Below are 115,343 nucleotides of genomic sequence, written 5' to 3'. Positions count from 1 at the left end.
TCGTGGACTATGAACCCGGTTTCCGGGGGCAGATTTCCACTATCAGGTCCTGTCGTACGCCGGCCGTACTCTCCGAGCACACGATCCTGGGGGGACCTGATGAGTAAGAGCCAACGTAGGGCCAAGGCCGAAAAGCGCACCGCGCAAAGACGGCCGGCATTGTGCTGGCACGACGTGCTGAAACGTTTCGCCGAATGGTTGGTGCGGTCAGGCTGCACCACAGACCCGTTGGCGGCATATTCGACGGCGATGGCGGTCGACCGATCCAGGCGCGAACACGACATCCTGGTCGCGGGATCCGACATACCACTGGAGTTGTTCGACACAGACATGTACGCCGACGACTGCGGACACACACCGTGGTCACCCGACGACACTGTCGATGCGCTCGATCCCTTCGCGAGATTCATTGTCGAAGAACGTGTTTCGCCGACACAGACAAACGACCTCGCGGAGATGGTCGGGGTTTCCCCGCCACGCATGGCACCGGTCCCGCGACGTCGCTCGGCACCCCTCGGTCCGACCACCCTGACGTCTCACGTCCGGCGGGTTGCTGCCTGGTGCGAAGACAACGGCAGCGTTCCCGACCCCTGCTTCGCACACCCGCGCTCGAGCAGGCAGCTTCGAGACGCCCTCGGCCCGACCGGTGAAGGCGACACCCTCAGCGAACTGCTGTCGACGGTGACGTACCAGGTGGTTATCGCGACCGCGGTGGGAGTGGGCGTCCTGCGCAACGAGGATCGAACACTTCGAGCAGGAGACGCGTTCGATCACTGGCTCTCGGCACCGAGCGAGGAGTGGCGACGCCGAAGTCTCATCGAGGCCTATATCGCGTGCTTGGAACCCGTTGTCGCACTGAACGCCTCGCCGCAGCGGGAGATAGCCGCAGCCTGCGCGGCGCTGTGGTTCATCCTCGTCCGCTCCCTGGTCGACGACCCAGCCCATGACGGCGAAGCTTTCGACGCGGGCATCGACACCGACATCGAGAAAGTCAGCGCGTGGGTGTTCGTGCGACTGGCAACCATGGTCGACCTCGGACTGATCGTCCCGGTGAACGGACAGTTCTGTGTTCCGGACTCCCACGCGCCGGCACTTATCGAGGCGCTAGATCGTCGTCGTCTCGAAAGGTCGACGTCGGCGGATCTCGAGCGTCGATCCTGATCGTGGAATCTGGACCCCGGATTCCGGGGTCCATAGTCCACACACAACTCTGGCCCATGCACGACGCGCGTGCATGGGCCAGATGTCGAGAACTACTTGGTCGCAGACTCCAACGCATCATTAAACGTCTTGCTCGGACGCATGATCGACGTTGCCTTCTCGGGATCCGGGTAGTAGTACCCGCCGATGTCGACCGGCTCACCCTGCGCGTCGCCGAGCTCCTTGACGATGGCCTCTTCCTGATCGGCCAGCGTCTTGGCGAGCGGCGCGAAGTGCTTCGCCAGCTCCTCGTCCTCGGTCTGGTTCGCCAGCTCCTGCGCCCAGAACTTGGCGAGGTAGAACTGGCTGCCGCGGTTGTCGAGCTCGCCGGTGGTGCGCGACGGGCCCTTGTTCTCCTCGAGCAGCTTGCCGGTCGCGGCGTCGAGGGCCTTGCCCAGGACGTTCGCCTTGCCACCGGTCTTCTTGCCCAGGTCCTCGAGGCTCACGGCCAGCGCGAGGAACTCGCCGAGCGAGTCCCAGCGGAGGTGGTTCTCCTCGATGAGCTGCTTGACGTGCTTCGGCGCAGAGCCACCTGCGCCCGTCTCGTACAGTCCGCCGCCGGCCATCAGGGGAACGATGGACAGCATCTTGGCGCTGGTGCCGAGTTCGAGAATCGGGAACAGGTCCGTGAGGTAGTCGCGGAGGATGTTGCCGGTCGCGGAGATGGTGTCCAGACCGCGGACGACGCGCTCGAGCGTGTACCGCATCGCGCGGACCTGCGACATGATCTGGATGTCGAGGCCCTCGGTGTCGTGATCCTTCAGGTACGTGCGCACCTTCTTGATCAGCTCGTTCTCGTGGGGGCGGTACGGGTCGAGCCAGAAGAGCACCGGCATCCCGGAGTCACGCGCACGGTTCACGGCGAGCTTGACCCAGTCCTGGATCGGCGCATCCTTGACGATGCAGAGGCGCCAGATGTCGCCCTTCTCCACGTTCTGCGTGAGCATGACCTCGCCGGTCGCCACGTCGACGATGTTCGCGACGGCGTCCTCTTCGATCTCGAAGGTCTTGTCGTGCGAGCCGTACTCCTCGGCCTTCTGCGCCATGAGGCCGACGTTGGGAACGGTGCCCATGGTCGTCGGGTCGAACTGGCCGTTCGTCTTACAGAAGTTCACCATCTCCTGGTAGATGCGGGAGAAGGTCGACTCCGGGTTGACGGCCTTGGTGTCCTTGGGACGGCCGTCGGCTCCCCACATCTTGCCGCCGGCGCGAATCATCGCAGGCATGGAGGCGTCGACGATGACGTCGCTGGGCGAGTGGAAGTTCGAGATGCCGCGCGCCGAGTCGACCATGGCCAACTCGGGACGATGCTCGTGGCACTTGTGCAGATCCTCGACGATCTCGTCGCGCTTCGACGCCGGGAGGGTGTCGATCTTGCTGTAGAGATCGGAGAGGCCGTTGTTGACGTTGACGCCGAGCTCCTCGAAGAGCTCGTTGTGCTTGGCGAAGGCGTCCTTGTAAAAGACGCGCACCGCGTGACCGAAGACGATGGGGTGCGAGACCCGCATCATCGTGGCCTTGACGTGCAGGGAGAACATGACGCCGGTCTCGTAGGCGTCCTGCATCTGCTCTTCGTAGAACTTGTCCAGCGCCTTGGCGCTCATGAACATGCTGTCGATGACGTCGCCGTCGGTCAGCGAGACCTTCGGCTTCAGGACGACGGTCTTGCCGCTCTTCGTCTCGAGCTCCATCTTGACCTCGCGGTCGCCCTGGACGGTCATCGACTTCTCACCGTGGTAGAAATCGCCCTCGCGCATGTGAGCGACATGCGTGCGCGACGCCGGCGACCACTCGGTCATGCTGTGCGGGTGCTTGCGCGCGTACTCCTTCACGGCCTTCGGCGCGCGGCGATCGGAGTTGCCCTCACGGAGGACGGGGTTGACGGCGCTACCGAGGCACTTGGTGTAGCGGTCGCGGATCTCCCGCTCCTCGTCCGTCTTCGGGTTGCCCGGGAAGTCGGGGATCTTGTAGCCCTTGTCCTGCAGTTCCTTGATCGCGGCGTGCAGCTGCGGTACCGAGGCACTGATGTTGGGGAGCTTGATGATGTTGGTCTCGGGCAGCTGCGTCAGCTTGCCCAGCTCGGCCAAGTTGTCCGGCACCCGCTGGTCCTCGTCCAGGTAATCGGGGAACTCGGCGAGGATGCGACTGGCAACGGAGATGTCGCTCGACTCCACCTCGATCCCGGCTGCGCTGGCGAAAGTGCGGATGACCGGCAGGAACGCGTGAGTCGCCAGCATGGGCGCCTCGTCGGTCAGGGTGTAGATGATGGTCGGCTTTTTCTCAGTCATTGCAGGTCTTGCCTCGTTTTCCGTCTGCTCGACGTCGTCTGTCCTTGTGGGCTCGGAGACAACTTTAGTCGTGCAGGGCTGTGTTGTGGCGACCCCGGTCCAGCGGGCTCGATGTGTCTCGAGACATAACCTGACCTGCGCCGACGATCTTCCACCGGCGGTCCGGGAGGCTACCGGTGAGTAACCTGCCGTGACCGGCGGCGGAGGTCGGGCGCCGGTGACTCACAGCATTCGACTGAGGAACTGCTTCGTGCGTTCGTTGCGCGGATTGTCGAAGAATTCATTCGGCGCCGCATCCTCGACGATGCGCCCGTCGCTCATGAACACCACGCGATCGGCAGCCGCTCGCGCGAACCCCATCTCGTGACTCACCACGACCATGGTCATTCCCTCGTCGCGCAGTCGCAGCATGACGTCGAGAACCTCCTTGACCATCTCGGGATCCAGCGCCGAAGTCGGCTCGTCGAACAGCATTACCTCGGGCTTCATCGCGAGCGCTCTTGCGATCGCCACCCGCTGCTGCTGACCGCCCGAGAGTTGCGACGGGTAGTTCTCGCTCTTGTCACCGAGTCCGACGAGCGTGAGCAGTTCCTGAGCCTGCGCTCGCGCCTTGTCCTTCGGCGTTCCGAGCACGTGCCGTGGGCCGGCGGCCACGTTGTCGAGCGCCGTCATCATCGGGAACAGGTTGAAGTTCTGGAACACCATCCCGGTGTAGTGGCGCTGCCGGGCGATGTTCGCCTCGGACAGTGGTGTCCGCTTGCCGTCGTCGGAGAACCCCATCAGTTCCCCGCACACCCGGACCGTCCCCGACTCGATCGTCTCGAGGCAGTTGAGAGTGCGGAGCAACGTGCTCTTCCCGCTTCCCGACGGCCCGAGGAGAAGCACCACCTCGCCCTTGGCGACGCGGAAGTCGATGCCGTCGAGCACCACGAGATCGTTGAATGCCTTGGTCATGTCCTGAACGTCGATCATCGTCAGGTTCGCGATCGCCTGATCGGTCATCGGTTCACCGCCTCCGCATCGATGACACTGTCGTCGAGCGCTGCCATGTCGGTTCTCCCTCTGCGACGGTAGTTCCTGTCGTATCCACGTCCGGCTCGTACTTCCAGGCGCTTCTGGATCAGACCCCAGAGGGTGGTGAGCAGGAGGAAGTAGAGCGCTGCTGCGCACAGCCCCTCGAGCACCCTGAAGTTCACCTGGACCAGGAACTGCGTGCGGCGCAACAACTCCTGGACGGAGATCACCGAGACCAGCGTCGTCGTCTTCAACAGGCCGTTGAAGCTGTTGCCGAGCGGAGGGATCATGACGCGCAGGGCCTGGGGCAACACGACTACGCGGAACACCTTGGTCGGTGACATCCCCAGCGCACGTGCCGCTTCCGTCTGCCCAGTGGGAACGGACAGCAGTCCGGATCGCACGATCTCGGACAGGTAAGCGGCCTCGTTCAGCACCAGTCCGAGCAGCGCCGCCTCGATGACGCCGAGCTTGATTCCGACCTGGGGCAGCCCGGTGTAGATGATGACGAGCTGCACGAGCAGCGGGGTCCCTCGCATCAGCCAGACATAGAACCCCGATACCGCGCGAAACGGCAGGAACTTCGACGACCGGGCGACCGCGACGACCACCGCCAGCACGAGCCCCAGGATCATGCTGACCACGGTGAGCCAAATGGTCACCCAGGCGCCCTCCAGCAACTGTGTACTGGTGAGGATGGAGAAGAACGCGTCCCACGACCACATGTCGGAGCCTCTCAGCTCTCGAGCGGGCCGGTGCTGACGGCGATGTCACCCTCGTACCCGCTGACGTCGTACTGCTCGAACAGGTCCGGCAGGTAGCCGTCGTCGCGCATCTCGGACAGGACGCGCGCGACCTCACCGGCGGACTTGCTGCCCTTAGCGAAGCCCATGGCGAGGGGCGCCTCGTTGATGCCACCGATGGCGGTCTCGAAGCGGCCGTCCTCCTGGTAGAACGAGGTGACCGACTCGACGATCGACGTTCCGTCGAGCTGTCCCGCCGAGAGCGCCTGGTACGCATCGGCATTCGTCTTGAATGTCTGCACGGTCAGCGGCGCCTTGCCCTCCGTCGCGAACTGTTCGGACAGCGCGGTGAGAGTGTCGAACTCATATCCCGGCGCTTCCACACCGACCGTCTTGCCGGCGAGGTCTTCCACCGTGCTGATGCCCTCGGGATTGCCCGACGGAACCGAGATGGACACTGCCTGAACCTCGTACGGCACCAGATCGATGGTCTCGGCGCGCTCGGGTGTGTAGAACATGCCGGTGTCGATCATGTCCCACCGACCACTCTGCACACCGGGGATCTGGGCCTCGAACTCGATGTTGACGAACTTCGGCGTCAGGCAGAGTCGCGTGGCGATTTCTTTGCCCAGGTCGACCCGCATGCCGATCACGTCTCCGTCGGCGTCGACGTACTGCATGGGCGGGAGGGTGGCATTCGTGGCCATGGTCAGCGAGCCCTCCTCGGCGAGATCGGCTGCGCCGAGAGTCGGCGTGCAGTCCGTCGGCGCGGCATCCTGCTCCGACGAGGAGCCGCACCCGACGAGGCCGAGGGTCAGGACGCCGGCAGCGGCAATTCCGATGAGCGTGCGCATAGGAGAGACCTTTCGGTGTCGACTGCGGTCCGCAGCGACTGTCTGGATCGGGTTGGTCGACCTCGATGGGATCGATTGCATGAACCATCGCAGAGTGCCTGCGGACGCGTCAACGTGGTTAACACGGACGACACGTGTTTCAACGAAAGTTAACGTCGGCCCTCGTGAATCACGAGTTCACGACAGGCGCACACGACGCGCGCTCGACCAATCGGGCGCCGATCCGGTACGTGCGGCCGTCCAACTTCGACGGCTCGCTCATCTGCTGGAACAAGAGATCCATCGCGACGTTGGCCAGCTGTGAGGCACCGTTGTCGACGACGGTCACGGCCGGGTGCCACAACGAGAGCCACGGCATGTCCTCGTGGCAGATCAGCGACAAGTCGCTGGGCACCGACACCCCTCGTCCGACGAGTGTCGGCAGAATCCCGAACACTGCTTCGTGGTTCGCCGCATAGAGCGCAGTCATGCCGGACGGTTCGTCGAGCAGCGAATCGACCGCCGCGACACCGAATTCCGTGGTGAACGGCCCTTTCCTGACCAACGACGGGTCGATCTCGATGCCGTGGTCCGCCAGTGCCGAGCGGTAGCCCTCGAACCGCTCCCTGCCGGAGGTGGCGTCTTCGAGACCGCCGATGTAGCCGATGCGTCGGTGACCGAGGTCGAGGAGATGCGCCGTCGCATCGCGCGCACCGTCCAGATCGTCGGCGAGGACGGTGGGTGCGGCGCTCCCTCGAACCGACCTGATCACGTTGACAACAGCCCGGCCCTGGGCCAGCAGAGCATTGGATTCGACTGCGCTGCGACCACTCCCGATGACGATGGTCCCATCGACTCCGTGGTCGCCCAGCATCGCGAGCACGTCCCGCTCGCGGGACGGGTCCGCATCGGTGATGCACAACAGAACCTGAAAGCCGTTGTCGGAGCATCTCTTGTGGACGACCTCGGCCACGGTGTGGAACGTCGCGTTGAGGAGGTTGTTCATCACGAGACCGACGAGATGCGACTTGTTGGAGCGCAGCGCACTCGCGGCCCTGTTGGGCCGGTACCCCAGTGTTCGGGCCGCCTCCTCGACGGTCCGTCGGGTATCGGCCGAGATCAGCGTCGACCCGCTCAACGCCCGGGAAGCCGTGCTGCGCGAGACTCCCGCGGCAGCAGCCACGTCAGCCAGAGTGACCGTCATCGACCCTCACCTCCCCTCGTCGCCGATCGTGCACAGACTCTCCCACGCCGAGCCTCGCTCGTTACAAGTGCGTTTCCGGCTTGACGATGTGTCTTCACCGACGGCAGTCTATGCAATCGATCCCATCGAATCGACCCAGTCCGGCTTCCACGCCGCACGAAAGGTATTCATGAACCGCGATGACGTCGCCTGGTCCGGCTATTGGCCCGCAGCACCCACCCCGTTCACCGCCGGCGGCGCGGTCGACACGGATGCCCTGGCCTCTCTCATGAACCTGTACGCCGACCACGAGGTCGACGGCGTTCTCGTCAACGGCAGCACCGGCGAGTGGTTCAGCCAGAGTGACTCCGAGCGGCGCACCGTCGCCGAGGTCGCCATCGACGCGGTGCGCGGACGCTTTCCCGTCGTCATCGGCGTCAGCGCGTACACCGCACGCGACTCCGCAGCACTCGCGCGGCATGCCGAGTCGTCAGGCGCCGACGGCGTGCTGGCCACACCTCCGCCCTACGTTCATCCGTCGAAGGACGAACTGCTCGCCTTCTACCGATCCGTCAGCACCGCAACGGCATTGCCGTTCATGGTCTACAACTGGCCGCGTGGAGTCGCTGTCGACATGGGCACTCTGCCCGGGCTGTTCACCGAGCTCGCAGCCCTCGACAACGTGGTGGCCGTCAAGGACAGCACCGGCAACTGGCTCTCCATGCTCGACACCGTCGAGGCGGTGGCCGGCACGGTCCGAGTCTTCGGCAGCTTCCTTCACCACCGTGGACTCGCAGCGTTGCTGGATCTGGGTGGCGACGGGAACATCGACGGCGGCGGGGTGGGGGCACCCTTCGCCGTGCCGTTCTACCGCGCCGTCGCCGCGCGCGACGCGGTCGCCGCGCGGTCCTGGGCCGACAGGTACCGCGCGCTGTCGGGACGCCTGATCAATCCCGACTACAGCGGCGTCTACGCCTCTCCCATTCCCCAGCTCAAGGCCGTCATGAACGTGCTCGGACAGCCCGGCGGCAGCGTGCGCGAACCGCTGTTGCCCGTGACGGACCCGACGACGCTGGACCACCTGGCGCGGATCGTCGAGGACTCGGGAATCGCCGAGGCATCTCGGACAGCAGGAGTGGGCAATGCAGTCTGAGTTCGACGCGGTGGTCGTCGGAGCCGGCATCGTCGGCGCTGCGACGGCCCTGGCACTGACGAGGTCCGGCGCGCGCGTCGTCGTGCTCGACCGGTCCGCACCCAACACCGGTGGCTCCGGGACAACCGCGGGCAACCTCCACATCCAGACGATCCACACTCGACGTCCCGGCCAGGGTGCCGCCGTGGACGTCCGACGACTCCTCCCGCTGCAGCACCGCACCAGCTCGCTGTGGAACGACCTGGCAGACAGCATTCCTGGCCTCGGCCTCAACCGCTGCGGCGGCTTCATGGTCGCCGAGACGGACGACCAGGTACAGGCACTCGAGACCAAACACGACTGGGAACGCACGGCGGGAATTCCCACGGAGGTGCTGACCGGGACCGAGGCACGCAGGTTGTTGCCGGCACTGGGACCCAGCATCGAGGCCGCGACCTGGTGTCCCCTCGACGGATTCGCGGAGCCTGACCTCGCGGGGCCCGCAACTTTGCGTCAGGCCGAGGCCGAGGGTGCCGTCCTGCGGTCGTACTCTCCCGTCACGGGTGTGGAACGAGTCGGCGACCTGTGGACGGTGACCACTCCCGACTCCACGTGGGTCGCACCCACCGTGATCGACGTAGCCGGTCCGTGGATGGCCGGCATCGCGTCGATGGCCGGCATCTCGTTGGACCTTCGGCCGACGTCACTGCAGATGCACGCACTCGCCGCACCCCCGCACACCCTCGACGTCCTCGTGCAGCACGTCGGAGAAGGCATGTCGATCAAGCAGGATCGGCGGGGTCGCCTCGTGCTCGGCGGTGGATGGCCGGCCGGCACGTTCCACGACACGGACGCTGCGTCGTCCCTGCCCGAGAGCACCACCGGAAATCTCGCACAGGTCGAGCGACTGCTCCCCTCCCTCGCGGCGCTCCCCCTCGTCGACACGTGGACTGGCCCGGTAGTGACGACACCCGACGAGATGCCGGTGATCGGTGCCGTCGACGGCGCACCGGGGTTCCTTGTCGCCGGCGGCACGTACTCGTTCACGTTCGCGCCGCTCTGGGCGCAGCTACTCACCTCGATGGTGCACGGACGAGAGCCGGACATCGACGTCAGCGAATTCTCACCGGCTCGACTCACTCCGTTCGCGGAACACGGAAGGTAGACACCCATGGCACTGGTCACGATGTTCGTCAACGGACAGGCGATGTCCGGAGGAACGCTCAACGACGCCCTTCACCGGGCGCGTTTGCTCGGCCCGGCGGTCACCGCACCGAAGTACCAATTCTTCTCCGTACGAGACGAATTCCCCGGATTGCACCCCGTGGCCTCCGGTGGCCACGCCGTACCTGGTGAGCTGTACGAGGTGGAGTACGACGTCCTCCGAGAAGAGCTTCTTCCCCGCGAACCCGAGGAGCTGGAACTCGGCGTCATCGAGCTCGCCGACGGGGGTGGATCCCTCTCGATGCGCATGCGCCGTGAGGCACTCGAGCGCTCAGATGTCACCGACATCAGTGAACTCGGCGGGTGGCTCGCATACCGGGCGACGCTGCGATGAAGGTGATCAGAGGAGGAACCCTCGTCGAGTCGAACTGGCACGGGCCCGCCGATCTCCTGATCGACGACGGCACGGTCGTCGCCGTTCTCGCTCCCGGCGCCGACGTAGACCCAGCAGCGGAGGTCATCGACGCCACCGGAAAGTTGGTCATGCCCGGCGGCGTCGACCCGCACTGCCACGTCGGTTTCACGTCGGGCGAGTTCACGTCACTGGACTCGTACCGCGAGTGCACGACGGCGGCCGTGTTCGGCGGCACCACGACGATCGTCGACTTCGCGATCCCCCGGCCCGGTCAGTCCCCGCTCGATGCCGCGGAGCAACAGCGGCAGAAGGCGACCGACGGCCTGTGCGACTCGGCCCTGCACGCGTGCGTCGTCGACTGGGACGACACGACCGCGGACCAGCTCGCCACGATGGCGCAGGACGGCATTCGCACCGTGAAGATGTTCACGACCTACGCCGGCGAGACCATGGCGAACGAGCACACCATTCTCAAGACCATGCAGACCATTCGCGATCTGGGTGGGATGGTCATCATCCACTGCGAGTCGGACGCCATCGTCACGGATTCCCAGACGACGGCGGCGGCCACCGAAGGCATCGACGCGGCTCACATGTCGACGACGCGCCCCGAGATCGCCGAGACGGCAGCCGTCGCCGCCATTTTGGCGATCGCGGAGTCTCAGGACGCGCCCGTCTACTTCGTGCATCAATCCACTGCGGCGGCAGTCGAACTGGTGGCGGATGCGCGCACCCGCGGACTGGTCGCCTTCACGGAGTCGGTGGCGCACCACCTGATCCTGGACGACAGCGCCTACGGCGGCGAGAACCCCGAACGGTTCGTGTGCTGCCCACCACTCAGGTCGGCCGACGCAGTCGAGGAACTGGGACAGCACCTGTTCACCGGCCACATCACCACCATCGGATCCGACCACTGCTGCTACGACACAGCGCAGAAGGAGGTCCACAGCCACGATGTCCGCCACATGCCCAACGGGCTACCGGGAGTGGAGACCAGGCTGCCGGTCATCTTCTCGCGCTACGTGCGCGACTCGAACCTGACCGTCAGCAGGTTCGTCGAGCTCACGTCGACGAATCCCGCCAAGACCAACGGACTCTTCCCTCGCAAGGGGACGCTGATGCCCGGCGCCGACGCGGACATCGCACTGTGGGATCCGGACGTCGAATGGACCGTCGACGTTGACGCGCTCCATATGGCTACGGACTACACGCCGTATCAGGGGATGACGCTTCGAGGAAAGCCGGTCACCGTTCTCGTCGGAGGGGAAAGGGTGGTCCAGGACGGGGAGCTGGTCGACGGGGAGCCGAGGGGTCGGCACCTGCAGGCCGCCCCGCTCGACTTCGAGGGCGGGCGGCGGACGCAGGTCTGACTTCCCGGTCTCGATGTCCCCGGCGCAGTGGGTCGAGGAAGCAGGACGCCGGTGAATGGGCCAGACTTCCACCGTGTCGACGACCGAGAGACCACGCGTCCCCCGTTCCGGCATCGTCGGCGGCACATTCGCCTTGCTCGGCGCCCTCTACTTCGCGCAGGGGTTGCCCTTCGGCTTCTTCACCCAGGCACTACCCGTGGTGTTGCGGCGGTCCGGCTACTCCCTGGTCGCGATCAGCGCGAGCGGAGTGCTGTTCGCGCCATGGGCACTGAAGTTCCTGTGGGCACCGTATGTCGACAGGTACGGAAGTCGACGACGGTGGCTCCTCTCCCTCCAGCTCGGCGCGGCGGCAGTTGCGCTGGTACTGGCCTGCCTCGACCTCGCGTCCGGCCTGCAGTGGCTGTTCGTCGGCATCGCGGTGGTGAACGTTCTGTCCGCGACGCAGGACGTCGTCACCGACGGGCTCGCCGTGCGACTGCTCGACGCACGCGACCGAGGCGTGGGCAACGGGATTCAACTCGGGGCGTACCGCATCGGCATGATCGTCGGCGGCGGCGTTCTGCTGTGGCTGTTCTCGTTCGCGGGATGGCGAGCCTTGTTCGTCGCGATGGCGGTGTTGATCGTGGCGTCCACGATCCCGGTCCTCCTGCTCCGGACTCAACTCGACAGGGCGGATGTGCGACCGGCGGAGTCGACGACCGCAGTCCGCCTCGCCGGAACGTGGTGGGTTCGCCTGCGCCGACCGGGTGTCCTTGCGTTCATCGGCCTGATCGCCGCCTACAAGTTCGGCAACTCGATGGGCTCGGCCCTCGTCGGTCCGTTCCTCTCCGACCTCGGACTCTCCCTGGGGCAGATCGCCCTCCTCGAGGGTGGAGTCGCATCCGGCTCCGCGCTCGCCGGTGCCGCCCTCGGTGCGTGGTACGCGACCCGATTCGGCCGACGACGTGCCCTGCTCGTCGCCGGCATCACGCAAACCCTGGCGCTCGGCTTCTACGTCGCCGCGGCACTCGACATCGGCGGGATCGCGCTCGTGGTCACCGCCAGCGTCAGCGAGCACGTCTTCGGCGGCGCCGCGACCGTCGTGCTGTTCGCCCTCATGATGGACGCCTCCGAACGTGTCTACGCCGGAACCGATTACACCCTTCTTGCATGCGCCGTCGTCTTCTCGCAGGGCATCGCCGGACTCGCTGCAGGCGTGGTGGGCCAGGCCTTCGGTTACGCCGCGATGTTCGGGACAGGCCTCGTCCTGTCCGGGCTTGGGTGCGCGCTCCTGCTCTGGGCGCTGAAGAAGGGCATCGGGCCCGTGCAGTTAAGCGAGTCGGGCGTCATGGCCCGCGATCGGACCTGACCTCGGCAGCCGTAGTGTCGAACCATGGCAGTGCGCGCGGGTGTGGTGGTCACGGGTAGCGAAGTTCTGGCCGGGCGGGTCAGCGACCGCAACGGTCCCTGGGTGGCTCGGCAACTCCTGCAGATGGGAGTCGACGTCGCCCACCTGACGGTGTGCGGTGATCGGCCGGCCGACCTGACGGCACAGGTCCAGTTCCTCGCCGACCAGCATGTCGACCTCATCATCACGACAGGAGGCCTCGGCCCGACCGCGGACGACCTCACCGTCGAGACCGTCGCCGCGCTGTACGGGCGCGAGATGCACCTCGACGTCGAACTCGAAGGCCGCATCACGGCCATCGTCGAGCGCTGGCGCAGTCGGCTCGGCAGCGTCGCCGAGTCCGAACCACTGCGAACCGGAGTACGAAAGCAGGCGATGGTTCCTGCCGGAGCGCAGTCGATCTCGCCGACGGGCACGGCACCGGGCGTGGCGATGGCCGACGACGCGGGGACGCTCCCCACGGTCCTCATCCTTCCGGGCCCGCCCTCTGAACTGCAGTCGATGTGGCCGGAAGCGATAGAGAGCGCACCCGTCGCCGCCGTGCTCGCGCGGAGGACGTCGGTCACCGAAGACACCATTCGCGCCTATGGCTTGTCCGAGGCGGACCTCGCCGCGACCTTGCGTACCGCAGAGAGCTCGATTGCCGGGTTCGGCGATCTGGCGATCACCACCTGCCTGTCGCGCGGCGAACTCGAGATGGTCACCCGCTACGAGGAGTCCGCGGGCGCCGCCTACTCCGACGTGCTGGCACTCATCGAAGAACACCATGGCGCGCAGCTCTTCTCGACCGACGGTTCCACCATCGACGACATCGTGGCAGCCCGATCCGATGGCCGCCGCATCGCGACCGCGGAATCGTGCACCGGCGGCATGATTGCCGCACGGCTCACCGATCGGGCCGGCTCGTCGGCCTACGTGGTCGGCGGTGTGGTGTCGTACGCCAACGAGGTGAAGATCGGATCACTCGACGTCCCAGCAGCCATGATCGAGGAGGACGGCGCCGTCAGCGAACCGGTGGCGGCCCGCATGGCCGAAGGAGCACTGCATCGCGTCGGCGCCGATGTCGCCGTCTCGACCAGCGGTGTCGCGGGACCGGGCGGCGGCACGGAGGCCAAGCCCGTCGGCACCGTGTGCTTCGGTATCGCTGTCATGGGCCGACCGACGATCACGCGGACGCTGCGGCTACCCGGTGATCGTGCGAGTGTCCGGGCACTCTCGGTCACCGTGGCGATGCACATGCTCGCGGACGCACTGGGCGACGCCTGAGCGTCAATGGACACCACTCCGGCACTTCCCCGCTGGCAGTTCGCATCGGATGATCTCCTCACGCGATACGTCGTGGTCACCGATGAGGACGTGAGCGGCTGGTCCATCCACACCCACCATGTCGACGGCACCACTGACACGTCTCGGTTCAACGAGCAGCCGGGGCTTGTCGACGACACCGGTCGGGTGTTTTTTCACGACGACGGGCCCACGCAGGTGTGGGCCGCAGAGATCGATGCCGCAGCTCTGCTGATCAGTCTCGAAACGCCGACGGGCGTCCTGCTCGAGGTCGACCAGTGGGACGCGATGACTGCATGGCTCGTCGAGTCGATTCAGGACGAACCCGCCGGGCTCGTCATCGATCTCGGACCGAACACCGACATCCCCGACGACGAGCTCGACGACATCGAGCTCATCACCGCGCAGCTGCACCGCCTCGACGACGGGGTCGTCATGGTCCGCCGCTCGCGCCGCATTCTGCACACGCTCCGCTTCGCGGACCATTCCGTGCAGGGACTGGTTCTCGACAGGTGGCACCACGACGGGCATTTCGACGACTGCACCGATGGCTATCTGTTCAGCCGCGATCTCGTGCTCGCGGCCGGGGCATGTGTCGCCTGGGTGCGTGATGCGGGTGGTGTCGAGGCCGCCAATCGGCTCGGGTGTTCGTTCGACTTCGCAGACGAGCTACCTCGACAGGCATGATGCCCTGCAATCACATCGCGCTCGGGGTCACGTGGTTCGAACAGGTGCGCGGAGCCGGGCTCCGCAAGAGGAGTTCTCAGAGGGGGAAACTTGGTTGTCGCGAGACCCTGTCGCTGACGGCGTCCGTCATCCACGTCTTGTGATGCGCAGTCCCCGCCACCCAGCCGCAGCGGACATCACGGTTCCGGCCACTCCCCCGATCGCCGGATAACTCCACCAGGGAACCGGAAGCGCGTTCCACCATCCAGAGCCGGCGTGGTCGAGCGTCAGGGTGGTCGAGTAGCTCCTCGTCATCTCGACACCGCGCAACGGCACGTAGGCGCCGTCGTAGATCACCTCGCTCTGATCACGATAAAGCGCGAACCCTTCGACACCCAGGAAAACCAAGCCGATCACGACGCCCGCAAGGGTGACCCACAGAATGAGAATGCGCACGCAGCACCCTAACCGGCGTCACGCCGTGCGCGGCTTCTACGCCGCAGCGGTCCGGTCGTACCTCGACAGTAGGAACGGCTTACGTCAGCCCATGTGAACCGGGGTGTCGCCGGCCGGCAGGTCGGTCTTGCGGGCACGAACCAACACCAGCACGATCGGCGTGATCAGGATGACCATGATCGCCGCTGCCGCGAACGCGTGCGCGTATCCGGAGACCTCCGCGGAGAACATGTAGTCGATCGTGGAGTTGATGAAGTTGCGGATCGGTTCCGGCAGGGCAGCGAGCTCGGAATCGGACGGCAGGGTCTGCGACGCCAGGGCCTCCGGGGGCACTCCGGCGGGCGGCACGGGCGCGATGTTCGACGACAGGTAGGACGACTTGGCGGACGTGTAGATCGTGGTGAAGACGGCGGTTCCCAAGGCGCCACCGATCTGCAGGGCCGCGTTGACGAGTGCGCTGGCAGCGCCGGCGTCGTGATCGGCGACCCCGATGAGTGCCACGTTCTGCATCGGCACCATGAGCAGACCCAACCCGAGCCCGAGGAGCATCACTCCGGGCAGCACGTGCGTCCAGTACGAGGTGTCGACGCCGATCTGCGTGAGCAGGACCAGACCGATGGCCGAGATGACGGGCCCGGCAGCCATCAACGGCTTCGGTCCCACGCGAGGCATCAATGCGGACGCTGCGGCGGCGGTGATCATGATGCCGCCGGTCATGGGGAGGGAGGCGACTCCGGCGACGACGGGGCTGAATCCGAGCACGATCTGGAAGTAGAAGGTCAGGTACAAGGTGCCGCCGAGAAGGGCGGCGCCGATAATGGCCGAACCGAGGTAGGCGGACCCACGGTCTCGATCCAGCAGGACGCCCAGCGGCAGGAGCGGATTGGCCGAGCGGGACTCGACGACGACGAACGCGGCCAGTAGAACGATGCCCAGCGCGATGAAGCTGAGGGTTGAGACGTTGGACCAGCCGTCTTCCGCCTCGGTGAACCCGTAGACCAGTGAGCCGAGCCCGAGGGCGACCAGAATCGCGCCGGGAACGTCGTACCGCGTGTCGCCCTCTGCCTTGCTCTCCTTGACCAAAGGGATAGCGGCGGCGGCCGCGAAGATCGCGACGGGAACATTGACCAGCAGGCACCAGCGCCAGTTGGCGTACTCGGTGAGCACGCCGCCGAGCAGCAGGCCTACGGCAGCGCCACCACCGGCGATGGCACCGAAGACACCGAACGCCTTGGCTCGTTCCTTCTCGTCGGTAAACGTGGTGGTCAGGATGGCCAGCGCAGCGGGGGCGAGCAGGGCGGCGAAGACGCCCTGGCCGGCGCGGGCGATGAAGAGCTGGTAGCCCTCCTGCGCCAGGCCACCGATGGCCGAGGCGATCGCAAATCCCGCCATGCCGACAAGGAAGGACCGCTTGCGGCCCCAGTAGTCGGCGATGCGGCCACCGAGCAGCAGCAACGCACCGAACGCGAGCGCGTAGGCGGTGATGACCCACGCGCGGCTGCTGTCGCTGATGCCCAGGTCTTCCTGCGCCTGCGGCAGAGCGATGTTGACGATGGTCGCGTCCAGCACGATCGTCAGCTGAGTGATGGCGACGATGCACAGCACGAGCCAACGACGCTCGTAGTTCGGATTGGCGTCGTTCTCTGACGACACGATGTCGGGCGTGCTGGTCACGGGCGTGCCTCGGTCCTGGGAAAGGTAAGCGGTGGAGTGTCTGTTCGACGATTCGAAAATCTACCGTTGCGGTCCAACACGGTCAAACGAACTAGTTGGTTGGCGTAGGATTCGGCCTGTGAAGTCGGACACCCCCATCTCCCCCGCCGCCTCTGACACGCGTGAACGAATCCTCGATGCCGCACGCCGCGAGTTCGCCGAGCACGGCCTCGCCGGCGCTCGCGTCGACCGGATCGCGCTAGCGTCTCGCTCCAGCAAAGAGCGCCTGTACGCGTACTACGGCGACAAGGAGCGGCTGTTCGGCGCGGTACTGGACCTTGGTTTCCGGCGGTTCGTCGAGTCCGTGCACTTCACCCCACGCGATCTACCCGGGTACTCCATGGATGCCTTCACCCGCCTCGCGAGTGAGAAGGACGAGCACCGGATGCTGCTCTGGGCGCAGTTGCAGGGCCATCTCCCCGCGAGCGAACACGCCGAGGTGATGAGTGAGCGTGTTCGCGAGGTCGAGCAGGCTCAGCGCGACGGATACGTCGACTCCCATTGGAGTGCAACCGATCTGATGACGTTGATTTTCGGTGTGCTGTTCAGCTGGTTCACCACACCGGACCTCGACCAGCAAGCCCATCGGCGGTGGGACGACGACGAGATCGCGCGGCATCGTCTCGTCGTCGGCGAGGCGGTCAGGAGATTGGCGGAGCCGCGGGTAGAACGGTGATCACCCCGATCGAAGGAGCCCCGTGACCGTGTCCGATGAACGCCGTCTGATGGCTATTGCCGCAGTGGCCGGCATCGCCCAGAACGCCATCGCGATCCCCTACGTCCGAGAGCACGGCACTCGCTCGGTGGCAGACTTCTTCGTCGGCAAGATCTGGTCGACGGTGCCCGGCAAGTTCGCGATGGTCGATCTGATTCTTGTCGTTGTCGCGTTCCACGCGTGGGCGCTGCCCGAGTCGGGTCGACTCGGGATCCGCCGGTGGTGGTGGGCAACGCTATTCATGACCTTTACCGTGGGGATCGGCACTGCGATCCCCTTCTTCCTCGCTGCACGGGCTCGGGCGTTGCGGCTGGCGACCTGACGGAGTTCCCGCGCGGGAAGACGTGCCCCCGCTGCACAGCATTCCGCGTAGAGACTCGTTCTCGACAGATGACACCAACGACCCGCGTGTCGACGACTGCACCGACGGGTGCCTGATGATCGCCTCGACCGCCCTTGCCGCGGGGTTGCCGCCGTACATAACCACCCCGACGACTACATCCGACTGGACAAGCTGCTGCAGGTTGTCCCCGTCGCGCGCCCGCGACTCCGCACGAGAGCAGGCAGTGACGGGTGGTCGACTCCCTGCTGCACAACCACGTTCACCCCATCGCCACGAGATCCCGGTACCTCTCCACCATCGTCCCGATCACCTGATCCCCATCCGCCGCCCAGACAGCCGCGTTGAAGATTTCCACCTCCACGTCACCGCGGTAGCCGGCCTCCTCGACCCACCGCCCGATGGTCGCGAAGTCGATCACCCCGTCGCCCATCATCCCGCGGGACAGAAGGGGGTCGGCTTCCATCGGCACCAACCAGTCGCACACCTGGTACGAGCTGATGCGGCCCCGCTCCCCTGCGGTCTTGATCTGTGCCTCGAGGTCGGGGTCCCACCACACATGGAACGTGTCGACGACGACGCCCACCGCCTCCACCGGATGCGGCTCCGCCATGGCCAGTGCCTGACCCAGCGTCGAGATCACCGCCCGATCGGCCACGAACATCGGGTGCAACGGCTCCAACGCGATCCGCACGCCACGCTCCAGCGCGTACGGCACCAGTTCGGCGAGCCTCTCGGACACCCGTGCCCGCGCACCGATGAGGTCGCGATCCGGAATCCCGCCCATCACCATCACCAGCTCGGGAGCCCCTAGCTCGGCGGCCTCGTCGAGCGCGCGTCGGTTGTCGTCGAGCCCGTCATCGTCGATGGCTGTGAGAAACCCACCACGGCACAGGGTCGACACCCGCAGCCCGGCATCGGAGATCATCTTCGCCGACTCCGTGACCCCGGCTTCCTGCACACGGTCACGCCACGGCCCGATCGCGCCGAGCCCTGCCCGCGCCGCACCCTCGACGGCCTCCTTCAGCGTCCAGTTGTTCACCGTCTTGGTGTTGAGGGACAGGCGCTCGAGACTCATGCCGACACCCCGTTCAGCTCCAGGTACACGCCCATCCGGTGCACGGCCAAGGCCGGGTCTGCCAGCAGCCCAGCACGATTCGCCAGGACGAACAACTGCGTCAGATGCTTCACACTGCGACCTGATGCCAACCCGCCGACCATCGAGAAGCCCGGCTGCTTCCCGTTCAACCACGACAGGAACGCGATGCCCGTCTTGTAGTAGTAGGTGGGGGCCGCGAAGATGTGTCGGCCCAGTTCCTGCGTCGACCGCAGGATCTCCTCGGCGCGAGCCGTGTTGCCGCGATCGAGCTCCTGCAGCGCCGTGGACGCCGCGGGGTAGATGCCGGCAAAGATGCCGAGCAGCGCATCCGAGTGATGTTCACCGTCGCCCATGATGAGCTCCGGATAGTTGAAGTCGTCCCCGGTGTACAGCCGCACTCCGTCGGGCAGAGCTGCGCGAAGGGCGATCTCATGCTTGGCGTCCAGCAGCGACACCTTCACACCGTCGACCTTCGCCGCGTGCGCATCGATCAGTCCACGGAACGTTGCGGTCGCCTCGTCCACGGACGCGCTCCCCCAGTAACCCTCGAGCGCTGGGTCGAACATCGTTCCGAGCCAATGCAACACGACGGGCTCATCCACCTCGTCGAGCAGTGTCGAGTAGACGGACAGGTAGTCGTCGGGCGACGACGCCACCCGCGCCAGCGCACGCGAGGCCATGATGATGACCTTCGCGCCGGACTCCCGCACCACCGCGATCTGCTCACGGTAGGCATCGAGCACACGAGCGAGACCCTCCCGACCCGACGGCAGCGTCGTCGGATCGAGTTGATCAGTTCCGGCGCCACACGCGAGTAGTCCGCCCACCCGTGCAGCCTCGGCACCCGATCGTCGGATCAGCTCGGCGGTCGCCGCCCAGTCGAGACCCATGCCGCGCTGCGCGGTGTCCATCGCATCGGCGACACCGAGGCCGTAGGACCACAGCTCGTGCCGGTAGGCGAGGGTGGCGTCCCAGTCGATGTCGGTCGGTGCGCCCGGAGTGTTGTCGCCCGTCGCACGCGGAATGACATGTGCCGCTGCGTAAGCGATGCGCGAGGTGATCGGAGACGTGGGCTTGGTCCACTCACCCGGCTCGCCCAGCTGATACGAGCCGTGGCCCGGCAGTGCGATGGTCAGGCGCGAGTCGACGGCGGTCACAGCGAGATCTCCGGCACGTCGAGGCGGCGACCCTCCGCGGAACTACGCAGGCCGAGCTCCGCCAGCTGCACACCGCGCGCGGCGGACAACAGTCCGTAGCGGTGGGGTCGCTCGGCGATGACGTCGCGCAGGAACTCCTCCCACTGCAGCTTGAAGCCGTTGTCCAGATCGGCATTGGCCGGGACGTCGAGCCACTGGTCGCGGAAGGGTTCGGTGACGGGCAGGTCGGGGTTCCACACGGGCTTGGGAGTGTGCGAACGATGCTGGGCGACGCAGTTACGCAGTCCCGCCACCGCGGAGCCGTGCGTGCCGTCCACCTGGAACTCGACCAGCTCGTCTCGGAACACGCGCACGGCCCACGACGAGTTGATCTGCGCGACAACCCCGTTCTGCATCTCGAAGATGCCGTACGCGGCGTCGTCGGCGGTGGCGGCGTACTCGTTGCCCTGCTCGTCCCACCGTGTCGGGATGTGCGTGGTGGCCTTGGCGGTGACGGTCTCGACCTTGCCGAGAATGCCCTCGAGCACGTAGTTCCAGTGGCAGAACATGTCGACGACGATGCCACCGCCGTCTTCGGCGCGGTAGTTCCAACTGGGCCGCTGGGCGGGCTGGCCGTCGCCCTCGAAGACCCAGTAGCCGAACTCGCCACGCAGCGAGAGGATGCGTCCGAAGAAGCCCTCGTCGACCAGTCGCTTCAGCTTCACGAGTCCGGGGAGGTAGAGCTTGTCGTGGACGACGCCGGCCGTGACGCCCGCGTTCTGCCCGATGCGGGCCAGTTCGATGGCCTGCGTCAGCGTCTCGGCCGTCGGCTTCTCGGTAAAGATGTGCTTGCCGGCCTTCATCGCCGACGACAGTGCCTCCGCGCGACGCGAGGTCACCTGCGCGTCGAAGTAGATGTCGATCGACGCATCGTCGATGACCGACTGGGCGTCGGTGGTGTACTCGGCGATGCCGTGCTGGGCGCAGAGTTCCTGCAGCTTGGCCTCGTTGCGACCGACGAGCACCGGCTCGACCTGGACGCGCGAACCGTCCGCGAGCAGCAACCCGCCCGCGTCGCGGATCGGGAGGATGGAACGCAGAAGATGCTGACGGTAGCCCATGCGACCGGTGACGCCGTTCATGGCGATGCGCAGGGTTCGGGTGGGGTGAGACATCGAATGGCCTTTCTGACTGCTCGGCAGCCAGGTCTGAAGAGTGCACGACCGAGAGGAACGAGGCGCGCGAGGGCCTCGGGAGACGGTGCGGCGGAAAGTCCTGCACGCGTCGAGGGGCGTCAGCTTCGGAATGCGCTTTCCAAGCTATGCTGTCGAGGTCGATCGGTCAACAGGCACCGGCAGACCGCAACGATTTCGTGGGGGTGGCGAGCATGGCGGCAGTGCGATTGCGTGACGTGGCAGCGGCGGCCGGCGTCTCCCAGGCCACGGCATCACGGGTACTCAACGGCTCGTCGAGAGTGCCCGGCGAAGGCGTCGCCGACCGAGTGCGCGCCGCCGCAGCCGATCTCGGCTACATCGCGAATGCCCAGGCCCAGGCCCTGGCGCGCTCGTCGACGGGGCTGATCGGTCTCGTCGTGCACGACGTCGCCGACCCCTACTTCTCCTCCATCGTCCGCGGCGTGCAGAACGAGGCGCGCGACGCCGGCAAGCTCGTATTGCTCGCGAGCACCGAGCGCGACTTCGCCATCGAGCGGCAGTCGGTGAGCACGTTCATCTCCCACCGTGCCGACGCCATCATCCTGGCCGGGTCGCGGCAGAGCGGCGACCTCGACCGTGCCCTGGAACGCGAGTTCGAGGCGTATCGGGACAACGGTGGACGCGTCGTCGTCATCGGACAACCCATGCCGTTCGGAGCGGCTGTGGAGCCCGAGAATCATTCGGCCTCAGCAGCATTGGCCGAGGCACTGTACGAGCACGGCCATCGGCGGTTCGCCATCATCGGCGGACCGGGCAACATCCGCACGTCCGCGGACCGTCGCAATGGATTCGTCGAGGCACTGTGCCGACACGGCATCACCCCGGAGATCGAGGTGGCCGGCGACTTCTCCCGCGACGGCGGCCACAGCGCGGCACGACGCCTCGCGACAGCCTTGGAACTCACGCCCGGACACGGCGCTCCCCCGTGCGTCTTCGCCGTCACCGACGTCATGGCCATCGGAGCCATTGCCGCGTGGCGCGAGCTGGGCCTGAGCGTTCCTGCCGACGTCTGCGTCGCGGGTTTCGACGACATACCCACTCTGCGGGACCACGTTCCGAGCTTGTCGACGGTCGCGTTGTCTCTCGTCGACATCGGCGAGCGCGCCGTGCGGCTCGCGCTCGACCCGTCCGACCGTGCACTCGACGCGCACGAGTACGCACCGGGAACTGTCGTCCTGCGCGCGAGCAGTGCCCTGAACAGGTAGTTGTCCGTTTTCCTTGACACTGTGGGCGCGATCACATTAGATTCGGCCGCAGCTTCGGAAAGCGCATTCCAGCGGGAGTAGTCGGACCCGCACCACTACTAGCTTTAGGACTCCTCATGGCGGTAACAACGTCGGTCGAGGCCCCACTCGCTGCACCGTCGGCACCGCATCCCGCGCCGACGCGTCGTCGACGGTTTCCCTCGTTCCGCAACACCTGGTCCGGCTTGTGGCGGCCCCTTGCTCTCGTGGCTGCGCTCGTCGTCGCGTGGTGGGCGGTCACGACCACCGAACTGGTTGCGCCCTACATCCTTCCGTCTCCCGGTGACACCTGGTCGACGATGGTGGACAACGCGTCCTACCTCGCCGCCCACACCTGGGTGACCACCTACGAGACCATCGCGGGCTTCGTCATCGCGGGCATGGTCGGCATCGCCGTCGCGGTGGTGATGATCTACTCGTCGTCGATCGAGAAGACGATGTACCCGCTGATCCTCTTCGCCCAGGTCATCCCGAAGATCGCCATCGCACCACTGTTCGTCGTGTGGCTCGGCTTCGGCGCCAGCCCCAAGATCCTGGTGGCCGTCCTCATGGCCTTCTTCCCCATCGTCATCGCCGGCATGGCGGGCCTGCGATCCGTCGACCCGGAGATCCTCGAACTGACGTCCACGATGGGTGCGAGCAAGTGGAAGACGTTCTGCAAGGTGCGCTTTCCCGCCTCGCTGCCGCAGCTGATGTCCGGCCTCAAGATCGCGGCCACGCTGGCCGTGACCGGTGCAGTGGTTGGTGAGTTCGTCGGCGCCAACGAGGGACTCGGCTACGTGATCCTCCAGGCGAACGGAAACATCGACACCGCAATGCTGTTCGCCGCCCTCATCATCATGTCTCTCCTCGGCATCCTGCTGTTCCTCGTCATCGAGATAGCCGAGAAGTTCCTCATCCCCTGGCATGCATCGCGCCGCTCCACCGCGTCCGTCGGCGCAGTGTGACCCCGCCGCCTCACCCATACCTCCTCGAAAGAAGACTTCCATGAAGCTCAAGACTGCCCTCGTGGCTGCGGTAGCCGCGTCGCTCGCTCTCGCCGGATGTGGCGGCGGCGGTGGCGGTGCGGAGAAGGCTCCCGGCGCCGACGGTGAGACAACCGCGACGTCCCTGATGCTCAACTGGTACCCCTACGGCGAGCACGCACCGTTCTACTACGGCGTGCAGGAGGGGATCTTCGCCAAGCACGGCATCGACCTCACCATCACCGCCGGCCAAGGCTCGACCAAGACCGCGCAGGCCGCCGGCTCGAACCAGACCGACTTCGGCTGGGCCGACTCCGCCGCCGTCATGTCGAACATCGACAAGGGCGTGAAGGTGAAGAGCCTGGGCGTCTTCCTGCAGACGACCCCGTCGGCCGTCCAGGTCTACGCCGACGGCCCCATCCAGACCACCGCCGACCTCGCCGGCAAGACCATCGCGGTCTCCGCAGGTGACGCGCCCACCACGACGTTCCCGATCTTCCTCGACCGCGCCGGTGTCCCCGAGGACCAGGTGCAACAGCAGAGCCTCGACTCCGCGGGCAAGATCGCCGCGATGCTGTCCGGTCAGGTCGACGGGCTCATCGGCTTCGCGCACGACCAGGGACCGAACATCGCGAACAAGTCGGGCCGCGAGATGCGCTACCTGCGCTACTCCGACGAGGGCCTGAACTTCTTCAGCAACGGCCTCATCGCCAACACCTCCACCATCGAGAGCTCCCCGGAACTGGTGCAGGCCATGGTCGACGCCACCACCGAGTCGTTCGAGGCCGCCATCGCCAACCCCGAAGAGGCCGTGAAGGCCATGGTGGGCAAGGACCCGCAGACCCCGCCGGAGTCGGTGCTGCTGCAGCAGTGGCAGGAGACCATCCCGCTGCTCACCACCGCCAACACCGAGGGCCAGGCACCCGGCGTCAACGCCGAGGAGGACTGGACCAACACCATCTCCATCCTCGGTGACGCCGGGCTGACCGAAGTCGGAGCCGAGCCGTCGAAGTACTGGGACTCCTCCTTCACCTCCAGCAAGGAATGAGCGACGACATGAGCGCCATCACCCACGAACGCCTCACCACCGTCACCGACACCGCCGTCTCGGTCGACAACCTCACCGTCCAGTTCTCGTCCAAGCGCGGCGACGTCACCGCGCTGTCCGACGTCGACCTCAAGGTCGGCAGGGGTGAGTTCGTCTCCATCGCCGGCCCGTCAGGCTGCGGCAAGTCGACACTGCTCAAGGTGGTCGCCGGCCTGACTGGCGCCTCCCGCGGCTCCGTCGAGCTGGCCGGCCGCGAAGTGAAGGGACCGCAGCGCAACATCGGCTACGTCTTCCAGCGCGCCGCGCTGCTGGAGTGGCGCACCGTCCGCAAGAACATCCTCCTTCAGGGCGAGATGCGCGGCATGAACAAGAAAGCCGCCGCCGCGAAGGCAGATCAGCTCATCGAGATGACCGGCCTGGCGGGCTTCGAGGGAGCACTCCCCCACGAGCTGTCCGGTGGCATGCAGCAACGCGTCTCCCTGTGCCGGGCTTTGCTGCACGAACCCGAGGTGCTGCTGATGGACGAGCCCTTCGGCGCCCTCGACGCCCTCACCCGCGAGAAGATGAACGTCGAACTGCACCGCATCTGGCGGGAGACCGGGACGACGGTCATGCTGGTCACCCACTCCGTCGCCGAGGCCGTCTACCTCGCCAACCGGGTGGTGGTCATGAGCCCGAGGCCGGGGCGGATCGTGGACATCCTCGACGTGGACCTGCCGGCGCATCGGGAGTACAGCGCGACGATGGAGAAGCCGGAGTTCATCAGCGTGGCCAACACGGTGAGGGATCTGCTGGGGGCTACGACGGGGGCGGATTGACACACGCGTCGAGCCTGCGGCGGTTGGGTACCGACTACCTCGACCTGTTCTACCTCCACCAACCCGACCGGGCGACGTCTCTTGAGGACACCCTCGAAACCGTCGCGCAGCTCATCACGGAAGGCAGGGTGCGTGCGCTCGGCGTCTCGAACTTCGCGCCCTGGCTAATCGCCGAGGTGAACCGCGTGTGCGACGAGGTGGGCGCACCCCGGCCCGTCTTCGCGCAGCAGCTCTACAACCTGCTGGCCAGGCGCGTCGAGGAGAAGTACGCCGAGTTCGCTGCCGCCAGCGGCATCGTGACGATGGTAGGCCGCATCGGCGGGGCATTAAAGGCGGCAGCTGGATAGTAGGGGATGACGAGGCTTAGCGAACTTCCGCAACCGCGCTCACCGAAGTTCCCCACTCATGAGCCGTCTTCAATGTGGTAATTAGCGGGTTCCGATCGTGGCTTTCGGTCGAGCTCTCATGGGACGAACAGCGCTTCACGCAGGTCTAGGAGCACAGCGAGCAGGTCGCCCCCGACTATGAGCAACTTGCGCAACTGCTGACCGACATCCTGTTGAGCCTGTGGACCTTTCAGCTTAACGAGACCGACGAGTCAGAGCTCCGCGCAGACGCCAACCTCGTCCTCCAGGAAGTGGTCAAGTCAGAGCCCGATCAGGGCATCGTGCGTCGAGGAGTCACTCTCAGCAAGGGAATGCTTGGCGTATCAGCGCGGGGCTCGGAAAGGCTGGGACCGAGGAGACTGCCGACGCCCGCACTACAGGAGATTGATCGCTGGGAGCCTCGTTGCCGTTCTGACCGTCCCGTCCCGTCCCATGCCTGTGTCCTGTGACCGGTGCACCTGGCGACGGCGCCACAGCCCGATGCAGCTCTTCATAGACCTCTCATGCCTGGCCGCGTGTCGGCTCACGAAGAACATGCGAGGTCCAGCATGATGAGTCCAATGAGCATCTACATATAGGTGACCGTGTCACCGGTAGGAGGTTCCCGGTGACGACACCAGACCTGGCGCAGCGCGCTGAAGCATGCCTGCGTTGGAAGGTTCGTAGATCCTTCAGCCGACGGGCGCCCCGCCTTGACACGACTGTTTCCGATGCGTGCGGTTGTGCGATGTTCACCCCAGGACGGATGCGGTGAGGACAAGCCACGTGTGGGCGACCACGGAGGTCGTCGGGAAGAACACGCTCCGTCAATTGCTGGTCCCGGCTCATGCTGGACTCGACCACGCGGACGGCGACGCTCCGCGCATCCGAAGCAGGTACGGACAGTGGCCGACCGCGTCAGGTTCAGACGAACCGCGCGGGGAAGGCCTGGCCGCCGTCCTGCCCGAGGACGGCGCATCGAGCGACGAGATCACCTGGGTGGGATCGAGGCGCCCTGTACCCGCGGATGCCGTGCGAGACTCCTTCGACGGAGCGATTGGGTTCACGTCCCACAGTCGCCCGCACAGCCTGCGCCGCCCTCAGATAGGTGCGCTGCATTCCATCGTCGGATACCAGTCGTCAGGCCTCTCAGAGGCAGGAATCGTGGTGATGCCGACAGGGACGGGCAAGACCGAAACCATGTTGGCGTGGCTGATCGCGCAGCGTCCGGAACACGTCCTTGTCGTGGTCCCCTCCTCGGCGCTGAGAGAGCAAATTGCCTCAAAGTTCGAGACGCTCGGCATCCTCCAGCAAGAGGGAATCGTGGGGCCGGACGCGATAAGACCGCGGGTCGGGCGAGTCGCCGGACGATTCGACAGCGAAGAGGACGCGGGCGCTTTCGTGGCTGCCTGCAACGTCGTGGTGGCGACTCCGAACGCGATCCACGCGTCGGAGGGTGCCGTGCGTCGAGCGTTCTTTTCTGGGTTCACGCACCTGTTGGTCGACGAGGCGCATCACGCGCCAGCGCGGACGTGGACAGAGATCATCCGTGCCTTCGGTGAGCGTCCCGTCTTGCTATTCACCGCGACGCCCTACCGGCGTGACGGTCTGTCGTTGCCGGGACGGGTGATTTTTCGTTTCCCGCTCCGGGAAGCGCAAGGGGAGGGCTACTTCAGCACGATTGATTTCACGGCCGTCCTCGATCTGGACGACGATGACGAAGCGCTTGCAAGGGCCGCACTGTCCCGGCTTCGTAGCGATCTGGACTCCGGGCACGAACACCTACTCTTGGCGCGGGTCGAGACGAAGCCTCGGGCCGACGAGATCCACGCGCTGTACTCGCGGCTCGCTCCCGAGTTCGCCCCGAAGGTGATCTACGACTCGCTTCGGGCGAGCGAACGTGACGCGGCGATCCGAGCCATGCGGGAGCGGACCAGTCGCGTGATCGTCTGCGTCGACATGCTGGGCGAAGGCTTCGACCTCCCCACGCTCAAGGTCGGAGCGTTCCATGACACCCATCGATCCCTGAGCCCCATGGTCCAGCTCATCGGCCGGCTAGCACGTACGTCATCGCCCGTCCCGATCGGAACTGCGAGCGTCTTCATCCGCCAGGACCCGGAGCAAGCGCTCTCGCCGTTGCGCTTTCTCCTGCGCGAGGATCCCGACTGGGACAAGGTCCTCAGTGACATCACAGAGCGTGCGACTGAGCGAGCTAACGAGATCAGCGAGTTCGAGGCCTCGTTCGTTGACAACCCGCCTGGCGTGCCTGTTGGTCTGCTGGAACCAAAGATGAGCGCTCGCGCCTTTGCGACGACAACTGTGGACTGGGACCCGCTGGCGGTTCGTACCGTGTGCGGCGACGGAATCTTGGACAACATGATTAGTGTCAACGGTGATAACACCATCGCCTGGTTCGTCATCGAGACGGTCTCCGACCTTCGCTGGGGCGACATCCCATCCCTGCGGGCCACTGATTATGCGCTCGTCGTGCTCTTCCTTGATCGTACGCAGGGCCTCCTCTATGTCCACTGTTCGGATACCAAACGCAGCCTGGACGATCTCGTCGAGGCAGTGGTCGGGCATGAACCGGCGCCGGTCAATGGGTACGACACTTTCAGGGTCTTCGCAAGGCTCGACCGCCTCGTCCCGACGAACATCGGGCTCCTCGATGCTCGGGACCGTGACAAACGGTTCTCCATGCACGTGGGAAGCGATGTCGAAACAGCACTCACAGAAGCCGAGCGCACCCACAAGGCCAACACGCACGTCGCAGCCAAGGCGTTCCAAGAGGGAGAACGCGTCACGATTGCAGCGGCGGTATCCGGGAGATTCTGGTCGATGCGAACGGCGTCCAACCTCGCAGAATGGCGACGATGGTGTCGCGATCAGGGAACGAAGCTCCGGGATAGTTCTGTTGATGTCCGCTCGCTGTTCCGCGACATGATCATTCCTGTCGACGTCAAGGAGCGGCCCCCGTACCCGTTCCTCGCGGTCGAGTGGCCATGGGACCTCTACGTCGGGACTGGAACGTCCTCACGCGTCGTCTTCAACGCCAACGGCGTCCCGCTGACCGATGCCGGACTGAGGGTCGACGACTACGGAATTGGCGGCCCACTCCGTTTCTCCGTCGTCACACCTACGTGGGAACTCCCGTACGAGGGGCGGTTCGGTTCGACCGGTATTCACTACCGTGCACTGAGTGACGATGCCACGGTCGAGGGAGGCCGCGGATCGACAGCGCCCCTGTCGACCTGGCTGAACAACCATAAGCCCACGCTCCTTCTCTCCGGCGACCGACTGATCACCGGCGATGACCGGCTGCTTGCGCCGCGAACCGAGCTTCCGCCTTACCCCCGCGGCAACCTGCGTTCTCTCGACTGGGCCACCGGAGGTGTGAACATCGCCGTCGAATCGCAGGGCCCCGATCGCAGAGCCGACTCGATCCAAGCTTTCATGGCGCGCTACCTCGGTGAGAACCAGACCTTTGACGTCCTCATCGACGATGACAGGTCAGGTGAGGCGGCCGACCTCGTCGGCATCCGGGTCGATAAAGGGGACCTGCACGTCACGCTCGTGCACTGCAAGTACTCCTCGAAACCAGAAGCGGGATCCCGCCTCAAGGATCTCTACGAAGTCTGCGGCCAAGCGATGCGCGGCGCACGATGGCGAGACAACGCAGCGCTCCCACTCCTCGAACACCTCGACCGCCGGTCCGCCGGATACACGCGCCGCTTCGGAGGAACGGCGTTCGAAGTCGGGGATCGCGAGATGCTCTTCCGGATCAGGCAGCAGGCGTCGCTGCTGTTCCCGCGGTTCACGACAATCATTGCCCAGCCAGGCCTGAGCATCGGTTCATCGAGCGACGAGCAACTACGGCTCATCGCCGGTGCTGCCTCATACGTGCAGACCGTGACCAAAGGCGGGTTTGAGGTCTACGGATCGGACTGATTGCGCAGAACAATCGCCCGTGGGTGTCCCGCGTACGCGCTCCGGCAAACAGCAGATGGTTGCGGACATGCCGGCCAAGAACCCCAATCGCGTGCCCACGCGTTCCAGCGACTCGCCGACCGCGTAGAGCCCAGCCATCTCGCGTACTTCGCTATCTGAGGCAGTAGCGCCGGGCGGGCATCAGCCGCGATGCTGTCCGGTCAGGTCGACGGCCTCATCGGCTTCGCGCACGACCAGGGACCGAACATCGCGAACAAGTCGGGCCGCGAGATGCGCTACCTGCGCTACTCCGACGAGGGCCTGAACTTCTTCAGCAACGGCCTCATCGCCAACACCTCCACCATCGAGAGCTCCCCGGAACTGGTGCAGGCCATGGTCGACGCCACCACCGAGTCGTTCGAGGCCGCCATCGCCAACCCCGAAGAGGCCGTGAAGGCCATGGTGGGCAAGGACCCGCAGACCCCGCCGGAGTCGGTGCTGCTGCAGCAGTGGCAGGAGACCATCCCGCTGCTCACCACCGCCAACACCGAGGGCCAGGCACCCGGCGTCAACGCCGAGGAGGACTGGACCAACACCATCTCCATCCTCGGTGACGCCGGGCTGACCGAAGTCGGAGCCGAGCCGTCGAAGTACTGGGACTCCTCCTTCACCTCCAGCAAGGAATGAGCGACGACATGAGCGCCATCACCCACGAACGCCTCACCACCGTCACCGACACCGCCGTCTCGGTCGACAACCTCACCGTCCAGTTCTCGTCCAAGCGCGGCGACGTCACCGCGCTGTCCGACGTCGACCTCAAGGTCGGCAGGGGTGAGTTCGTCTCCATCGCCGGCCCGTCAGGCTGCGGCAAGTCGACACTGCTCAAGGTGGTCGCCGGCCTGACTGGCGCCTCCCGCGGCTCCGTCGAGCTGGCCGGCCGCGAAGTGAAGGGACCGCAGCGCAACATCGGCTACGTCTTCCAGCGCGCCGCGCTGCTGGAGTGGCGCACCGTCCGCAAGAACATCCTCCTTCAGGGCGAGATGCGCGGCATGAACAAGAAAGCCGCCGCCGCGAAGGCAGATCAGCTCATCGAGATGACCGGCCTGACGGGCTAGGAGGGCGCACTCCCCTCCAGTTAAGGACCTGCTAGGCATTCGACAGGCTATGTCGACCCGACAGTGATGGCGACACTCGTCCGTAGTCGAAGATCACCACAGTACCGGTCGACCGTCGGCGCCCCATAAAACGTGCATGTAATCTTGAGAATGTCGTTAAATCTTTGATAACAGGCAATATCTCGCCGAGGAGCTACAGCTCATCGCGATCGATACCCAATGCCATTCTATCCGCGTCTCTTTTAAGGCGAACGTTTTTCGACCAAAGCCAGCGGCGTTGCAGCGTGAACTCCGAACATCTCGGCCAAACGCTTGGTCGGCAATGTTGGGGTTACTGTGCTCGGCTATCCGCTCCCGATACATCGTCACCGCCCGCTGGTCGAACATCCATACTGGAACCGAGCCGACATTCTGTTGGTGACATCACAGCGTTTACTAGACCAGGACGGTTCGTCACTAGTTACGCGCTTTTCCGGTACGTCGCCTTAAATACGGCCCCGGCGAGCCACTGCTTGAAGCTGTTGTTGTCTTGGAACTCCTTGAAAAGTTGGGTGTCATCGGAGATGAGGCGCAGCATGACCTGACTGAGGGCACGGTCACTCTCCACTCGGGCGTTCACCGGGTCGTCGTTGGCCTGTGCGTACCTGTAGGCCTCGTCCTCCGACACGAGCCTCGGAATCTCCTCGGAGATGAAGCGCTCGACACGATCGGCATCGTTCCACTCGATGTTTCCGAAGTAGTCGTTGAAGCTTCGCACGATCGCCGAGAGTCGCTCGAGCTCCGGGTCTGTGAGGTGCCCTCCGCTGGCGGCCGGGACCGGGGCGAGAGTACCGTCTTCGTCATCGAGCACGATCTTCATCGCGTTGAGCTTCTCAGCGCGATAAGACTCCAAGTCAATGTTCTCAAGGATTCCGGCGGCTAGATCCTCCTCTTTGGGAGCCGGCAGCTTAGGCACCAGGTGGTCAAGAAAGATTGATCGCTTCTCCCACTCACTGCTGCCGTAAGGCAGCACGGTGGAGAGAAAATTGTAGGTGCGAAGGAATGCCTTGGCGCTACCCTTGAACATCACCTGGTCATCCTCGTCGGGGAGTTCGATGTATTCAGCGACGCTAGTGTCCAGCAGCGGGTCAAGGTGATCGCGCCTCTCCCCCGCCAAGTACCGACTGACGAACTCATCGACTTGCTCAGGCGTGTAAATGCCAAACGCGTCAAGATCGTTGACCAGATCGTGCAGCTTGTTGGCGTCCGTCTCTTCAGAGAGCACGGTCGTGCGGTAGTACGGCTCGAAAGCGCGCTGAATCTCATCGGCATCATTGGCAAAGTCGAGGACGAACGTGTCGTGCTTCGCGGGGTGTGCCCGATTAAGCCGCGATAAGGTCTGCACGGCCAGCACACCCGAGAGCGTTTTGTCGACGTACATCGTGTGCAGTAGCGGCTCGTCGTACCCGGTTTGAAACTTGTTCGCGACAACAAGGATCCGATACGGATCGGTCTTTACCTGCTCGGCGATCGCGTTGGATGGGAAACCGTTCAAGCTCGCTTCGGTGACTTTCAGACCCTTGTATTCGTGTTCGCCGGAGAAGGCGACGATCACCCGGTATGGGCTCTTGCGTGCGCCGAGCGCATCACGCATTGCATGGAAGTACTCGATGCATCGCGCAATCGAGGACGTCACGACCATTGCCCTCGCCTGGCCGCCAATCTTCCGCTTCGCGACCACATGGGCGAGGAAATGCTCGACCATGATGCCAGTCTTCTGAGCGATGGCGTGCTCGTTGCCCTCCACATAGACGCGAAGCTTCTTCGAGGCGCGCTTCGCATCGAACTCGGGATCGTCCTCCACGGTCTTCATCAGCTTGTAGTAGCTGCCGACCGGGGTGTAGTTGGATAGGACATCGACGATGAAGCCCTCCTGAATCGCCTGCTTCATCGTGTAGGAGTGGAATGGTCGGAAGCTGCTGCCTCCTTCGGCGTTGAGCACCGGCTCGCCGAACATCTCGAGCGTCTTGTTTTTCGGCGTCGCCGTGAAAGCGAAGTAGCTCGCGTTCGTGAGCAGCTTCTTGCCCTCGATGATCCGGTTTATTCGGTCCTCAACGGTGTCTTCCTCATCGGCCTCGACACCTGCGAGTGCACGTGAGACGGCCGCTGAGGTCTTGGACCCTTGGGATGAGTGCGCCTCGTCGATGACAATGGCAAAAGTGCGGTCACGGTGGTCCGCGCCGATGTCATCCAGGATGTACGGGAACTTTTGCACCGTAGTGACGATGATCTTCTTGCCTGCGGTGATCGCGCGCCGTAGATCTCCGGATCGGTCGGCATGCACCACAGTCGACCCCACCTGCAGGAACGACTTGATGGTCTGCGTGAGCTGGCTGTCAAGGATGATGCGGTCGGTGACGACGATGATCGAGTCGAAGGCGATCTTGCCGTCATGTGTGGCCTCGGTGAGCTGGTGAGTCAGCCAGGCAATCGAGTTTGACTTGCCACTGCCAGCCGAGTGTTGAATGAGATAGCGACGACCAGCACCGCTCGCCTCGACATCGGACAGGAGTTGTCGCACGACATCGAGCTGGTGGTACCGAGGGAAGATCGCCCTGGACACCTTCTTGCCAGTCTTCTGGCTCTTTTCGACCACGATCTGCGCGTAGTTCTCAATGATCCCGGCGAGGCTCTGCGGCGCGAGCACTCTCCGCCACAGGTAGTCCGTCATGACTCCATCGGGATTTGGCGGGTTACCCGCACCGTCGTTCAATCCTCGGTCGAACGGCAGGAACCACGATGAAGCGCCCTTGAGCTCGGTGCAGAATCGTGCGCGTTGATCGTCCAAGGCGAAGTGTGCGATCGTCCGTCCGAACGCGAACAGCGGCTCAAGAGGATCGCGGTCGCGCTGATACTGGTGAACCGCGTCGTCCACCGTTTGGTTAGTGATGCTGTTTTTCAATTCGAAGGTAAAGATGGGCAGACCGTTGACGAACGCCACAAGGTCGACGGCATCCCCCGGGTTACTGACGCTGTGATGCACCTGCCGCGTGACGCTGAACCTGTTCGCGGCGAAATGCGCAGCAGCCTTTGGATTCCCATCCACAGGTGTCGGGTAATAAAGATCAATGTGATAACCGTGATGGTCAATGCCATTTCGCAAGACGTGGACGACACCTCGCCGCGTGACCTCACCCTGGAGCCGAGCGAGGAACTTGTGACGCGCTGGAGTCTCCGATGCGAGCCCGAGGGAGTCGAAGAGATCGGGCTGGGTTGACTCGACAAATGCGGCGAAGTACTTCAGGTCGATCGCATAGGAAGCGACGAAATCGCCGGGTGCACCCGCGATCCAGCCACCCGCGCTCATTTGAGTGACGACGAGCGTTTCCAAACTCTCCTCGTTGAGTCGCTGCATGCTCACTCCTCGCCTTTGCTCAGTGCTTCGTCAACGTCATCATCTGGTGTTGAGACCGTGTTGTCGAACGCCCCAGGTGCGTCCGGTAACGTCGATGCGATGGCTCGTACGTCGACCTGGCCCGTCACCACGTCCGCGACGAGTCGCGTGCGGAACTCTTGCAGTAGTGCAATCTCGCGCTTAACACGCTCAAGAATCGAATCAATCTCCGCAAATGCGCCTTTGATGCGTTTCACCACCGCTTCCTGAGCCGATCCCACCGGAAGTGGAATTTCGGTAGTGAGAAAAGATCCCAAATCTAGGTTCTGTATTCCTGTTGTTTGCTTGATGTGAAGACGCACAGTTCCCGCAACGTGCAGGTCTTTCAGTACCAGCGCTAGGTACTCCGAATCGATGCCTGAAGCGGGTCTAAGACGCTGCAAAAAATTCGAGCATACGGCCGCATCACTGTGATCGAACACAACGACTCGACCAACCGAGGTCTTGTCTCCTCCACCAGATCCTTCCAACAGAAGATCCCCGTAGTCTAAGCGTTTTCGGGCGAAATCGACATCGGCAATTGACCGCATCGTTTTTGGATGTAGTTTGACTCGACCAGGACCGTAGTCAAAGTCTGCAACTCGAACACACCAGCGCGGTTCATCGTCGGATTCTTCCGGCGCAGCACCCCAAATACCTGCGGTTATCGAATGCAAAACCCGCTTTAGTGGCACTCGGGGCCCGGTGAGGCCGTCTATCTCGTTGCGTGTAATTGCAATCTTCTGCTCGTCGAGGAGGGCGATGAGGCGGCGCTTGGCGGAAACAGCCTTGTCGATGCGGGCGTTCGCATGTGCGAGGTATTTCACGATCGCAGCTTGCTCCTCCGCCTGTGGCAGGAACACTTCGATGTTTCGCATGCGAGGGATGTTGAGATCCCATTGCCCGATCCGAATACCGTCTGACGCTGCACCGAATTTCGCCACGTAGGGTTTGCTACGCAGTAGGAACTCGCCATACCTTGGCACGTCGAAGTCGGCTTCGAACACAAAGTAGGCAGGACTAACTATGCCGTCAACTGGCGCGACGCCCAATGAACCCTGCCACGCCTTCATCTTGTTTATGACTAGGTCTCCCGACCGTGCGACCTTATAGTTGCCGAGATCTTCGGGAATCGAATTATGATTCGCGTCATCGCCGGAACGGATGAATACGCCGCGTTCACGAGCGACGGTCAAGAGTGGAAGATCAGGTCGGTTTCTTTCACTGCGGGGCATCAAAATCGATCGCAGAGATCGAGGTTGCCAGGCATTCGCTCTGTCTACTCGCGTTAGAGAAAATAGTGACGTGGCCATCAGGCTTCGCCGGCGATCTCGGCGATCAGATCGTCGGTTTCGGCTTCGAGTGCACGGATGTCTGCCTGAATCTCGACAAGCGTGCGCATCGGTGCCGGCTTGTAAAAGTGACTCGTGAACGAAATCTCGTAGCCGACCTTCGTCTTTGACTCATCGATCCAGGCATCCGGAGCAAAGGGCGTCACCTCGCGTCGGAAAAACGCTTCGATTCCATCTTCGTGGTCACCAGCTGGCTCGGTCAACGGCACCTGCTCTGTGTCGCGGAGCTCGGTATCAGCCTCGTACTCGACCGTGCGGGGGCGACCAGCGATGATTGCCTCATGTCGTCCGTACAGGGGGTCAGGCTTCGCCGTATATGGGAGTGCTCTCCTGATAACCGGTGGCGCGCTCTCGGCTCGCATCCCATCTTCCTTGAGCTGTTTGATCTCTTTCGCGGTGTACACGCGGTTCGGATCTGCGCCGACAATGCGAAGCGGTCGCTCGACAGTGATCTTCTTGTAGCCGAAGTCGACCCCGTCGAATACCTTAGAACGGTCGGTGTCGTCGTACTGGTCGAATGCGATGAACGCCTCGAGCACCTTGTCGGCATCAGTCGCACAAACTTCGACGCCCTTCTCGCCGAGGTTCTTGCGCAAAGGCGTCGACCATCCGGTCGCATCGATTAGCTGCACTTTGCCCTTGCGTCGCTTTTCTTTGCGATTGGAGAGAACCCAGACATAGGTCGCTATGCCGGTGTTGTAAAACATCTTGAACGGCAGTGCGACGATTGCCTCAAGCCAGTCGTTCTCGATGATCCACCGACGAATGTTGCTCTCGCCTTGGCCCGCATCGCCGGTGAACAACGATGATCCGTTGTGCACCGACGCGATCCTGGATCCGAATTCAGTCTCCTGCTTCATCTTCGAGATCAGGTTGGCGAGGAACATCAACTGTCCGTCACTGCTGCGCGTGACGAGCGAGAACTCGCTATCGCCGTCGTGAGTGACCACGAAACGTGGATCGATAATCTTTTTCGCGCCACCTAGTCGGTCCTGGTCCGTCTTCCAACTCTTACCGTACGGCGGATTCGAGAGCATGAAATCGAACTCCTGGCCCGCGAAGGCATCATTCGACAACGTCGAATATTCCGGACCACCGACGATGTTGTCCGCCGCTTTGCCATCCCCTTTGAGGATGAGGTCGGCCTTGGCGATCGCGTAGGTCTCGGCGTTGATTTCTTGTCCATACAGATGGGTGGAGACCTTCTTGCCGGACGACGCAGTAAGCTGATGCAGCGTCTCCTCGGCAACAGTCAGCATGCCACCGGTGCCCATCGCGCCGTCGTAGAGGCGGTACGTGCCCGACGGGATCGCGCCAGCGATTGGTTCGAACATCAGCCGGGTCATCAATCGGACAGCGTCGCGCGGCGTCCAGTGCTCACCGGCCTCTTCGTTGTTCTCCTCGTTGAAGCGGCGCACAAGCTCCTCGAAGACGGTGCCCATCCCATGGTTGTCCATCCCGGCCGGAGAGAGATCCAGATTCGGCGCGAGGAACTTCTCGATCAGCGCACCGAGAGCGTCTGCCTTCGTCAGCCGGGGTAGCTGGTTGCGGAACTCGAAGTTGTCGATGATCTCCTGCACGTTGGGTGAGAACCCGTCCAAGTAGGCCTCGAAGTTCTGTCGCAGCCGCGTCGAGTTCGACACGTGGCGCAAGTCCTGCAGCGAGAACCCAGACGTGTTGTAGAAGTCCTGCTTGGCCGCATCCCGCAGCGGTGCATCCTGATCGGCAACGCCCGCCTGATCCAGCATCTTCTTCATTGCCATCACGGCTTCCTGCGTCGGGCCGAGAACGCTGTCCAGGCGACGCAGGACCGTGAGCGGAAGGATCACGTCACGGTACTTGCCTCGGACATAGAGGTCGCGGAGCACATCGTCCGCGATGTTCCAGATGAGCGCCACGATTCGAGAGTGGTTGATGGAGCTGTTTGGCACGTGGATCCTTCACATTGATCGGTTAGCGTTGCTCTCCAGGGCAACAACTGCGGGTTACGCGGCCCTACCTAAAAGGCATACTAGACACTGGCCTCTTGCCGACTCACGCAGCAGTGTCTTTACGACGTCACGTCGCCAGAGACTTACACAATCGTCAAACTGGTTCGGTGCGGATTGTGATCGCCCGGAAACGCCTCTGCAGCTGCACGCGACAAGTTCGACGACGAGGCCCGCCAGCTTGCGGCGAAGACGAACTGAGGCCGATCGCCGAGCAACTTGACTGGATGCTCGACCACCAGGCAACATGCCGGGACACTGGTGGATGTGAACCGTGCAATACCGCGGAATTGGGTGTCGAAGGACGTCACACTAACCGATCCCGGAGATAGTTCTGCCAGTGTCCGCTCATGAGCGGACACTGGACGCTCCACGGCGTGCGGCGAATGCCGAAGTTCGTACAGACGCCTACAGTTCAAGGCAGCGTTAGCACTTTCCGCGGCGGTGGAGATGGTCCGCCGACTACGGTGATGTTCGAATACCTCTACATCTACCGCCACCGTTGATGGGTCGACCCGATCTGCCGCGTGGTCTCCGAGCACTGATCTAACAGAGCCGCGTCCACCCATTCCGCTGACGTCTAAGCAGGGTTTGATTGGTGCTCGCACTCCTGTTGACCGGTCAGCGGTCGCACTGGCGCGAACCGCGCGGCATTCACGGGTGGTGGTCGCTACCGTGGGCGTCAACGGCCAGAAGCAAACCCCTAAATCCATCTCGCCAGTCTGCACGGTCAACCAGTTACCCGTGCTCGATCGAGTCGACGAATGTACTGATATTTCACCGCGGCTGGCCAGCTCGCCAGCGGTGAGCACGCATTGGGGCGCCGACGGGCGCAAGTAGCCGCACCACACGCATCCCAGATTCTTGGTCGACCCAGCAGGTGTCCTGTTTGCCGACCGGTGCTGGCGTAGTCTCTCTCGCTTCCAGCTATGGGCGAATCATAAGGGTAGTGCAGTCACGGCAGCGAACTCTCGCCCAGACGCGCGGCTGCTGACCCCGGCGCGCCTGCACAACCCTTAGTCTGTGTCTTTCGGATGCGTTAGGAGAATCTGTGCCGTCATCGCTGTCCTGGCTCGACACGTCCGCCGACGAGCAAAGGCGCGTCCGTGAGCTCATTGCGCTCTACACCCAGTCGGAGAGCCGCGACGAGCTCGGCATCGGTCAGATCCGTGATGCGTTCGCCGACGGGCTCTTCCCTGGTACCTCTACGATTCACACCCGCGCGCGCTATTTCCTCTTCATCCCATGGCTTTTCACGCAAGGCGCCAAGACTCGCAGCGGCAGCAAGCTCGAGGCCTGGGCCGACACGCATGAGCGCAGGCTCATCAAGGGGCTGAAGGACGAGGGTATCGGCGCTGGCCAGGGGTTGATCGGTCGTGTCGCCGGCGCCGGTGTCAAGACGTTGCCGTCCGCGATCTATTGGGCAGCACTGACCCGGTACGGGATTCTCACGCGCGACGTCCAACCAGGCATGCTCGGTGCACTGCGGCCAGCTCCCGGGGCGGACGACGAGCTCGCCGTCCGCGGAACTCAGGATTGGCATCCCACGCTGCCACCTGCACCCGAAGGCTTCCCAACCTCTGTCGAAGGCGGAATGAGCCTGTTGCCTGAGGAAGCTGTGTGGCTGCGGGAACGCGTCCTCGAAGCCGCTCCCGGAACTATGCTTGCCCACCTACTCGTAGATGACACCCCGCTGGACGACGAGGACACGCCGCCCTGGTTCGACCCGGCGTGCCTCGCTGCCGACGGGCCACCCGCGTCGCTTCTGCGCCACGGCCGTCTGTTCAGCTTGGTCATGCAAGGATCCGCCCTTCTCTACAACCTGCTCATCGCCGAGCGGTACGAAGCTGCCGGCCTCACAACCCACGCGCAGCCCGTTGACCGCTACCGAGAGGACATCAGCGACTGGGCCGAGAGCGTTCAGGCGGACGGTGAGCTTCTCAGCGCGTGGGACCGGCAGGAGATGTGGGATCTGGTGCGCACCACGAACCCACGCATCGGCCTACAGACCCGCGCGTTCGTCGACGGGTGGATCGACGCCGTCCTCGCGGGGAACGGAGCCGCGGTCGCCGACGACTATGGCGTCCGTTCGTTAGTGGACTTGCGCGAGCGACGCCAGAAGGGCGCACAGTCACGGTTGGTCAACGACCGTTTGCTCCGCACGTGGTCCGGGGCGTCGGGCACGTCGCTGCTGGTCTACCGGTGGCCACAGGTCAAGCGCATCGTTGCCGACATACGACAAGGAATTGCCGATGCTGGCGCCTGACAGCCGCAGGACACTGATCGACCAGCTGCGCCCTCCCGTGGGCTACCGGCTGGACGCAGCGGTCGGCACCACCTTCACTCTGGACCTCACCGCTGCATTGGTGCCGCCGTTGGCCTTTGCGAGTTTCGCAATCCGAAGCACGACCGACCCGGTCAGCGTGCTGGAGGCTGTCCGTTCGTGCGCCGATCGGGTCGACGTGTTCGCCCAGGAAGGAAGCGTGCGAGCTCCCTCTCGTTACACCGCCCTGACGGCGTTTCTCGAGCCCATGCTTCACGAGGTGCAGGCCCCGACTGGCGGCCTCTTTCACCCCAAGCTTTGGCTGCTGCGATTTACCGCCGATGACGAAGAGGACGCGTACCGATTGGTCGTTCTCAGTCGGAACCTCACCGAAGACCACGCCTGGGACGTTTCGCTCACTCTTGACGCCTCGCGCGGAACACGGGCAGTAGCCTCCAACCGCCCGCTCAGTGCCCTGATCAGGTCGTTGCCGGATCGAACCCGACAGGCGGTACCGGAGCACCGCAGGGCTCGCATAGACCAACTCGCCGAGGACGTCCGCTACCTGGAATGGGAGGGGCTCGAGGGCGTGACCGAGCTCGCCTTTCACGTGCTCGGTGTCGCGGGGCAACGGGCCTCCCCGGACTTCACCGGCTATCGCCACCTCGTGGTATCGCCGTTTATCAATGATGCCGGCCTCGCTCAGCTGACAGCGGGAACGAAAAGCGCGACCGTGGTTTCGCGCGCATCGTCGCTCGACGCGCTGGCAACGGAGACAGTCCACGGCCTGGATGCCACCTACGTCGTAAGTACCGTCGCCGGACTAGACGACGGGGACGCCGCCGAGGATGACAAGCCTGCTGCGCTGCTGAACGATCTCCACGCCAAACTGGTCGTGGTGGAGCGTGGCCAGCAGGCCCACCTTTTCCTCGGCTCGGCCAACGCGACCGATGCAGCACTGAACCGGAACGTCGAGATACTGGTTCAGCTCACCGGGGGGAAGAAGTACTTCGGGGTCGGGGCCATGCTCGATCCGGGCTCGCCGTTTCTGGGAATGCTCGAGCAGTACGACACCATCGGTGGTGCCATTCCGGACCCTGACGCCGAGGCCATGTGGCAGCTGGAGAACGCGCTACGCGTGCTTGCCTCGCGGCGATGGATCGTCTCGGTCGGCCGATCACACGGGTCCTACTCGCTTCGGTTCGAGACGCGTGACGGCGCGACTGTGCCCGCGAACATGACGGCGCAGGTAGAGCCGCTCGCCCACCCGGGTACAGCCCGTGCTGTCGACGACGGCCGGACCAGCCACGGGACGGTCGAGGGTGTTCCGCTGATCGAGGTCAGTCCGTTCCTGCGGTTGCGACTCACCGACGATGGCGGACGAGAAGCTGCATGCGTGGTTCGGGCCGAGCTGAGGGGCGACCCGGAGGGCAGGCTCGACGAGGTTCTTGCGTCGCAGATCGATACCCCGGAGAAGTTCCTACGCTTCCTTGCGTTACTGCTCGGGCTTGGGCAGGCACACCCGTTGGCGATGATGGGTCTCGGCGACGCAACAGCCGCGAGTTCCGGTGGTATCGCGCCGGCACCACAGGTCTTCGAGATCGTCATTCGAGCGCTCGCCCGCTCGCCCGAGTCGATCGACGATCTCGACCGTCTCGTCCGCCGACTGCTGGCAACCGAGAGTGGTACCGCCAACCTTCCGGAAGGTTTCGCCTCGTTCTGGGAGGTCGTCACCGCCAGCCGTTCGCAACTGACCTCGGAGGCAACCTGATGACCACTTTCGACGCCGCACCGGTCATCGACGGGCTCAGGGAGTTTCAACAACGCACCGTCGAACACGTGATGACACAGTTCGAACGCGCCGGCTCGCGTCGGCGGTTCCTCGTCTCCGACGAGACAGGTCTGGGCAAAAGCCTCGTTGCTCGTGGCGTGATTGCACGGACCATCGAGCGACTGCAGGACGAGCCAGGTCGCAGGCGAATCAACGTGGTCTACGTATGCTCGAACAGCGACCTCGCAGCGCAGAACGTCGCTCGTCTCGATGTCACCGGTGGCCGACACCGGGGCATCCCCAGCCGACTGAGCCTCCTCGCCAAGTACACCGGGGAGCTTCAGCCCGACCTGCAGGTCGGCGGTGTGAGAGTGAACTTGGTGTCGTTCACCCCGGGCACCTCGTTCCACGCGGGCAACCAGTCCGGCCAGGTGGAAGAGCGGGCCTTGGTGTTCCTGCTGCTGAGCGAGGTCATTGATCTGACAGGGTGGAACAAGCATGCGGCGCTGGTTCTGCTGCGAGGCCAGATTGGGTCCCGCGAGAAGTTCGAGAGCCACATCGAGTGGTTCGAGTCATCCCTCGACGGACCACCCGATCGCAACATCTCGAAACAATTCCTCACCGCGTGCAAACGTAGGGGCCTCATTACTACGTTCACTGACCAACTCGCACGTATCGGCCGCAAGCGCGACATACCGGTGGAAATGGCCGACGAGGTCAGGCAACTGATCAGTGACATGCGTGGCGAACTCGCCCGCGCAGGACTCAGCGTGCTGAGTCCAGATCTCGTCATCCTCGACGAATTCCAACGTTTTCCTGAACTACTCGATGCGACCAATCCCAAGGGGGAGCTGGCCGACCAGCTGTTCTCCTACCCCGACACGCGTGTCCTCCTGCTTTCCGCGACACCGTACAAGCCCTTCACCTACGCCGAGGAATCCGGTGATGATCACCATCGAGACTTCCTTCGCACCATCAAATTTCTGGACTCCGGCATCGCGGACGACGTCGCGCACGATCTCGCCGAGTACCGCACCGCCGCGACCCAAGGGCGCTCGGTGGTCGAACTCACCGCCCAACTGCGGGCGACCTTGCTCAAGGTCATGAGCCGCAGTGAACGACCGGTCGGCGTCGCCGGCGGAATGCTGTCCGAGCATATCGAGGTCGTTGACGACCTCTCAGCCACCGATCTACTCGATTTCGTTGCGCTTCAGCGGCTCTCCCACCTGGTCAAAGGTGATGTGGGCCTGGAGTATTGGAAATCGACGCCCTACTTCGCCAACTATTGTGACGGCTACAAGCTCTCCGAGCAGCTCAAGAAGCGGCTCAAGGACGGCGATGCGGAGTCCATACGTCCCGCGGTCCGCGCCTTGACCCGCCTCGACCCCACTGCCGCTTCGGGTACCGGCGAGGTCGACCTGGGTAACGGCAAACTTCGCGCCCTTGCCCGACAGACAGTCGACGCCGGCTGGTGGCAACTGCTCTGGATGCCGGCGTCGCTGCCCTATCTCGAGCCGAGCGGCCCTTACGCCGAGCCCTGGGCGCAGGGGATCACGAAACGGCTGGTGTTTTCATCATGGTCGGCGACGCCTACGGCGATTGCAAGCCTGCTGAGCCAACGCGCCGCTCGGGCCGCCTCGCTTGATTCCACGCGCGAGGGCGGCTCGCACACCGGACGAAGCGGCACGAGAAGTCTCCTCAACTACAGCGTCACGGGCGGACGGGCCGAATCGATGACCACCCTGGCGTTGTTCTGGCCGATGCCCGGGCTCGCGCGGCGTGCAGACCCTTTGGCTGCGGCTCAGTCCGAGCGCGCGCCGGTGTCTCGCGCCGTCATCGAGGCGACACTCACGCGAGAGCTACGGTCAGGAACCACCAAGTACGGTGTGTCCGCGGTGGCCGAGGCTGCTCGTGTCGCGCTCGCGCTCTCGGATTCACTCCCGCCGACCTTGCTGAACGGTGGATCATCTGGTCGTAAGCAGATCATCGAAGCCCTCGGTACGAGTTCGTCCACCAGCCCCGATGACGTCTCTGGCCAGCGCGGCCTGGCGACGCACGTCGACGAGGCTCTCGAACTGGTGCGGAAGGGTTCCGACGTCGAGATGGCGTCTGTAGCACCAACCGTCGCCGCCCTCGCGGCCCACAGTCCCGGCAACATCGCTTGGCGTGCACTGCAACGCCTCGTGGCGGACCACCCAGCCGTGACCGATGAAGGCCTATGGAGTGCCGCGGCCACTGTCGCCGCCGGCTTCCGGACCTTGTTCAACCGACCCGACACCATCGTGTTGCTGGAGCAGCTGCACGACAGCGGCGCGTACTGGCAGAGAGTGCTTCGCTATTGCGCGGCAGGAAACCTTCAAGCAGTCATGGACGAGTATCTCCACCACCTCGTCAGCGAGACTCGAGTCGAGCTGGACGATGGAAAGTTAATGGAGATCGCGGAAACCGTCACGACTGTGTTGACATTGGTACCGTCGACCTACCGAGCATTCGACCCGGATCGACCCGACGACCCCATTCGCATGACAAGCCGCTTCGCGCTTCGCTACGGGGGCGGCAACACTGATGAAAACGTGCGCCAGCCCGACGTACGACGATCGTTCAACAGCCCCTTCTGGCCGTTCGTGTTGGCGAGTACAAGCGTCGGGCAGGAGGGGATCGACTTTCACTGGTGGTGTTCGGCGATCACACACTGGAACACCCCCGCCAATCCCGTCGACTTCGAACAGCGAGAGGGACGCATCGACCGCTTCGGTGGCCATGCAGTCAGACGCAATCTCGCTCACCGTCACGGCGCAGACATGCTCTCAGCACGCGACCCTTGGCGGGAGGCCTACACACTGGGTGAAGACGAGCAAACGAATCTCGGCGACTTCGCACCCCACTGGGTGTATCCGGGGCCGGCGAAGATCGAGCGGCACTTGCTGCCGTATCCGCTCAGTGTGGACCTGGCCCGACTGGAGCGACTGAAGAGTGATCTAGCTCTGTACCGACTCACCTTCGGCCAGCCGCGACAGGAAGACATGCTTGCGCTGCTCAGGAAGCGGGGACTCGAAGCGGACACCGAACAGCTCGCCGGCATGCGAATAGATCTCTCGCCACCCCTTCCGGCCACAGAGCTGAAGGGAGGGACCACGAATTAGTCGCCGCGAGTCCTCTTCGCTGGATTGGCACGGCCGACAGACGCGGTGACATACACCCGTAAGTTCGCTGGCAAGAACGTGGGCTTAATCGTCACCGGAAGGCTCCGGCCGCGGCAGACTTCGTCATGAAGCCCCGGCAAAGTGCCGGGGACTCCGGTAGCAGCCCATGACTCTGTCGAAGAACGATCCGTTCGGCCGCCACTCCCCCTGCCGGGCGAACACGCATGTGAGTTTGAACCACATCTTTGCCGACACCCGAACAGGTGCAGTGCGCGCAGCCGAGTCGACGATGTGGCCCATCATGAGGGCGGGTCCGGAGCGAACTTCGACATCCGCGACCTCACCCTCGCAGCAACGCCGCGAATTCAGCACACAAATGAGGGAGCAGCATCTCAGCGCGTCATCCGATACGCCGAACGGCGTGCTGAGCGCTACAAACGACTCGAAAGGGTCACGTATCGACTTCCACTCGTCGGTCGTGCGATACCGTTTCCGCAGCACCCCTCGATGACGTGCCCTAGCGTGTAGGACGTAACCCCATTCGAACCGATCCATTGACCGCGGAGGCCAGAGAAGCGATGCCCAAGCTCGGAAAGCCGGCCGATCTTCCGAATTTGACGTGCACCGCCGTGCCTATGGGGTCCCACTGCCCCGCCGTGATCTACAGGTTGGTCAGCAGTGGCGGTCGAAGAGTCGTGGGTCTCCAGCGGAGCCCGCATTGAAATCGGCTCTGGACTGGCACATCGAGGCACTCGTCGATGCTAGGCAGGCAAACCGGAAACACCCCTTCAGCTGCCCTCAGTGCCTGAAAGATGTGACTCCCGCTCGGGGTGAGATCAACGCTGCTTACTTTCGACACAATGACGCATCTCCTGGATGTCCCGACTATCACCCAGGGCTCGGTGGGTCTTCGTGGGGCGGGTTGCGTGACAGGCGTCTGGAACTCCGATTAGCGGTCTCGGGAATGAGTTGGAACCTTTACGTCAAGTTACCGGAATTTGGCGAGAAAGAAATTGCGACCATTTCGCTTGCGGAGCTCCAGACCCTTGAAGTCGCGCTACTGCACCAAGACGGACAACAATCGCGAGTAAACGCGCTTTGTCTCTGGCCCGGTTCTGGCACGACGACGGTCAAGGTGGACCCTGCCAATCAAGTGCACCGCGTCTATACGCACGGTACGTGGCCCCCGGATACGAACCGTTGGAATCGGCCTGTACAACAGGTTCCGCCCGTAGGCGCCGTTTTCGGCCGGGACCGCGGGGGCGACTATCAGATGTGCACGGCCGAGCGTCCTCTCTTTCTAGGCAGTATGGCAGTGCTCGTCTCGCCGAATTCGGTCAAACCACCGCAGTCGCTCAAACCACGGCGCTTGAACAGCGAACATGGGTTCACGGCGTGGGAGTTCACGATGGCCTACAAAGGAACTGCACAAGAAACTGCCTGGTTGACTAAAATGGGGACGATCGCGACTGATGCGCGTGATCCGACTGTTGTGATCACTCCACCGGTCAGCTATCGACAGGATAACGTGCATGTCATTCGACAAGACGACGGCCTGATAATTGCTCCGTCCTCGACCGCGAGGGCTCTCGTCGCCGAGTCCGACGGGACTTTCGCAGCCCTGCGTCTCGATCCCCCTGGTCACCTTGCTCAAATCTCCGGGGGTTCCGAGGCCGTGCGGATCCGGACCCGGACGGGCGACTTGTTCAACGTCGAACGCAAACCCGAGTTTTTCGACGCGGAAGCGTTCGAGAATCAGTGGTCAATCCGAATTAACTCGACGGTCTGTCAACCATATTCAGTTGTCGAAGTCGATGTAATTCATAACGTGAGCCTCAGGGTCGTCGGCAATTTGCCACTCCGATTTTCCGCACTTGTTCGCCATAAAGACCGACCCGCGTACAGAATCGCACGCGTCGATGCCAACGGATTGAAACAGTGGCTTCGAAATATCAGGCCGGACACTGCATCACTGCAAATTTCGGCCGGTAGTTTTGGGGTGGTCGAAGTTGAATGCACAAATCCCCTTGAAAACAACTCGAGCGACTACTTAATGCAGGATGACACCGACACGTCGCCGATTGAGCCGGCGAGCCATTCGACAGGCTCAGAATCTTCGGATAAGAACGCAGCCTCCGCATCTTGGAAACTCGATAGACGTCATGCATGGAGCTCAACCTATAGGGTGCTGAAAAACGCCGATGAACAACATCGCAGTGGTCGCGTCAAACCAGAACTAGAATGGCAATGGAGAATGTAAGAATGACGACCGCAGAAGGAACAGTCGTACTCGGTAAGCTCGTGGTCAAGACCCGCGCCAGCAAGCGCGTCGAACCGCTCTTCGTTCTTGTGAACGGAGCTTGGGAGCCAATCGATCAGGACGAATTCAAGGCCAGCTCACCACTCAAGGCTCCGAATGAACTAGACATCGAGAACAACTGCTTCGTAGTTGCAGAGCTGGTTAGTTCACCCGACCATACCGGGAAAAACGGAAAGATATTCAGGTTGAGCGCCGTTCGCCCTGCTGACGTGGTGCTGTCACACGAGTTTCCTGGCCGCATACCGAACGTCCTCGAGAAACTCGACGAACTACCTGTCCCCCGCTGGGCGGCCGGCACAACTGACATTTATGTAAAGACTGAACGCAACATTCTGTTAGGCCCCTTCAGGGTAAACCGACGAAAGCTTCAGGCTAGGGTGCCAGCGAAGCTGGAGTTACGAGACGCGGCCCAGATGATGACGACTTCAATCGATGACCAGCTGGTAGGCACAAAAATCAGAAGCCTCCCCGTCGTCGGTCATCACGACAGCAGATCAGACGACGAAATAGTCAAGTCGGTCGCAGACTTCACAGTTTCGACACTCTCGGACCTCGGCGTCGAAGAAGCAGACGCGCAGACAACTAACGCCACACTTCACAGATTGGCCGACTGGCTGGCTCAGCGTGCGGAGAGCGACGGCGACCTCAACAACCAGCGCGTCGAGCGGACCCTAGCGGTATGCGACGATGCCGCCACCGTCCAGCGCCTCGCACATGAGATCGCGACGAGATTGGGTGGGCTACCCGAGGTCGTCGAACGCATGGATCAGGCAATCGAGGACGGCCGATCCAACGCCGAACGGGGCGAGCTCGCCAAGATTGCTCAGAAGACCACGGCGGAACTCCAGCTGCTGGACGACCTCAGAAGCCAGCAGACAACAGCTCAGGGAACCCTGGAAGCGCTGCATGCTCAGATTTCATCGAGAAAGCTCGAATTAGAAGCACTCCGCACGGCCGCCGACGTCCGAAACCAAGAGATTCGAGCGGATGTAGCGGTTGCTGTACAAGAAATCATCGACGGCAGCCGCGAAAGATTGGCCTCGTCCATCATCGGACAGGCTCTCACCTCCCCATCGCCGTCACAAGCTGGTCGGGTCGAGCCGGCAACGCATGTCGATGTTCGGGTCAACCCAGTGTCGCAAAATGTTGTTCAAGGCACCGAACCGACCAGAGCTAGGATCCGCGCGTCGGCGGCACTGTACGGCGTGCAACGAATCGCTCTGCAACGAATCATTGGCGCGTTCCGCGCAGGCCTCATGCCGGTCACGCTAGGAAACGGCGGGCCAGGTTCGATCAACGCGGTCGCCGACATCGCCTATAGCGGCAGACTAGTTCGACTACCCATCGCCCACGATTTCTTGCACCCAAGCGACATACTCGGCCTGCACTCCGGAAGACCAGGGACCTTACGCAGTAATCACAATTTGCTGTCGAACGCGTCGCAGGAAGCGCTATCAGGAGAGATCGTCGTGCTGCTCGAGGGCATCAATCAGGCGCCCTCCGAGTCCTACCTTGTCCCGTGGCTACAGAATCGGGCGAACACAAACGATTCTGAATTATACGACCACAGTCAAAATCTCAGGTTGGCCGGGACTATCGCGACTGGGGTCACGTCTGCCCGTATCAGTCCAGATCTTTGGGGGTTCGCCGTTGCCATCGACACACCTACGCTTACACAGTGGCCGTTGCACCGTGAGTTCTCACGGATACATCCTCCACACTTCGAACGTCCGACTGCACAAATCGCGCGAGATTTGCTCAGTAACGTCGAGTCGGACTGGCCAATTACAGACGACATCATCGTGGCAGCCGATCGTTTTGCCGCCGCCCTCGGTGAATCGCAAACCGAAGATCAAGTGCTTCGCTCCGTCGCACTCTGCCTGCTGCTACCGGCGGCGGCGACATCGCTCACCGACAGTGAGTATGATGAGTTCGCGAGCAACTTGGGAAAGAACCTGACGATGAACGAGGACTTGTCGTCGGCCTACCCAGGGTTGACCAAGAAATTGAGAATGCGACTCGGATGAATCGCACGGAGCTATCCATCCACATAGTGGACGAGAAGGTAGCCAGGGACCAGGTATCGAAGAGCCTGGGACTCGAGGAGCAGTTCGACGTCCTTGGACGCCAGTACGAGATGCTTCGAGCTGTCGCTTGGGCGTCAACGAACGCTCGAACACCCGTATACATCCGGACGCTTCTGGACCGCGCGGTCGGGGTGGATAAATCGCTCTTCACAGCGGCTCCCCCCACTTCTCAAAACGACCGACGCGCTGTTTTACGGCACCAACTCGACGTTCTGGCAGATCTGGGCGACTTGGCCGAACTCGGGAACGGGTACTGGGTCAGCGTCCCAGGTGTTGTTGTACAGCCGGACACCGGGGAGCCAGACCTACTTGTCAGTGGGATACCTTTACGGCTCCTCGAGTTGGATGATCGGCGGTCGGTCACATGTACGGGTTCCAGTCGACGCATTATGAACGCGTCGCCACTAATACGTGTACAGCTTCCACGAGTCGGGCTCTGGGCGTGGGCTAGGCGGCCCGATTGCGATCTAAAGACGTGGACAGAGGAATTCATCAAGACGGTCAGAGTCTCAGACGGACCATTGAGTGATCCCGAATTCTACTCACCGGAAACCGCTCGACCCGGATCTATTCAAGCTGTTCGATGGATGCCTTCGCGCCGTGGTTTGAACGGGACATACCTCTACCGGCATACAGTATTGAACCACTGGCGCATCTATGGAATTGCGCACGTTGTGGACGGAATCGTCACGCATACCGGTGAAATTGAGCGCGAGGACGCCCGTAGACTCATGTACGGACTCGATCTATCTGCCGGCAATCCAACACGGGTATCTTGGACCGAGAGTCCGAGAGGCGATACAGAGATAACCTTGTACAGTTCACTACCTGCGCCAGAGATGCGCGCTTTAACCGCGTTGGGGAATCGCCTACCTGCTAAATCATTCGAGTACAAATTCGATGCGACGTCGCACCGGATACAGATACGACGAACGCTAGACCACTTGGGTGTTCGAATCAGTGAGGACGTGAAACATGGCCGAGGGTGACGTTGGCGCGACCCAAATCGCGCGCCAGATTCAAGCAAGCTTTCAACGATCCATCGAAACCAACTCGCCGATCGACAACGAGGATCTCTCCGCCCGCCGCAAAGCCCTGCTGGAGCTTCCCGGCGTCATTGCTCAAACTCCACACGTTGAAATCACGCCCTCTTACGAGTACGGACCAGAATTCAACGACCTGAATATTCCAGCACCGGTTAAAAGCGTCCTCACGGATTTGCGTAAGCTATCGCCCGGTGTCGGAATTTACCCGCCATACCTGCATCAGACGGATGCTTTGGAGCGCTTCTTCGACCCCGTTTCGCCTTCTGACCTTGTGGTGGCCACAGGCACTGGGTCGGGAAAAACCGAAACCTTCTTGTATTCGATTCTTGGCATGCTTGCGAGCGAAGCAGAACGTGGAGGCATCGAACAACACGCAGTACGGGCGATACTCCTTTACCCACTGAATGCGCTGGTAAGCGACCAGACATCGCGTCTCCGGAGGCTTCTCGGTGATGAACGCGTTGCGCAGTATTTTCGCACTCGCGGCGGACGCCATCCGTACTTTGGTATGTACACCGGCCGAACTCCGTATCCGAACACGCGTACCAGCGACCGCGACAAGGGCCGGTTGTCAGAATTAGTTCGCTATTATTCCGAACTCGACCGCTCCGGCAGTAAACTAGTGCAGGAGCTGAAAGAACGAGGACGGTGGCCGTCCAAAGACATGGTAGCATTCTCACGACCTGGGCTGAATCAATACACGACGGGCGTGAACGATAGAGAATTGTTCACCCGTCACGAAATGCAGCAGACGGCACCGGATATACTCATAACCAACTATTCGATGCTGGAATACATGCTGCTTCGCCCCATCGAGCGCTCACTATTTGACCAAACTAAGGCATGGCTCGACTCTGACCAGCGGAATGAACTGCTTCTCGTACTCGACGAGGCGCACATGTACCGCGGAGCGACCGGCGCCGAAGTCGGGTTGTTGATTCGCCGCCTCGGCGCCCGCCTCGGCGTAACTCGAGACCGGATCAGATGTGTCCTCACAAGCGCTAGCCTGCAAGCGAACGGCGGTGACGCCAGCGCTATCAAGTTTGCACACGCGTTGACGGGCGAAACCACCAAGAGAAACTATGCCGTCATCCGCGGTACCGTTGAATCGGTAGCGGGCATGAGTACAGCCTCACCTCGGGATGCTCAGATCCTTGCAACAGTGGACGGATCCGCCTTGTCGCTCGCCGAAACTGCGAACCAGGTGAAACTCGCTCTAGGCGACTTTGCCGTGCGTGTCGACATCGACGGCGACGGTACCCTCCAGGCCGCGAGGCAGGCGCTCGGACGGACTTTGGCAGATTATGGGCCGGCGAACATGGTCATCGCCCAATGCTCGGGAAACGCGACCGAACTCCGCGAGCTCGCAACCACAATCTTCGGGGCTTCTGAACCCGCACTGCAGCAAGAAGCTATCGACGGGCTCCTCACTCTCGGCGCGTTTGCCCGCCGAGATCAGCCAGGGCGTGCACATCAGCCGGTGTTGCCCTCCCGCGTCCACATGATGTATCGAGCCGCCCCAACGATGTTCGGATGCATCGACGAGCATTGCCCTGAGGTTGCACAGCGACCAGCCGACGCCCTTCTTGGAAAGCTTTACGCTGCGCCTCGCGTCCAGTGCGACTGCGGAAGCCGGGTCTACGAGATCCTCTCACACAAGACATGCGGTGCCCTCTATATACGTGGTTACGAGTCGGCAGAAGATTTCTTGTGGCACGAACCCGGCGGGAGACTTGGGGGAGGCAAACCGTTGAGAGAGGTGAAGCTCTACCTCGGAGACCCGCACGAAATGGCAAGACGCCGTGTGAAGCCGATCGGTCTCGACAAAGCCACGGGCCGTATAGAGAAGCAGGCGACGCCAGGAACACGTTTAGTATTTCGCGCAAAACCGACCAAAGGCGCGGCCGAACAATTTACGCAGTGTGTTCGCTGCCTCGAATCTGCCGACCGGTTGAATTACTCGACTCTGACCAGCCTGGCGACCACTGGCGAATCTGCGTTCGCTGATCTCATTCGCCAACAATTTGCAACTCAGCCAGCCGCTTACGTTCGGAGTACACAGCTCGCAAACGGCGGACGTAAGGTTTTGGTGTTCTCCGACGGCCGCCAGAAGGCTGCACGCTTAGCACGAGACCTCCCTAGAGACGTTGAGGATTCCACGATGCGCGAGGCTTTAGTCCTCGCCGTGCGTGATCTCGGGGCCGTGCTTAACCGCTGGCCGACGCTTACAGAGCTTTATGCGGGCTTCGTTGGTGTCTGCAATCGAGAAAACCTCACGTTCTTCGATAGTGAGGACCAGATTCGATTGAGCAAAGATCGAATCGAATTCGAGGACGCTTACTCTGGGGATCTCGAAGACGCCTTCGAGTTCGAATGGCGGCCAATCGATCCTTTGTCGTTCCGGCTCGCGCTGTTCCGTCAACTGTGCCACCCTACAAAATCGCTCATTGCGGCGAAGGCAGTACAGCTCAGGCCGGCTCCGAGTGCTCGAAAATTGCTTTTGAAACAACTAAATAGGGCCAAAATGACGCTGGACAGCTCGCAGGTCGACGAGATCGTCTCAGCTTGGGTAGGTCAAATGCTGGACCGCGGTGCGTTCGATCCACGTCTTCCGAACGCTCTCCGCCGTCAAGCCCTCCCGTACTATCAGGAAGTAAGGAGCGTGGACGCCTTCAAGAAGTTCTTCGACGAGATCGACCTCCGATCTGGACAGCAAAGTCTGCAACTGCGTGAGCAACTTTTCACTGTGCTCACGCAACCGACCGAGACGGACAACGCTTTCGCGGACACGCTCGACCCTAATCGATTCCAAATAAAGCTCGCCCTAGCCGATCCATGGATCCGCTGCGGTGACTGCGGATCTATTTTCCCGATGGGGCTTCTCGGGAAGTGCGTCAACTACAGGTGCAACTCGGTAAACCTCAAGGAATGTCTGCCAGGACATGCCTCAGCATGGGCACCGAAGAATCACTTACGCGTACCATTGACTGACGTTCTTGCGGGCCGTACCCCCATGCATATCAATGCAGAAGAGCATACAGCCCAGCTATCGCAACGCGACGATACTATTGCTTTCGCTACGACCGAGAAGTTCGAGCTCAGGTTCCAAAACGTTGATCTAGGTGACGGAACCCCTGTCGTCGATGTTTTGAGCTGTACAACGACGATGGAAGTGGGCATCGACATCGGCTCCCTCACCGCGGTCGCGATGAGGACCATGCCGCCTATGCGCGAGAATTACCAACAACGAGCTGGCCGTGCAGGCCGCCGGGGTAGCGCAGTATCGACCGTTCTCACGTATTCGGACGGTGCGCCCCACGACAGCTACTACTTTCAGCACCCACATTGGATGATCAGTGGACCCGTGTCAGCTCTCCGTGTAAAGGATGATAATCAAAAACTCGGTCGGCGCCATATTCATTCATATATCCTTCAGACATTCTTCCACGGCAACATCGACCCCGGACACCCCGGAATCGAGGCCGGTAATGTCATGGCGGCGTTGGGGACAGCTAACGATTTTTTCAATCAGTCTGATTCCGAGTTATCCTATAAGGCGTTCGAAACTTGGACACAACGCCAGTATGGCTCTGCAGGAGCCGCTGGGACCCTGAAAACCGTCTCGTGGCTCCCGAACAATCTCCTAGGCGTCGGCCGAGAAGCGGGACTCGCCGCGTACGTCGTCGAGACCGCGCGTGATTTTTTGGGGTCAATAAACAGGATCGGCCAATCGCAGGTCGTTTCTTTGCAGGAGGGCATGCAGCCCATAACGCTGCTCGACGCCCTGTTCGATGCAGGCCTGCTTCCGAAGTACGCTTTCCCGACTGACGTGTGTTCGTTCTATATAGAGGATCGTAACGAACGGGATCGAATAGTCACCAAAGAGCGCCCCCAATTGGCGAAACTGCAAGCTTTGAGTGAATACGCGCCCGGGAGAACGATCGTTGTGAACAAACGAACCTATCGGAGTGGTGGAATCTATTTCGCTCCAGTTGACCGACAAAATCGCTGGAGTCCTGCAGTCCCTTACTTCGAACACCCTCTCGGACAACACATCGGATGTTGCCGGTGCCCGTACGTACGACTGGAAGACGCTCGCCCCTCGGAGGGCCAGTTGGAGCCGTGCCCAGTTTGCAGCGGACAACTCATCGCACGAAGTCTCCTTTCACCGGCCGGCTTCTACCCAGAAGGCGCTCAACATGTCAATGAAAGCAATGAGACACAAATTTATACGGCGGCTGGGAATGCGCAGATGCCTGAGTTTGTGGACCGCTCGAGGTTGCAGTGGAGTGATAGTTCCGGGCTCAATCTGCGCTCATGCTTCCATCGTGACGTCGAATTGATTGTTGTCAACCGTGGCGATGACAACGAAGGCTTCGGCGTATGTGAACGATGCGGCGCGGCGTGGCCGAACGAGACGATACCCGCGGACGGGTCTCATAAGGTGCCATTCCTTACACCAAGGAGTGCGCGCTCTTCATGTAGTGGCCGCATTCAAAAACGCATTTTTCTCTCACATCAATTCAGAACCGATACGCTCTTACTTCAAATCAATAGCGCGTTTCCACTGGACCTTGCGCCGACCCATCCGTGGGTGAACGACGCACTGCTCACCCTCGCGGAGGCGTTCGCACTCGGTGCAACGATACATTTGGACGTCGACCATAGCGAAATCAGCGCGGGTTTCTCGCATCGTGTTGCTGATGTGGCCGGCACCGGCGTCGCCGAGATCTTCCTCTATGACACTGCGGCGGGCGGTGCGGGATATTCGGCTGACGCAGGGCGCGAGATCGACGGGGTAATACAGCAAGTGCGTAAACTGCTCGCAGACTGCCCGGCCAATTGCGAGCAGTCATGCACCCGCTGCTTACGGCACTATCGTAATCGATTCATTCACAGCCGCTTAGATCGACACCTCGCGTTGGGCCTGTTCGACTACGCGATCGCCGGGACTCTCCCGGACCTGTTCGAGTCGGAGAGGAGGCGGGAATTGCTCGCGCCTCTCAGAAGGTTTTTTGAGCTCGACGGTTGGATGGCGAACGCTGACGGATCGGCCGAACGGCCGTTGTCTGTTTCCAGAGCTGGGTCTAAGTTCGTGGTAGGTGCGTTTCCAAGCCTACTGGATCAAGGTTATGCCGCATCAGCGCTCGGCTTGGCACATGAATCCGACGAGCGTCCAGTGGTGGTACCTGACTTCGCGATCTTGCGAGAGTTGCCGGCGGTCCAGCGCAATATCGTGAATGGCACACCTCTCGGGTAGCCGAGTGTTCAACGTGGAATTTCTCGTCGCACACGCCGCGGCAGCAGTTGAGGGCGGGGGCGGGTGGCAGCTAGTCCGAGGTAGCGTGTCGAGCACAGGCTATCGCACCCCGTCCGTCCGGCCGTGTATTTCGTGCCGAGTCAGTCGCGCATCGCGCGACGCGGCGGGCACATTGTCGCTGATCGCATCCGGATAGATCGAGGGGCACTCCAGCTTTATTCAGCTCGGTAACGGTATCGCGACGTTAGCTACTCGAAATCACAACTTACAGGCGGGGCGTCGCGTGTGTGGCATCCTCAACAGCGCGACGTGAGCCGCTCCAGTTGCCGGGGCGGGCCTTCGTACCGGTGTCCCGCGATGCGCCGCAGACCTGCGGAAAGCTTCAAAAACCGTCTCATGTCAACAACCCAATCGAGAGGCCAACTCCGGACCACCGAGATCGCGGATGTACGCGGGATCCCCGCACACCACGAGCTGGTCCCGTGCGCGAGATAGCCCGACGTAGAGACGCTCCCGCGAACGATCCCGCCCGCCGGACTCGTTGACAGCGAGCACTACGGCTCTCCGTTCCAAGCCTTTGAATCCCAAGACGTGCCCGTAGAACACCTGATCACCGTCCCAGAAGCTGCTCCAGTACGCAGTTTGGCCTTCTGACTGGCGTGAGACTTGCTCAGGGTGGCGGGTGCCGGTGGTCAGAAGGGCGACGTCCTCCTCACGCCACCCGGCCTCCAGCAACAGGTCGACTTGATCGTCAGCCTGATCGAGGGCGGCGTCAGCCGAACACGCCACCATAGTGACCGCTGGACCGTCTCCGCCCATCAACCGCATGCGCTGTCCCACGAGTGGTCCGAAAACGGTTGCGATCTGCTTGGTGTTCCTGATGTTCTGGTCAAGAACGATCGGAACGAGATCCAATGGCGGTGTTCCGTGACGGTCGAAGACCCGCTGCGCCTCATCGCTGAAAAGATAGATCGAACCCCCCTCCGCACTCCGGAGGGACTCGACGACCGGGCTCCACCACGCATCGGCGAAATCCTGTGCCTCGTCGACCACTATGGCATCGAACCTGTGGCCCGGCTCTAGCCCTATGGCCAATTCGGCCATCTGGGCCGGCAGATCTTCCTCCCAGAACCGAACGCTCTCGGCGGTCCGCACGGATTCGTCCGGCCCCGTCGCGGCACCCCACTGCACGCCTAGTGCATGGAACTCGCCGACGTACGCTGGTCGCTCCTTCCGCGGCCAGTTCTCTGTCAACCGCTTTAGATAGGAGGCCAGGCCATGCGAGTAGCAGAGGAGGGCGACTCGCTGGCCATCCTTCTGCAGACGTCGTGTCTGCTCAAGCGCGAGGAACGTCTTGCCGCTACCCGCGCCGCCCCGAATTTCGACTCGTTTGAGCAACCGCGTCGCCTGCAGGATGATCGATTGCTGAGCAGTCAACGTCTCGGCTACGTCCTCGTTGGCCAGCGCCCTGGCTAGCACGTCCTTCTGGGGAAGCCCGCGGCCGCCAAGCACCATCTTCAACTGCGCACCGGATCGAGGATCGAGTTCGCCATTCGACTTGTGCCGCAGAATCGCGGGTAAATACTGCCCGATCTTGTGGAGGCCCGTTCGGTCGATCACACTCCACCGAGGGCAATCGGGCAGTGCAAAGTCCGCGTCCAGTTCGGTGTTCGGAAGCACCACGACATGCGCCCATGGGAATCCCTTGCCGAGTGTCCACCTGGGATCGTTTTCCACGTAGGTACGTAGCGCGTACATGGCCTCTCGCACCTGCGTCACTGGATCTATCGGGTGATCGCTCCCCTGCCGCGTCTGAATCCACGTCGATCCATCGTGCGAGACCTGCCCACCCTTGACTTCCAGGCAAACGACGCCGAGACCGTCGAGATGTACAACGAAGTCGATCTCGTAGTCCTTTCGATGATCGGTCACTCGTTGGTTTGCCACAATGATGTCGTCGTCACCGAGCTGGGCGCACAGTGCCTCGTAGACCGTCCTCTCGGCGCCGTTGACAAGGGAAGATATGGCGGCTGGGATTTGTGGCATCAACTGAGGGTGCCATCTCCGCGCGGTGGAGAGGGCGTAATACCGATCGTGTGTTGCTCACGATCTGCTGATGTTGTTCGCAACCCAGGCCCACTGCGGGATTTGGTACAGCTATCGCCACTCAACAGCAGCTTCGGATTCTCGTGGTTCACTACAGTCGACAACACCACGCTCATACCCCGGAAAAGCCTTCGCATCTCATCGATGTGTTCTGGTCGAGCACATCTGCACACCTATCTTCAAAGCGTCCTGCTGGCGTCAAGCAACGCGAACTTGCACCCGTACAGCGGCTACTGCTGCTCGATGGACTGACTCCGTGATTCGTCCACTTACCACTGAGCTCTGCTGGCCTTTACTCATCTCCAGCACTGTGACTGTTCCCGGCCGCGGCCATCCGAAAGCGCCCCGAGCGACTCTCCGACCTTGTGAAAACCTTCCTGGGACTCGGAGTACCCCATCTTCCTTCGGCTGCAGACCGATCGTGGTCACCTTGATCTGAGCGGGTCTCACCACAGTCTTACCGTCATCCCCGCCCCACGGCCCTCGGGCACCGAGACGGGCCCGGCGCAGAACTGCCGGGCGGCGACGCCGAGCGACGGCTCGTCCGCGTCGGCCGCATCTGCATCAGCGGGGATATCGAAGTCGCCGCGAATGCAGTCGACCTCCCGCGTGGAGCGTTCCGGTTTCGTCCCCGGGCCCGGCCAGGGCCGGGCCGGGCCCGAGCGGTCGTGTGACGCGGCGACAGGCTAGGGGATGGAACGATTACGACGACTCATGCGAAAGTGGGCTGTGTGCATGCGGACTCTGAAACGTGCTTCCCTAAGGACACGGATGACCGATCACACGATGCAAACCGTATTTGCCGACGGGTTATAGGGAGTCATGTAGTTTGCAGTCCGAGCTGCGGTGCCGGCAGGCACGTCGTGCCGGAGGGAAGCACCAGAAAATTTCCGGAATGAACTGCGACATCGATGATCGACTCATTTGTCTTCGTGGCTAGCCTTCAGGTCCAGCTTCCCGGCTCACTCCGTTGAGGAACTCCGGCGACCTCTAGTCATACAAATGCTGCTCGGTTTCGACGGTAGTGACTTTCACGGAGACAGCGCATGCTCCCCTAGGACGTCCGCGAGGTACATGGATCCTTCTTGAAGACGACCGGCGGATCGTCGACATCCTCGAGTGGACGGCCGGCGCAACGGAAGTAAAACGAAATGATAAAATTCAGGATTCATGTCCATGGTCACAACATCGGACCTACCGGTGCGCTGTTAAGGATTCCGGTTGAGCAGCCAAGCGGTGATCACCAAGGGGGGTGGCGCTGCCGGACTGCACGCCGAGGTGAGCTGCAATCAACGCAGCAATTCGCTTCAGTTGGGCGTCCAGCACTTCACTGTCGGCCGATAGGTCGATCGAGTGCCTGTGCACTGTTACGCCCGAATTATTCATAGTGTAGCTAGAGGAGGATTCGCTCCCCACGTATATGAGATGAGCAACCGTTGATTTGGCGGCGATGCAATAGCTTTGCATTTGATACACATCAGACATCGGCGGTTGGCCACGGCCAAGACCTTTATACTTCGCATCTACAAAAACACCGACATCTGACGTTGATAAATATAAATCAGCCCGTGGCTTGAACTGACGTTCCTCATCCATCACAAAACTGTACTGACAACTCACCGATACTTGCTTTGGATCGAAGTAGCCGCGCAACCATTCTACAACGAAATCCTCGAATATCATCCACATATCGATTACGAAACCAAAGGCCGCAGCACCCCCTGACCTAAGCGCAAATGACTCTGACTTCAGAATCAATTCGGCCAAATGCAGCGACCTGCGGTAGTGCTGGTTCAGTTTAGTAACACGCCAGATCTCGCCCGGCTGCGCGGAGCGCACACCACTTGATTCCAAACGTCCAACGAGAGCTCGGCACATCAAGCGGTCCGGGGCCGATAACGTTGGTATTCTCAAACACTTCTCCGCAGCAGCAAGCAGAATCCGATTCTCCGTTACATTCGCAATGAAATCATCATACTCGATCTCCATTGGAATTGGCACGCCCATGTGCCGCTGAACTTGACGCGAGATCGACAAGCGCCCCCTTAGTACCTGAGATGTGTCCTCCGAAGGCACATAACCACGCACAATCTGCTGCAGTGAGCGAGTCGCTTCCATCAGGAATGAGCGGCCTATCGCACTTGTCAGATCGGGCGCTTCTTCAAGATTCAACCCAGCCCGCCTCCAGGCCACATCCGCCTGTCCGAAGTCCATCAACCAGAATAAGCGTGAAACTGCGACCTTGGGATGGATCAGAACCTGAATTCCTGAACATGATAGGGCACCTACCTTATTGCTAGCAGGTCTTAGCTCGTAAGTCCCGACTTCGAGGGTCAATCCGATCGCCACGTACTCCATAGACCGAACAGCAACCAATTCTGCTTGCTCGAGACGGTGATGCGAATTCTGCCCTTCTACAAGGTTGATCGTCCGCATTGATCAGGTCCCATCCGGTTCAGCTATTGACGCGATGGATTCGTACATTTCCGTTCGCGAAATGCCGGCATCAGTGAGAATGTTGTCTAACGAGAACTCGAGCTGAACCTCGATCGCGGAGGCTCCATGTCGGTAGTCCGCCACGAGAGGGATGATCGAGGTGTTCCACATCTGGTCCAAACCGCCCGGCCTGTAGAGCGAATCGCGCATGAAATAAGACGGTCCAAGCTTATAGTCCTCCTCCTCAATCCGCTTATTTAGCGCATCGTGTATGTCGGCAATCTTGCCCGGCAAACCCCGCTTGGACAACCAGGTGCGGAGAGAATCTGAGACGGGATATTCACCGGGCCTCAAAGCAAGGAAGGCGAACCGGCGCCTCATAGCAGCATCAACAGCGGCAACAGACCTGTCAACTGAGTTCATCGTCCCGATAATGATCACGTTCCGTGGAAGCGAGAACGGAGCTAAATCATTCGTCCCGTACATCAGGTCGATCGACCTGTCACGATACTCGAGCAGAAAGTATAGCTCACCAAAAATCTTAGACAGATTTCCCCGATTGACCTCGTCGATCAGAAGTACGAAGTTTTCTTTCGGGGCATTGCGCGCAGCGTCGGAAATCCGCCGGAGCGGGCCTGCCCGCAGCTCGAACTGCAGTTGTCCACCCTCCGCACCAGTGGGACGAAATCCTTCGAAAAAATCCTCGTATGAATACGACGGATGGAATTGCACCATGCGAATATTCTCGCGCCTGGCAAGATGCGAAGCCAGATGTGATGCGACAAAAGTCTTACCTGTACCGGGGGGGCCATACAAGATGAGTTGCGGACGGTCCCGGAGAGAGTCGACTGCCGACTGCAACCATTTTATTGGCAAGTTGGTCGCATGTGCCAGACTCTCATCGGCATCAGGAAATCTGCCGGGCGGGTCTTCTTTGGATATCACCACATGAGTCGGCGTCGGCAATGGCGCACCGCCGCGCGCTTCTGCGAAAGCCCCGCTGAGGATCTCGATCAAACGGTGAGCGGTGGCCTCGTCAACTTGAATCGACTGGCTGCTCTTCGGGTCAGCCTGCCGGTTCTTGGAACCGAAGGTAGACAGGTGGACGAGCGGCGTTCCATCCGAATCCTCGATTAGTTTCCACTCGCAAACCACGCCGTTCTCGACCTTGTGTGGGGAGATTCGTTCTTGACTGCTGGGCTGGAGCTCCAGGATGCGTGCCATCTGTCGATCGTATGCGTACGCGCAAGTTCAGTGACAACATGTCGCTCCACCTTTGAGCGGCCAAGCACCCCCTTTCGGGTAGCGACTCGCGTATCAACCGCAGCCCCCACGAGCATCACGGTGCCTCGCCGAATTCGCACGCAGAACACCGACGACCGATTCTCGAGGGTCACCCCGTCTGATGACCGGATGTATCCGGGTTGGTCAAGCCCTTCGTCGGTTGACCTCCATGAGAGTCGAAAGCCGCATAGCTGCCGGGGTGTCTGAGGCCGAGTTGATGTTCCTCGAGTCGTTTGCGCAGCTGCGCGACCTTACAGTGTGCGTGCTGCGCTGCTGCGCCGATTCGGGCTAGCAATCGGCCGCAGAGGTCGACCCGGTCAGGCCGCCGGCATCACGGGCACACTGACTGGTCGATCCGGGCGGCAGATCGCCCGACTGAGCGGGCCTGTGTTGGCGTCCGCGATCGAACAGATCGTCACCGCCACCACGGACGATCCGAACATCGCAATCCCCGGCGGCGTACATATCGAAGCGGGGCCCGGAGCCTCGACACTGACCGCCAGCGACCGCTGCCGCCTGTCGACACGCACCCTTGTCAGCCACATCGACGGTGCTGCGGCCTTGGCCGCGACAGTGAGCGGCGACGACCTACGACATGCTTCGCCACACACGCCGCACCTCGTCGGCGAGCGTGGATGTCGGGTTACCAATCGTGGTCGCGGCCCATTTGTTCAAGGAGTTCTCCCATTTGTCGGACTCCCGTGCGATGGTGCCGTGAAGCAAAAGGAGTTGAGCATGTCTGAGCAATCTGACGTCGAAGCACTGGTGGTTGCATGCCGGGAACAGCTGGGTCCGCAGTCCGGATGGTTCCGACCCGATGGATACCGGAACAGTCTTGCGTTGTGCATCATCGATTCAATCCAGTCGACCGGATCTCACTACACGAGTGTGCGCAACGTCGTGAACCGGTACCGAGAGCTTCGCGGCGGGGCTGCCGCGACCGACGGCACAGCTGATCTGCTCGCATCCTTCGATCAGTTCGGGGGGACGCGCGCATGGGCCGCAGCCGTCGGCAACCTCAAGCCGGCATCGACCAAGCAGGGCGCGTCACTGAAGGCGGCAGTCATGCACGACATCGCAAAGAAACTCCACGACGCAGGCATACGCACCGCTACACAGTTCAGGGAGCACGGCGAGTTGAGGGACGACAATGAGGATCACCGAAGCTCGCTGAAGCAACTGTGGACGTCGGCAGAGGCCCAGCGGTCAGGAATCACGTTCGAGTACGCGCTCATCCTTGCGGGGCTCCCCGGGGTCAAGTCTGACCGTATGGTGATGCGTTACGTCGCTAGCGCGACCCGCCGCGGTGATCTCACTCCCACTACTTGCGCTTTACTAGTCCGCGATGCCGCAGCCCAACTCGGCACCGATGCCGCAGTACTCGACCATACTATTTGGCGGACAGCATCCGGCCGTGCCGGCAGCTGAGACCGAAACCCGACAACGGTGCTGATATGCCTATCCCGCTGATCGCCGCCGCCAGCACATCACTCCTCCAGGTCGAGTGATGCGACGCCCTCTTCTCCACCACGCTTGATCTGAGCGACTTTCGCTTTGATCTGGTCCTTGGCGGTCTCACTCATCTGAACCTTGATGAAGTCGTTCAGGAGTGCAGGATCCGTTACTACTCGCGAGGGACGCTGCTTGACACGCCACGTCGTAGTGTTGCGGGGATCACCGAAGGTGACAACGCCGATCCCGCTTTCGCCGGCAACGGAACACACTTCGAACACTTGATTCTCGGTCGCAACTTCCAGATGCGGTGGGATGTAGAAGAACACCCACGCGCGCGTTGACGCTCGTCGATGTGCCAGCGCCTCGTAGACCGCGGCGATGTCCACAGATACGAACGATTTAACCTCGACACTCGACACATCCATTGACAGGTGTGGGACGTAGTCGAAAGACTCGAGCCCAACTGACACGAGGTCCGGCCGAGTCCACCGACCCCCGGTCACCCGGCCGCCCTGCATAGCAGTGTTGTCGACGACAATAGGAACATGGCCCAGCGTCTGTTTCCAATCCTTCAACGGGACATCGCACAGGGGTCCGTACAGGAGGGATTCCTTGACCTTCGCTGACGGGACCGCCTTACCGTCGTCGGTCAAGCTGAGCGAACCGCGTCCGCCTGCAACAGTGACCGCCAACTTTTTGGCTATGAGGTTCTTCCTGGATGCCTCGTACCGATTGTCACTGAACTTGCAGCGCTGCTGTAACGTTCTATGACCGACAGCTTCGCCGGCCTTGTGGAGCTGGTCGAGGATTTCATTGTCGTCCACGGTAATCTGCGGAACCCTTACCATCGCGAACCCGTCCCCATTCGTTGACGGCCATCGGTTCTCGATGGCGCCTTGTGACCAGCGTAGTTGCTAGGTCCACGGTCCGCTGGATCTCCTGCGAATACCAAATCTACTCATGATCGCGTCAGGTCAAGGCAAGCCCACCTCGAGTCCACTCTCTGCAGGTTGGCGACCAATCTGTGGTACAGCGACACCAGCTGTCCACACAATGCAACTAGTGCCCACTCGCTTTGCGGACCAAGGCATCATCGCGGACGCACCTCCAACCGAAGGATTGCAGAGCCTCCACGATGGCGACCTCATCGCCCACGTCGAAGTGCAAGAACTCGCCGTCATGAATGGTGTCCTCGACCTTCCCGTATTGCTCACGAACCGATTGCGGGACATCGCGGAGCATCTCGCGGGCGGGCCAAGCCGGCCAATCACCGTCGGCGTGTCCGGGAACAGCGTTCAGGTCGAACACTTCGCCCTCCGCAGGAAGGTCAGTTTCGCCATCGGCGAAGCGCTCGACCACATCGGTCCAGCTTTCGGCGCTGAGGCTGTTCTTTGCATCCCCCCATGTTCCAAATTCCGAATGCAGCAGTGCCAGCTGCTCGGCAGCGTCAGACTTGATGAAAATCAACTCGCCGGCGACATCGCCGTAAACGTACTCATTCATTTCGACAGCCTTCCACAGCTCGGAATGTCAACGACGTCGAATGGGCGTCTTGCCAGCTTAGCCGGGGAAGGCTCACCGCCCCGCCCGCCGCCGATCACCGTCCGAGAACCCATCCACCTGCTGCATCCCGTAGGCGCGCTTTCGCTCCTGATAGTCCACCACCGCCGAGAATGCTGCGCTCACACCCACCGACGAGGCGTCGTAGGTCAGCGACTTGTCGGCCTTGAAGCCCATCTGCGAACCGGTGTCCACCGCGTCCATGTTGGCTCCCAGGAACACGAAGTCCCACCCGTACTGCGATTCCTGCTGCTCGATCAACTCGCGAACCGCCTGGTTCGACCACTCCCGACTCGAATTCTCCTGCCCGTCGGTCATCACCAGCACGGTGACCGATCCCGGCCGTTCCTCCTCGGGTAGGGCCGCAAGCGACAAGCCGATCTCGGTGACGAACTTCCCCACCGCGTCGTACAACGCCGTCATTCCGCGGGGTACCAAGTACAGCGGTGGTACCTGGTCTATCGGTGTCGAGTCGTAAACCATCGCGTACTGATCATCGAACTGCGCCAGCGTCACGACGGTTGTGCCGTCGTGACCACGCTCGGCCTCGATGAAGGTGTCGAATCCTCCGCGGGTGTCGTCGGCGATGGACGACATCGAACCGGAACGGTCGAGTAGAGCTGCAACGAGGGACAAAGAAGGATCTGGCGTGAAAACTCCTGACGTGGGAACGGATAGATAAAGATCAGACGACGGAGACGGTGACGCCGCCGGAGAACAAGGAGTCGTGTAGCTCGATCTCCGACGGTGCGGTGCCCGCCGGAACGTCGTAGACGAGCGTCGCCATGAGCGAGTTGCCCGGATTGATTTGCGAGAAGCCGAGATTCGGATCATTTGTCACCGTCGCGAGTGTGTCGGTCGAGTACTCACGCCCCTGCCCGTCCAGTAGCTTCTGCGACGACGTGTCGAACAGTTGCTGCTCGTTGCCGATGTTCGCGACATTCAGGGTGACCAGGACATACTCGCCCTGCGGCGTCTGCGACGTGTACTGATCCCCCACACTGGCGACGCCACGCTCGACGTTCTGCACGGTGAACTCGAACTTGCCGTCCCTCACCGCAGCACCGATTCCCGGTGCGGACTCCTCGGCCGGCGCACTGCTGCCCTCCGTTGCGGCCTGCGAGGAGGACGTGGTGCCACTCGTGGACGATTCCTGTCCTCCGCTCGCCAGATTGACGCCGACAGCGATGACGACGACCGCACCGATCGCCGTGAGGATCTTGTGCCGCAGGAACCAGTTCTTCTTGGTCGGCGGCTGCTGTGGCTGCGCGTGCGGGTTCTGGGGAGGCTGAGTCATGGCGAGTCCTTTCGGTGGTGCCGGCACCGGTCGGTGCGTCCCACCAAGAACACCGCAGTGACCCCGTCGGGCACCTCGTCGATTCGGCCGGTCTCACTCCTCCTTTCGGTCGGCATTCGCGACCGAAGAACGGAGGCTCATGTCAGACCATGGCCGTACCGTCTTCTCTGTGACCACTACTGCAGCTACGGTTCGGCGTCGCGCCTGGACCGTCGGCGCAGTAACGCTCAGCGTGTTCTGCACCTTCATGGCTGCCGGTCTTGCGGGTACATCGGGAACACCGGTGTGGAACGTCGCGCTCGGCGTCGTCCTCAATATGGCCGCCGCGATTGCGTTGATCTGGCGACACGACAAACCGTGGATCGTCCTCGCGATCGCCGTCGTCGGTCCGCTCTTCTTCGCCACCGACGCAACGGCTGCGCTGATAGCCCTCTATGCGGTGGGCGTCTTCGCTCGGGGTCGCGCTCTCGCCGGTGCTGCGGTCGCGGTCTACCTGGCCTGCGCGATATCCCTCGTGTACGACGCAGGGCGCCGCCGCGACTATTCGGTCCTGACAATCGGAGTCAAGCACGTCGAGGGCACTCCCCCGCCGACGTGGTCGCTTCCATGGTGGCTTCCCTGGCTCGTCGCGGCTGTCCTCGTCGCCGTCGTTCTGGGGCTCTCTCAGCTTCGCCGTACGAAGTCCGATCTCGTGGTGGCCGTGCAGTCCCGCGATCAGGCAACCGCGCAATCGCAGCGCCTGCACGAGGACATGCTGATACAGCAGGAACGCTCCCGCATCGCGCGCGATATGCACGACACCCTGGCCGCAGGACTCAGTCGAATATCGTTGTTGGCAGGCGGTTTACAGGTTGGGAGCAAGGACGGGCCGGAGAAAATTTCCAACACGTCGGCACTGATCCGTTCCACGGCTCACGACTCCCTGGACGAGCTCAAACGCATCATCGGCGTTCTCCGCGGGTCCGACACCGGCGGCGAGGATGCTGGCCGGCGAAGCATCGCGGGCATTGGAGACCTCGTCGACGCGGCGCGTTCTGCCGGGTGTCGGGTGACCCTGGTTCAGGACATTCATCCCGGTGTCGTCGGCGATCTGACCAGTCATACCGCGTACCGCATCGTGCAGGAAGCTCTGACCAACAGTCAGAAGCATGCCCCGAGTTCCCCCCTCCACATCACGGTGAGCGGGGCGGACACGGACGGCATCAGCCTGACAGTGCGCAACCACATCTCGACGACAGCGCAACCTGGCCCTGGTTCGCGAACCGGACTGGCCGGCCTCGCGGAGCAAGCTCACAACGCCGGCGGGTGGGTGCGGTGGACAGCTATGGGTGGCGAATTCATCGTGACGGCCTGGCTCCCCTGGTACTCCTGACGCGTCAGTCCTTCACCAATCCGCCGTCGACGACCAGGTTCTGACCCGTCACCGCCCTCGACCACGGCGACGCGAAGAACAACACAGCATCAGCGAACTCGGCCGGCGTCGTCACCCGGCGCAGCGGGGTGCTCTCGGCGATCATGTCGAACACCGCGGGCGGGGTCGCAGAGCTGGCATCCGTGGTCCGCAATAGACCACCGGACACCATGTTGACGGTGATGCCGTCAGGTCCGAGGTCCGCCGAGACGGTCCTCGTCAGCGCCAACAAGGCAGCCTTCGCCACTGTGTAGTCGTGATACGGAACGACGGGGTTCTGGACGAGATTGGTGCCGATCGTGATGATCCGCCCGAATCCCGCCTCACGCATGCCCGGCACAGCTGCCTGCGTGGTGTGCAGAGCGCCGGCAACGCTGCCGCGGAACTGCGAGTCGAACGCCGACCACTCGATCTCATCGGCCTTGGCACGGCCGTCGCCGTTGAACGAGAAGTCGATCAGAGCGTTGTTGACGACGGTGGTGACAGTCGACCCGAAATGTTCACGCGCCCTGTCGAACAGCGCGTCGACCTGGTGTCGGTCCGTGACATCGGCCTGCACCGCGACAACACGGTCAGGACCGAACTCGGATGCCAGAGCATCGGCTGCGGCTGCACTGCGGTGGTAGTTGATCACGACGCGGGAACCTTGCTGCAGGAACGCTCGCGTGATCGCAGCACCCAGTCCGCGAGCACCGCCGGTCACGAGCACGATCTGTTCGGCCAACGGCACTGTGCGCATCTCGACATCCCTTCGCCAGCATGACCTGGTCAGGTTCGACGGGTGTGTTCTCAGCCGGTTCGGTTCGGCACCCCGTGTCCGACTCCATAGAACACCTATCCGCTGTGGTGTGTCGGCGCGACCCGATACGGTCGACCCATCATGGACTCCGATGCGGTCATCACCGTTCTCGCCGTGGACGACGACGCATTCGTTCGTCGCGGCGTGGCGGACATCTTCGCTGCCACCACGGACATCGTGGTGGTCGCGTCGGTCTCGGACGGTGACGAGGTCCCCGCCGCAGTCACCGCTCATCGGCCCGACGTCGTCCTGATGGATCTGACGATGCGCCGAGTGGACGGACTCGACGCCACGCGAGCATTGATGGCATCGGCGCACCCACCGAAGGTCGTCGCGATGACAGCGATGGACGTGGACGACCTGGTGGTCCAGGCCATCGAGGCCGGCGCCCACAGCTTCCTCAGCAAGTCGGAGGCGCCCGAGACGTTCCATCAGTCGATCCGCGCCGTCGCTGCCGGCAACACTCTGTTCTCCGAAGAGTCACTTCGAAAGATCGTGGCCACTACCCGACCACCACGGCCTACTGTGACGCTGGAAGCGCTGACCGACAAGGAACGAACAGTGTTGTCGGCCATGGCATCCGGGGCAACGAACGCCGACATCGCACGGCAGCTCTACATGGCGGAAACGACGGTCAAGTCGCATCTCGCTGCCGTCAATCACAAGCTGCAGGTCACCAACAGGGTCGAGGCTGCGCTGATGGCGTTCCGCGCGGGACTGGTTGTCTGAGGACCTCGGGTCAGACTACGCCTGCTGACGCATGCTTTAGCCGGATTCGTGCTGGTCTATCACGCGCATCGCTCTTTAAGCTTGCTGCGAACGACATAAGGCTGTTCAATCGTCGCCATCGGCGGTAACGTGGCCTTAAGTTGTCTCTGGCAAGCATTGGAAACCCGCATGGCACTTCCTCGAAAGTCGCGTCGTACCGACGTCAGCAAACTCGCCAGGTCTTTCACAGCACGCCGTCACGACTTGGGTCTGACGCAAGCTGAGCTCTCTCTGCTGGCCGGAGTCGGCCGTTCGACTGTTCAAGCTATCGAGGGCGGCAAAGACGCGCCTCAACTCGACGGGGTCAACGCCGTCGCTGACGCGTTGGGGTGCGATCTGACGCTTGTGACCCGCGCCGGAGCCATCGTCGAACCAGGGGAACGATGACCACCGGAGCCGACTTGCGCGACATCGATCGAGCAGACGTCTACAAGGGCAACGTTCGCGCAGGGTCACTGACGAGGTCCGGCGACAACGTCAGCTTCCACTACGACGATGACTACCTGGCGCGACCCGGCGCGGACCCGGTTGCCTGGTCGCTGCCCACCGACGCTGTCGACGTCAGCGTAGGAGCGGGGAGCGTGCCGCCCTTCTTCGCAGGATTGCTCCCGGAAGGTGTTCGTCTCTCCGGTGTGGTCGCCGGGATGAAGACGTCGGAGGACGACCACTTCACCATTCTCCTGGGCGTCGGATCGGACACTATCGGCGACGTGCGCGTTGTCCCCCACGGAACCGAGCTGCAGCCTGCAACGTTCGCCTTCGATCCGGAATCCCCGTCACCGGACTTGCGGGCGTTGTTCGATCAGTTGTCCGGGCCGGATTCGATGCGCGTCGATACCGCGAGCTTGCCCGGGGTGCAAGGCAAGGTGTCCGCCCAGATGTACACGTCGCCCGTAGCGACGACGCAAGGGGCAGCCATTCTGAAACTGGCTCCGCCGAACCGCTTTCCGCGTCTGGTCGAGAACGAGAACTTTTTCATGACTGTCGCCGAGAGCTGCGGGCTCGTCGTACCGCGTCGGCACATAGTGACCGACGCCTGTGGAGTATCGGGACTTCTCGTTCAACGTTTCGATCGGGACGGTGATCGTAGGCTCGCGCAAGAGGACGCGTGTCAGATCAACTCGCTGTACCCATCGTCGAAGTACCGGATGAAGACCGAGACGGTGATCGACACACTCGCCTCGACTGTCGAACTCGGTGGAGGTTCCGCGCGCCAGGCGGCGCTCGAACTGCTCAGGCTCACCGTGTACTCGTATGCGATCGGCAATGGAGATCTCCACGGGAAGAATTACTCCATTCGCCGGAACACCAGCGGAATGTGGGGAGTCACTCCGGCATACGACCTGCTGTGCACTCAGCCGTACATGGGCTGGAACGATCCGATGGCACTGACGTTCTACGGTCGGAACAATAAGTGGTCGCGCGACCACATAGTTGACGGCGCGGCACGCCATCGACTTCCACGTAAAGCGGTAGAGCGAGTTCTGGACGACGTGTGCGCCGGTGTACGCGCGGCAACCAGCGACGTGAAATCGATCGGCTTCGGCGAGAAGACCACGTCGCGAATGACCAGGTTCATCAGCGCGCGCTGCGACGAGCTATCCAGCTGACGCACATCCGACATCCACCCGCGCAGTCAGGTCGCCATGACGGACTGCATGTGGCAATGGATCACGCGTACACAGCCGCCCCGCAGATTCCACACTCCTCGAACTCGGTGCGCTTCCAGCGCGCGAGCGGGATAAAGAAGACGCTGAACTGCTTGTACTGCTGCATCCGAGCCCACTGAGTGGTGTTGTGGCAGCGCTGGCAGGTGCGGGTGTGGCCCGCGCCGAGGGATCTGCGTTTCAGGCCGAAGCCGAAGAGGAGGAACACCGCTCCCAGGATAGGTGGTCTAGCCGTTCCGAAGAACCTCTCGCAGCGTCATCGCACGCCGACCAGTCACCCGCTCGACGTCGTCGGTCACGGCGCTGAGTTCGCCGGAGGCAATCGCCGTGTACGTCGACACCCAGGCATCGTTCTGCCAGTCCGGCGCGTCCCAGACAGCGCGTGACTCGTACGCCTCGTCGAGCGTCTCGTCGTGGAACGACACCGCACGACCTCGAACGTCGGCGATTGTCGCGGCCACCTCGGACATCGACAGCGCTTCCGGCCCGGTCAGGTCATAGGTGGTGTTCACGTGTTGCTGGGGGTCAGCCAGAACGCGTGCCGCGACTCGCGCCACGTCTGCGCGCGCCACCAAGGACACCCGTCCGTCCGCCGCCGGGCCGCGTATGACACCGTCCTCGCCCGCGAACAGTTCCATCACGTCGCTGTAGAAGTTGTCGCGGAGGAACGTGTGCGCCAGCCCGGACTCCTTAATGTGCTGCTCGGTAAAGAAGTGATCGCGCGCGAGAGTGAACGTCGCGTCCGGCGCCGCCCTGAAGAACGACGTGTAGACGATGTGCCGAACTCCGGCCTGCGCCGCAGCATCGATGAAGGTGCGGTGATCCGTCAGCCGTGTCGCATTCTCGGCGCCGGACACCATGAACAACACGTCGATTCCTGCCAGGGCCTGCGTGGCACCTTCCGCGTCACTGTAAGAACTGGTGCCGACGGTGGCACCGGGCAGCTTCGGCGCTCTGGAGGGATCGCGAACCAGCAAGTGTTGTGGTGTGCCGGTTTCCGCGAGGTGCGCTGCAACAGCGCCGCCCACCGAGCCGGTTGAACCTGTGACAGCAATAGTCGGCATGACCGTCCCTCGCAGCAGTGTCGAACGGGTGACCGTTCGCGTTCGGGTCCGAGTATGCCCGTCATCCACTCGCCACCGCCCGCCGCAAGCATTCGCTGACCCTCACCACAGCGTCGGCAAGCTCCGGGGGACGTAGGTCCTCCAGCTCTGCGTCGAACCGAGCCAACGATGCCGCGATGCCCGTCCACGACCACGCGCCGATGCGGATACGACAACGGCCGTCACCGAGATCTTCGACCGTCCCGTCGGCGAGAAAGGGAGCGACCTCCGCCGCAGGAAGGTGCACCGTCGCCTCCCCTTCGCACGCCCAATCACCCGAGACCGTGCCGCGGAAGCGTCGACGGAGCAACTCGGCCGACGAGCCGCCGGGGATCGGGCGCGGAGTGAACCGCACGCCAGTTCGCATCTTCGGTGTCATGCGGTCGACTCGAAACACACGCCAGTCGTCGCGGTCCAGATCCCACCCGACGACGTACCACCGGCCTCCGGCACCGACCACTCCGTGCGGCTCCACGCGTCGCGGAGGTAGCACTGAATCATGTTCCCTAGATAAGTAATCGAAGCGAACTACCTCGTGCTTGCGCGCCGCCTCCCCGACCGTGCGTAGCACCACGGGATCGATCGGGTCTCCGATCGCAGGCAGCGCAGTGAGCGCCAGCGCGTCGACCCGGTTGCGGACGCGGGTAGGCATGACAGTTCGGAGGGTCGCCAAGGCTCGCTCGGCGGCATCGGCGATGTCGACACCCAGGGCCGGCACGACTTGCAGGGCGAGTGTCAGTGCGACCACCTGGTCGTCGTCGAGTAGCAAGGGCGGTACTTCTTCGCCCCCGTCCAGCCGGTAGCCACCGTCCGACCCGCGCAACGCAGCGACGTTGTAGCCGAGAACGCGCAACCGGTCGACGTCGCGGCGGATGGTCCTCGGGCTCACACCGAGTCGCCCGGCCAGTTCGGTACCCGGCCACTCGCGGCGGACCTGCAGCAACGACAACAGGGTCAGCATGCGCGAGGACGGTTCCGACATCACTCGAGTATGCGCGAGCAAGCGGTCAGGATCTGACCTATTGGCCTGTGATCGTCGTTCCTGTCGGCAAAGCCTGCCGGACCTAACCACTCGAGGAGTCTCGATGACCGTCATCACCGCCCTGCACATCAACCTTCGCGGCAACGCACGTGAGGCTTTGGAGTTCTACCAGTCCGTCTTCGGCGGCGAATTGGTCGCATTCCCCTACGGTGACACCGAATCGGGCCAGGGACCGACCCAGTCCGAGCAGATCGCCTGGGGTGAGGTCAGCACACCCGGAGGGTTCCGCGTCATGGCGTACGACATCCAGGACTCGCTTCCCTACAACGCCGGTGAGAACGCCTTCTACAGCGCGCTTCGAAGCCACGATGCGGACGAGATCACCGCCGCGTTCGAGGGCTTGTCTGCTGGGGCAACAGTGTTGGTGCCGCTCGGGCCGGTCGGGTTCTCACCGCTGTACGGCAAGCTTGTCGACAAGTTCGGCATCACGTGGATCCTGGACGTCATCCCTCAGTGGTGATCCGGTAGCGCATCGATCGTGGACTTCTGCCACCGCGAATCGGGCGTGGAAGTCCACGATCGCGAGTCGGCTCGAGGCAGGATGAAGATTCGGCCTATGACCGTCTTCCCATCTCCGGAGTAACGGACAGTCCCAGCAGCGAGATATCTGAAGCGTCCTTGTTCCCTACCTAACGGAGCAGGCTCGCATCTCCCATGCGATCCCGCATTGCTTGGACGCTGACAGTAAGCATCAAAACCGTGCAATGCTTGTACCGCATATGGTGAGCAGGAAGCACGAGCACCGCCCCGACCGCAGGAGCACGGAAGCGGAATGATGTCACTGAGCAAACCCACCGCAATTCAAGTCGTTCTCAGCGGGAACCCGGGTCAGCCATCGGAAGCCGCGCTACTGATTCGTGAGGATTTAGTGCGGCAGTATGCCAAAGACAGCACCTCTGGGCTGACAGTGCAGATGGTGTGGTCCCACGAGAGCGTATTTCCGTTATCACGACCATCGACAACTGAATCGAACGCTCACCTGATGGTCATCAGAGGCACTCCACGTGGCAGATTGAGAGCGTCATCGGTTGTGCTGGAACCTGGCTGGCTCGTCTACACGTACGGCGAGCACACTCCGGACGGCACTCGTGTCTATCGTTACCTTCTCTCCCCAGTCTCCGCCCACGAGCGGACATCGATCGACCTCCGGCTTGCCTTGGATCTTCACGGTCGCGGCTTGGAGTTTGGGGTGGCGTATCGGGAGCCGGCAGTTGTTAACGCGATTATAGGCTTGTGGGCAGATCTTTCCTACGGCACCGAAAGCGACGACGCGTAACGAATTCTCGGCGACTCATAGTGCCCCATCGGTTCTGTTGATCGCTCACCGATCGCGAGACAACTTTTCCGCAGCTTCCAACAGTTGATGTCCGATACGATCAGTGTTGGCGGCGAACATGTCTCGCGCAGCGGTGAGACTGTGGAAAGCCAGTTCGTCACCTTCCCGTGCCACCAGTTCGGAAATATCAGGCGAGCCGTGACTCTCGATCCAGCGGATCTTCTCGAGTTCTCGCTGAATTTCCATCAGTCCCTCCAGATAGCGACGCATGGCCACGAGTCGAGAACACAACGCTTGCTGGCGATCGAGCAGGGCCGCCCTACGCGCCTCGTATATTGCCTGTACCTCCTTGTCGTGGGCGAGGTGTCCGTGAGGCGCTGGCCCCAGCCTGGAGAAAGCGGCGTCGAGCTTGCTGGCGCTGGCCGCGACGGATTGCACCTCTGCGGTCAGGTCGATGCGAACGATGCGATGCTCGACCTCACCCGCCGTCCAAGCGTCAAGCTCCTGCACCGAAGACGCGAGGACTACAACTGCATACACCGCAGTTCCGCGCACTGTGCTCTTCAGTGCGATCAGCTCTTTGACGTCAGCGGCGTGCGTGGGAGTAGAACCCCGATCACGATTGATCGTGTGCCGAACCCGATTCAAGCGTTTCACAGCCGGATCATCGGTGGCGGACGCTGGAGGACTAGTTGATCTCCACGCTAGGAGGGCATCACTAACCAACTTGGGTGGTGACGGATAGCTGTTGCCCAACCACTTCGGCTTGTCGAGTCCGACAAGCGCATCATCCAGTGTTCGTTGGTCTGCAGAGCGTCTGTCGAGCGGGTTCCATCCCACGATCGACTCCTACCTTGTCTCGTCACATTGCATGACGTTGCTATGCCGCGTGCGCGGGAAATACAACCACCGAGCCGTCGGACTCCTGCACGATCTCGATTGCTACGTCGGAGAGCTCATCTCCGGTCTCCAGTCCGACGCCGAGTGCACGAACGCGGTACGCAGCATCAAGGAGTTTGTCGACTTCGCTTGCCCTGAATACCACATCACGCACACCGTGTGAACGATCGAGTTCAAGAGAGGAAAGATTGGACAGCAAATCCCGTATTCCGCTTTCGAGTTTCGAGACGCGAGTCAGATCAGACCTCAGCGCCTGCGTGAAGTTCTCGAACACATTGCCCTCGTTCATCTGCGCATGCTCGACCGCCTGCAGGATGATGATTCGCTTCTTCAAGGCGATAGCGAGTGCAGCAATCTCCAAGTGCAGGCGGAACTCTCCTCCTTCCTCATCGATCCCCTTGAACGAAGCCTTGAGCGGGCCGAGCTCGATTCGACGCCCCGCACGCTCAGAAAGCACGTTCTGCCACCGAGTCAGTCGGGATTCGGCAGTGGTCATCGCTGTGCTGATGGCATAAGACGCCGAATCAAGACCGATCGATGCGCCGACTCTGCCGTGATCCAGGAGAATCGCGGTGGCTTTCTCGATAGCGTCGACGCAGGCGTTCAACGCGTTACGTTCGCGAGACAGTTCATCATCAACCAATTTCTCGAGAAGGTTCGTGATCTTCTCGAGAGTTTCGGCGCGCTTCCTCTCAGCTTGCACACTCAATCCGGCGGCGACGGCCATCAGGACCAACGGGGCAGCAACAGTCATCGCTCCCGCTGCTCCGACTGCAACGCCTGCCGTGGCAGCCGAGCCTCCGACTGCGCCGCCGGCCACTGGAACGTAGGACGCGTGCGCAACAATTCCGGAACGACCCACAAGTGCACTGTGGACGCCTCCCACTTTGGACACCATCGGCTTGACGAGTCCGCTGCCCATCTGGCTCGCGACCTTGGCCGGAACGGTCATGCGATACAACGTTTCCCCCCCGACCTCGGATGTCACCTTGGGAGTGCTCTTGACGAGCTGCGCCAGTTGAGTCGCTAGCGGACTGGTGCTGATCAAGCGCATCCCGCCCGTACGATCCACACCTTTAGGCACGTCATGCGCTTCGAGAGTCGCCACCGGCGAGTCCGCCATCGAGGCCAGAACCGTGCGCAATTCAGTCAACCGAGCGGACGTCAAACTTCCCTCGCTTGCCATCAGGGCGTTCGATGTCGGCTGCGTCGCCAACGACCACACGGGAACTACGACATCGTTCGTCGCCATCAAAGACCTCCTGAGTCGCCGTCAGGCTATCCGAGCCACCCGACAGGGTTTGTCCGTATGCCAGCAACGTCGCGCACCGACCTCTATAGCCAAGGCAAAAGAAGGACGGACTACTCGATCGACCGCAAGGCTGCTGGGCCATCTGGCTCGAGACAGCAGTCCACGTTGTCGACCGCCTGGCAGCCCATCGGTCCAGCTGAGCACCGGTCGAGGTGTCCCGCGCACGAGGGACTCCCCGAGTCCTGATCACGCTGTGCGCTCACAAGGAGTCGGTATCGGCGCCACTCTGTTCGCGCGGCCCTGACGTCAGCGCGGTACGAGCTCACATACGACGCCGGAGTGATCGCTCAGACGCAGGTCGCCCATCGTTCCCGGCCACGTGCGAACGTCGACGCAGTCGAGATCCGAAGCGATGTGGTCGATGAGCTGACCGTCATTGGTGCTGCCGGCGGTATGGCACGTCCACCGTTCCATGACTTCGGTGAGACGGTCGGCTACCCGAATCGGTTGCTTGGCTCGCGGGATCTTCTGGTTGAAATCCCCGGCAACGATGACCGGCACAGATACATCGAAGGTGCCGATCACATCCTCGATCTGGTCCAGGCATTCGAAGTGTTCGGACCATGCAGCGGCATCGCGGCGACCTGTGCTCACGTGGGCGCGGGACCAGGGGATGCACACCGCGAGCAACCTGACCGGACCGATGGGGGTCTCGGTCAGCGCGGTCACCACACGTCCTGCGCCGCCTCCACTATCGATCCGACGCACCTCTGCAAGTGGATGCCGGGAGTACACCAGGACCTTGCGACGGGCCGGTTCGATCGCGTATCCCCAGTCGTCACCGGCATCGAGGGTGTACCCGTCGCCAGGAAGAAGGTCTTGGCGCCCCTCCGTCACGACAAAGATGTCTGCCGCCGTTCTCGCCAGACGATTCTGAACCTCTGCACCCCGCCGGCCGCGAGTCGTGGCCCATTCGACGTTCCAGGTGGCAACGGTGATTCGGGCAGCACTCACGCTATGCAGTGTAAGCGGGCCGATTTAATTTCCAGTGCTCGACGAGCTGCCCTCACTGGACGATCAACACATCTAACCGCCGAGGCCCGTGGACACCCTCCACCCTGTTCAGCTCGATGTCGCTGGTCGCGCTCGGCCCGCTGATGAAGGTCAGCGGCCGAGAGGCGTCCAGCACCGCGAAGGCCTGCGGCACCGTGTCCACCACCTGGTCGGCGCGGACGATGCAGATGTGATGGTCCGGCACCAGAGTCAGAGCCCTACGACCCTGCGCGACAGAGGCATCGAGCACTATCGTCCCCGTGGCAGCGATCCCCACCGCGCAGCCGGTGATCACCGCGTCGAGGGCATCGAGTTGGTCGATCGACAGGCCCTCGTCCGGAACCACCGCTATGCCGTCGACCCAGGCAGAGGGCAGATCGACGGGTACTACCGCTCGACCGCCACCGAGCAACGACGCCACCGTGCCGGCAATAGCCGACTCGGAGATCCGATAGACCTGCGCCCGGTAGTCGTCGACCGTTTCGGCGAAGCGGTCGACGTCACCCGACCAGACCAAGGCAGCTCGGTCGTAGTCCCGCGGAACATCGAGGCCGGCAACCCCACCTGCGGTCGCGGATCGGATGCGCTCGAGGATCTCCGACTTCGCGTTCATGACTCGTCCTCGTGCGTTCGTGCCCACCACTGGCGGAACGTTTCCTTCGGAAGTGCCGGCATGTCACGGCTCGTGGTCCACAACGATCCGGGGAAGGGAAGCGACTCGATGTGTCCCTTCTTCCCGGCCAGCAGGCGTCCGACGCCAGCAGCCTTCTCAGCCATCCCGAATCGCTTCGGCGAGTTCATCGCCCACCCTGCCGCCCGCATCGCGATCTCCTGCGCGCCGGGGATGCCGCCACGTTCGGAGTCGACCTGCTCGGCCCGAAGGTGCACCAGGATGTCCGGGATGTTGATGCGCACCGGGCACGCATCGAAACACGCCCCGCACAGCGACGACGCATACGGCAGTGACGCATTGGGGTCGTCGTGGCCGGTTGTGCCGGTGAGCTGCGGCGACAGGATCGCACCGATCGGGCCCGGATACACAGACCCGTACGCGTGCCCACCGGTCCGCTCGTAGACCGGGCACACGTTCAAGCACGCGCTGCACCGGATGCAGTTGAGGGCGGCGCGGCCCACCTCGTCGGCAAGCACGTTGGTTCTGCCGTTGTCGATGAGCACCAGGTGGAAGTTCTGGGGACCGTCGCCTTCGTGCACTCCGGTCCACATCGACGTATACGGGTTCATCCGCTCGGCCGTGGACGAGCGGGGAAGCAGTTGCATGAACACTTCGAGGTCCGCGAACGTGGGGACCAGCTTCTCGATGCCCATCAGCGTGATGAGGGTGTCGGGCAGCGTCAGACACATGCGCCCGTTGCCCTCGGACTCGACGACCGCGAGCGTCCCCGTCTCGGCGACACCGAAGTTCGCGCCACTGATGGCCACCTTCGCCGACAGGAACTTCCGTCGCAGATGCTCCCGTGCCGCCATGGCCAGTTCGCGTGGCTCATCGGTGATGGCAGCGTCGACACCGGGCATGCGACGCAGGAAGATCTCGCGAATCTCCGCACGGTTCCGGTGAATTGCGGGAACCAGGATGTGACTTGGCTTGTCGTCACCGAGTTGGACGATGAGCTCGGCCAGGTCGGTCTCGATCGCGGCGATGCCCTCGGCTTCGAGGTACTCGTTCAGGCCGGTCTCCTGGGTGGCCATGGACTTCACCTTGACCACCTCGTCACTGCCCGTCGCCTTGACCAGATCCGTGATGATGCGGTTGGCCTCGTCGGCGTCGCGTGCCCAGTGCACCACTCCCCCGCGGGCGGTGACGTTGGCTTCGAGTTGCTGCAGCAGCTCGGGCAGCCGCGACATCACGTCGGTCTTGAGGGCACTCCCGGCGAGGCGCAACTCCTCCCAGTCATCGCACTCCGCAACAGCTCCGAGTCGCTTCTCCCGAATCGTCTTGGTCGCAGCCCCGACGTTGCGCCGCATCTGAGTGTCCTGCAATGCGCGCTTCGCAGCCTTCGGGAAGCTCTCCTCGCCGCGGATGTTTCCGATACCGGGAGAACCCAAGAAGGTGGTCATGCTGCCTCCGTCGATGCCAGAATCTCCGCCAGGTGAACAGTTTTGACGCCGGTGCGCAGGCGGGACAGGCCACCGCCGATGTGCATCAGGCACGACGAGTCCCCGGCGCTGCACACCTCGGCACCGGTGGAGAGGACGTTGGCCATCTTGTCCGACAACATCGCCGTCGAGGTCTCAGAATTCTTCAACGCGAACGTTCCGCCGAAGCCGCAGCACGACTCGGCCTGGGGCAGTTCGACCAACGTCATGCCGCGCACGTTGCGCAGCAGTTCGAGTGGCTTGTCGCCGACGCGCAGCATTCTCAGCGAATGGCACGTGGGGTGGTAGGTGACGCGGTGCGGGTAGTAGGCGCCGACGTCGGTGACGCCGAGGACGTCGACCAAAAGCTCGGACAGCTCGTACGTGCGGCCGGCGATGTCCTCGGCGCGCGTGGCCAGGTCTTCATCACCGGCGCGGCGCGCGACCATCGCGTGCTGGTGGCGCACCGATCCGACGCAGGAACCGGACGGTGCGACGGCGACGTCCCACGACGACTTCTCGAAGACCTCGACGTGGTGGCGCACCAGCGGTGCGGCTTCTTTGAGGTAGCCGGTGTTGACGTGCATCTGGCCGCAGCACGTCTGATCCGACGGGAAGACGACGGTGTGGCCGAGCCGTTCGAGCAGTGAGACAGTCGCTTTCGCTGACTCGGGGAAGAGTGCGTCCGCCAGACAGGTGGCGAACAGGGCGATCCGCATGGAGCCTCCAGAGCGTGTGGTCTGACCACAGTAACCCCTGTGGTCGGACCACACCAGCTATTCTCCGACAATGCGCGCACACGAGGTGGTTCTCCACCGCATCGAACAGGACCTGGCGGCGGCGCGACTCCGTGTCGGCGATCGACTGCCGGCTGAGCGCGCACTTGCGGAGGAGCTCGGCGTCGGCCGCAGCTCGGTTCGCGAGGCCATCCGCGTCCTGGAGGCGATGGGCGTCGTGAAGACGTCGGTCGGGTCGGGCCCCGATGCGGGCGCGATCGTCGTGGCCGATCCCGCCACGTCCATCGGCTCGGCACTGCGGCTGCACATGGCCACGCAGTTCCTGCCCATCGCCGACGTGGTGCAGACGCGCGTGCTCCTCGAGTCGTGGGCGTTGCGCGACGCCGCGGCGCGCACCCCCGACCTCACCGCCATCGACGAGTTACTCGACCGAATGGACGACAAGAGTCTGGCACCCGATCAGTTCCATCGCCTCGACGCCGAGCTCCATGTTCGATTCGCAGGGCTTGCCGGCAACGTGCTGATCGAGGCCATGATGACCTCGCTCCGCGACTCGATCCACGGCTACGTCATGGACGCGGTACCCATGCTCGACGACTGGTCGGCCGTCGCCGTGAACCTCCGGTGCGAGCATCGCGGCATCGTCGACGCGTTGCGCCGAGGCCACGGCGCCAAGGCCGCCACCCTGGCGCGCGAGCACATTGAAGGGTTCTACGGGTTGATGCGGCTCGACTGAGTCGGAGCCCGCCGAATTGTGTCGGACCCCCGTGCCAGCATCCCTCCACACACGACGAGGGCCGCGGGCCCGGGCAAGGGGTTCACCATGGCAGTGCACATCGTCGACGACCGTGTCGAGGTCCGGTGCCCCGAGGTCCATCCCGACGCCCGGATGTCGTTCTCGTTCCAGCGGACTCTCCGCGTTCCCGACGACGGAACCACGTACGACCTCCCTCCGGGCCTCGGCAGACTGCAGGTGACGGAGTCCGGCCAGGACGACGACGGGGTGACTCGCTTCGCCATGCCGATGTGGCAGTCCGAGGCGTGCTGGATCAACTTCGACGCCGGCTATCCGTTCCTCGTGACGATGAGCAGCGGAACCATCAACGTCTTGACGGGTGAACCATGGTCGCCCGTTCCCGACTTCGAGGCCGAGGACTACCTCGAAGTTCCGGACCAGCCGTGGCTCGATGGGTTCACTGCCGAGAAGGGGACGGTGCGCCAGTTCGTCGCTGCCCCGCTGGGCGCCGACTACACGGTGGAGGAGCAACTGTCCTCGGAGCCGGCGCGCGGTGGGATCCAGGTGGCCGTCTACCCGATGCTGGCGAGCAAGTACTCGGAGCTGGACCACCTGCCGACCATCATCTGCTTCTCCTTGCCCCCGAACGACGCGATGGGCCTCGGTGCCGGTGGATCCATCAGACAGGCAGTGGCGACGCCAGTGGTCCCGCACGAATCGTGGGACCTCGAGCACGGCCGACGATTCACCATTGACATCGTAAACAGTGCTGTGTGGCAGCAGCTCACAGGATCGGAACCCGCCTCGGTTCCTCTGAGCGCCGCGGATTACACGCGGTTCGGGATGCCGTGGTTCGCCTGGTACGACGAGCTGGTGGTGGCTCGCGAGGGAGCAGCGTCGCTGCGCGGCGTGCGGACAGTCGCTGACGTCGATGCCGGCGCGGACGAGCCGATCCTGCCGGACAACGAGAGCTTCGAGAAGCCGGTACCGGTGTACGTCAGCTGACAGGCGCGCGTCAGCGCACCGTGGCCGACTCCGGTAGCGCCATCCCCCGCTCCCCCATCGCCTCGCGCAGGCGGTCGGGGTAGTCGGTGATGATGCCGTCGACACCCATGTCCATCAGTACCGCCATCGTCGCGGGGTCGTCCACCGTCCACGGCACGACACGGATCCCAGCGGCATGCGCTGACGCCACCAACTCGGGTGTCACGTAGAGCTCGAAGTCCGCATCCTCCACGGCTCCCTTCTGCGGGGTGCCCTGGACGGGCGAGAGGGCGTGGGCGCCGAACGACTGCACCGCCGCCACAGGATCACCGTCGAAGTCATCGATGTCGAGACCACCCAGCCATGGGGACGCTCCGGGTTCCCCGACTTCGAGGAAGTCTGGCTCCGTAAGCGCGACCAGGCGCACCGACGGGTCGACTGCTTTCACCGCGAGGAGAGCGCCCCAGTCGAAACTCTGGATGGTGGTGCGATCGAGCAGTCCCGCCGCTCCGACCGAGGCGAGCACCACGTCGGCGAACTGCCCACGGGGCGCCGTCTCGGTGGGCGCTGCCGCCTCCACCTTGGTCTCGATGTTCAGCTGCACCGTGGAGTCGTACGAGTTCACCAGCGCGAGCACCTCGTCGAGGGTCGGAATTCCGGCATCTGTCGCCACTCGCTGTTCCGGGTAGCCGTCGAGCTGCGCCACACCGCAATTGAGGGTTCGCACCTGCGCCAGCGTCAGGGTGTTCACGTACTTCCCGACGTAGGGAAACTCGGGATCGCCGTCGGTCGCGGGCCGGGTGTCACGGCACTTCGCGTCCGACACCTTCCGGTCGTGCGCGACGACGGCGATGCCGTCCTCGGTGATCTGCGCGTCCATCTCGAGTGTGGTGACGCCGAGCTCGAGGGCGTTGGTGAACGAGGCGAGCGTGCTCTCGGTGACCAGTCCAAGGCCGCCGCGGTGCGCTTGGAGGTCGAAGCCGTCGAGCGGCTGCGCGGTCTCGGTCTCCTGCGTGGAGCAGGCCGCCAGCGCCATACACATCGAGACGGTCAGCAGCACTCGTCGCATCGCCATGACGCCCACGCTAAGCCGGGAAGGTGAACGCCCGATGGATCAGCGCGCGCGCCACCCCTGATCGGTCGACCCGCGCAGGCACGGGCTGCCGACGCGGTGATCGTGTGCAGTGATCCGCGCTATTAGCGGATTACTGCACACAAGTTGGGCGGCCACTCGACCCGTGCCCGGTGGTGCGGGAGTTCATCGAGTACTTGTCGCGGTAGAACGTCGGTCCCCTGGTTACGGAGTACCGGCCGAGGTTGCGGCGTCGATCCAGACCTGCAGGTCGTCGTCGGACTCCAGAGCAGCCGCGTTCACCGAGATCCACCCCTGACCCATCGACCTAGCCGCGCCCATCTGCGCACGACGGGCTCCCGGGCGTCCGACATAGTCGTCGTCGTGCTCGCGCGGTACCCGCACCAGCAATGCGCCGCCGCCGTTCCCGACGGACACGACCATCTTCCCGTCGACCATGAACGCGAGGCCGCCGAACATCGCCTTCTCGGTCACGGTGGACCTGGCGGACAGCGCAGCGCGAACCCGGTCCTCGAGGTCGGCGTCACGAGCCATGCGGGAACTCTACGTCGCTTCCCGACGCGTCGGAAGGTGCGCGGAGCCGCGGAATGCGTGGGTAAGCGCACCGTCGCGACGTATTCGGTGCAGAAACCTTCGTCCAGCGACGATCCCTGCACCGGATCTCACACCAGTCCGCTGGGACCTTCGAACGTGAACCCGCGCGCTTCGAGTTCGGCGAGGCGCCGCTCGCCCTTCTCTGTGATGCACGCCCGAACGACCTCGAAAATCGTCAGTGCTGTTCTATCCGGCGCCGTCAGGTAGCCGACCTCACCTGCATGCCCCTCTGCGATGCGGCGCATGGCCTCATTCAGAGCGACGTCCCATTCCTCCCACCCGACGTCGTTCGCCGCCAAGGCGCCCAGAGTCATCAACCCCGACTCGACGAGCGACCTGATGACAGTCGCTGTCTGCTCGGCTGTCGTCGACGGCCCCCTGGACTGGATCATGTAATACATGAACTCCCAGAACGTGATCCAGTCGTCGTCCAACTGGACCAACAGGTTGAACTCGAGTTGTTCGTCGTTCATCGCGCATCCGCCTTGATCATTCGTCCACACATTGCGGGGCAAACGTCCGCGATCAACCGACTGCCGATGCGAATGCGGTGCAGAACTGTTCGCTCAGCGACTACTTCTGCACCGGATCTCACAGCAGGCCGCTACGGGTCTCGAACGGACCGATCGTGTTGTCCCATGTCATGCCCTGGGCCTCGAGCTCCGCGAGCCGACGCTCACCCTTCTCCGTGATGCTTCCGCGGAAGACTTCGCAGCCCATCAGGTCGAGGTCTTGCTCTGCAGCCAGGTAACCGTCGGTTTTGCCATGCCCCTCGGCGATCCGCCTCATCGACTCGTCGGTGTCGGTCGGCCATTCTTCCCATCCAATGTCGTTGTCCGCCAGGGCACCGAATGTCATCAGTCCCGAGTCGGCGAACCAGCGGATCACATCAGCCACTTCGTCGAGCGCGGTGTGCCACCCTCGAAACGCGCGCACCTTTGCGACGAAGCTCCACAGCGACGTCCAGTCGTCGTCCAAATCCAGAAGTAGACGAAACTCGATCCCGGTCTCGACCTTCATCGCACATGCACCTTGATCACGTCGCCGCCTCCTGGTCTTTGGATGTCGATCACGGGTCCACCTGACTTGCTACCGACCCGGAGCTGAATCATTGTGCCGTCCGGTAATACATAGCGCTCCAGTATTTTCTCGTTTCCTCCGGTGCTGGCGGCCTGGCCCTCTTGCGCAAGGTCGTCGAACAACGTCCTCACGTCATCACCGGAATCCACCTGCCTCACCGCACGCTGTCTGCCTTGTTCGGTCTCATCCGCAAGGACTTTCTCCACACCCGCCGCATCGACCGGCCCCGCATCCTGGAAGAAGCTGGTCGGCAGCGCGTCGTGGATCGCATCCCACGCATCCGTCCCGAACCGGTCGACCAGTGCGAAGGCCATCGCGCCGACGGACAGCACTCCGGCCGCGATCATCGCGTGCACGGCCGCCTCCACCGCCCAGGCCAGGCCGATCGCGAGGGGAACGAAGTGTCGTGGTTCGCCGTCGAGAAGTGCAGCGGACGCGTCGTCGATGGACCGGGCGGCGGACTCGTCCGCGTCGATCAGCGCCTGCACATGCGCCGCGATGACCCCCGTGTGGGAGACACCGTTGCTGACCACCGACCAGTCCGGTGCGACGAGGCAGCCGTCCGCCTCGGCCACGACGACAGCGTCGAGGAGCGCCTCGCGAGCAACGGCGATGGCAGAAGCACCATCCACTACAGCGCGCTCCAGCACCCGAAGCTGAGTCGTCCGACGTTGCGCTGCAGCAAGATCCCGTCCGAGACGACCTACCGCAGCATCGCCGGCTGCACCCTGCCACGCTTCGCGCAGATCGACGCGGCTCCTGTCGATTGCCGCCGCGCGAGAGTCGAGAACTGAGGCGCCGTCACCGATCCACGTCGCGTCGATCCGGACGGCGTCGGGATCCCACGACGCCACCACCTCACGGCGCGGCGCGAGCTCAGCAACCTCCATGCCGAGCCCTCTCGAGCCGAGCGGCGTTCGCCGAGTCCGCGTCGGCGTACCCGACGGCAGCGGCATCCAGCGATCGCGCTGTCGCAGAGAAGCCCGCGACGAGATCGTTCAGTGCCGAGACGGCTCGCTCTTCCGCTCGAGCGAGTGCGGCCGCGGTCGACGCTCCGGGCAGCGCGACCACACCGCGCGGCACCACACCGATCTGCTCCGCCTCGCCGAGCACAGCTCGGCTCGCGGCCCGCACAGCCCCCACATCAGCGACGACGAACATCGTTCCCACCCCCCCTCGCGGGGTAGGACGCGTCAGTCGCTCAGCACGTTCCACTGTCAGCGTTTGCGCTGTTCACGCCGCATCAGGCGTAGTGTTCGCCGTATCGGAGCCATCTGGTTCCCTTGATCAAGGGGCTGACACCATGGCTGACAAGTCTCCGCGCAACTCGATGACACAGAAATCGGGCAAGTCGCTGAAGGAAAAGCGACTCGACAAGAAGACGAAGGCCGCGGGGAACATCGCCGCCGACGACGCCTCCGCCGCGGTGAACAAGAAGAAGCGCTGACCACCCGGTAGCGACTGACCACGCGGGGTACACCGTGGGATGAGCGAAGAAGCGCGCCGCAACGACGGTGACAACGACGGTCCCGTCGAAGAGGAGCTCGAAGAGAGCTTCGACTCGGTGGTCACCGAAGGTGCCGAGCGTCTGCACCGCACCGTCCGAGCCGTAATCGTCACCGGACTGTTCGGTGGCCTAGAAGTGGCGCTGGGCGTGATGGCCTACCTCGCGGTGCTGGACGAGACGGGCAGCCATCTTCTCGCCGGGCTCGCGTTCGGGATCGGGCTCGTCGCAATCTATCTGGCGCACAGCGAGCTCTTCACCGAGGACTTCCTCATGCCCATCGCCGCGGTGGTCTCGAAGGACGGCACCCCGGCACAACTCGCGAAGCTCTGGATCGGCACTCTTCTGGCCAACCTGGTCGGCGGGTGGGCGGTGATGTGGCTGGTCGCGCAGGCGTTCCCGCAGTGGCTGATGGTGCTGTCCGAATCGGCACACCACTTCGTCGACGCGCCCTTGAACACGCAGTCGATCTGTCTGGCGATCCTCGGCGGCAGCACCATGACGCTACTGACCAGGATGCAGCAGGGAACCACCTCGGACGTCGCCCGCATCATCGCGGCCATGGCGGCCGGCTTCCTGTTGGCGGGGCTGCAGCTGTTCCACTCGATCCTCGACTCGCTGTTGATCTTCGGCGCGATTCACGCCGGCGCGGACGTGGACTACCTGCAGTGGATCGAGTGGTTCGGATACACGGTCGGTTTCAACATCGTCGGTGGAGTGATGCTCGTGACGGTTCTTCGGCTGGTCCGTACCAAGGAGCTGGTGAAGGAGGAACGCCGGTCGTGAGCCGTCAGGTGAGCTCACTGAAGCGCTCGGTGTCGCGCACCTGACCGGAGACGATCACCATGTCGTCGGCCTCGATCACGGTGTCGGCCGTGGCATAGGTGAAGCCTTCGCCCGGCCTCTTCACAGCCACGACGGTCACCTTGTACTTGGTACGCACGGCAGTGTCTCCGAGCCGATGGCCGACGAGGAACTGAGCGGGAGTCGTCTTGACCATCGCGAACCCGTCATCGAACTCGATGTAGTCCATCATCCGTCCGCGCACGAGATGTGCGACGCGCTTGCCCATGTCGTGTTCCGGCCGCACGACGTGGCTGACACCGATCTGCGTCAGGATCTTGGCATGCGCATTGCTGATCGCCTTGGCCCACACGTTGCCGACCGACAGGTTGATCAGCGCGGAGGCGGTGAGCAGACTTGCCTCGAGATCGGACCCGATACCCACGACGGCGCGATCGTATTCGTGTACCGACAATTGCCGTAGCGCTTCCTCGTCGGTGGTGTCCGCGACGGCGGCATGGGTGAGACGATCGGAGACCCGCTGCACGACGGCCTCGTCGGAGTCGATGCCGAGCACCTCGGCACCCTGCGCCATCAGTTCGAGCGCCAGGGACTTACCGAAGCGCCCGAGACCGAGGACCACGACGACGTCGGAGGACGGCTTCTTAGCCAATGAACGGCCTCTCTGTGGGGAAGGTGTATCGCCGATCGCGTTCTCGCGCCGCCAGCGCACTCACCAGCGTGATGGAGCCGATGCGGCCCAGGTACATGAGGACGACGAGTATCAGTTGCCCCCACCCCGGCAGCTGCGCGGTGATGCCTGTCGACAGTCCCACGGTGGCGAAGGCGGACACCACCTCGAACAACAGGACGTCCAGGTCGAACGGGGTCGCGGCGAGAAGCACCACGACCGGCACCATCACCAGCGCAACGCCGACCAGGGCGACGGTCAAGGACTGACGCTGCACCCGCGAGTCGATGCGTCGGTCGAAGACCGTGACCGAGCGATCGCCGCGTACCTCGGCGATGATGACGAACAGCAGAATGGCGAAGGTGGTGACCTTGATGCCGCCCGCGGTACCGCCACTACCGCCGCCGATGAACATCAGCACGTCGGTGACGAGCAACGTCGCGTTGTCGGCGTCGGCGTAGTCGATGCTGTTGAACCCGGCGGTTCGCGGCATGATTCCCTGGAACGCGGCCACCAGCAGCTTGCCGCCGACTCCGCGCTCGGACAATGTGTTCGACCATTCCAGTACGAGTACCAATGCCGGGCCGAGCACGAGCAGGACCGCTGTGACCGTGACCGTCAGCCGCGTGTGCAGCGTCCATCGTCGACGAGTGCGTCCCCGAACGTGTCGGGCCACCTCGAAGAGGACGGGGAAGCCGATGCCGCCCAGGACCACGGCGACGAGGAGCGGCACACAGATCCACGGATCGGTGGCGAAGCTGATCATGTTGTCGCTGAACAACGCGAAGCCGGCGTTGTTGAACGCGGACACGGAGTGGAAGATGCCGAGCCACACGGCCCGTCCGAGCGGCTCGTCGTAGCCGACGGCGAAACGGCCCGCCAGACACGCCGCGACCGCCGTCTCGATGAGAAGGCTGGTTCTCACGACACCCACCACGACGCTGCGCACGTCGCCGAGTCCGGACGTGCGGAGCTCAGCCGCCGCATTGAGACGTCCGCGAAGACCGATGCGATCAGCGAGGACGAGACCCACCAGCGACGCCATCGTCATGATGCCGAAGCCGCCGATCTGGATGAGCGCGAGAATGACGCCTTGACCGGCGCCGGACCAGTGCGTGGGAGTGTCCACCACGATCAACCCGGTCAGACACATCGCGGACGTAGCGGTGAACAGGGCGCCCAGCAGATCCGTGCTCTTGCCGACCTGCGTCGCCGCGGGCAGCAGCAAGAGAACAGTGCCCACTGCGATGGCGGCGGCGAAACCCAACGCCACCAGGCGCAGCGGGGTCAGCACGGCCTTCGCGGCCCGACGAGGTGCCGGGCTCGAGCTCATGGTCACCGGACGCACGTTACTGCAGCGCTGCGCGCACCCGCTGCAGACTGCAGCGGGTGCGCACCTCGGCTCTCAGCCGCCGACTCCCACGCGCACGTCGGGAGCCCCGAGCCGTGCGGCATCGGCGGTCTCGTCGTCCGGCTGCGCCTGCGATTCGCGCTCTGCCGCAACGCGCTTGCGGTAGTGCTCGATCTCGTCGGACACGTGCTGCTCGTCCCACCCGAGGATGGGTGCGACCAGTCCGGCGACCTCGGCTGCGGCAGCTTCGCCGCGGTCGGCCAACTCGATCGACACGCGGATGCGCCGCGTCAGGATGTCGTCGAGGTGCTGCGCACCCTCGTGGCTCGCGGCGTAGACGGCCTCGGCCTTGAGGTAGTCGGGTGCGTTCTCCAGGGGCTTGCCGAGCTCCGGGTTCTGATCGATCAGATCGAGGACCTCACCGACCAGGGTGCCGTAGCGACCGAGCAGGTGCTCCATGCGTCCGACGCGCATCCCTGCGCGGTCGGCTGCGAGCTGGCGCGCGTTCCAGGCACCGTAGTACCCGTCGGCACCCACGAGCGGGATCTTCTCCGTGACGCACTCTGGAACCTTGCGCTCCATGTTGTGCACCGCGGAGTCGACCGCGTCCTTCGCCATGACCCGGTACGTCGTGTACTTGCCGCCGGCGATGACGGTGAGGCCACGTACGGGGCTGGAGACGGCATGCTCGCGGGACAGCGTGCTGGTGGAGTCGGATTCGCCGTACAGCAACGGACGCAGACCGGCGTAGACACCGACGACGTCCTTGTGGTCCAGCGGATCCTGCAGCAGCTTGTTGACGTGCCCGAGGATGTAGTCGATATCGCTCTTGCTGGCCGCGGGATGCGCCAGGTCGAGCTTCCAGTCGGTGTCGGTGGTGCCGATGATCCAGTGGCTCCCCCACGGAATCACGAACAGCAACGACTTCTCGGTGCGGGTGATGATGCCCGTCGAGCTGTTGATGCGGTTGCGCGGCACCACGAGGTGCACGCCCTTGGACGCGCGAACCTGGAACTGGCCGCGGCCGCCGACCATCTCCTGGATCTCGTCGGTCCACACACCGGCAGCGTTGATGACCTGCTTGGCGTGGATCTCGAACGACTCCCCCGACTCGAGGTCCGTCGCGACGACGCCGATCACGCGGTCGTCCTCACGCAGGAAGCCGGTGACGCGAGTGCTGTTGGCGCACAACGCTCCGTAGGCCGCGGCAGTGCGGGCGATCATCATGGTGTGGCGGGCGTCGTCGACCTGGCCCTCGTAGAAGCGCACGGCACCGCGGATGGCGGAGCGCTTGCCCGACGGGAAGGATTCCAGCGTCTTCTTCTTGCCCAGGTGCTTGTGGTGCGAGGGCACACCGCGGCCGGCACCCATCACGTCGTAGACGCCGATACCGAGGCCGACGTACGGCCGGTCGATCAGCTTCTCGAGCGGGTAGATGAACGGCACGGGGCGGGCGAGGTGCGGGCACAGGTCGTTGAGGACCAGCGACCGCTCCTTGAGCGCCTCGAAGACCAGCGCGAAGTTGAACTGCTCGAGGTAGCGCAGGCCACCGTGGAACAGCTTGCTGGACCTGCTGGACGTCCCGGCGGCGTAGTCACGCGCCTCGACCAGGCCGACCTTCAGGCCGCGGGTGACCGCGTCGAGAGCCGCTCCGGTACCGACGACACCCCCGCCGATGACCAGAACGTCCATCTCCTCCGTGGCGAGACGTCGGAGTGCTTCCTTGCGTGCTTCGGGGCTGAGAGCTGTTGTGGTGGAATTCATTCGGCATCGACCCAATCGAGTGTTCGTGTGACGGCTTTCTTCCAACCGGCGTAGAGCTTGTCTCGCTCCGCGTCATCCATGGACGGTGTCCATGTCTTGTCCTCGGCCCAGTTCTCGCGGATCTCGTCCTCGCTCGCCCAGAAACCGACGGCCAGGCCCGCTGCGTACGCCGCGCCCAGTGCGGTGGTCTCGGCGACCACCGGCCGGACGACATCCACGTTCAGAATGTCGGACTGGAACTGCATCAGCAGCTCGTTCACCACCATACCGCCGTCGACCTTGAGCACCTCGAGGTCGACGCCCGAATCGGCGTTCATGGCCTCGATGACCTCGCGCGTCTGGTAGGCGGTGGCCTCGAGCACGGCCCGCGCCAGGTGGCCCTTGTTGACGAAACGGGTGAGTCCGACGATGGCGCCGCGGGCGTCGGAGCGCCAGTGCGGGGCGAACAGACCGGAGAACGCGGGCACGAAGTAGGCGCCGCCGTTGTCGTCGACGGAGCGAGCGTCGGTCTCGATATCTGCTGCAGTGGAGATCATTCCGAGGTTGTCACGCAGCCACTGCACGAGTGATCCGGTGACGGCGATGGAACCCTCGAGGGCGTACACCGTCGGCTGGTCGCCGATCTTGTAGCAGACCGTGGTGAGCAGTCCGTTCTTGCTCATCACCTTGTCGGTGCCTGTGTTCAACAGCACGAAGTTGCCTGTGCCATAGGTGTTCTTCGCCTCACCGGGCGACAGGCACGCCTGACCGAACGTGGCGGCCTGCTGATCGCCCAGGATGCCGGCGATGGGAACACCGCTGAGCGAACCGCGCTCGCGGACATTGCCGTACACCTCGGAGGAGCTGCGGATCTCGGGGAGCATGGACATCGGGATGCCCATGTCCGCACAGATGCCCTCGTCCCAGGACAGGGTGTCGAGATCCATCAGCAGCGTGCGCGAGGCATTGGTGGGATCGGTGTAGTGCAGACCGCCGTCGACACCGCCCGTCATGTTCCACAGGACCCAGGTGTCCATGTTGCCGAAGCACAGCTCGCCGGCGTCGGCCTTCTCCTGCGCGCCCTCGACGTTGTCGAGGATCCACTTGACCTTGGGGCCCGAGAAGTAGGTCGCGAGCGGCAGGCCGGTCTTCGCAGTGTACTTGGTGGCGTCGCCCCCGCCGAGCTTGGTGACGATGCGGTCGGTGCGAGTGTCCTGCCAGACGATGGCGTTGTAGACGGGCTTGCCGGTGGCACGCTCCCACACCAGTGCGGTCTCGCGCTGGTTGGTGATGCCCACGGCCGCGATGTCCGACGGGGTGAGGTCGGCCGCGGCGAGTGCGCCGGCGGAGACGCTGCGGACGTTGTTCCAGATCTCCACGGCGTCGTGCTCGACCCACCCGGCCTGCGGGAAGATCTGCTTGTGCTCGCGCTGATCGGCGGCGACGACGGTGCCCTTGTGATCGAAGATCATGCACCGAGTCGAGGTGGTGCCCTGATCGATCGCTGCGACGTAACGGGTTTCGGTCATGAGTGGTTCCCCTGGGTAGTGGAGTGGACGATCATGCGGACTTCTCGGGCAGACGGCTGGGCTCCTGCTCGTCGTCGCCGTCGGGATCGGCCGGCAGGAACCGACCCACCAGGTTGTCGTACAGCAGGACGCCGATGGGGCCGCCGATGATGGGCCCGAGGATCGGCACCCAGAAGTAGAGGCTGCCGTACTGATCTCGCCATGCCCCACCGTATCCCGTGATGAACGACGCCAGGCGGGGTCCGAAGTCACGAGCCGGGTTGATCGCGTAGCCGGCGTTGGTGCCCCATGCGAAGCCGATGGCCACGACGATGAGTCCGACGATCAGCGGGGCCATGTTGGACAGCGGCGGGCTGTTACGCGAGTCGGACACGGCGACGATGAGGAAGAGCAGGATCGCGGTACCGATGATCTGGTCGATCAGCGCGGAGCCGAGGCTGACGGGCAGCGTGCCGTTGCCGGGCAGCGTCGAGAAGATCGTCTGCGTCGCGGTGGTGTGCTCGGGATCGATCGCGTTCAGCATGTCGTTGTAGTTCCACCGCACCAGCAGCGCGGCGACGAAGGCACCGAGAGTCTGCGCGAGCGCGTACGGCGCGACCTTCGACCACGCGAAGCCCCGGAACAACGCGAACGACAGCGTCACAGCCGGATTGAGGTGCGCACCGGTGGCGCGGCCGGCGACGTAGATGCCGAACATGACGCCCAGGCCCCAGGCCCAGGCGATCGAGTCGTGGTCCCCGAGGCTCCCGGACTCACCACCGGAGACCACCTGCGCCACGACGCCGGCACCGAACAGAATCAGAATCATCGTTCCCGCGAACTCGGCTGCCATCTCTGCGGGCAGCCCCCACTTCGCGCGTTTGTCCGTCACGCCATCTCCCTCGTGTTTGTGATCCAGGCCATAAAGAGCAACTGGAAGCCATGCTAGGTGACATGCACGTTGTCGCAAACCGCGTGCACATATGTGCAACTCGGACCGGATCGCGATACCGCGGCGGTCCAGATGTGGTTTAGCGTGGGCTCATGTCGGAGCTGCAGATCTATGGGGAACCCCTGCTCCCCGACGCGACGGATCCGCGCACGATCGACGCGGTGCAGGCGGCGCGGCTCTACTACTTCCAGGACTTGACGATGGCCGCGATCGGCCGCGAGATGGGCGTCTCCCGCAGCACGGTGTCGCGGCTGATCACCTTCGCCCGCACGTCGGGACTCGTGGAGATCAAGATCAGCACCGCTCTCGGCCAGGCACCCGGGCTCGAGCGTGCCTTCGCCGATCGGTACGGCGTCCGTGCCCACGTCGTGCCTGTTCCGGAGACCGTCAGCGACGTCGATCGCCTGGACCGGGTCGCCATGTTCGCGGGCCGCCTGCTGACGACGTTCTTCGCCTCCGACATGGTCATGGGCGTCGCGTGGGGCACGACGGTGAGCGCGGTCAGTCGACACCTCGCCCCGAAGCGCACCCACAACTCGCACGTGGTTCAACTCAACGGCGCAGCCAACACGCGCACCACCGGAGTGTCCTACGCGACGGACATCGTCCGCACTGTCGCCGACGCGTACGGCGCTCTCCCCCAGGGCTTTCCGGTTCCCGCGTTCTTCGACTACCCGGAGACTCGGCAGATGCTGTGGCGCGAACGCAGCATCAAACGCGTGCTCGACCTGCAGGACCGGATGGACCTCGCCGTGTTCAGCATCGGCGTGCACGGCGGCGCTGTACCGAGCCACGTCTACAGCGCGGGTTACCTGGAGAAGTCGGATCTCGAGGAACTCGATCGGGACGGCGTCGTCGGCGACATCGCCACCGTCTTCCTCCGCTCCGACGGCAGCTACGACCGCATCGCGCTGAACGAACGTGCAAGCGGCCCACGCCTGGACCGACTCAAAGCCGTGCCGCGACGCGTGTGCATCGTCGCCGGCGAGTACAAGCTCACCGCGCTGCGAGCGGCCCTCGCGGGAAAGATCGTCACCGATCTCGTGATCGACGACCTCAGCGCGGCGACCCTGCTGCAGGCGTAGGTCAGCCCTTCTTCTTCGTTCCCGGCAGGATGCCCGCGGAGATGACTGCCTTGACGTAGGGGCGCGCGGAGGAGATGAGCTCCTCCGCGTCGTCGACACCGCGCCACGCGGCGGCTGCCATCGCATCGGTGCGGTCCTCGATGTGGCGGTCGAGTGCGACACCGTCGTCCGTCAGAGTCTCGACGCCGTCGGCTGTCGTGACGAGACCGCGCGCGGCGAGACGCTCGGCCGCCGAGTCCCACTGCTCGTCCGACCACTCGCGCGTCAGCTGGGTGATGCGACGCCCGAGCACCCGACGAGCACCGGGCTCGGGGTGCTGGGCCTCGTGGAAGACACCGGCCTCCGTCGGATCGAGGTCTGCGTCGAGGAGAGCCGCGAGGTGGCCGTCGCCGCGCCATTCCCGCAGAACCGCGATGGCGTGCCACAACTGCAGGTGCGGGACGTCGGGCGCCGACGACTGATGCCACGCTGCGGACAGTGGGCGGCCGGCGAAGGTCAGCGTGTCGCCGATGCCGTGCAGGCGGTCGGCCAGCGACGTGAGGCCCGGGTCGGACGCCGACTCACCCAGCGCACCTCCGAGGACGGTGTCCAGCGCGTCCCATCGGCGCCGAGCCACGGTGTCGAGGCCGGCGGCGATCGCCGCGGGCCAGGAGCGCTCGATCAGCGTGGTGTTGAAGCTGTAGAACGCGGCGGCGACCACCCCGGCGGCACAGGGCCCCATCGGCTCGGCGCGCGAACCCACGTACCAGGCGTGTCCGTCGAGACCCGTGTCCCGGCCCGCCGCTCCGAGTTCGGGATTGAAGTACGCCGAGATGTGGAAGGGCTCGAACGTGCGGTACGCGGCGCGGGCATGGGCGGCTGCCGTGGAGTCGGTCATGGGTCGAACCTACTGGGCGCGGTGTACCGCGGGACCCCCGAATCGGCGACAGCGCTGGACACTCCCAGGTGAGAGTGCCCAGCGCTGTCCGGAATGCGGTGTCAGGACGCCGAAGCCACGAGCGATGTCTGCTCACCGGTGTTCTCGGCCTGCGCGATGCTGATCTTGCGCGGCGCGGCGCGCTCCGACAGCGGGATGTGTACGGAGAGAACACCGTTGTCGTACGACGCGGTGATGCGCTCGGTGTCGATGCCGTCACCCAGCGCGAGCTGGCGACGGTAGGTGCCCGTGAAGCGCTCCGAGGTGAGCCACTGCCGGGAGTCGCCGCTCGGCGCCGAACGGTGGGCCGTCACCGTGAGGGTTCCACGGTCGACGTCGAGGTCGATCGAGCCCGGATCCACACCGGGGAGGTCCGCGTCGAGGACGTAATGGTCGTCGACCTTGTACAGATCCATCGGCATGAACCGCGGCGAACGGTCGGTGCCCGACCCGGCTCCCAGCAAGCTCGAGGTCACGGCGTCGAGGTCACGGAAAGGATCGAAGCGAAGCACAGCAACACACCTCCTGTATCTCGTGGACACCGAGCCCGTCATGCTCGGCTCCTCTGTGCGTGACACCGAATTTAGCACTCTCCACCCGAGAGTGCCAAGTACCCTCCAGAAAAATTTCTGGCCGAAGTTGCTCTCGCAGTGCAGGACTGGTCGACGGTAGGTGCGGCCCGCTCACGGCGACTACGCTGAGGGAAGTGCGCGAAACGGACACCGCCGTTTCCGGAAGAAAGGCCTCCCATCCATGGCGATCGACTACACCAAAAGGCCGTCCACCCCCGCCCCGGCAGCGGGCGGTGTCAATCTGAGCAAGGTGACGCTGTCGAAGGCCGCGCCGACGGTGAATCTGGCCAAGAAAGGCGAGAGCCAGGGCGCGATGCGCGTCAACCTCAACTGGTCGCAGGGCGCGGCCGCACCCGAGCCGAAGAAGAAGGGCTTCCTCGCGAAGCTCGCCGCCGCGTCGTACGGCACCGGCGGCGTCGACCTCGACCTCGGCTGCCTGTACGAGCTGGCCGACGGGTCGAAGGGAGTCATCCAGGCACTGGGCAAGAGCTTCGGCGCGCTGGAGAGCGCACCGTTCATCCAGCTCGACGGCGACGACCGCTCCGGATCCGTCACGGGCGGCGAGAACATGCACATCAACCTCGCGCGGCCCGACGCCTTCAAGCGCATCCTCATCTTCGCGATGATCTACGACGGCGCCCCGAACTGGGCCGCGGTCGACGGCGTCGTCACGCTGTTCCCGACCAGCGGCCCGCAGGTGGAGGTGCGCCTGGACTCCGACAACAACTCCGCCCGCATCTGCTCCATCGCGCTGATCCAGAACACCGGTCAGGGCATCACGGTCACGCGCGAGGTCGAGTACATCCAGGGCAGCCAGGCCGACCTGGACAAGAAGTACGGTTGGGGCATGCGCTGGGCGGCCGGGCGCAAGTAGTCAGCCTGTCAGGCAGCGCACGAAATTCTTCACGCTCGCCGTCTCGTGTCGGCCCTCGACTCGCACGAGCGAGATGGTCCGCTCGACGGTCGGTGACAACGGGGCGTGACGCAGCCCGGCGAATTCCATCATCGGCAGAACGAGTTGCGGGACGGCGGTGACACCGAGACCCGCCGCGACCAGCCCGGCGACCGCACCGACGTTCTGCGCGTGCATCACCGGGCCCGTGCGGACGTCGGCGTCGTCGAGCGCGCGGGCGACGGGTCCGGCGATACTGCTCTGCGACCCGAATGCGATGAACGGCTCGCCGGCCAGTTCCGCCCACTCGATGCGCTCCCGGCCGTCGAGGGGGTGACCGGCGGCGAAGGCACAGTGGAACGAGTCCGTGGTGAGGGTTCGGTGGACCAGTCCGGGTTCGGTCGTCGGTGCCGAGACGAGCGCCATGTCCACGGTGCCGGTCAGCAGGTCCGTCAGCGCTTCCTGGCGCAGCCCGTCACGGATCTCGAGTAGGACGTCCGGGTAGTCGCGGCGGAACTTCACCACATAGGACGGAAGGAACGTGGCGGCGAGCGAGGGCAGACATGCAACCGACACGGTGCCGCGATCCCCGGTGACGAAACGACCGATCTGCGCGAGGCCCTCGTCGAAGTCCTGCACCATCTTCCGGGCATACTGCGTGACGGCGACACCGTCGGGTGTCACGACGACCCTGCGCGTCGTGCGCTCGAACAGCGTGACGTCCAGTCGGCGCTCCGCCTCCGCGACGGATCTGCTGAGCGAGGACTGCACCATGCCCAGCGCCGAGGCCGCCGCCGTGAAGCTCTCGTGATCGGCGATCGCGACGATGCAGCGAAGGTGCGTCATCCCCAGGTTGAGGTTCACCCGCCGAGTCTATGCATGGCCGCCATCAATGCATCCGCAATTGATATTGGACTTGCAATTGTGATGTGAGCAACATGTGACGAAGTCCTTGAAGGAGGTCACATGGTTGCCGCGCTCGGCTTCGCCACCATCATCACGTTTCTAGCCCTGACATTCACCCGCCGGGTGTCGGTGTTGGTCGCACTCGTGCTGGTGCCCATCGGTTTCGCGCTGATCGGCGGCTTCGGCGCCGACCTGGGCGACATGATCGCGGAGGGACTGATCAAGGTCGCGCCGGTCGCGATCATGATCGCGTTCGCCGTGTTGTACTTCAGCCTGATGGTCGACCAGGGACTTTTCGATCCCGCGATCCGCCGCGTCGTGCGGTGGGCCGGAGGCAGCCCCACCAAGATCGCTGTCGGCACCGCGGTGCTCACCCTCATGGTCGCTCTCGACGGCGACGGCACCTCGACCTTCCTCATCATGGTGTCCGCGATGCTGCCGATCTATCAGCGCATCGGCATGCGGCCGCTCGCACTCACCGGCATCATCGCCCTGTCCGCCGGCATCATGAACATCATCCCGTGGGGCGGCCCGACGGTGCGCGCCATGGCGGCCCTCGACGCGACGAGCGCCGACATCTTCACGCCCGTCATCCCGGCCATGGCCGCGGGCATCGTGTGGGTGCTGTTCTCCGCGTTCATGATCGGCCGCATGGAGAGCAAGCGGATCGGCGCCCTGACGGAGACCGCCACGCCCGTGAAAGCCGGCCCCGGTACGCCCCATGTCGACGACTTGCCGGTCCGCGCCACAGTGCATCCCGCCGTCATGGCATTCAACGTCGTGCTGACACTGGTGCTGCTGGTCATCCTCCTGTTCCAGTTGGCCCCGCTGCAGGTGGCGTTCGCCATCGCCTTCGCCCTGGCGGTCCTGGTCAACAAGCCGAGGTGGTCGGCGCAGCAGGAAGTGTTCGCCAAGCACGGCGGCAACGTCACGATGGTGGTCGTCATGATCCTCGCTGCGGGCGTGCTCACCGGAGTCCTCAACGGCACCGGCATGATCACCGCGATGGCGGAAACCTTCGTGTCCTGGATCCCCGACTCCTTCGGTTCCTCCATCCCCGTCATCACCGCGATCACATCGATGCCGCTGAGCCTGGTCTTCACTCCTGACGCCTACTACTTCGGTGTGCTCCCGGTTCTCGCCGAGACCACGGCCTCGTTCGGCGGCGATCCGATGGAGACCGGCCGCGCCGCCATCCTCGGCCAGATGACCACCGGCTTCCCGCTCAGTCCGCTGACCGCAGCGACGTTCGTGCTGATCGGCATGACGAAGGTGGAACTGGGCAAGCACCAGCGCTTCATCTTCGGGTGGGCCTTCGGCACCACCATCGTCATGACCGTGGTGGCACTCCTGACAGGAGCGATCTCGCTGTGAAGAAGACGATTCGCCTCGGCGCCGGATCCGGGTTCTCCGGCGATCGCATCGATCCGGCCGTGACCCTCGCCGATCGCGCTGACCTCGACTACCTCGTCTTCGAGTGCCTCGGGGAACGCACCGTCGCCGCGGGCAACGCGAGACGGCTCGCCGATCCCGACACCGGGTACGACCCCCTCCTGCTCGCCCGCATCAGAGCGGTGTTGCCGCACGTGCTTCGCCGCGGAACCACAGTGGTGACCAACGGTGGCGCAGCACATCCCCTCGCAGCGGCGCGGCGCATCGCGGACCTCGTCGGCGGTCGGGCTCGAGTCGCCGCCGTGACCGGCGACGACGTCCTCGACGCCGTCCGCACACTCGATCCCCTCGTGTGGGAGACCGGCAAGGCCCTCTCCGCTCATCCCGAGAAGTTGGTGTCCGCCAACGCCTACATCGGAGCGGACGCGGTGCTTCCGGCACTGAGCGCCGGTGCCGACATCGTCGTGACGGGCCGACTCGCCGACCCGTCGCTGTACGTCGCGCCGCTCGTCCACGAGTTCGGCTGGGACCTCGACGACGCCCGCACCATCGGTGCCGCGACCGCGGTGGGGCACTTGCTCGAGTGCGCCGGTCAACTGACGGGCGGCTACTACGCCGACCCCGTCACCAAACCGGTTCCCGGCATGGCCGACCTCGGCTTCCCGTATGCGGACGTGTCCGCCGACGCGGACGCCGTCTTCGGCAAGGTGGACGGCACGGGCGGGACCCTCACCACGCGCACGGCCATCGAGCAGCTGCTCTACGAGGTCGGCGACCCCACCACGTACCTCACACCCGACGTCACGGCCGACTTCGGGGCGGTGACCTTCGAGCAGGTCGGCTCCGACAGGGTGTCCCTCACCGGCGCCACCGGTCGCACCCGACCGGACGAGCTCAAGGTGACGCTCGGCTTCCTCGACGGGTGGATCGGCGAGGGCCAGATCAGCTACGCGGGACCTCGCGCGTACGAGCGCGCCCGACTCGCCGCGGACATCGTCACGCAGCGCCTCGCCGACGTCCACGGACTCGACCCCGACGGTGTGACCGTCGAATTGATCGGTGCCGGAGCGGCTTTCCGTGGCCTCGCCACCGACACCGCACCGACCGAGGTGCGGCTCCGCGTCACCGGGCGGGCGGGGTCACGGGAGGATGCCGACGTGGTCGGGTGGGAGGTGGAGAGTCTGTACACCAACGGTCCTGCCGGTGGAGGCGGTGCACGACGATCTCATTCGGAGGTCCTGTGCATCCGATCGACATCGCTTCCACGGCACCTCGCACACACCGACGTCCACCTGATGGAGGGCACACGATGATCGTCGACGACCTGGCCGACGTCCGCACCGGGGACAAAGGCGACACCCTCATCCTCTCGGTCTTCGCACGGGACCGAGCGGCCTTCGAGACGCTCGAACGTGAGCTCACCCTCGATGTGGTGGTCGCGCACTACGGCGATCGCACCACCCGTGCGCCGCGGCGCACGGCACTGGACAGCGTCTCGGCACTCGTGTTCGAGCTGCCAGGCCAGCTGGGCGGTGGGGTCACCGGATCTGCGGAGCTGGACGGGCACGGCAAGGCGCTGAGTTACCACCTGTTGGTCCTAAAGATATGATTGCGCGGTCAGGGAGCCGGCAGCACCTGCGTGAAGAGAACCGCCCCGGTTCCGTCGCACAGGTTCACCGTCAGCGACCGCGAGTCCTTGTCGATCAGCACCTCACCGAAGTGCTGGAAGGTATCGAGCGGTGAGGCGTTCGGCTCCGGCGGCGCGTGCACGAACACCGCCTCCGGGCCGAACGTGGGATCGAGGTCGTTCGGCCCGAACGCACCCGCGTTGAGAGGCCCGCTGACGAACTCCCAGAATTCGCGGAACTCCTGGTAGGCGGCGCGCTCGGGTGAATACCGATGCGCCGCCGTGTAATGCACGTCGGCGGTGAGCCACACGGTGCCGGTGACGTCGTTCCGGTCGATCGCGGTGAGTACCTGCGCGATGTCGGTCTCCCGGCCGAGCGGGGCACCGGGGTCACCGTTGCCGACGCCCTCCTGCGCCGTCTTCCCGTCCGGCACCACCAGTCCCAGCGGGAGGTCGTTGGCGATGATCTTCCACGTGGCCTTCGAGCGCGACAGCTCGTCGATCAGCCACCGTCGCTGTGCATCGCCGAGAATCTCCCCGGTCGGGGCGGTGTTGGCACTGTTCGCATCCTTGTAGCTCCGCATGTCCAGGACGAAGACGTCGAGCAGCGGACCGTAGGCGATCTTCCGGTACACCCGCCCGTCGACGGCCTCGGCGGGAGCGACCGGGAGCCACTCGTGAAATGCCTGCAAGGCCCGCTGCGACAACAGGTTCACATCTTTCACGGTGTACTGCTCGAGGTCGAGAATCTCACCGGGATACCAGTTGTTGACGGTCTCGTGATCGTCCCACTGCACCACCTGCGCGACCGAGGAATTGAAGCGCCGGTAGTTGTCGTCGGTGAGGTTGTACGCGTACTGCCCGCGATACTCGTCGAGAGTCTCGGCGACCTTGGACTTGGCCTCGGACATCGTGTTCCGCCACACCCGGCCGTCGGGCAACGTGACACTCTCCTCGAGCGGCCCGTCGGCATAGATGACGTCGCCGCTGTGCAGGAACAGGTCCGGTTCCCGATCGGCCATCGCTCCGAAGATGGTCATGCCGCCGATGTCGGGGTTGATCCCGTAACCCTGGCCCGCCGTGTCGCCGCCCCACAGGAGGCGAATGTTCGACGGCCCGTCGGGAGCCGTGGAGAACACCCCGGTGACGGGCTCCGACGTGGCGCCGTCCTCGCCTTCCAGCGTCACGCGGTAGTGCACTCGCTGTCCCGCCGGCAGATCCGTGAGGCGCAGCACGCCGGTACCGTCGGACTGCGGTGTGAGGAGAGGTCCCCGCGTCGTCGTGACGGAGGAGAACGCGTCGGTGGCCGACGTGTCGACGATCATCGTCGCGGGCGTGTCCGACCGTGCCCAGACGAGCGCACCATCGGCACGGACGTCGCCGCTCGCGACGCCGTGGGTCAGCGACGGGCGCGCCCGCACCAGGGTGGGCCCGGTACTGCAGGCGAGCAACGGGGTGGCCGCGGCACCGAGCGCGGCGAAGCGAAACAGGGAGCGTCGCGACATCTGCATGCTCCGCACCGTGCCGCACGGACTTGAACGGGGTGTGACTCTCAGGAGGACAGCCGGGTGCCCGATCGGTCGAACTCCCAGTGCTCCACACCGTCCGCGGTCGTCACGACGATCGATGCGGCGGCGTCCTGGTCACCCGGTCGCAGCCGCACGGTCACCGATGACGCCGAACCGTGCAGCGCATCGATCACCGCGGCGACGATGTCGCGGTGGACGGTGGTGTCGGTCTCGCCTCGGTCGTCGAAGAGAAGCACGTCGACGCCCCGACTCCGAGCCTCCCGTGCGGCACTGTGCACCTCGTCGATGTCGAGGCCTTTCGCTCGGACGCTGTCGCGCAAGTGGTGCTCCAGGAGCTGACACCGAATCCGCTGCTCGTCGCTGAGCGGTTCACCCGAAGCGATGCGCGACAGCAAAGGTCGCGCGAGCACGTCGAGCCGGGTCAGCTGCGCATCACGCTCGTCGAGAACGGCTCGGGATGCAGCCTGGTCCGCCGCTTGCCGTGTGCCCGCGAGGCGCAACCGAAAGATGTCGGCCACCGGGGTGCGAAGCGCATACGCGAAGAAACTCCCCATGAGCACCAGAGCGACGTTCGGCAACACGATGAGGAAACCGGTGAGCGGACCCTGGCCGGTGAGCGTCGACCACGTGATGGTGACAGCGAAGATCGCGACCAGACCCGCCCACGCCCACGGAGTTCGACCACGGACACAGAGGAACGTGTAGACACCGACCGCGGCGGTGGTGGGCCACGGCTGCAGCGGATTGTCGATGGGGACCGGCAAGACGAACAACACGAGCGCGGAGGCCAGCGGGCCGTACAGCGTGATGAAGGCCGTCGTACGGAAAGGCAGGGGATCACCCGGCACCCGCACCAACAGGACGACGGATGCCGCATGCAGAACGAGCGCGACTGCCACCACCGCGGGCTGCCTGATGCCGTCGAGGGTCCAGGCTGTCGAGACGATCACGCCGACCACGTTGACGACGACCACCACCCACGCTGCCGGGCTCCGAAACCCCAGCAACGTGGTGACACCGTCGTCTTCTCGGACCGTCGTCATCCGTCGAACGTCCATCGGAGTTCGACAACGGTGCCGGACCCGGCTGCTGACCGAACGGTTGCGGAACCGCCGGACAGTCGCCGCATGCGATCGAGGATGCTGACCCGGACGCCGAGACGGTTGGCGGGAATGTGGTCAGGATCGAACCCGGACCCGTCGTCCGCGACGATCGATGTCAGCTCGGTCGACGACACCGTGACCGTCACCGCCCGAGACGAGTGTGGGCCTGCGTGCCGGACGCTGTTCCGCAGAGCCTCGCTCAGCGCCGCACCCATGGTGCGGATCGGCTCGGCCGACAACACCCTCGCGTTCGCGACTTCTCCGACCACCTCGAGACGTGCGGAGGGGTCCACGGCGCCGGCCGCCGCGCGAAGATGCGCGACCGCCTGATCGACATCGAAGACGGTGACACCCGAATCGCTGTCTCGGAGCGCATCGAGTTCGGCCAGTGTGCCGACCGCTTGGGCGACGAGTTCCCGACTCATGGGGCCCCTCGACGCCGAGAGCAGGGTCGACATCACGTTGTCGTGGATGAGCCCGTCGAACCGCCTGCGCTCGACGGTCCGCGCCAGCATCGCCGCCGCTCCGGCGGCGCGTGCGTACGTTGCCAGCCGAGTCTCGTCGAGGATACGGCCGGTCCGGGCCGCCATCACGGACGCCGCGACGAAGGTGAGACTGAAACTGAACGCGAACGCGACGTCAGCGAGAAAGGGACTCCTGTCCGGCGCTTCTCGCACATGGAAGTTGATGGTCTGGACAGCCAGTGTGACCACGATCAACTGGGCGAACACCCACCGAGGACGCATGGAGACAGCCGCGCCGAGTGTGGACAACGCGGGGAACGCTGCGAACCATGTCGACTTGGCATCGGGAAGCTCGGCTCCCGTCCATCCGAAGGGCCACGTCGCAAGTCCCAGGAGATACGAAAAGGCACAGGCCGCGGCCATCGGCAGCACGTAACGCTGGGCAGTGCTGAACGAGGCGACGAGAAGAGCCAGACCCGGCCCGAAGAACGCCACAAGGGCGACCGGAGTCCACCACGCTTCCGTGACCGTGGCGACGTCCCGAATGAGCGGTATCGACACCACCGCATAGAAGAGGTACCCGGTACCGATGAATCTGCCGAACAGGGTCGCGATCTTGTCCGCCGCGCTCTCGTCGCGGTGCGCAGTCCCCGAGATCACTGCCGCCGCCGTCACGACTTCCTGCGTCGACGGGGGAACGGCAACCACCCGTCCTCCAGCGCCCGTTTGTACAGATCGGTCTTCGTCGGGGCGGGCCTGCCGGCGTCGGCGTACTTGAGCCGGATACGACCGAGATAGTCGTTCACCGTCTCGGGCGAGATACCCATGGTCGACGCGACCCGCGTGGCCGTCTCCCCGGCCGCGTAGAGCGTGAGGAGCCGTCGATGCTGCGGGCTCAGGTCCACCGCGGCGAGGTCGGGATCCCCGTCGATGGCCGCCGCCCAGTCGATGGTGGGCACCATCTCGCCCCGGGCTGCACTCCGCACGGCGTCCACCACCGCGTCGATCGGCTGGGACTTGCGCACCACACCGAGCACACCGGCGCGGGCGGCGGAGCGCACCAGGAACGGATCCTCGCCCGAGGTGAGAACCAGCACGTCGAGACCGCGGGCGCGGATGGCCTCGACGTTGGACACCGGCGACGATCCGTCACGCAGTCGAAGATCGAGGATCACCAGATCGAGGTCCGTGGTCGCGTCGAACAGCTCGGCGACCGTGGGGGCGCTCGCGACGAAGTCGAGGTCGGGATGATCGGCAAGGGAGTCCCGCAACCCCCGGATTGTCAGCTCGTGATCATCGACCATTCCGATACGCGCACGTTCGACCCCCACCGGACCCCCTCAGCCACAAAGTCGTCAGAGCATAACCATCTGACCGGTCGTGTTGTGGTGCCAGGTGTCAGCGCCGGAGCTCCTCGGCGATCGCGAGAACGCCGATGCGCACCTCTTCGAAGCTGGTGCTGAGCGGGCTCAGGCCGAGCCTGATGCCGCTCGGGGCCCGGAAGTCGGGGATGACGCCGCGCTTCCACAGCCGCGCCGTGACCTCGCGGAAATCGGGGTGATCGAGCGTGACGTGTCCCCCGCGCTCGTCCGCGTTCTCCGGCGAGGCGATCTCCACGCCCAGTGGCACCAGGTCCGAGCGCACCAGCTCGAGCGCGTACTCGGTGAGAGCGATCGACTTCGCGCGGATCGCGTCCATGCCGACCTCGCCGATCATGGCGAGCGTGTCCTGCATCGCGATCATGCCGAGCACCGGCGGGGTGCCGCTGATGACGCGTCGCACGCCCTCGGCCGGGACGTATCCCTGCTCCATGGCGAAGGCGTCGGCACGCCCCATCCATCCCCATACGGGCTGCCGAAACTCGGGCAGATGCTCCGCGCGGACGTATGCGAACGCGGGCGAGCCGGGACCACCGTTCAGGTACTTGTAGGTGCAGCCGACGGCGAGATCGACACCCCACTCGTCGAGACGGAGCGGCACGGATCCCACAGAGTGCGACAGGTCGAGCACCACCAGGGCGCCGACGTCGTGCGCGACACGGGCCGCCGCGGACGCGTCCGCGAGAAAGCCCGAGCGGTAGGCGACATGACTGAGAAGCACGAAAGCTGTTCGCTCGGTGACGACATCGGCGATGTCCGCAGTCCGTACGCCCGACCGCCGGTCCGAGTCGATCCACACCAGCGTCAGGCCGAGTTCGGACGCGATGGACTCGAGGACGTAGCGATCGGTCGGGAAATTGTCGCGATCGAGGACGATCTCGGTCCGGCCCGGCCTCAGCGCCGCCGCCCCGCGCGCGATCTTGTAGAGCAGGACGGTGGTGGAGTCACCGATGACGGTCTGCCCGGGTGCTGCACCCAGGGCCACCCGACCGAGCGTGTCGCCCAACGTGATGGGCAGCTCGAACCATTCCTCGTCCCACCCGCGGATCAGCCGGCCACCCCAGGCCTGCGCCATGAACGTCGAGACACGCTCGATGCTCGCCGTCGTGGGCCGACCGAGCGAATTGCCGTCGAGATAGGACACGACGGGATCGGCGTCGTCGGTGTGGAAGCGAGAGCGGTACTCGCGCAGGGAGTCCCGTGCGTCGAGGTCTGCTGCGGTCATGGCTGTCCGATCTCGGTGCGGGCGGCGAACAACTCGGGGAAGAACGTCAACTCGAGGGCGCGCTGGAGGAAGCCGACACCACTGGAGCCACCGGTGCCGCTCTTGTGCCCGATCGTACGGAGCACCGTGCGCATGTGCCGGAACCGCCAGAGCTGAAAGTTCTCCTCCAGGTCGACGAATTCCTCGAACGCCTCGTACGCGGCCCAGTTCTCGGTGGGGTTCTCGTAGACGTGCGTGATCAGTGGCATCAGATCGTCGTTGCGCGCGTACGGCGCGGTGACATCTCGCCGCAGCGCACTCTCCGGAACGTCGAGTCCTGCGCGGGCCAGGCACCGCCACAGGGCGTCGTACACACTCGGCTCGCGGTGCACCCGCGTCAGCAGTTCGGTTGCCACCGAGTCGGATTCGAACACCGTCAGCATCGCCGCGTTCTTGTTGCCCAGCACGAACTCCACCGCGCGGTACTGCGCGGACTGGAACCCCGACGAGTTTCCCAGGAACCCACGGAACTGCGCGTACTCGGTGGGCGTGAGTGTCGCGAGCACCGACCACTGCTCGGTCAGCGTCTTCTGAATGTGCTTGACACGAGCGACGCACTTCAGCGCGAACCCGAGGTCGTCGGCGTCGAACGCGTCGCGTGCGGCGAGCAGTTCGTGCAGCACGAGCTTGAACCACAGCTCGGTGGTCTGGTGCTGGATGATGAACAGCAACTCGTCGTGATGCTCCGGGACACTCACCGGCTTCTGCGCACTGAGCAGAGTGTCGAGATCGAGGTACGCCCCGTAACTCATCCGCTCGCGGAAATCGGTGACGATGTCCTTCTCGATGGCGCGCTCGTCCATTGCTCCTCTTCCGTCGATTCCCCCGAGCCTAGGACGTAGATTCGAGGGATGAGCGAGTCCTCGGAACGAATCGACGTCGTCCTGCACCCGGACGCCGTTCGAGACCTCGGCACGGTGACCGACCTGGTGCAGTCCGCGCTCGCTGCGCGCGGCGCCACCGGGGAGGTCCACGTGTCGGACGACGTCTCCGTGGCATCCGGTGACGTGATCGTGGTCCCGGCCCCGGGCGGACGCGTCGGCACGCAGGCGAGCGACCGGTGTGTGGTGCGTGTCGACTACGGCTACGTCGCGACGGACCTCTCGCCGGGGCTGCATGCGCACATCCGTGGCCGCGGGCTCGGCGGGCTGCGGTACGCCGTCGACAGGATTCACCATCACCGACTGCACCCGGCGACCGTCGAGCGGTATGGGGAGCACCCCGAACAGTTCGCCGAGGTGCGGGGGACGAGCGGGCCGGTCGTCGCTCTGATCCACGGCGGGTACTGGCGGGCACCGTGGCGACTCGACTCGCTCGACGCCGCGGCCATCGATCTCGCCGACCGCGGCTACACCACCTGGAATGTCGAGTACCGCACACCCGACGAGCACGGGTGGGAGACGACGGCGGCGGATGTCGCCGCGGCCCTGAAGCACGCTGGTGCGCAGGCCGTCCTCGGCCATTCGGCAGGAGGTCAGCTCGCGCTGCGCTGGGCCGCCAATGCCCGTCCCGCACTGGCCGTGAGTCTCGCCGGAGTCCTCGACCTACAGATTGCCGACGACCGCGGCCTGGGTGACGGCGCGGTGCGTGCCGCCCTCGGCTCGCGGTACTCGGATGCTCACGCAGAGTCGTCCCCCCGAGCGCGACTGCCACTCGGGATTCCGCAGATCGTCGTGGTCGCGGCATCGGACGATCCGAACCTGAACGACATCGGCCGCGAGTACGTCACCGCAGCATCGGCCGCAGGTGACGATGTCACGCTTGTCGAAGGCCCTGGAGACCACTTCAGTGTCGTCGACCCGCGGTCGGAGATCTGGCCCGCGATCGTGGAGCGGATCGAGGGACGTCTCCCCCGCTGATCGTCACTCGTGCGCGGTGTACTCCGCGTCGGTGACGGGGTCCATCCACACGACGACGTCGTGCTCGTCGTCGCCCTCGTTGATGGCGAGATGCACCATCAGGCGATCCGGCGCGGCGCCGTGCCAGTGCACCTCGTCGGCCTCGAACAACACGCGGTCGCCGGGACGGATGACCTCGACCGGCCCATCCTGCCGCTGGCACAGACCGACGCCCTCGGTGACGAACACCGTCTGGCTCAGCGAGTGGCGGTGCCAGTGCGTACGCGCACCCGGCATGAAGTGGACCAGGTTGGCGGAGACCCGCGACGGGGTCGGAGCTGCGGCAACGGCGTCGATGTAGACGTCGCCGGTGAACCAGTCGGCCGGACCCTTGGTGGTCGCGATCGAGCTTCGGGTGATCTGCATGCGCGGTTCCTCTCGTCGGTGGTGCTGGTGTCCAGCATTCGCGGTGCCGGTCCACGGGGGAAGTCCCTGCCGAGGAGCGCCCCGGCAGGGCACCCCGGTCGTCTAGGTGAACAGGGCGTCGACGATCGCAGCCTTGTCGGCAGCGCTCTGCGGATGCGTCAGCATGCCCTCGACGGCGAACACCACGACCTTGGTCCGCGCGGCGATCCGCTCCTCGGCGACGCCGACGTGGCGCAGTTCCTCCGCGACCAGCGCATCGGCCATGGCATGGAAACCGTTGTGCCACTCGTCGATCGGAGCCGACACCGCAGCGCGGGCGTGAACGGTGTCCACCAACCGGTGGTAGCGCTCGAGTTCGGTCACCACCCACGTCAGCCGTTCCTGCGGTGACGTCACCTCCAGCTCCGCGAAGCGCGTCAACGCCGTCGCCGTGATCTCGGTGAGGGCGGCGACGAGCAGTTCGTCCTTGTCGGAGAAGTACCAGTAGATGGTGTTGGGCGTGACGCCGGCGCTCTGCGCTATCCGGCTCAGCGGGGTGCCGTCGAATCCGGCCTCGACGAACAGGGCCGTCGCGGCGTCGACGATCTCGGCCCGTTTTTCTTCCCGATCCTGCGGACGTCTGTTCCGAGGCATGCGGTCACCCTATCTTGATGCTCGATCAAGACGCTGCTACGTTCTCTTGAACGTCAATCAAGAGGAGCCCGCATGCCTGACACCGTTCGCGACGACCTGTGGTTCGACTCCGGTTCCGATCGCTGCGCGATCTCGGTCCTCCGACCTGCCGGGCTCGACGGTTCCGCGCCGATCATCGTCATGGCCCACGGCTTCGGATCGGTGCGCGCGTTGCGCCTCCCCGCCTACGCGGACCAGTTCGTCCAGGCGGGCTACGTCGTCGCGCTGTTCGACTACCGGCACTTCGGCGACAGCGAAGGAACCCCACGGCAGCTCCTGGACGTGCGCAGGCAGCTCGAGGACTGGCGCAACGCGCTGGCCTTCGCCCGGCTACTCGACGGCGTCGACCCCGACCGCGTCGTCGCATGGGGCACCTCGTTCGGCGGGGGCCATGTCCTCACCCTGGCGGGCACGGGCGAACGACTGGCCGCGATCATCGCGCAGGTCCCGCACGTGGACGGCATCGCCGCCGTGCGCTCCGCCGGCCTGCGCCAGACCCTGCGTCTCGCACCGGCAGCCCTCTCGGACCAGATCCGGGCTCTGCTCGGTCGCGAGCCCCGCTACATCGACTCGATCGGGACACCCGGTGCCCTTGCCGCCATGGTCTCGCCCGACGCCGCCGTCGGACGTGACCGTCTTCTCGACGCGTCGGGACTGCGCACTGGCGACTACCCCGAGACGGTCGCCGCCCGCATCCTGCTCCACATCGGCCTGTACTCGCCGGGGAAGACCGCCGCGAAGATTACGTGCCCCGCCCTCGTCCAGATCGCCACGAACGACGCCATCACCCCGACGGACATTGCGCTGCGCACAGCACGGAAGATCCCGCGCGCCACCGTGGTGACGTACGAGGGCGGACACTTCGACCCCTACGTCGAGCCGCTCTTCCCCCAGATCATCGCCGACCAGCTGGCGTTTCTTCGCGACGTCGTGCCGGTCGCCACGTGAGCAGAAGCGCCAGCGCCAGAAGCAGTTCGGCGATGTCGCCGCCGTAGTACATCAGCTCGCCGGCGCCCTGGCGCTGATCGGCGGGAACCGGAATCTGCACGAGGAGTCCCGCGTACATCAGCTGCGACAGGACAGCATGACCGAGGATCGCCGCCCCGAGTATCCAGAGTCGGGTGGGTACCGAAGGCCGATGCGGTGCCGGGTCGGGGCCGGCGACGACCCACGCGAACAGGTATCCCGCCGCGAAGAAGTGCACGTGCACCACCAGGTGCAGCGCCGTGCTGTGTGTCGTCGCCTCGTAGAGCGGGGTGAAGTACAGCAGCGCGAGACCGCCGAGATTCAGGGCCAGCGCGACGATCGGGTTCGCTATCACGTGCACCGGCCGCGAGCGCAGGACATGGCCGATGGCACGGCCGTTCGGCGGCGACACCGAGCGCAGCACCAACGTCATCGGGGCACCGAGTACCAGCGCCAATGGCGCGTACATGCCGAGAAGCAGGTGCTGGTGCATGTGGCCGCGGAAGTCGCCGTCCGGGTCGGGCAACAGTGCGGGGACCACGGCGAGAACGAGGAGCCCGATGCCGACGAGGAAGCTCACCGTGCGCCACGGGTTCCATCCCCGCGGCTCATGCCTGCAGCTTTCCGCCGCAACGACATACGCGGCTGCCACCACGACGAGGATCACGATCGGTCCGAGACCACCGCTGCCGTGATGGGTGTCGTGCGCGAGCATCATCGCGATCGACGTGCGCTGCGCTGCATGAGCCAGCCGCCGGCGATGAGGAGGACACCGAGGGCGAGGAAGCCGAGGTCCCACCACAGTTGATTCGGACCGCTGCGAACGTGGTGGATTCCCAGCAGGTGGTGGTCGACGATGCCCTCGACCAGGTTGAACAGGCCCCACCCGACCAGAACCCACCCCCACAGCACTCGCGACGCCCACACCCGCCCGCGCGATCCGGTGACACGCGAGTACAGCAGTCCGAGACCCAGTAGTACGGCGAGCCAGGTGACCGTGTGGAAGACGCCGTCCCACAGCGTGTTTATCTGGAGGCCGTGGACGGTGTCGACGGGATAAGGCTGCAGGCCGATGTTGTCGTCGCCCGAACTGCTCAGCAGGTGGTGCCACTGCAGAATCTGGTGCAGCAGAATTCCGTCGACGAAACCGCCCAGGCCCACACCGAGCACGATGCCGGGCAGGGCGACTCCGCGGTCGGGCACGACGCCTTGTGGGCGTTCCGAGGTGACCATGCGCAGGGCAGTACCCGACGCACGGTCCTCGAAACTGTCGGGTTACTTCCGGCTGGGTGGCTGCAGGAACTTCATGGCACCGCGCAGGACCGGCTCGGGCACCTTGTCCTTGGCCGCCATCGCCTTGTCCATCACCTTCGTGCGCGTCTCGGTTCCGCGGCCGAACGCCTTGTTGAGCGCCGACCCTTCGGCCTCCATCTGTACGTGCAGCGGCGGAGCGCCGTCCTGCTGCGCGATCGCATTGCTGATCACGACGCGCTGGATCTCGCTGGTGCCCTCGAAGATGGTGTACAGCTTGGCGTCGCGGTACCACTTCTCCACCGGGTGGTCGGTGATGTAGCCCCACCCGCCCATCGTCTGGATCGCCCGCTCGGTGGAGGCCACCGCGACCTCGGTGGCGGCGAGCTTGGCCATCGACCCCTCGCCGCGCTCGAAGGCGACACCCGTGGCCGCCATCCAACTGGCGCGCCACGTCAACAGGCGCGCCGCGTCGATCCGCATCGCGAGATCCGCCAGCGGGAAGGCGATGCCCTGGTTGTCGATGATCGGTGACCCGAACGCCTCACGCTCGTTGGCGTACTTCGTCGCGTACTCCAAGGAGGCACGGGCGATTCCGAGGGCCTGAGCGGCCACCATCGGTCGCGTCTGCTCGAGCGCTCCGAGAGTGGCGGAGCGACCTCTGATCCCGGTCTTCTCCGCTTCGCGGGCCTTGGCCAGCTTGTGCTCGAGCTTGTCGAGACCGCCCAGGAGGTTCGCACCGGGAATGCGGACACTGTCGAACTTCAGCTCCGCGGTGTGCGAGGCGCGGCACCCCAGCTTGTCGAGCTTGCGCACGAGTTCCAGTCCGGGGGTTCCGCCGGGGACGATGAAGAGCGCCTGACCCTTGTGACCGAGTTCGGGGTCGACGTTGGCATTGACGACGTGGACGTCCGCGATGCCGCCGTTGCCGATCCACATCTTGTGGCCGTCGATGATCCAGTCGTCCCCGTCCTGCCGCGCCGTCGTCCGCAGATTGCGAACGTCGCTGCCACCCTCGGGTTCGGAGATCGCGAGCGCTGCCAGCTTCAGGTCGTCCGGGGTGCCGAAGCACTGCGGTGCCCATTCGAGCATCTGCTCCGGCGTCGCCGCCTGACCGATGGCCGACAGCGCGAGCGCCGGCATCACCACCGCGAGACCGATTCCCGCACAACCCCAGAACAGTTCCTCCATGAACACCGGCAGGGACAGACCCGTCGGATCACCGATGAGGTCGCGGTAGAAGAGTGGCGAGTAGAAGCCCGCCCGCGCGGCTTCCTGCAGCACCGGCCACGGAAACTCCTGCTCCTTGTCGTAATGCTGCGCGACGGGCCGCACCACGTTCTCGGCGAAGTCGTGAGCACGACCGACCAACTCGTGTTGGGCCGGTGTGAGCGTCAGATCGAAAGCCATGATGTCCCCCCAGGACGGTTGTTTCGGCAGGGCATACCCCACCTCGACGAGTGTTACACGTCACTCCGTCTCATCAGGCAACGCGCTCGCCAACACTTGCGCGAGGTGCTCACCGCGGCGATCCGTGAGATCGGACAGCTGGGTACGGCAGGAGTAGCCGTCGGCCAGAATCGACGCGGTGTCCGCCGCCGACTGCACCGCCGGCAGAAGTTGCTGACCGGCGATGGTGACCGAGACGTGGTAATGCCCCTTCTCGACGCCGAAATTCCCGGCGAGCCCGCAGCAACCACCGAGGCGCTGCACATCGGCGCCCGCTCTCTCGAGCAGAGCCGCGTCTGCGCCCCAGCCCATCACGGCGTGGTGGTGACAGTGCGGCTGCGCCACCACCTCTCGGCCGTTCAGGGACGGCGGTTCCCACCCGCGCTCGGTGAGCAGTTCGGCCAGCGTGCGGGCGGCCTCGGCGACCGGCGCGGCGCGTTCCTTGCCGAGCAGTTCCGTTGCGTCGCTTCGTAGTACACCAGTGCACGAAGGTTCGATACCCACGATGGGAACACCGCCGTCCGACGCCTCGGTCAGGGCGTCCACGGTGCGTCCCAGGATGCGCTTCGCGGCATCCAGTTGACCGGTCGAGATCCACGTGAGACCGCAACACTGCTGCTTCTCGGTCAGCCTGGGCCGGTAGCCCGCCGCCTCGAGCACACGCACCGTCGCCCGGCCCACTTCGGGCGTGAAGTGATTGGTGAAGGAGTCGACGAAGAGCACGACGGGATCACCGGTCGTGGGCCGGTGCGATTCGTGGAACCACTGCCGGAACGTCCTCGGGGCGAACTCGGGTATCGAGCGACGCGGATCGATACCCGACGCCCGCAGTGCCAGCGGACCCACCCCCGGAAGCCGCGCCGCAGCGTTGACGGCGCGCGGCGCTCGAGCGGCGACAGCGGCCCAGCGCGGAAGCCACCCGAGCGAGTAGTGCGCCGCAGGGCGTAGCCGACGTCGGTAGCTCTGGTGCAGCACCTCCGCCTTGTACGACGCCATGTCGACACCGGTCGGACAGTCCGAGGCACATCCCTTGCAGGACAAGCACAGATCCAGGGCATCGTGCACCTCGGGCGAGCGCCACCCGCCGGTGACGTCGGTGCCGTTGATCATCTCCTGCAGTACCCGGGCGCGACCGCGGGTGGAGTCCTTCTCCTCCCGAGTCGCCAGGTACGACGGGCACATCACCCCGCTGGTGCCGGTGGTGTCCGCGCGGCACTTACCGACGCCCGTGCACCGGTGCACGGCCTGACTGAAGTCGCCGCCGTCCTCTGCGTAGGCCATCGCGAGCAGCGTCCGAGGCTTCGCGGCCGGGACGCGGAGATCCGCATCGAGCGGTCGAGGATCCACGAGCACACCGGGATTGAGGATGCCGTCGGGATCGAACGCATGCTTGACGGCACCGAACAACGCGAGTGCGTCCGCCGAGTACATCAGGGGCAAGAGCTCACTGCGCGCACGGCCGTCGCCGTGCTCACCGGACAACGACCCGCCGTACCGCGCCACCAGCGTGGCGGCGTCGACGAGGAACCGGCGGAACACCCCTGTCCCACCGGACTTGTCGAGCGGCAGGTCGATGCGCACGTGCAGGCACCCGTCACCGAAGTGCCCGTACGGCAGCCCGGTCACCCCGTACTGCGTCATGAGGTCGTCGAAGTCGCGCAGGTATCGGCCGAGCGAGGCCGGCGGTACCGCCGCGTCCTCCCACCCGGCGTGTGCCGGCAACCCCGCGGGACTGCGCCCCGCGAGTCCGGCTCCGTCTGCTCGGATCTGCCACAGCCGAGCGGTGCGTTCCGCGTCGGTGACCACCAGGGAGTCGACCGCTCCGCAGCCGCGTGCGACCGCGTCGGCTCGGTCCGTGGCCTGCTCGCGGGTATCGCCGACGACCTCGACGAACAACCACGCGGCGCCGCCGGGAAGCGGCGGAACCGCATGGGGTCCGCGGCGTTCGCGGACGACGTCGACGATGCGCGAATCGATGCCCTCGCATGCGGTGGGCGTGAACGTCAGGACGGTGGGCGCGGCGTCACCGGCGGTGGCGATGTCCGGGTACCCGAGAACGACGAGGATGCGGAACGCAGGCTCCGTCACCAAGTCGACGGTGGCGCGCGTGGTGACCGCGAGCGTGCCCTCGCTGCCCACCAGCATCCGGCGGACGTCGAAACGGTTCTCCGGCAACAGGTTCTCCAGCGCGTAGCCGGAGACCTGGCGGCCGAACGTGCCGAATTCCGTTCGGACGGTTCCGAGTCCGCCGGCGACGATCTGCCGCAGCGCATCGAGAGTCGGAGACGTGGTGTCCCTCGGCAGGTGCAGCTGCTCCCCGCTGCCCGTCACCACGTCGAGCGCGGAGACGTTGTCGGAGGTCCGGCCGTAGCCGAGAGTGCGCGAGCCGCACGCGTTGTTCCCGATCATGCCGCCGACGGTGCAGCGCGTGAAGGTGGACGGGTCGGGACCGAACCGGAGCCCGTGCTGCGCCGCTGCCTTCTGCACCACCGACTGCACGGCGCCGGGTTCGACAGTCGCGGTGCGCGCCTCGGGGTCGACGTGGAGCACCCGGTTCAGGTGCCGACTGACGTCGAGCACAACCCCGGTACCCACCGCGTTGCCGGCCACGGACGTGCCGCCGCCGCGCATGGTCAGCGGAACCCCGGTCTCGCGGCACACCGCGACGGCCGCCGCGATGTCCTCGGTGCGACGGGGCCGCGCGACGACGAGCGGGTGCACGCGGTAGAGCGACGCGTCCGACGAATAGGCGGCGCGGGTCGTGCCGTCGGTGAGCACGTCGTCGAGGCCCGCGCGGCGCAGTGCGCGGGCGCAGTCCTCGGCGGAGATCACCGTGTCGACGCTACCGGGCCGGGTGGGCGGGGGTGTGGGGTTGGC

98 protein-coding genes and 1 riboswitch are annotated in these 115,343 nt (G+C 64.0%); of the genes, 42 read left to right on the top strand and 56 right to left on the bottom strand.

The window, feature by feature from the left end; translation table 11 throughout:
- The first annotated feature begins 249 nt into the window (after window positions 1-249).
- Window positions 250-1,161 (top strand): hypothetical protein, encoded by a 912-nt coding sequence (locus J4E04_RS05035; protein WP_490150047.1) that lies wholly within the window; start codon window positions 250-252, stop codon window positions 1,159-1,161.
- A gap of 92 nt (window positions 1,162-1,253) precedes the next feature.
- Here J4E04_RS05035 and J4E04_RS05030 read toward each other — a convergent pair whose 3' ends face one another.
- From J4E04_RS05030 to J4E04_RS05010, 5 genes are all read right to left on the bottom strand, one after another.
- Complete coding sequence (locus J4E04_RS05030; RefSeq protein WP_490150046.1) at window positions 1,254-3,488, bottom strand: NADP-dependent isocitrate dehydrogenase; 2,235 nt, start codon at window positions 3,486-3,488, stop codon at window positions 1,254-1,256.
- 222 nt (window positions 3,489-3,710) lie between these two features.
- The gene (locus J4E04_RS05025; RefSeq protein WP_285184689.1) at window positions 3,711-4,460 is read right to left on the bottom strand and encodes an amino acid ABC transporter ATP-binding protein; all 750 of its coding nucleotides are present in this window, start codon (window positions 4,458-4,460) and stop codon (window positions 3,711-3,713) included.
- A 26-nt stretch (window positions 4,461-4,486) separates the two neighbouring features.
- Entirely contained in the window at window positions 4,487-5,227 is a 741-nt protein-coding gene (locus tag J4E04_RS05020) for an amino acid ABC transporter permease (RefSeq protein ID WP_490150045.1), read from the bottom strand.
- Window positions 5,228-5,238: 11 nt separating this feature from the next.
- Window positions 5,239-6,099 (bottom strand): ABC transporter substrate-binding protein, encoded by an 861-nt coding sequence (locus J4E04_RS05015; RefSeq protein ID WP_490150044.1) that lies wholly within the window; start codon window positions 6,097-6,099, stop codon window positions 5,239-5,241.
- Window positions 6,100-6,268: 169 nt separating this feature from the next.
- Window positions 6,269-7,282: a LacI family DNA-binding transcriptional regulator gene (locus J4E04_RS05010; RefSeq protein WP_490150043.1), complete on the bottom strand. Its 1,014-nt coding sequence runs from the start codon at window positions 7,280-7,282 to the stop codon at window positions 6,269-6,271.
- Window positions 7,283-7,451: 169 nt separating this feature from the next.
- On the opposite strand from J4E04_RS05010, the gene J4E04_RS05005 reads away from it, so the two are divergent.
- Genes J4E04_RS05005 through J4E04_RS04975 form a run of 7 tightly spaced genes read left to right on the top strand, consistent with a single transcriptional unit; the run spans window position 7,452 to window position 14,700 of the window.
- Window positions 7,452-8,414 (top strand): dihydrodipicolinate synthase family protein, encoded by a 963-nt coding sequence (locus J4E04_RS05005; RefSeq protein WP_490150042.1) that lies wholly within the window; start codon window positions 7,452-7,454, stop codon window positions 8,412-8,414.
- Entirely contained in the window at window positions 8,404-9,558 is a 1,155-nt protein-coding gene (locus tag J4E04_RS05000) for an NAD(P)/FAD-dependent oxidoreductase (protein ID WP_490150041.1), read from the top strand. Before J4E04_RS05005 ends, J4E04_RS05000 begins: the two co-directional genes overlap by 11 nt.
- Window positions 9,559-9,564: 6 nt before the next feature.
- Window positions 9,565-9,951 (top strand): allophanate hydrolase-related protein, encoded by a 387-nt coding sequence (locus J4E04_RS04995; RefSeq protein WP_490150040.1) that lies wholly within the window; start codon window positions 9,565-9,567, stop codon window positions 9,949-9,951.
- A complete protein-coding gene (gene hydA, locus J4E04_RS04990) occupies window positions 9,948-11,342 on the top strand; it encodes a dihydropyrimidinase (protein WP_490150039.1) in 1,395 nt (464 codons plus the stop codon). Before J4E04_RS04995 ends, hydA begins: the two co-directional genes overlap by 4 nt.
- A 55-nt stretch (window positions 11,343-11,397) precedes the next feature.
- Complete coding sequence (locus J4E04_RS04985; protein ID WP_490150038.1) at window positions 11,398-12,690, top strand: MFS transporter; 1,293 nt, start codon at window positions 11,398-11,400, stop codon at window positions 12,688-12,690.
- A 24-nt stretch (window positions 12,691-12,714) separates the two neighbouring features.
- Entirely contained in the window at window positions 12,715-13,995 is a 1,281-nt protein-coding gene (locus J4E04_RS04980) for a competence/damage-inducible protein A (RefSeq protein ID WP_490150037.1), read from the top strand.
- A 6-nt stretch (window positions 13,996-14,001) separates the two neighbouring features.
- Entirely contained in the window at window positions 14,002-14,700 is a 699-nt protein-coding gene (locus tag J4E04_RS04975) for a hypothetical protein (protein WP_490150036.1), read from the top strand.
- A 126-nt stretch (window positions 14,701-14,826) separates the two neighbouring features.
- Here J4E04_RS04975 and J4E04_RS04970 read toward each other — a convergent pair whose 3' ends face one another.
- Both J4E04_RS04970 and J4E04_RS04965 read right to left on the bottom strand, forming a co-directional pair.
- The gene (locus J4E04_RS04970) at window positions 14,827-15,135 is read right to left on the bottom strand and encodes a hypothetical protein (protein ID WP_490150035.1); all 309 of its coding nucleotides are present in this window, start codon (window positions 15,133-15,135) and stop codon (window positions 14,827-14,829) included.
- An 84-nt stretch (window positions 15,136-15,219) separates the two neighbouring features.
- Window positions 15,220-16,809 (bottom strand): MFS transporter, encoded by a 1,590-nt coding sequence (locus tag J4E04_RS04965; protein WP_308119273.1) that lies wholly within the window; start codon window positions 16,807-16,809, stop codon window positions 15,220-15,222.
- 31 nt (window positions 16,810-16,840) lie between these two features.
- Here J4E04_RS04965 and J4E04_RS04960 point away from each other — a divergent pair, with 31 nt between their 5' ends.
- Together J4E04_RS04960 and J4E04_RS04955 are read left to right on the top strand one after the other, a co-directional pair.
- Window positions 16,841-17,524, top strand: a complete 684-nt coding sequence (locus tag J4E04_RS04960; RefSeq protein WP_490150034.1) for a TetR/AcrR family transcriptional regulator — start codon at window positions 16,841-16,843, stop codon at window positions 17,522-17,524.
- Between the two features lie 49 nt (window positions 17,525-17,573).
- Window positions 17,574-17,885, top strand: a complete 312-nt coding sequence (locus tag J4E04_RS04955; protein WP_056074310.1) for a DUF2834 domain-containing protein — start codon at window positions 17,574-17,576, stop codon at window positions 17,883-17,885.
- A gap of 280 nt (window positions 17,886-18,165) precedes the next feature.
- On the opposite strand, the gene J4E04_RS04950 is transcribed toward J4E04_RS04955, so the two are convergent.
- Genes J4E04_RS04950 through J4E04_RS04940 form a run of 3 tightly spaced genes read right to left on the bottom strand, consistent with a single transcriptional unit; the run spans window position 18,166 to window position 21,313 of the window.
- Window positions 18,166-18,981: a sugar phosphate isomerase/epimerase family protein gene (locus J4E04_RS04950; protein ID WP_307091691.1), complete on the bottom strand. Its 816-nt coding sequence runs from the start codon at window positions 18,979-18,981 to the stop codon at window positions 18,166-18,168.
- A complete protein-coding gene (locus J4E04_RS04945; RefSeq protein ID WP_490150033.1) occupies window positions 18,978-20,159 on the bottom strand; it encodes a dihydrodipicolinate synthase family protein in 1,182 nt (393 codons plus the stop codon). The genes J4E04_RS04950 and J4E04_RS04945 overlap by 4 nt, the downstream gene beginning before the upstream one ends.
- Window positions 20,156-21,313, bottom strand: coding sequence for a Gfo/Idh/MocA family protein (locus tag J4E04_RS04940; protein WP_042572923.1), 1,158 nt, complete (start codon window positions 21,311-21,313; stop codon window positions 20,156-20,158). The genes J4E04_RS04945 and J4E04_RS04940 overlap by 4 nt, the downstream gene beginning before the upstream one ends.
- A gap of 212 nt (window positions 21,314-21,525) precedes the next feature.
- Here J4E04_RS04940 and J4E04_RS04935 point away from each other — a divergent pair, with 212 nt between their 5' ends.
- From J4E04_RS04935 to J4E04_RS04900, 8 genes are all read left to right on the top strand, one after another.
- Window positions 21,526-22,557, top strand: coding sequence for a LacI family DNA-binding transcriptional regulator (locus J4E04_RS04935; protein ID WP_490150032.1), 1,032 nt, complete (start codon window positions 21,526-21,528; stop codon window positions 22,555-22,557).
- Between the two features lie 116 nt (window positions 22,558-22,673).
- Window positions 22,674-23,543, top strand: coding sequence for an ABC transporter permease (locus J4E04_RS04930; RefSeq protein ID WP_490150031.1), 870 nt, complete (start codon window positions 22,674-22,676; stop codon window positions 23,541-23,543).
- A 40-nt stretch (window positions 23,544-23,583) separates the two neighbouring features.
- Window positions 23,584-24,609: an ABC transporter substrate-binding protein gene (locus J4E04_RS04925; protein ID WP_027504834.1), complete on the top strand. Its 1,026-nt coding sequence runs from the start codon at window positions 23,584-23,586 to the stop codon at window positions 24,607-24,609.
- Window positions 24,610-24,617: 8 nt separating this feature from the next.
- On the top strand, window positions 24,618-25,427 hold the full coding sequence (locus tag J4E04_RS04920) for an ABC transporter ATP-binding protein (RefSeq protein WP_490150030.1): 810 nt from the start codon (window positions 24,618-24,620) through the stop codon (window positions 25,425-25,427).
- Window positions 25,424-25,774 (top strand): aldo/keto reductase, encoded by a 351-nt coding sequence (locus J4E04_RS04915; protein WP_490150029.1) that lies wholly within the window; start codon window positions 25,424-25,426, stop codon window positions 25,772-25,774. Before J4E04_RS04920 ends, J4E04_RS04915 begins: the two co-directional genes overlap by 4 nt.
- 804 nt (window positions 25,775-26,578) lie before the next feature.
- Complete coding sequence (locus J4E04_RS04910) at window positions 26,579-29,740, top strand: DEAD/DEAH box helicase (protein WP_490150028.1); 3,162 nt, start codon at window positions 26,579-26,581, stop codon at window positions 29,738-29,740.
- Window positions 29,741-29,929: 189 nt separating this feature from the next.
- A complete protein-coding gene (locus tag J4E04_RS04905) occupies window positions 29,930-30,406 on the top strand; it encodes an ABC transporter substrate-binding protein (protein WP_490150027.1) in 477 nt (158 codons plus the stop codon).
- Window positions 30,407-30,414: 8 nt separating this feature from the next.
- Entirely contained in the window at window positions 30,415-30,834 is a 420-nt protein-coding gene (locus J4E04_RS04900; protein WP_490150026.1) for an ATP-binding cassette domain-containing protein, read from the top strand.
- A gap of 460 nt (window positions 30,835-31,294) precedes the next feature.
- Here the strand turns inward: J4E04_RS04900 and J4E04_RS04895 are convergent, their stop codons facing one another.
- From J4E04_RS04895 to J4E04_RS04885, 3 genes are all read right to left on the bottom strand, one after another.
- Window positions 31,295-34,228, bottom strand: a complete 2,934-nt coding sequence (locus tag J4E04_RS04895) for a type I restriction endonuclease subunit R (RefSeq protein WP_490150025.1) — start codon at window positions 34,226-34,228, stop codon at window positions 31,295-31,297.
- A 2-nt stretch (window positions 34,229-34,230) separates the two neighbouring features.
- Window positions 34,231-35,442 carry a restriction endonuclease subunit S domain-containing protein gene (locus tag J4E04_RS04890; RefSeq protein ID WP_490150024.1) on the bottom strand — a complete coding sequence of 404 codons (1,212 nt, stop codon included), beginning with the start codon at window positions 35,440-35,442 and terminating at the stop codon, window positions 34,231-34,233.
- A 116-nt stretch (window positions 35,443-35,558) separates the two neighbouring features.
- Window positions 35,559-37,496: a type I restriction-modification system subunit M gene (locus tag J4E04_RS04885; protein WP_490150023.1), complete on the bottom strand. Its 1,938-nt coding sequence runs from the start codon at window positions 37,494-37,496 to the stop codon at window positions 35,559-35,561.
- A gap of 1,141 nt (window positions 37,497-38,637) precedes the next feature.
- Between J4E04_RS04885 and J4E04_RS04880 the strand changes: the two genes are divergently transcribed.
- The 7 genes from J4E04_RS04880 to J4E04_RS04850 all read left to right on the top strand — a co-directional run bounded on the left by J4E04_RS04880 (window position 38,638) and on the right by J4E04_RS04850 (window position 55,476).
- A complete protein-coding gene (locus tag J4E04_RS04880; protein WP_490150022.1) occupies window positions 38,638-39,852 on the top strand; it encodes a DUF6361 family protein in 1,215 nt (404 codons plus the stop codon).
- Window positions 39,812-41,620, top strand: a complete 1,809-nt coding sequence (locus tag J4E04_RS04875; protein WP_490150021.1) for a phospholipase D family protein — start codon at window positions 39,812-39,814, stop codon at window positions 41,618-41,620. Before J4E04_RS04880 ends, J4E04_RS04875 begins: the two co-directional genes overlap by 41 nt.
- Window positions 41,620-44,763 carry a DEAD/DEAH box helicase gene (locus J4E04_RS04870; protein ID WP_490150020.1) on the top strand — a complete coding sequence of 1,048 codons (3,144 nt, stop codon included), beginning with the start codon at window positions 41,620-41,622 and terminating at the stop codon, window positions 44,761-44,763. Before J4E04_RS04875 ends, J4E04_RS04870 begins: the two co-directional genes overlap by 1 nt.
- Window positions 44,764-45,727: 964 nt before the next feature.
- Window positions 45,728-47,023: a hypothetical protein gene (locus tag J4E04_RS04865; RefSeq protein ID WP_490150019.1), complete on the top strand. Its 1,296-nt coding sequence runs from the start codon at window positions 45,728-45,730 to the stop codon at window positions 47,021-47,023.
- A 2-nt stretch (window positions 47,024-47,025) separates the two neighbouring features.
- Complete coding sequence (locus J4E04_RS04860; RefSeq protein WP_490150018.1) at window positions 47,026-49,110, top strand: coiled-coil domain-containing protein; 2,085 nt, start codon at window positions 47,026-47,028, stop codon at window positions 49,108-49,110.
- Window positions 49,107-50,159 (top strand): hypothetical protein, encoded by a 1,053-nt coding sequence (locus J4E04_RS04855; RefSeq protein WP_490150017.1) that lies wholly within the window; start codon window positions 49,107-49,109, stop codon window positions 50,157-50,159. Before J4E04_RS04860 ends, J4E04_RS04855 begins: the two co-directional genes overlap by 4 nt.
- Entirely contained in the window at window positions 50,146-55,476 is a 5,331-nt protein-coding gene (locus J4E04_RS04850) for a DEAD/DEAH box helicase (protein ID WP_490150016.1), read from the top strand. The genes J4E04_RS04855 and J4E04_RS04850 overlap by 14 nt, the downstream gene beginning before the upstream one ends.
- A 399-nt stretch (window positions 55,477-55,875) precedes the next feature.
- On the opposite strand, the gene J4E04_RS04845 is transcribed toward J4E04_RS04850, so the two are convergent.
- The 3 genes from J4E04_RS04845 to J4E04_RS04835 all read right to left on the bottom strand — a co-directional run bounded on the left by J4E04_RS04845 (window position 55,876) and on the right by J4E04_RS04835 (window position 61,242).
- Window positions 55,876-57,522: a nuclease-related domain-containing DEAD/DEAH box helicase gene (locus J4E04_RS04845; protein ID WP_490150015.1), complete on the bottom strand. Its 1,647-nt coding sequence runs from the start codon at window positions 57,520-57,522 to the stop codon at window positions 55,876-55,878.
- 1,254 nt (window positions 57,523-58,776) lie between these two features.
- On the bottom strand, window positions 58,777-60,018 hold the full coding sequence (locus J4E04_RS04840) for an McrC family protein (protein WP_490150014.1): 1,242 nt from the start codon (window positions 60,016-60,018) through the stop codon (window positions 58,777-58,779).
- Between the two features lie 3 nt (window positions 60,019-60,021).
- Entirely contained in the window at window positions 60,022-61,242 is a 1,221-nt protein-coding gene (locus J4E04_RS04835) for an McrB family protein (RefSeq protein ID WP_490150013.1), read from the bottom strand.
- A gap of 447 nt (window positions 61,243-61,689) precedes the next feature.
- Between J4E04_RS04835 and J4E04_RS04830 the strand changes: the two genes are divergently transcribed.
- The gene (locus J4E04_RS04830; RefSeq protein ID WP_490150012.1) at window positions 61,690-62,730 is read left to right on the top strand and encodes a DUF8548 family protein; all 1,041 of its coding nucleotides are present in this window, start codon (window positions 61,690-61,692) and stop codon (window positions 62,728-62,730) included.
- Window positions 62,731-62,789: 59 nt separating this feature from the next.
- Here the strand turns inward: J4E04_RS04830 and J4E04_RS04825 are convergent, their stop codons facing one another.
- The 4 genes from J4E04_RS04825 to J4E04_RS04810 form a co-directional block, all read right to left on the bottom strand.
- Window positions 62,790-63,581, bottom strand: a complete 792-nt coding sequence (locus tag J4E04_RS04825) for a hypothetical protein (RefSeq protein ID WP_490150011.1) — start codon at window positions 63,579-63,581, stop codon at window positions 62,790-62,792.
- A 235-nt stretch (window positions 63,582-63,816) separates the two neighbouring features.
- Window positions 63,817-64,260 carry a hypothetical protein gene (locus J4E04_RS04820; protein WP_490150010.1) on the bottom strand — a complete coding sequence of 148 codons (444 nt, stop codon included), beginning with the start codon at window positions 64,258-64,260 and terminating at the stop codon, window positions 63,817-63,819.
- Between the two features lie 72 nt (window positions 64,261-64,332).
- The gene (locus J4E04_RS04815; protein WP_490150009.1) at window positions 64,333-64,914 is read right to left on the bottom strand and encodes a VWA domain-containing protein; all 582 of its coding nucleotides are present in this window, start codon (window positions 64,912-64,914) and stop codon (window positions 64,333-64,335) included.
- An 88-nt stretch (window positions 64,915-65,002) separates the two neighbouring features.
- Window positions 65,003-65,614 (bottom strand): DUF4352 domain-containing protein, encoded by a 612-nt coding sequence (locus J4E04_RS04810; RefSeq protein ID WP_490150008.1) that lies wholly within the window; start codon window positions 65,612-65,614, stop codon window positions 65,003-65,005.
- A gap of 283 nt (window positions 65,615-65,897) precedes the next feature.
- Between J4E04_RS04810 and J4E04_RS04805 the strand changes: the two genes are divergently transcribed.
- Window positions 65,898-66,986 carry a sensor histidine kinase gene (locus tag J4E04_RS04805; protein ID WP_490150007.1) on the top strand — a complete coding sequence of 363 codons (1,089 nt, stop codon included), beginning with the start codon at window positions 65,898-65,900 and terminating at the stop codon, window positions 66,984-66,986.
- Window positions 66,987-66,990: 4 nt separating this feature from the next.
- On the opposite strand, the gene J4E04_RS04800 is transcribed toward J4E04_RS04805, so the two are convergent.
- The gene (locus tag J4E04_RS04800; protein ID WP_490150503.1) at window positions 66,991-67,755 is read right to left on the bottom strand and encodes a 3-oxoacyl-ACP reductase; all 765 of its coding nucleotides are present in this window, start codon (window positions 67,753-67,755) and stop codon (window positions 66,991-66,993) included.
- A riboswitch (TPP riboswitch) is annotated at window positions 67,755-67,849 on the bottom strand. (Overlaps the previous gene by 1 nt.)
- A 56-nt stretch (window positions 67,850-67,905) precedes the next feature.
- Between J4E04_RS04800 and J4E04_RS04795 the strand changes: the two genes are divergently transcribed.
- From J4E04_RS04795 to J4E04_RS04785, 3 genes are all read left to right on the top strand, one after another.
- The gene (locus J4E04_RS04795) at window positions 67,906-68,553 is read left to right on the top strand and encodes a response regulator (protein ID WP_490150006.1); all 648 of its coding nucleotides are present in this window, start codon (window positions 67,906-67,908) and stop codon (window positions 68,551-68,553) included.
- Window positions 68,554-68,721: 168 nt separating this feature from the next.
- Window positions 68,722-68,979, top strand: coding sequence for a helix-turn-helix domain-containing protein (locus J4E04_RS04790; protein ID WP_490150005.1), 258 nt, complete (start codon window positions 68,722-68,724; stop codon window positions 68,977-68,979).
- Window positions 68,976-70,202 (top strand): type II toxin-antitoxin system HipA family toxin, encoded by a 1,227-nt coding sequence (locus tag J4E04_RS04785; protein ID WP_490150004.1) that lies wholly within the window; start codon window positions 68,976-68,978, stop codon window positions 70,200-70,202. Before J4E04_RS04790 ends, J4E04_RS04785 begins: the two co-directional genes overlap by 4 nt.
- 61 nt (window positions 70,203-70,263) lie before the next feature.
- Here J4E04_RS04785 and J4E04_RS04780 read toward each other — a convergent pair whose 3' ends face one another.
- From J4E04_RS04780 to J4E04_RS04770, 3 genes are all read right to left on the bottom strand, one after another.
- A complete protein-coding gene (locus J4E04_RS04780; protein ID WP_056073455.1) occupies window positions 70,264-70,467 on the bottom strand; it encodes a zinc-ribbon domain-containing protein in 204 nt (67 codons plus the stop codon).
- 19 nt (window positions 70,468-70,486) lie between these two features.
- Window positions 70,487-71,323: an SDR family oxidoreductase gene (locus J4E04_RS04775; protein ID WP_490150003.1), complete on the bottom strand. Its 837-nt coding sequence runs from the start codon at window positions 71,321-71,323 to the stop codon at window positions 70,487-70,489.
- Between the two features lie 61 nt (window positions 71,324-71,384).
- Window positions 71,385-72,344 carry a helix-turn-helix transcriptional regulator gene (locus J4E04_RS04770; RefSeq protein ID WP_490150002.1) on the bottom strand — a complete coding sequence of 320 codons (960 nt, stop codon included), beginning with the start codon at window positions 72,342-72,344 and terminating at the stop codon, window positions 71,385-71,387.
- A gap of 103 nt (window positions 72,345-72,447) precedes the next feature.
- On the opposite strand from J4E04_RS04770, the gene J4E04_RS04765 reads away from it, so the two are divergent.
- The gene (locus J4E04_RS04765) at window positions 72,448-72,864 is read left to right on the top strand and encodes a VOC family protein (RefSeq protein WP_490150001.1); all 417 of its coding nucleotides are present in this window, start codon (window positions 72,448-72,450) and stop codon (window positions 72,862-72,864) included.
- A gap of 861 nt (window positions 72,865-73,725) precedes the next feature.
- On the opposite strand, the gene J4E04_RS04760 is transcribed toward J4E04_RS04765, so the two are convergent.
- From J4E04_RS04760 to J4E04_RS04735, 6 genes are all read right to left on the bottom strand, one after another.
- Window positions 73,726-74,337, bottom strand: coding sequence for a hypothetical protein (locus tag J4E04_RS04760; protein ID WP_490150000.1), 612 nt, complete (start codon window positions 74,335-74,337; stop codon window positions 73,726-73,728).
- A gap of 223 nt (window positions 74,338-74,560) precedes the next feature.
- Window positions 74,561-75,832, bottom strand: a complete 1,272-nt coding sequence (locus tag J4E04_RS04755; protein ID WP_490149999.1) for a hypothetical protein — start codon at window positions 75,830-75,832, stop codon at window positions 74,561-74,563.
- Between the two features lie 306 nt (window positions 75,833-76,138).
- Window positions 76,139-76,846: an endonuclease/exonuclease/phosphatase family protein gene (locus J4E04_RS04750; RefSeq protein ID WP_490149998.1), complete on the bottom strand. Its 708-nt coding sequence runs from the start codon at window positions 76,844-76,846 to the stop codon at window positions 76,139-76,141.
- 52 nt (window positions 76,847-76,898) lie between these two features.
- Complete coding sequence (locus tag J4E04_RS04745; protein ID WP_490149997.1) at window positions 76,899-77,498, bottom strand: LutC/YkgG family protein; 600 nt, start codon at window positions 77,496-77,498, stop codon at window positions 76,899-76,901.
- The gene (locus tag J4E04_RS04740; protein WP_490149996.1) at window positions 77,495-78,961 is read right to left on the bottom strand and encodes a LutB/LldF family L-lactate oxidation iron-sulfur protein; all 1,467 of its coding nucleotides are present in this window, start codon (window positions 78,959-78,961) and stop codon (window positions 77,495-77,497) included. The genes J4E04_RS04745 and J4E04_RS04740 overlap by 4 nt, the downstream gene beginning before the upstream one ends.
- Window positions 78,958-79,698 (bottom strand): (Fe-S)-binding protein, encoded by a 741-nt coding sequence (locus J4E04_RS04735; RefSeq protein WP_056073464.1) that lies wholly within the window; start codon window positions 79,696-79,698, stop codon window positions 78,958-78,960. The genes J4E04_RS04740 and J4E04_RS04735 overlap by 4 nt, the downstream gene beginning before the upstream one ends.
- A gap of 70 nt (window positions 79,699-79,768) precedes the next feature.
- Here J4E04_RS04735 and J4E04_RS04730 point away from each other — a divergent pair, with 70 nt between their 5' ends.
- Together J4E04_RS04730 and J4E04_RS04725 are read left to right on the top strand one after the other, a co-directional pair.
- Window positions 79,769-80,452 carry a FadR/GntR family transcriptional regulator gene (locus tag J4E04_RS04730; RefSeq protein WP_490149995.1) on the top strand — a complete coding sequence of 228 codons (684 nt, stop codon included), beginning with the start codon at window positions 79,769-79,771 and terminating at the stop codon, window positions 80,450-80,452.
- 87 nt (window positions 80,453-80,539) lie between these two features.
- Entirely contained in the window at window positions 80,540-81,457 is a 918-nt protein-coding gene (locus J4E04_RS04725; protein ID WP_490149994.1) for a hypothetical protein, read from the top strand.
- A 10-nt stretch (window positions 81,458-81,467) separates the two neighbouring features.
- On the opposite strand, the gene J4E04_RS04720 is transcribed toward J4E04_RS04725, so the two are convergent.
- The 6 genes from J4E04_RS04720 to J4E04_RS04695 form a co-directional block, all read right to left on the bottom strand.
- Window positions 81,468-82,511 carry a glycerophosphodiester phosphodiesterase family protein gene (locus J4E04_RS04720; protein WP_490149993.1) on the bottom strand — a complete coding sequence of 348 codons (1,044 nt, stop codon included), beginning with the start codon at window positions 82,509-82,511 and terminating at the stop codon, window positions 81,468-81,470.
- A gap of 222 nt (window positions 82,512-82,733) precedes the next feature.
- Window positions 82,734-83,063, bottom strand: a complete 330-nt coding sequence (locus tag J4E04_RS04715; protein ID WP_490149992.1) for a TfoX/Sxy family protein — start codon at window positions 83,061-83,063, stop codon at window positions 82,734-82,736.
- 128 nt (window positions 83,064-83,191) lie between these two features.
- Window positions 83,192-83,596 carry a hypothetical protein gene (locus J4E04_RS04710; protein ID WP_490149991.1) on the bottom strand — a complete coding sequence of 135 codons (405 nt, stop codon included), beginning with the start codon at window positions 83,594-83,596 and terminating at the stop codon, window positions 83,192-83,194.
- 118 nt (window positions 83,597-83,714) lie between these two features.
- A complete protein-coding gene (locus tag J4E04_RS04705) occupies window positions 83,715-84,143 on the bottom strand; it encodes a hypothetical protein (protein WP_490149990.1) in 429 nt (142 codons plus the stop codon).
- Window positions 84,140-85,093, bottom strand: coding sequence for a hypothetical protein (locus J4E04_RS04700; RefSeq protein ID WP_490149989.1), 954 nt, complete (start codon window positions 85,091-85,093; stop codon window positions 84,140-84,142). Before J4E04_RS04700 ends, J4E04_RS04705 begins: the two co-directional genes overlap by 4 nt.
- Window positions 85,080-85,364, bottom strand: a complete 285-nt coding sequence (locus J4E04_RS04695; protein ID WP_490149988.1) for a hypothetical protein — start codon at window positions 85,362-85,364, stop codon at window positions 85,080-85,082. Before J4E04_RS04695 ends, J4E04_RS04700 begins: the two co-directional genes overlap by 14 nt.
- Window positions 85,365-85,506: 142 nt before the next feature.
- On the opposite strand from J4E04_RS04695, the gene J4E04_RS04690 reads away from it, so the two are divergent.
- Entirely contained in the window at window positions 85,507-85,650 is a 144-nt protein-coding gene (locus J4E04_RS04690) for a hypothetical protein (protein WP_197027742.1), read from the top strand.
- A gap of 39 nt (window positions 85,651-85,689) precedes the next feature.
- Window positions 85,690-86,493, top strand: coding sequence for a formate/nitrite transporter family protein (locus J4E04_RS04685; protein WP_490149987.1), 804 nt, complete (start codon window positions 85,690-85,692; stop codon window positions 86,491-86,493).
- A 4-nt stretch (window positions 86,494-86,497) separates the two neighbouring features.
- Here J4E04_RS04685 and J4E04_RS04680 read toward each other — a convergent pair whose 3' ends face one another.
- From J4E04_RS04680 to J4E04_RS04660, 5 genes are all read right to left on the bottom strand, one after another.
- The gene (locus tag J4E04_RS04680; protein ID WP_490149986.1) at window positions 86,498-87,163 is read right to left on the bottom strand and encodes a potassium channel family protein; all 666 of its coding nucleotides are present in this window, start codon (window positions 87,161-87,163) and stop codon (window positions 86,498-86,500) included.
- Entirely contained in the window at window positions 87,156-88,514 is a 1,359-nt protein-coding gene (locus tag J4E04_RS04675; RefSeq protein WP_222645951.1) for a TrkH family potassium uptake protein, read from the bottom strand. Before J4E04_RS04675 ends, J4E04_RS04680 begins: the two co-directional genes overlap by 8 nt.
- Window positions 88,515-88,586: 72 nt before the next feature.
- The gene (locus J4E04_RS04670; protein WP_027504787.1) at window positions 88,587-90,296 is read right to left on the bottom strand and encodes a glycerol-3-phosphate dehydrogenase/oxidase; all 1,710 of its coding nucleotides are present in this window, start codon (window positions 90,294-90,296) and stop codon (window positions 88,587-88,589) included.
- Entirely contained in the window at window positions 90,293-91,804 is a 1,512-nt protein-coding gene (gene glpK / locus J4E04_RS04665) for a glycerol kinase GlpK (protein WP_222632903.1), read from the bottom strand. The genes J4E04_RS04670 and glpK overlap by 4 nt, the downstream gene beginning before the upstream one ends.
- 31 nt (window positions 91,805-91,835) lie before the next feature.
- On the bottom strand, window positions 91,836-92,636 hold the full coding sequence (locus J4E04_RS04660; RefSeq protein ID WP_051613174.1) for an MIP/aquaporin family protein: 801 nt from the start codon (window positions 92,634-92,636) through the stop codon (window positions 91,836-91,838).
- 191 nt (window positions 92,637-92,827) lie between these two features.
- Here J4E04_RS04660 and J4E04_RS04655 point away from each other — a divergent pair, with 191 nt between their 5' ends.
- Window positions 92,828-93,820: a sugar-binding transcriptional regulator gene (locus tag J4E04_RS04655; protein WP_222645645.1), complete on the top strand. Its 993-nt coding sequence runs from the start codon at window positions 92,828-92,830 to the stop codon at window positions 93,818-93,820.
- A gap of 1 nt (window position 93,821) precedes the next feature.
- Here J4E04_RS04655 and J4E04_RS04650 read toward each other — a convergent pair whose 3' ends face one another.
- Complete coding sequence (locus J4E04_RS04650) at window positions 93,822-94,697, bottom strand: SCO6745 family protein (protein ID WP_490149985.1); 876 nt, start codon at window positions 94,695-94,697, stop codon at window positions 93,822-93,824.
- 101 nt (window positions 94,698-94,798) lie between these two features.
- The gene (locus tag J4E04_RS04645) at window positions 94,799-95,248 is read right to left on the bottom strand and encodes an Hsp20/alpha crystallin family protein (RefSeq protein WP_490149984.1); all 450 of its coding nucleotides are present in this window, start codon (window positions 95,246-95,248) and stop codon (window positions 94,799-94,801) included.
- A gap of 241 nt (window positions 95,249-95,489) precedes the next feature.
- Between J4E04_RS04645 and J4E04_RS04640 the strand changes: the two genes are divergently transcribed.
- Entirely contained in the window at window positions 95,490-96,182 is a 693-nt protein-coding gene (locus J4E04_RS04640) for a TerD family protein (protein ID WP_056442948.1), read from the top strand.
- Here J4E04_RS04640 and J4E04_RS04635 read toward each other — a convergent pair whose 3' ends face one another.
- Window positions 96,183-97,064, bottom strand: a complete 882-nt coding sequence (locus J4E04_RS04635) for a LysR family transcriptional regulator (protein WP_490149983.1) — start codon at window positions 97,062-97,064, stop codon at window positions 96,183-96,185.
- 102 nt (window positions 97,065-97,166) lie between these two features.
- Between J4E04_RS04635 and J4E04_RS04630 the strand changes: the two genes are divergently transcribed.
- Genes J4E04_RS04630 through J4E04_RS04620 form a run of 3 tightly spaced genes read left to right on the top strand, consistent with a single transcriptional unit; the run spans window position 97,167 to window position 100,107 of the window.
- Entirely contained in the window at window positions 97,167-98,480 is a 1,314-nt protein-coding gene (locus tag J4E04_RS04630; RefSeq protein ID WP_490149982.1) for a CitMHS family transporter, read from the top strand.
- On the top strand, window positions 98,477-99,811 hold the full coding sequence (locus J4E04_RS04625) for an acyclic terpene utilization AtuA family protein (RefSeq protein WP_490149981.1): 1,335 nt from the start codon (window positions 98,477-98,479) through the stop codon (window positions 99,809-99,811). Before J4E04_RS04630 ends, J4E04_RS04625 begins: the two co-directional genes overlap by 4 nt.
- The gene (locus tag J4E04_RS04620) at window positions 99,808-100,107 is read left to right on the top strand and encodes an AtuA-related protein (protein ID WP_490149980.1); all 300 of its coding nucleotides are present in this window, start codon (window positions 99,808-99,810) and stop codon (window positions 100,105-100,107) included. The genes J4E04_RS04625 and J4E04_RS04620 overlap by 4 nt, the downstream gene beginning before the upstream one ends.
- Before the next feature lie 8 nt (window positions 100,108-100,115).
- Here J4E04_RS04620 and J4E04_RS04615 read toward each other — a convergent pair whose 3' ends face one another.
- The 6 genes from J4E04_RS04615 to J4E04_RS04590 form a co-directional block, all read right to left on the bottom strand.
- On the bottom strand, window positions 100,116-101,636 hold the full coding sequence (locus J4E04_RS04615) for an alkaline phosphatase D family protein (RefSeq protein WP_490149979.1): 1,521 nt from the start codon (window positions 101,634-101,636) through the stop codon (window positions 100,116-100,118).
- A 41-nt stretch (window positions 101,637-101,677) separates the two neighbouring features.
- On the bottom strand, window positions 101,678-102,697 hold the full coding sequence (locus J4E04_RS04610; RefSeq protein ID WP_490149978.1) for a DUF8320 family protein: 1,020 nt from the start codon (window positions 102,695-102,697) through the stop codon (window positions 101,678-101,680).
- Entirely contained in the window at window positions 102,694-103,896 is a 1,203-nt protein-coding gene (locus J4E04_RS04605; protein WP_490149977.1) for a sensor histidine kinase, read from the bottom strand. Before J4E04_RS04605 ends, J4E04_RS04610 begins: the two co-directional genes overlap by 4 nt.
- A complete protein-coding gene (locus J4E04_RS04600) occupies window positions 103,893-104,525 on the bottom strand; it encodes a response regulator (protein ID WP_222632922.1) in 633 nt (210 codons plus the stop codon). Before J4E04_RS04600 ends, J4E04_RS04605 begins: the two co-directional genes overlap by 4 nt.
- 94 nt (window positions 104,526-104,619) lie before the next feature.
- Complete coding sequence (gene kynU / locus J4E04_RS04595) at window positions 104,620-105,825, bottom strand: kynureninase (RefSeq protein WP_490149976.1); 1,206 nt, start codon at window positions 105,823-105,825, stop codon at window positions 104,620-104,622.
- The gene (locus J4E04_RS04590) at window positions 105,822-106,667 is read right to left on the bottom strand and encodes a tryptophan 2,3-dioxygenase (RefSeq protein ID WP_222649662.1); all 846 of its coding nucleotides are present in this window, start codon (window positions 106,665-106,667) and stop codon (window positions 105,822-105,824) included. Before J4E04_RS04590 ends, kynU begins: the two co-directional genes overlap by 4 nt.
- Before the next feature lie 48 nt (window positions 106,668-106,715).
- Here J4E04_RS04590 and J4E04_RS04585 point away from each other — a divergent pair, with 48 nt between their 5' ends.
- Window positions 106,716-107,723 carry an alpha/beta hydrolase gene (locus tag J4E04_RS04585; protein WP_490149975.1) on the top strand — a complete coding sequence of 336 codons (1,008 nt, stop codon included), beginning with the start codon at window positions 106,716-106,718 and terminating at the stop codon, window positions 107,721-107,723.
- 3 nt (window positions 107,724-107,726) lie between these two features.
- Here J4E04_RS04585 and J4E04_RS04580 read toward each other — a convergent pair whose 3' ends face one another.
- Both J4E04_RS04580 and J4E04_RS04575 read right to left on the bottom strand, forming a co-directional pair.
- The gene (locus tag J4E04_RS04580; RefSeq protein ID WP_307108360.1) at window positions 107,727-108,128 is read right to left on the bottom strand and encodes a (R)-mandelonitrile lyase; all 402 of its coding nucleotides are present in this window, start codon (window positions 108,126-108,128) and stop codon (window positions 107,727-107,729) included.
- A gap of 102 nt (window positions 108,129-108,230) precedes the next feature.
- Window positions 108,231-108,761, bottom strand: a complete 531-nt coding sequence (locus J4E04_RS04575; protein ID WP_285184472.1) for a TetR/AcrR family transcriptional regulator — start codon at window positions 108,759-108,761, stop codon at window positions 108,231-108,233.
- A gap of 72 nt (window positions 108,762-108,833) precedes the next feature.
- On the opposite strand from J4E04_RS04575, the gene J4E04_RS04570 reads away from it, so the two are divergent.
- Window positions 108,834-109,748 carry an alpha/beta hydrolase gene (locus J4E04_RS04570; protein WP_490149974.1) on the top strand — a complete coding sequence of 305 codons (915 nt, stop codon included), beginning with the start codon at window positions 108,834-108,836 and terminating at the stop codon, window positions 109,746-109,748.
- Here J4E04_RS04570 and J4E04_RS04565 read toward each other — a convergent pair.
- The 4 genes from J4E04_RS04565 to J4E04_RS04550 are packed head-to-tail and all read right to left on the bottom strand — an operon-like array spanning window position 109,696 to window position 115,298.
- Window positions 109,696-110,484: a cytochrome c oxidase assembly protein gene (locus J4E04_RS04565; RefSeq protein ID WP_490149973.1), complete on the bottom strand. Its 789-nt coding sequence runs from the start codon at window positions 110,482-110,484 to the stop codon at window positions 109,696-109,698. The genes J4E04_RS04570 and J4E04_RS04565 overlap by 53 nt on opposite strands.
- The gene (locus tag J4E04_RS04560; RefSeq protein WP_328812213.1) at window positions 110,481-110,999 is read right to left on the bottom strand and encodes a DUF2243 domain-containing protein; all 519 of its coding nucleotides are present in this window, start codon (window positions 110,997-110,999) and stop codon (window positions 110,481-110,483) included. Before J4E04_RS04560 ends, J4E04_RS04565 begins: the two co-directional genes overlap by 4 nt.
- Window positions 111,000-111,041: 42 nt before the next feature.
- Window positions 111,042-112,427 (bottom strand): acyl-CoA dehydrogenase family protein, encoded by a 1,386-nt coding sequence (locus J4E04_RS04555; RefSeq protein WP_490149972.1) that lies wholly within the window; start codon window positions 112,425-112,427, stop codon window positions 111,042-111,044.
- A 60-nt stretch (window positions 112,428-112,487) separates the two neighbouring features.
- Window positions 112,488-115,298 carry an FAD-binding and (Fe-S)-binding domain-containing protein gene (locus tag J4E04_RS04550; protein WP_490150502.1) on the bottom strand — a complete coding sequence of 937 codons (2,811 nt, stop codon included), beginning with the start codon at window positions 115,296-115,298 and terminating at the stop codon, window positions 112,488-112,490.
- Window positions 115,299-115,343: the final 45 nt, after the last annotated feature.

The sequence above is a fragment of the Rhodococcus sp. NFXS4 genome, from assembly GCF_058139645.1.
This window is presented reverse-complemented; position numbering and strand designations above follow the sequence as displayed.

Bases quoted from the DNA above. Each gene is read 5' to 3' on its own strand.
- J4E04_RS04620 (WP_490149980.1), top strand. From the start codon at position 99,808: ATGATCGTCGACGACCTGGCCGACGTCCGCACCGGGGACAAAGGCGAC.
- J4E04_RS04935 (WP_490150032.1), top strand. From the start codon at position 21,526: ATGGCGGCAGTGCGATTGCGTGACGTGGCAGCGGCGGCCGGCGTCTCC.
- J4E04_RS04980 (WP_490150037.1), top strand. From the start codon at position 12,715: ATGGCAGTGCGCGCGGGTGTGGTGGTCACGGGTAGCGAAGTTCTGGCC.
- J4E04_RS04950 (WP_307091691.1), bottom strand. From the start codon at position 18,981: ATGAGTCTCGAGCGCCTGTCCCTCAACACCAAGACGGTGAACAACTGG.
- J4E04_RS04940 (WP_042572923.1), bottom strand. From the start codon at position 21,313: ATGTCTCACCCCACCCGAACCCTGCGCATCGCCATGAACGGCGTCACC.
- J4E04_RS04685 (WP_490149987.1), top strand. From the start codon at position 85,690: ATGAGCGAAGAAGCGCGCCGCAACGACGGTGACAACGACGGTCCCGTC.
- J4E04_RS04870 (WP_490150020.1), top strand. From the start codon at position 41,620: ATGACCACTTTCGACGCCGCACCGGTCATCGACGGGCTCAGGGAGTTT.
- J4E04_RS04610 (WP_490149978.1), bottom strand. From the start codon at position 102,697: ATGACGACGGTCCGAGAAGACGACGGTGTCACCACGTTGCTGGGGTTT.
- J4E04_RS04570 (WP_490149974.1), top strand. From the start codon at position 108,834: ATGCCTGACACCGTTCGCGACGACCTGTGGTTCGACTCCGGTTCCGAT.
- J4E04_RS04560 (WP_328812213.1), bottom strand. From the start codon at position 110,999: ATGGTCACCTCGGAACGCCCACAAGGCGTCGTGCCCGACCGCGGAGTC.
- J4E04_RS04900 (WP_490150026.1), top strand. From the start codon at position 30,415: ATGAGCGCCATCACCCACGAACGCCTCACCACCGTCACCGACACCGCC.
- J4E04_RS04820 (WP_490150010.1), bottom strand. From the start codon at position 64,260: ATGAATGAGTACGTTTACGGCGATGTCGCCGGCGAGTTGATTTTCATC.
- J4E04_RS04725 (WP_490149994.1), top strand. From the start codon at position 80,540: ATGGCAGTGCACATCGTCGACGACCGTGTCGAGGTCCGGTGCCCCGAG.
- J4E04_RS04930 (WP_490150031.1), top strand. From the start codon at position 22,674: ATGGCGGTAACAACGTCGGTCGAGGCCCCACTCGCTGCACCGTCGGCA.
- J4E04_RS05005 (WP_490150042.1), top strand. From the start codon at position 7,452: ATGAACCGCGATGACGTCGCCTGGTCCGGCTATTGGCCCGCAGCACCC.
- J4E04_RS04555 (WP_490149972.1), bottom strand. From the start codon at position 112,427: ATGGCTTTCGATCTGACGCTCACACCGGCCCAACACGAGTTGGTCGGT.
- J4E04_RS04675 (WP_222645951.1), bottom strand. From the start codon at position 88,514: ATGAGCTCGAGCCCGGCACCTCGTCGGGCCGCGAAGGCCGTGCTGACC.
- J4E04_RS04705 (WP_490149990.1), bottom strand. From the start codon at position 84,143: ATGAAGGTCGAGACCGGGATCGAGTTTCGTCTACTTCTGGATTTGGAC.
- J4E04_RS04615 (WP_490149979.1), bottom strand. From the start codon at position 101,636: ATGCAGATGTCGCGACGCTCCCTGTTTCGCTTCGCCGCGCTCGGTGCC.
- J4E04_RS04765 (WP_490150001.1), top strand. From the start codon at position 72,448: ATGACCGTCATCACCGCCCTGCACATCAACCTTCGCGGCAACGCACGT.
- J4E04_RS04810 (WP_490150008.1), bottom strand. From the start codon at position 65,614: ATGACTCAGCCTCCCCAGAACCCGCACGCGCAGCCACAGCAGCCGCCG.
- J4E04_RS04955 (WP_056074310.1), top strand. From the start codon at position 17,574: ATGGCTATTGCCGCAGTGGCCGGCATCGCCCAGAACGCCATCGCGATC.
- J4E04_RS04630 (WP_490149982.1), top strand. From the start codon at position 97,167: ATGGTTGCCGCGCTCGGCTTCGCCACCATCATCACGTTTCTAGCCCTG.
- J4E04_RS04715 (WP_490149992.1), bottom strand. From the start codon at position 83,063: ATGGCTCGTGACGCCGACCTCGAGGACCGGGTTCGCGCTGCGCTGTCC.
- J4E04_RS04730 (WP_490149995.1), top strand. From the start codon at position 79,769: ATGCGCGCACACGAGGTGGTTCTCCACCGCATCGAACAGGACCTGGCG.
- J4E04_RS04995 (WP_490150040.1), top strand. From the start codon at position 9,565: ATGGCACTGGTCACGATGTTCGTCAACGGACAGGCGATGTCCGGAGGA.
- J4E04_RS05020 (WP_490150045.1), bottom strand. From the start codon at position 5,227: ATGTGGTCGTGGGACGCGTTCTTCTCCATCCTCACCAGTACACAGTTG.
- J4E04_RS04905 (WP_490150027.1), top strand. From the start codon at position 29,930: ATGCTGTCCGGTCAGGTCGACGGCCTCATCGGCTTCGCGCACGACCAG.
- J4E04_RS05000 (WP_490150041.1), top strand. From the start codon at position 8,404: ATGCAGTCTGAGTTCGACGCGGTGGTCGTCGGAGCCGGCATCGTCGGC.
- J4E04_RS04895 (WP_490150025.1), bottom strand. From the start codon at position 34,228: ATGCAGCGACTCAACGAGGAGAGTTTGGAAACGCTCGTCGTCACTCAA.
- J4E04_RS04920 (WP_490150030.1), top strand. From the start codon at position 24,618: ATGAGCGCCATCACCCACGAACGCCTCACCACCGTCACCGACACCGCC.
- J4E04_RS05030 (WP_490150046.1), bottom strand. From the start codon at position 3,488: ATGACTGAGAAAAAGCCGACCATCATCTACACCCTGACCGACGAGGCG.
- J4E04_RS04655 (WP_222645645.1), top strand. From the start codon at position 92,828: ATGTCGGAGCTGCAGATCTATGGGGAACCCCTGCTCCCCGACGCGACG.
- J4E04_RS04795 (WP_490150006.1), top strand. From the start codon at position 67,906: ATGGACTCCGATGCGGTCATCACCGTTCTCGCCGTGGACGACGACGCA.
- J4E04_RS04755 (WP_490149999.1), bottom strand. From the start codon at position 75,832: ATGGCGACGAACGATGTCGTAGTTCCCGTGTGGTCGTTGGCGACGCAG.
- J4E04_RS04860 (WP_490150018.1), top strand. From the start codon at position 47,026: ATGACGACCGCAGAAGGAACAGTCGTACTCGGTAAGCTCGTGGTCAAG.
- J4E04_RS04745 (WP_490149997.1), bottom strand. From the start codon at position 77,498: ATGAACGCGAAGTCGGAGATCCTCGAGCGCATCCGATCCGCGACCGCA.
- J4E04_RS04835 (WP_490150013.1), bottom strand. From the start codon at position 61,242: ATGGCACGCATCCTGGAGCTCCAGCCCAGCAGTCAAGAACGAATCTCC.
- J4E04_RS04650 (WP_490149985.1), bottom strand. From the start codon at position 94,697: ATGACCGACTCCACGGCAGCCGCCCATGCCCGCGCCGCGTACCGCACG.
- kynU (WP_490149976.1), bottom strand. From the start codon at position 105,825: ATGACCGCAGCAGACCTCGACGCACGGGACTCCCTGCGCGAGTACCGC.
- glpK (WP_222632903.1), bottom strand. From the start codon at position 91,804: ATGACCGAAACCCGTTACGTCGCAGCGATCGATCAGGGCACCACCTCG.
- J4E04_RS04840 (WP_490150014.1), bottom strand. From the start codon at position 60,018: ATGCGGACGATCAACCTTGTAGAAGGGCAGAATTCGCATCACCGTCTC.
- J4E04_RS04690 (WP_197027742.1), top strand. From the start codon at position 85,507: ATGGCTGACAAGTCTCCGCGCAACTCGATGACACAGAAATCGGGCAAG.
- J4E04_RS04775 (WP_490150003.1), bottom strand. From the start codon at position 71,323: ATGCCGACTATTGCTGTCACAGGTTCAACCGGCTCGGTGGGCGGCGCT.
- J4E04_RS04785 (WP_490150004.1), top strand. From the start codon at position 68,976: ATGACCACCGGAGCCGACTTGCGCGACATCGATCGAGCAGACGTCTAC.
- J4E04_RS04660 (WP_051613174.1), bottom strand. From the start codon at position 92,636: ATGGCAGCCGAGTTCGCGGGAACGATGATTCTGATTCTGTTCGGTGCC.
- J4E04_RS04925 (WP_027504834.1), top strand. From the start codon at position 23,584: ATGAAGCTCAAGACTGCCCTCGTGGCTGCGGTAGCCGCGTCGCTCGCT.
- J4E04_RS05015 (WP_490150044.1), bottom strand. From the start codon at position 6,099: ATGCGCACGCTCATCGGAATTGCCGCTGCCGGCGTCCTGACCCTCGGC.
- J4E04_RS04585 (WP_490149975.1), top strand. From the start codon at position 106,716: ATGAGCGAGTCCTCGGAACGAATCGACGTCGTCCTGCACCCGGACGCC.
- J4E04_RS04670 (WP_027504787.1), bottom strand. From the start codon at position 90,296: ATGAATTCCACCACAACAGCTCTCAGCCCCGAAGCACGCAAGGAAGCA.
- J4E04_RS05025 (WP_285184689.1), bottom strand. From the start codon at position 4,460: ATGATCGACGTTCAGGACATGACCAAGGCATTCAACGATCTCGTGGTG.
- J4E04_RS04855 (WP_490150017.1), top strand. From the start codon at position 49,107: ATGAATCGCACGGAGCTATCCATCCACATAGTGGACGAGAAGGTAGCC.
- J4E04_RS04580 (WP_307108360.1), bottom strand. From the start codon at position 108,128: ATGCAGATCACCCGAAGCTCGATCGCGACCACCAAGGGTCCGGCCGAC.
- J4E04_RS04720 (WP_490149993.1), bottom strand. From the start codon at position 82,511: ATGGCGATGCGACGAGTGCTGCTGACCGTCTCGATGTGTATGGCGCTG.
- J4E04_RS04695 (WP_490149988.1), bottom strand. From the start codon at position 85,364: ATGTTCGTCGTCGCTGATGTGGGGGCTGTGCGGGCCGCGAGCCGAGCT.
- J4E04_RS04740 (WP_490149996.1), bottom strand. From the start codon at position 78,961: ATGACCACCTTCTTGGGTTCTCCCGGTATCGGAAACATCCGCGGCGAG.
- J4E04_RS05010 (WP_490150043.1), bottom strand. From the start codon at position 7,282: ATGACGGTCACTCTGGCTGACGTGGCTGCTGCCGCGGGAGTCTCGCGC.
- J4E04_RS04710 (WP_490149991.1), bottom strand. From the start codon at position 83,596: ATGAACGACGAACAACTCGAGTTCAACCTGTTGGTCCAGTTGGACGAC.
- J4E04_RS04640 (WP_056442948.1), top strand. From the start codon at position 95,490: ATGGCGATCGACTACACCAAAAGGCCGTCCACCCCCGCCCCGGCAGCG.
- J4E04_RS04770 (WP_490150002.1), bottom strand. From the start codon at position 72,344: ATGTCGGAACCGTCCTCGCGCATGCTGACCCTGTTGTCGTTGCTGCAG.
- J4E04_RS04600 (WP_222632922.1), bottom strand. From the start codon at position 104,525: ATGGTCGATGATCACGAGCTGACAATCCGGGGGTTGCGGGACTCCCTT.
- J4E04_RS04845 (WP_490150015.1), bottom strand. From the start codon at position 57,522: ATGCCACAAATCCCAGCCGCCATATCTTCCCTTGTCAACGGCGCCGAG.
- J4E04_RS04815 (WP_490150009.1), bottom strand. From the start codon at position 64,914: ATGTCGTCCATCGCCGACGACACCCGCGGAGGATTCGACACCTTCATC.
- J4E04_RS05035 (WP_490150047.1), top strand. From the start codon at position 250: ATGGCGGTCGACCGATCCAGGCGCGAACACGACATCCTGGTCGCGGGA.
- J4E04_RS04590 (WP_222649662.1), bottom strand. From the start codon at position 106,667: ATGGACGAGCGCGCCATCGAGAAGGACATCGTCACCGATTTCCGCGAG.
- hydA (WP_490150039.1), top strand. From the start codon at position 9,948: ATGAAGGTGATCAGAGGAGGAACCCTCGTCGAGTCGAACTGGCACGGG.
- J4E04_RS04975 (WP_490150036.1), top strand. From the start codon at position 14,002: ATGGACACCACTCCGGCACTTCCCCGCTGGCAGTTCGCATCGGATGAT.
- J4E04_RS04865 (WP_490150019.1), top strand. From the start codon at position 45,728: ATGAGTTGGAACCTTTACGTCAAGTTACCGGAATTTGGCGAGAAAGAA.
- J4E04_RS04575 (WP_285184472.1), bottom strand. From the start codon at position 108,761: ATGCCTCGGAACAGACGTCCGCAGGATCGGGAAGAAAAACGGGCCGAG.
- J4E04_RS04790 (WP_490150005.1), top strand. From the start codon at position 68,722: ATGGCACTTCCTCGAAAGTCGCGTCGTACCGACGTCAGCAAACTCGCC.
- J4E04_RS04985 (WP_490150038.1), top strand. From the start codon at position 11,398: ATGGGCCAGACTTCCACCGTGTCGACGACCGAGAGACCACGCGTCCCC.
- J4E04_RS04565 (WP_490149973.1), bottom strand. From the start codon at position 110,484: ATGATGCTCGCGCACGACACCCATCACGGCAGCGGTGGTCTCGGACCG.
- J4E04_RS04735 (WP_056073464.1), bottom strand. From the start codon at position 79,698: ATGCGGATCGCCCTGTTCGCCACCTGTCTGGCGGACGCACTCTTCCCC.
- J4E04_RS04700 (WP_490149989.1), bottom strand. From the start codon at position 85,093: ATGGAGGTTGCTGAGCTCGCGCCGCGCCGTGAGGTGGTGGCGTCGTGG.
- J4E04_RS04850 (WP_490150016.1), top strand. From the start codon at position 50,146: ATGGCCGAGGGTGACGTTGGCGCGACCCAAATCGCGCGCCAGATTCAA.